The organism is Psychrobacter glacincola, from assembly GCF_904846215.1.
Classification (GTDB): domain Bacteria; phylum Pseudomonadota; class Gammaproteobacteria; order Pseudomonadales; family Moraxellaceae; genus Psychrobacter; species Psychrobacter glacincola.
The window spans coordinates 1-115,343 of sequence record NZ_CAJGZK010000003.1; the positions used below are offsets into that span (position 1 = coordinate 1).

99 protein-coding genes, 2 tRNA genes and 1 riboswitch (1 of these 102 running past the window's edge) are annotated in these 115,343 nt (G+C 43.4%); of the genes, 38 read left to right on the top strand and 63 right to left on the bottom strand.

Annotated elements, in window-relative coordinates; translation table 11 throughout:
• A partial coding sequence (locus tag JMW90_RS02320) for a transposase (RefSeq protein WP_201561491.1) occupies positions 1–247 on the bottom strand: 247 nt, incomplete at its 3' end.
• Between the two features lie 206 nt (positions 248–453).
• Complete coding sequence (locus JMW90_RS02325; protein ID WP_201561492.1) at positions 454–2,976, bottom strand: Tex family protein; 2,523 nt, start codon at positions 2,974–2,976, stop codon at positions 454–456.
• Positions 2,977–3,334: 358 nt separating this feature from the next.
• Here JMW90_RS02325 and ompR point away from each other — a divergent pair, with 358 nt between their 5' ends.
• Positions 3,335–4,093, top strand: coding sequence for an osmolarity response regulator transcription factor OmpR (gene ompR, locus JMW90_RS02330; RefSeq protein WP_227691834.1), 759 nt, complete (start codon positions 3,335–3,337; stop codon positions 4,091–4,093).
• 108 nt (positions 4,094–4,201) lie between these two features.
• Here the strand turns inward: ompR and JMW90_RS02335 are convergent, their stop codons facing one another.
• From JMW90_RS02335 to ubiG, 5 genes are all read right to left on the bottom strand, one after another.
• A complete protein-coding gene (locus JMW90_RS02335) occupies positions 4,202–4,468 on the bottom strand; it encodes a DksA/TraR family C4-type zinc finger protein (RefSeq protein WP_201561493.1) in 267 nt (88 codons plus the stop codon).
• A 177-nt stretch (positions 4,469–4,645) separates the two neighbouring features.
• A complete protein-coding gene (locus tag JMW90_RS02340; protein ID WP_025651116.1) occupies positions 4,646–5,440 on the bottom strand; it encodes a substrate-binding domain-containing protein in 795 nt (264 codons plus the stop codon).
• A gap of 241 nt (positions 5,441–5,681) precedes the next feature.
• A complete protein-coding gene (locus JMW90_RS02345) occupies positions 5,682–6,467 on the bottom strand; it encodes a YciK family oxidoreductase (RefSeq protein ID WP_227691843.1) in 786 nt (261 codons plus the stop codon).
• 118 nt (positions 6,468–6,585) lie between these two features.
• On the bottom strand, positions 6,586–7,296 hold the full coding sequence (locus JMW90_RS02350) for an HAD family hydrolase (protein WP_201561495.1): 711 nt from the start codon (positions 7,294–7,296) through the stop codon (positions 6,586–6,588).
• 69 nt (positions 7,297–7,365) lie between these two features.
• On the bottom strand, positions 7,366–8,199 hold the full coding sequence (gene ubiG / locus JMW90_RS02355; protein ID WP_201561496.1) for a bifunctional 2-polyprenyl-6-hydroxyphenol methylase/3-demethylubiquinol 3-O-methyltransferase UbiG: 834 nt from the start codon (positions 8,197–8,199) through the stop codon (positions 7,366–7,368).
• A gap of 377 nt (positions 8,200–8,576) precedes the next feature.
• Between ubiG and JMW90_RS02360 the strand changes: the two genes are divergently transcribed.
• Entirely contained in the window at positions 8,577–9,197 is a 621-nt protein-coding gene (locus JMW90_RS02360; RefSeq protein ID WP_201561497.1) for a thiol:disulfide interchange protein DsbA/DsbL, read from the top strand.
• A gap of 147 nt (positions 9,198–9,344) precedes the next feature.
• On the opposite strand, the gene yjgA is transcribed toward JMW90_RS02360, so the two are convergent.
• From yjgA to mazG, 8 genes are all read right to left on the bottom strand, one after another.
• On the bottom strand, positions 9,345–9,857 hold the full coding sequence (yjgA, locus tag JMW90_RS02365; protein WP_201561498.1) for a ribosome biogenesis factor YjgA: 513 nt from the start codon (positions 9,855–9,857) through the stop codon (positions 9,345–9,347).
• A gap of 54 nt (positions 9,858–9,911) precedes the next feature.
• On the bottom strand, positions 9,912–10,874 hold the full coding sequence (rapZ, locus tag JMW90_RS02370; protein ID WP_201561499.1) for an RNase adapter RapZ: 963 nt from the start codon (positions 10,872–10,874) through the stop codon (positions 9,912–9,914).
• A gap of 44 nt (positions 10,875–10,918) precedes the next feature.
• Entirely contained in the window at positions 10,919–11,797 is an 879-nt protein-coding gene (panC, locus tag JMW90_RS02375) for a pantoate--beta-alanine ligase (protein WP_201561500.1), read from the bottom strand.
• Positions 11,798–11,848: 51 nt separating this feature from the next.
• The gene (panB, locus tag JMW90_RS02380) at positions 11,849–12,649 is read right to left on the bottom strand and encodes a 3-methyl-2-oxobutanoate hydroxymethyltransferase (protein WP_201561501.1); all 801 of its coding nucleotides are present in this window, start codon (positions 12,647–12,649) and stop codon (positions 11,849–11,851) included.
• A 104-nt stretch (positions 12,650–12,753) separates the two neighbouring features.
• Positions 12,754–13,284: a 2-amino-4-hydroxy-6-hydroxymethyldihydropteridine diphosphokinase gene (folK, locus tag JMW90_RS02385; protein WP_227691844.1), complete on the bottom strand. Its 531-nt coding sequence runs from the start codon at positions 13,282–13,284 to the stop codon at positions 12,754–12,756.
• Positions 13,285–13,369: 85 nt separating this feature from the next.
• Positions 13,370–15,652 (bottom strand): polynucleotide adenylyltransferase PcnB, encoded by a 2,283-nt coding sequence (pcnB, locus tag JMW90_RS02390; protein WP_201561503.1) that lies wholly within the window; start codon positions 15,650–15,652, stop codon positions 13,370–13,372.
• Between the two features lie 164 nt (positions 15,653–15,816).
• Positions 15,817–16,191: a ComEA family DNA-binding protein gene (locus JMW90_RS02395; RefSeq protein ID WP_201561504.1), complete on the bottom strand. Its 375-nt coding sequence runs from the start codon at positions 16,189–16,191 to the stop codon at positions 15,817–15,819.
• Positions 16,178–17,041, bottom strand: coding sequence for a nucleoside triphosphate pyrophosphohydrolase (gene mazG / locus JMW90_RS02400; RefSeq protein ID WP_201561505.1), 864 nt, complete (start codon positions 17,039–17,041; stop codon positions 16,178–16,180). The genes JMW90_RS02395 and mazG overlap by 14 nt, the downstream gene beginning before the upstream one ends.
• Positions 17,042–17,196: 155 nt before the next feature.
• Here mazG and JMW90_RS02405 point away from each other — a divergent pair, with 155 nt between their 5' ends.
• Positions 17,197–18,678: a phosphohexomutase domain-containing protein gene (locus JMW90_RS02405; protein ID WP_227691835.1), complete on the top strand. Its 1,482-nt coding sequence runs from the start codon at positions 17,197–17,199 to the stop codon at positions 18,676–18,678.
• Between the two features lie 271 nt (positions 18,679–18,949).
• Here the strand turns inward: JMW90_RS02405 and JMW90_RS02410 are convergent, their stop codons facing one another.
• The 13 genes from JMW90_RS02410 to sdhC form a co-directional block, all read right to left on the bottom strand.
• Positions 18,950–20,335 (bottom strand): UDP-glucose/GDP-mannose dehydrogenase family protein, encoded by a 1,386-nt coding sequence (locus JMW90_RS02410; RefSeq protein ID WP_227691836.1) that lies wholly within the window; start codon positions 20,333–20,335, stop codon positions 18,950–18,952.
• 67 nt (positions 20,336–20,402) lie between these two features.
• Positions 20,403–22,070, bottom strand: a complete 1,668-nt coding sequence (gene pgi, locus JMW90_RS02415; RefSeq protein ID WP_201561507.1) for a glucose-6-phosphate isomerase — start codon at positions 22,068–22,070, stop codon at positions 20,403–20,405.
• 3 nt (positions 22,071–22,073) lie between these two features.
• Positions 22,074–22,958 (bottom strand): UTP--glucose-1-phosphate uridylyltransferase, encoded by an 885-nt coding sequence (locus JMW90_RS02420; protein ID WP_201561508.1) that lies wholly within the window; start codon positions 22,956–22,958, stop codon positions 22,074–22,076.
• 54 nt (positions 22,959–23,012) lie between these two features.
• The gene (galE, locus tag JMW90_RS02425) at positions 23,013–24,053 is read right to left on the bottom strand and encodes a UDP-glucose 4-epimerase GalE (protein ID WP_227691837.1); all 1,041 of its coding nucleotides are present in this window, start codon (positions 24,051–24,053) and stop codon (positions 23,013–23,015) included.
• A 107-nt stretch (positions 24,054–24,160) separates the two neighbouring features.
• Positions 24,161–25,036, bottom strand: a complete 876-nt coding sequence (gene sucD / locus JMW90_RS02430; RefSeq protein WP_201561510.1) for a succinate--CoA ligase subunit alpha — start codon at positions 25,034–25,036, stop codon at positions 24,161–24,163.
• Positions 25,037–25,140: 104 nt separating this feature from the next.
• Positions 25,141–26,307: an ADP-forming succinate--CoA ligase subunit beta gene (sucC, locus tag JMW90_RS02435; protein WP_201561511.1), complete on the bottom strand. Its 1,167-nt coding sequence runs from the start codon at positions 26,305–26,307 to the stop codon at positions 25,141–25,143.
• 222 nt (positions 26,308–26,529) lie between these two features.
• Positions 26,530–27,981 carry a dihydrolipoyl dehydrogenase gene (gene lpdA, locus JMW90_RS02440; RefSeq protein ID WP_201561512.1) on the bottom strand — a complete coding sequence of 484 codons (1,452 nt, stop codon included), beginning with the start codon at positions 27,979–27,981 and terminating at the stop codon, positions 26,530–26,532.
• A gap of 282 nt (positions 27,982–28,263) precedes the next feature.
• Positions 28,264–29,505 (bottom strand): 2-oxoglutarate dehydrogenase complex dihydrolipoyllysine-residue succinyltransferase, encoded by a 1,242-nt coding sequence (odhB, locus tag JMW90_RS02445; RefSeq protein ID WP_201561513.1) that lies wholly within the window; start codon positions 29,503–29,505, stop codon positions 28,264–28,266.
• Between the two features lie 155 nt (positions 29,506–29,660).
• Positions 29,661–32,546, bottom strand: a complete 2,886-nt coding sequence (locus JMW90_RS02450) for a 2-oxoglutarate dehydrogenase E1 component (RefSeq protein WP_201561514.1) — start codon at positions 32,544–32,546, stop codon at positions 29,661–29,663.
• 949 nt (positions 32,547–33,495) lie between these two features.
• Positions 33,496–34,206, bottom strand: a complete 711-nt coding sequence (locus JMW90_RS02455) for a succinate dehydrogenase iron-sulfur subunit (protein ID WP_201561515.1) — start codon at positions 34,204–34,206, stop codon at positions 33,496–33,498.
• Positions 34,207–34,414: 208 nt separating this feature from the next.
• Complete coding sequence (gene sdhA, locus JMW90_RS02460) at positions 34,415–36,265, bottom strand: succinate dehydrogenase flavoprotein subunit (RefSeq protein WP_201561516.1); 1,851 nt, start codon at positions 36,263–36,265, stop codon at positions 34,415–34,417.
• Between the two features lie 178 nt (positions 36,266–36,443).
• Positions 36,444–36,830 carry a succinate dehydrogenase, hydrophobic membrane anchor protein gene (gene sdhD, locus JMW90_RS02465; protein WP_227691845.1) on the bottom strand — a complete coding sequence of 129 codons (387 nt, stop codon included), beginning with the start codon at positions 36,828–36,830 and terminating at the stop codon, positions 36,444–36,446.
• A 20-nt stretch (positions 36,831–36,850) separates the two neighbouring features.
• Positions 36,851–37,237 carry a succinate dehydrogenase, cytochrome b556 subunit gene (gene sdhC, locus JMW90_RS02470; protein WP_201561517.1) on the bottom strand — a complete coding sequence of 129 codons (387 nt, stop codon included), beginning with the start codon at positions 37,235–37,237 and terminating at the stop codon, positions 36,851–36,853.
• Between the two features lie 1,037 nt (positions 37,238–38,274).
• Here sdhC and gltA point away from each other — a divergent pair.
• Positions 38,275–39,555, top strand: coding sequence for a citrate synthase (gene gltA / locus JMW90_RS02475; RefSeq protein WP_201561518.1), 1,281 nt, complete (start codon positions 38,275–38,277; stop codon positions 39,553–39,555).
• 79 nt (positions 39,556–39,634) lie between these two features.
• Here the strand turns inward: gltA and JMW90_RS02480 are convergent, their stop codons facing one another.
• Together JMW90_RS02480 and JMW90_RS02485 are read right to left on the bottom strand one after the other, a co-directional pair.
• The gene (locus tag JMW90_RS02480; RefSeq protein ID WP_201561519.1) at positions 39,635–40,603 is read right to left on the bottom strand and encodes a hypothetical protein; all 969 of its coding nucleotides are present in this window, start codon (positions 40,601–40,603) and stop codon (positions 39,635–39,637) included.
• 101 nt (positions 40,604–40,704) lie between these two features.
• Positions 40,705–41,205, bottom strand: a complete 501-nt coding sequence (locus tag JMW90_RS02485) for a type IV secretion protein Rhs (RefSeq protein ID WP_201561520.1) — start codon at positions 41,203–41,205, stop codon at positions 40,705–40,707.
• 474 nt (positions 41,206–41,679) lie between these two features.
• Between JMW90_RS02485 and JMW90_RS02490 the strand changes: the two genes are divergently transcribed.
• Together JMW90_RS02490 and ribBA are read left to right on the top strand one after the other, a co-directional pair.
• Positions 41,680–42,969, top strand: a complete 1,290-nt coding sequence (locus JMW90_RS02490) for a replication-associated recombination protein A (RefSeq protein WP_201561521.1) — start codon at positions 41,680–41,682, stop codon at positions 42,967–42,969.
• Between the two features lie 448 nt (positions 42,970–43,417).
• Entirely contained in the window at positions 43,418–44,530 is a 1,113-nt protein-coding gene (ribBA, locus tag JMW90_RS02495; protein WP_201550454.1) for a bifunctional 3,4-dihydroxy-2-butanone-4-phosphate synthase/GTP cyclohydrolase II, read from the top strand.
• A 244-nt stretch (positions 44,531–44,774) separates the two neighbouring features.
• On the opposite strand, the gene JMW90_RS02500 is transcribed toward ribBA, so the two are convergent.
• From JMW90_RS02500 to JMW90_RS02525, 6 genes are all read right to left on the bottom strand, one after another.
• Complete coding sequence (locus JMW90_RS02500; protein ID WP_201561522.1) at positions 44,775–45,260, bottom strand: acyl-CoA thioesterase; 486 nt, start codon at positions 45,258–45,260, stop codon at positions 44,775–44,777.
• 195 nt (positions 45,261–45,455) lie between these two features.
• Positions 45,456–46,412 (bottom strand): hypothetical protein, encoded by a 957-nt coding sequence (locus tag JMW90_RS02505; protein ID WP_201561523.1) that lies wholly within the window; start codon positions 46,410–46,412, stop codon positions 45,456–45,458.
• Positions 46,413–46,542: 130 nt separating this feature from the next.
• Positions 46,543–47,520, bottom strand: a complete 978-nt coding sequence (locus JMW90_RS02510; protein WP_201561524.1) for a uroporphyrinogen-III synthase — start codon at positions 47,518–47,520, stop codon at positions 46,543–46,545.
• 112 nt (positions 47,521–47,632) lie between these two features.
• Positions 47,633–48,685, bottom strand: a complete 1,053-nt coding sequence (gene hemC / locus JMW90_RS02515) for a hydroxymethylbilane synthase (protein WP_201561525.1) — start codon at positions 48,683–48,685, stop codon at positions 47,633–47,635.
• A gap of 179 nt (positions 48,686–48,864) precedes the next feature.
• Complete coding sequence (locus tag JMW90_RS02520; RefSeq protein ID WP_201561526.1) at positions 48,865–49,602, bottom strand: LytR/AlgR family response regulator transcription factor; 738 nt, start codon at positions 49,600–49,602, stop codon at positions 48,865–48,867.
• Positions 49,603–49,797: 195 nt separating this feature from the next.
• The gene (locus tag JMW90_RS02525) at positions 49,798–50,949 is read right to left on the bottom strand and encodes a sensor histidine kinase (RefSeq protein WP_201561527.1); all 1,152 of its coding nucleotides are present in this window, start codon (positions 50,947–50,949) and stop codon (positions 49,798–49,800) included.
• A gap of 125 nt (positions 50,950–51,074) precedes the next feature.
• Between JMW90_RS02525 and argH the strand changes: the two genes are divergently transcribed.
• The 3 genes from argH to thiC all read left to right on the top strand — a co-directional run bounded on the left by argH (position 51,075) and on the right by thiC (position 55,398).
• Complete coding sequence (gene argH / locus JMW90_RS02530) at positions 51,075–52,448, top strand: argininosuccinate lyase (RefSeq protein ID WP_201561676.1); 1,374 nt, start codon at positions 51,075–51,077, stop codon at positions 52,446–52,448.
• Between the two features lie 145 nt (positions 52,449–52,593).
• Entirely contained in the window at positions 52,594–52,884 is a 291-nt protein-coding gene (locus JMW90_RS02535) for an oxidative damage protection protein (protein ID WP_201561528.1), read from the top strand.
• 79 nt (positions 52,885–52,963) lie between these two features.
• Positions 52,964–53,087: riboswitch (TPP riboswitch) on the top strand.
• A 238-nt stretch (positions 53,088–53,325) separates the two neighbouring features.
• The gene (gene thiC / locus JMW90_RS02540; RefSeq protein ID WP_201561529.1) at positions 53,326–55,398 is read left to right on the top strand and encodes a phosphomethylpyrimidine synthase ThiC; all 2,073 of its coding nucleotides are present in this window, start codon (positions 53,326–53,328) and stop codon (positions 55,396–55,398) included.
• A 247-nt stretch (positions 55,399–55,645) separates the two neighbouring features.
• Here the strand turns inward: thiC and JMW90_RS02545 are convergent, their stop codons facing one another.
• Positions 55,646–56,536 carry a fructose bisphosphate aldolase gene (locus JMW90_RS02545; RefSeq protein ID WP_201561530.1) on the bottom strand — a complete coding sequence of 297 codons (891 nt, stop codon included), beginning with the start codon at positions 56,534–56,536 and terminating at the stop codon, positions 55,646–55,648.
• Positions 56,537–56,771: 235 nt separating this feature from the next.
• Between JMW90_RS02545 and JMW90_RS02550 the strand changes: the two genes are divergently transcribed.
• Positions 56,772–57,524 carry an IS5 family transposase gene (locus JMW90_RS02550; protein WP_201561531.1) on the top strand — a complete coding sequence of 251 codons (753 nt, stop codon included), beginning with the start codon at positions 56,772–56,774 and terminating at the stop codon, positions 57,522–57,524.
• A 46-nt stretch (positions 57,525–57,570) separates the two neighbouring features.
• Here JMW90_RS02550 and JMW90_RS02555 read toward each other — a convergent pair whose 3' ends face one another.
• Positions 57,571–58,419, bottom strand: a complete 849-nt coding sequence (locus JMW90_RS02555) for an EamA/RhaT family transporter (RefSeq protein ID WP_201561532.1) — start codon at positions 58,417–58,419, stop codon at positions 57,571–57,573.
• A 304-nt stretch (positions 58,420–58,723) separates the two neighbouring features.
• Here JMW90_RS02555 and JMW90_RS02560 point away from each other — a divergent pair, with 304 nt between their 5' ends.
• Genes JMW90_RS02560 through JMW90_RS02570 form a run of 3 tightly spaced genes read left to right on the top strand, consistent with a single transcriptional unit; the run spans position 58,724 to position 62,229 of the window.
• On the top strand, positions 58,724–60,634 hold the full coding sequence (locus JMW90_RS02560; RefSeq protein WP_201561533.1) for an ABC transporter ATP-binding protein: 1,911 nt from the start codon (positions 58,724–58,726) through the stop codon (positions 60,632–60,634).
• Positions 60,635–60,691: 57 nt separating this feature from the next.
• A complete protein-coding gene (locus tag JMW90_RS02565) occupies positions 60,692–61,579 on the top strand; it encodes an alpha/beta fold hydrolase (RefSeq protein WP_201561534.1) in 888 nt (295 codons plus the stop codon).
• An 8-nt stretch (positions 61,580–61,587) separates the two neighbouring features.
• On the top strand, positions 61,588–62,229 hold the full coding sequence (locus JMW90_RS02570; RefSeq protein WP_201561535.1) for an alpha-ketoglutarate-dependent dioxygenase AlkB family protein: 642 nt from the start codon (positions 61,588–61,590) through the stop codon (positions 62,227–62,229).
• Between the two features lie 181 nt (positions 62,230–62,410).
• Here the strand turns inward: JMW90_RS02570 and JMW90_RS02575 are convergent, their stop codons facing one another.
• The 3 genes from JMW90_RS02575 to JMW90_RS02585 form a co-directional block, all read right to left on the bottom strand.
• On the bottom strand, positions 62,411–63,406 hold the full coding sequence (locus tag JMW90_RS02575; protein ID WP_201561536.1) for an NADP-dependent oxidoreductase: 996 nt from the start codon (positions 63,404–63,406) through the stop codon (positions 62,411–62,413).
• 54 nt (positions 63,407–63,460) lie between these two features.
• Complete coding sequence (locus JMW90_RS02580; RefSeq protein ID WP_201561537.1) at positions 63,461–64,219, bottom strand: endonuclease/exonuclease/phosphatase family protein; 759 nt, start codon at positions 64,217–64,219, stop codon at positions 63,461–63,463.
• Positions 64,220–64,569: 350 nt separating this feature from the next.
• Positions 64,570–65,682: an AOC03_06830 family ribosome hibernation factor gene (locus JMW90_RS02585; RefSeq protein ID WP_201561538.1), complete on the bottom strand. Its 1,113-nt coding sequence runs from the start codon at positions 65,680–65,682 to the stop codon at positions 64,570–64,572.
• Positions 65,683–66,191: 509 nt separating this feature from the next.
• On the opposite strand from JMW90_RS02585, the gene JMW90_RS02590 reads away from it, so the two are divergent.
• The 4 genes from JMW90_RS02590 to JMW90_RS02605 all read left to right on the top strand — a co-directional run bounded on the left by JMW90_RS02590 (position 66,192) and on the right by JMW90_RS02605 (position 70,115).
• Positions 66,192–68,441, top strand: a complete 2,250-nt coding sequence (locus JMW90_RS02590; RefSeq protein ID WP_201561539.1) for a M3 family metallopeptidase — start codon at positions 66,192–66,194, stop codon at positions 68,439–68,441.
• The gene (locus JMW90_RS02595; protein WP_201561540.1) at positions 68,442–68,699 is read left to right on the top strand and encodes a YheV family putative zinc ribbon protein; all 258 of its coding nucleotides are present in this window, start codon (positions 68,442–68,444) and stop codon (positions 68,697–68,699) included. It begins immediately after the preceding gene.
• A 277-nt stretch (positions 68,700–68,976) separates the two neighbouring features.
• The gene (locus JMW90_RS02600; RefSeq protein WP_201561541.1) at positions 68,977–69,516 is read left to right on the top strand and encodes a hypothetical protein; all 540 of its coding nucleotides are present in this window, start codon (positions 68,977–68,979) and stop codon (positions 69,514–69,516) included.
• A 26-nt stretch (positions 69,517–69,542) separates the two neighbouring features.
• A complete protein-coding gene (locus tag JMW90_RS02605; RefSeq protein ID WP_201561542.1) occupies positions 69,543–70,115 on the top strand; it encodes a hypothetical protein in 573 nt (190 codons plus the stop codon).
• Positions 70,116–70,228: 113 nt separating this feature from the next.
• Here the strand turns inward: JMW90_RS02605 and pnp are convergent, their stop codons facing one another.
• From pnp to tpiA, 14 genes are all read right to left on the bottom strand, one after another.
• The gene (gene pnp, locus JMW90_RS02610; RefSeq protein ID WP_201561543.1) at positions 70,229–72,331 is read right to left on the bottom strand and encodes a polyribonucleotide nucleotidyltransferase; all 2,103 of its coding nucleotides are present in this window, start codon (positions 72,329–72,331) and stop codon (positions 70,229–70,231) included.
• Positions 72,332–72,945: 614 nt separating this feature from the next.
• Complete coding sequence (gene rpsO, locus JMW90_RS02615) at positions 72,946–73,212, bottom strand: 30S ribosomal protein S15 (RefSeq protein ID WP_011512454.1); 267 nt, start codon at positions 73,210–73,212, stop codon at positions 72,946–72,948.
• A gap of 338 nt (positions 73,213–73,550) precedes the next feature.
• The gene (locus JMW90_RS02620) at positions 73,551–73,736 is read right to left on the bottom strand and encodes a hypothetical protein (RefSeq protein WP_201561544.1); all 186 of its coding nucleotides are present in this window, start codon (positions 73,734–73,736) and stop codon (positions 73,551–73,553) included.
• A gap of 45 nt (positions 73,737–73,781) precedes the next feature.
• Complete coding sequence (locus JMW90_RS02625) at positions 73,782–73,940, bottom strand: hypothetical protein (protein WP_201561545.1); 159 nt, start codon at positions 73,938–73,940, stop codon at positions 73,782–73,784.
• Positions 73,941–73,998: 58 nt separating this feature from the next.
• Positions 73,999–74,523: a type 1 glutamine amidotransferase domain-containing protein gene (locus JMW90_RS02630; protein ID WP_201561546.1), complete on the bottom strand. Its 525-nt coding sequence runs from the start codon at positions 74,521–74,523 to the stop codon at positions 73,999–74,001.
• A gap of 382 nt (positions 74,524–74,905) precedes the next feature.
• Positions 74,906–75,997: a tRNA pseudouridine(55) synthase TruB gene (gene truB / locus JMW90_RS02635; RefSeq protein ID WP_201561547.1), complete on the bottom strand. Its 1,092-nt coding sequence runs from the start codon at positions 75,995–75,997 to the stop codon at positions 74,906–74,908.
• Positions 75,998–76,013: 16 nt separating this feature from the next.
• The gene (locus JMW90_RS02640) at positions 76,014–76,418 is read right to left on the bottom strand and encodes a ribosome-binding factor A (RefSeq protein WP_011279383.1); all 405 of its coding nucleotides are present in this window, start codon (positions 76,416–76,418) and stop codon (positions 76,014–76,016) included.
• A gap of 213 nt (positions 76,419–76,631) precedes the next feature.
• Positions 76,632–79,358 (bottom strand): translation initiation factor IF-2, encoded by a 2,727-nt coding sequence (infB, locus tag JMW90_RS02645; RefSeq protein ID WP_201561548.1) that lies wholly within the window; start codon positions 79,356–79,358, stop codon positions 76,632–76,634.
• Between the two features lie 163 nt (positions 79,359–79,521).
• Complete coding sequence (gene nusA, locus JMW90_RS02650) at positions 79,522–81,006, bottom strand: transcription termination factor NusA (RefSeq protein WP_201561549.1); 1,485 nt, start codon at positions 81,004–81,006, stop codon at positions 79,522–79,524.
• Between the two features lie 134 nt (positions 81,007–81,140).
• Positions 81,141–81,641, bottom strand: a complete 501-nt coding sequence (rimP, locus tag JMW90_RS02655) for a ribosome maturation factor RimP (RefSeq protein ID WP_201561550.1) — start codon at positions 81,639–81,641, stop codon at positions 81,141–81,143.
• Between the two features lie 457 nt (positions 81,642–82,098).
• Positions 82,099–82,175: transfer RNA gene (locus JMW90_RS02660), tRNA-Met, on the bottom strand.
• 124 nt (positions 82,176–82,299) lie between these two features.
• Positions 82,300–82,383 (bottom strand) — tRNA-Leu (locus tag JMW90_RS02665).
• A 163-nt stretch (positions 82,384–82,546) separates the two neighbouring features.
• Entirely contained in the window at positions 82,547–82,855 is a 309-nt protein-coding gene (gene secG, locus JMW90_RS02670) for a preprotein translocase subunit SecG (protein WP_011512446.1), read from the bottom strand.
• Between the two features lie 228 nt (positions 82,856–83,083).
• On the bottom strand, positions 83,084–83,893 hold the full coding sequence (gene tpiA, locus JMW90_RS02675) for a triose-phosphate isomerase (RefSeq protein ID WP_201561551.1): 810 nt from the start codon (positions 83,891–83,893) through the stop codon (positions 83,084–83,086).
• Positions 83,894–84,291: 398 nt separating this feature from the next.
• Here tpiA and pilB point away from each other — a divergent pair, with 398 nt between their 5' ends.
• The 4 genes from pilB to coaE all read left to right on the top strand — a co-directional run bounded on the left by pilB (position 84,292) and on the right by coaE (position 89,154).
• The gene (pilB, locus tag JMW90_RS02680; protein ID WP_201561553.1) at positions 84,292–86,001 is read left to right on the top strand and encodes a type IV-A pilus assembly ATPase PilB; all 1,710 of its coding nucleotides are present in this window, start codon (positions 84,292–84,294) and stop codon (positions 85,999–86,001) included.
• A gap of 228 nt (positions 86,002–86,229) precedes the next feature.
• Positions 86,230–87,453 (top strand): type II secretion system F family protein, encoded by a 1,224-nt coding sequence (locus JMW90_RS02685; RefSeq protein ID WP_201561555.1) that lies wholly within the window; start codon positions 86,230–86,232, stop codon positions 87,451–87,453.
• A 25-nt stretch (positions 87,454–87,478) separates the two neighbouring features.
• On the top strand, positions 87,479–88,378 hold the full coding sequence (locus JMW90_RS02690; protein WP_201561557.1) for a prepilin peptidase: 900 nt from the start codon (positions 87,479–87,481) through the stop codon (positions 88,376–88,378).
• An 83-nt stretch (positions 88,379–88,461) separates the two neighbouring features.
• Positions 88,462–89,154 carry a dephospho-CoA kinase gene (gene coaE / locus JMW90_RS02695; RefSeq protein WP_201561558.1) on the top strand — a complete coding sequence of 231 codons (693 nt, stop codon included), beginning with the start codon at positions 88,462–88,464 and terminating at the stop codon, positions 89,152–89,154.
• On the opposite strand, the gene rlmB is transcribed toward coaE, so the two are convergent.
• Together rlmB and ppnP are read right to left on the bottom strand one after the other, a co-directional pair.
• A complete protein-coding gene (rlmB, locus tag JMW90_RS02700) occupies positions 89,117–89,887 on the bottom strand; it encodes a 23S rRNA (guanosine(2251)-2'-O)-methyltransferase RlmB (protein ID WP_201561559.1) in 771 nt (256 codons plus the stop codon). The genes coaE and rlmB overlap by 38 nt on opposite strands.
• Positions 89,888–90,092: 205 nt before the next feature.
• Entirely contained in the window at positions 90,093–90,428 is a 336-nt protein-coding gene (gene ppnP / locus JMW90_RS02705; RefSeq protein WP_201561560.1) for a pyrimidine/purine nucleoside phosphorylase, read from the bottom strand.
• A gap of 559 nt (positions 90,429–90,987) precedes the next feature.
• Here ppnP and recN point away from each other — a divergent pair.
• The 7 genes from recN (at position 90,988) to xerD (ending at position 97,421) form a co-directional block, all read left to right on the top strand.
• The gene (recN, locus tag JMW90_RS02710) at positions 90,988–92,667 is read left to right on the top strand and encodes a DNA repair protein RecN (protein ID WP_201561561.1); all 1,680 of its coding nucleotides are present in this window, start codon (positions 90,988–90,990) and stop codon (positions 92,665–92,667) included.
• A gap of 118 nt (positions 92,668–92,785) precedes the next feature.
• Positions 92,786–93,349 (top strand): YqgE/AlgH family protein, encoded by a 564-nt coding sequence (locus JMW90_RS02715; protein ID WP_201561562.1) that lies wholly within the window; start codon positions 92,786–92,788, stop codon positions 93,347–93,349.
• Positions 93,350–93,399: 50 nt separating this feature from the next.
• Positions 93,400–93,921: a Holliday junction resolvase RuvX gene (gene ruvX, locus JMW90_RS02720; protein ID WP_201561563.1), complete on the top strand. Its 522-nt coding sequence runs from the start codon at positions 93,400–93,402 to the stop codon at positions 93,919–93,921.
• Positions 93,922–94,142: 221 nt separating this feature from the next.
• Entirely contained in the window at positions 94,143–94,637 is a 495-nt protein-coding gene (locus JMW90_RS02725; protein WP_201561564.1) for a hypothetical protein, read from the top strand.
• 60 nt (positions 94,638–94,697) lie between these two features.
• On the top strand, positions 94,698–94,958 hold the full coding sequence (gene tusA, locus JMW90_RS02730; protein WP_020442453.1) for a sulfurtransferase TusA: 261 nt from the start codon (positions 94,698–94,700) through the stop codon (positions 94,956–94,958).
• A gap of 69 nt (positions 94,959–95,027) precedes the next feature.
• Positions 95,028–96,239 (top strand): methyltransferase, encoded by a 1,212-nt coding sequence (locus JMW90_RS02735; RefSeq protein ID WP_201561565.1) that lies wholly within the window; start codon positions 95,028–95,030, stop codon positions 96,237–96,239.
• A 243-nt stretch (positions 96,240–96,482) separates the two neighbouring features.
• Positions 96,483–97,421, top strand: a complete 939-nt coding sequence (gene xerD, locus JMW90_RS02740) for a site-specific tyrosine recombinase XerD (RefSeq protein ID WP_201561566.1) — start codon at positions 96,483–96,485, stop codon at positions 97,419–97,421.
• A 148-nt stretch (positions 97,422–97,569) separates the two neighbouring features.
• On the opposite strand, the gene JMW90_RS02745 is transcribed toward xerD, so the two are convergent.
• A complete protein-coding gene (locus tag JMW90_RS02745) occupies positions 97,570–98,013 on the bottom strand; it encodes a hypothetical protein (RefSeq protein ID WP_201561567.1) in 444 nt (147 codons plus the stop codon).
• Between the two features lie 408 nt (positions 98,014–98,421).
• Between JMW90_RS02745 and JMW90_RS02750 the strand changes: the two genes are divergently transcribed.
• Positions 98,422–99,030: a class I SAM-dependent methyltransferase gene (locus JMW90_RS02750; protein ID WP_201561568.1), complete on the top strand. Its 609-nt coding sequence runs from the start codon at positions 98,422–98,424 to the stop codon at positions 99,028–99,030.
• A gap of 94 nt (positions 99,031–99,124) precedes the next feature.
• Here the strand turns inward: JMW90_RS02750 and lptG are convergent, their stop codons facing one another.
• Complete coding sequence (lptG, locus tag JMW90_RS02755) at positions 99,125–100,333, bottom strand: LPS export ABC transporter permease LptG (protein WP_201561569.1); 1,209 nt, start codon at positions 100,331–100,333, stop codon at positions 99,125–99,127.
• Positions 100,333–101,610, bottom strand: a complete 1,278-nt coding sequence (locus tag JMW90_RS02760; protein ID WP_201561570.1) for an LPS export ABC transporter permease LptF — start codon at positions 101,608–101,610, stop codon at positions 100,333–100,335. The genes lptG and JMW90_RS02760 overlap by 1 nt, the downstream gene beginning before the upstream one ends.
• Before the next feature lie 487 nt (positions 101,611–102,097).
• On the opposite strand from JMW90_RS02760, the gene JMW90_RS02765 reads away from it, so the two are divergent.
• The 4 genes from JMW90_RS02765 (at position 102,098) to sstT (ending at position 106,519) form a co-directional block, all read left to right on the top strand.
• Positions 102,098–102,703: a cysteine hydrolase family protein gene (locus JMW90_RS02765; RefSeq protein WP_201561571.1), complete on the top strand. Its 606-nt coding sequence runs from the start codon at positions 102,098–102,100 to the stop codon at positions 102,701–102,703.
• A 252-nt stretch (positions 102,704–102,955) separates the two neighbouring features.
• Positions 102,956–104,635, top strand: coding sequence for a leucyl aminopeptidase (locus JMW90_RS02770; RefSeq protein ID WP_201561572.1), 1,680 nt, complete (start codon positions 102,956–102,958; stop codon positions 104,633–104,635).
• A gap of 36 nt (positions 104,636–104,671) precedes the next feature.
• Positions 104,672–105,127 carry a DNA polymerase III subunit chi gene (locus JMW90_RS02775; protein ID WP_201561573.1) on the top strand — a complete coding sequence of 152 codons (456 nt, stop codon included), beginning with the start codon at positions 104,672–104,674 and terminating at the stop codon, positions 105,125–105,127.
• A gap of 189 nt (positions 105,128–105,316) precedes the next feature.
• Positions 105,317–106,519 (top strand): serine/threonine transporter SstT, encoded by a 1,203-nt coding sequence (sstT, locus tag JMW90_RS02780; RefSeq protein ID WP_201561574.1) that lies wholly within the window; start codon positions 105,317–105,319, stop codon positions 106,517–106,519.
• 295 nt (positions 106,520–106,814) lie between these two features.
• Here the strand turns inward: sstT and JMW90_RS02785 are convergent, their stop codons facing one another.
• Together JMW90_RS02785 and JMW90_RS02790 are read right to left on the bottom strand one after the other, a co-directional pair.
• Entirely contained in the window at positions 106,815–107,138 is a 324-nt protein-coding gene (locus JMW90_RS02785) for a chaperone modulator CbpM (RefSeq protein WP_201561575.1), read from the bottom strand.
• A gap of 103 nt (positions 107,139–107,241) precedes the next feature.
• The gene (locus tag JMW90_RS02790) at positions 107,242–108,234 is read right to left on the bottom strand and encodes a DnaJ C-terminal domain-containing protein (protein WP_201561576.1); all 993 of its coding nucleotides are present in this window, start codon (positions 108,232–108,234) and stop codon (positions 107,242–107,244) included.
• A 543-nt stretch (positions 108,235–108,777) separates the two neighbouring features.
• Between JMW90_RS02790 and JMW90_RS02795 the strand changes: the two genes are divergently transcribed.
• Positions 108,778–109,140 carry a septal ring lytic transglycosylase RlpA family protein gene (locus tag JMW90_RS02795; protein ID WP_201561577.1) on the top strand — a complete coding sequence of 121 codons (363 nt, stop codon included), beginning with the start codon at positions 108,778–108,780 and terminating at the stop codon, positions 109,138–109,140.
• A gap of 104 nt (positions 109,141–109,244) precedes the next feature.
• Here JMW90_RS02795 and JMW90_RS02800 read toward each other — a convergent pair whose 3' ends face one another.
• Complete coding sequence (locus JMW90_RS02800) at positions 109,245–111,251, bottom strand: ATP-binding cassette domain-containing protein (RefSeq protein ID WP_201561578.1); 2,007 nt, start codon at positions 111,249–111,251, stop codon at positions 109,245–109,247.
• Between the two features lie 504 nt (positions 111,252–111,755).
• Here JMW90_RS02800 and erpA point away from each other — a divergent pair.
• The 4 genes from erpA to JMW90_RS02820 form a co-directional block, all read left to right on the top strand.
• Positions 111,756–112,136 carry an iron-sulfur cluster insertion protein ErpA gene (erpA, locus tag JMW90_RS02805; protein ID WP_020442442.1) on the top strand — a complete coding sequence of 127 codons (381 nt, stop codon included), beginning with the start codon at positions 111,756–111,758 and terminating at the stop codon, positions 112,134–112,136.
• A 408-nt stretch (positions 112,137–112,544) separates the two neighbouring features.
• On the top strand, positions 112,545–114,128 hold the full coding sequence (gene gshA, locus JMW90_RS02810; RefSeq protein ID WP_379607078.1) for a glutamate--cysteine ligase: 1,584 nt from the start codon (positions 112,545–112,547) through the stop codon (positions 114,126–114,128).
• Positions 114,129–114,182: 54 nt separating this feature from the next.
• Complete coding sequence (locus tag JMW90_RS02815) at positions 114,183–114,713, top strand: disulfide bond formation protein B (protein ID WP_201561580.1); 531 nt, start codon at positions 114,183–114,185, stop codon at positions 114,711–114,713.
• A 194-nt stretch (positions 114,714–114,907) separates the two neighbouring features.
• A protein-coding gene (locus JMW90_RS02820) for a copper resistance protein NlpE N-terminal domain-containing protein (RefSeq protein WP_201561581.1) crosses the window boundary here: on the top strand, positions 114,908–115,343 show its 5' portion. It continues 188 nt past the right edge of the window; the window shows 436 of its 624 coding nt (coding positions 1–436); its start codon is at positions 114,908–114,910; the stop codon falls past the right edge of the window.

Sequence of the window (115,343 nt, forward strand, 5' to 3'; positions counted from 1 at the left end):
AGTCCGCTGTTACTATTGACATCAGTTGCTGCCATTTACCGGTTTTACGCCAATAGCGATATTGATGGTATACGGTAGACCACTTGCCAAAGCAGGGCGGTAGGTCGCGCCATGGACAGCCAACACGTATACGGTACAACATTGCTTCGACTGTTCGTCTTAGATTGGGCTTGTTATATATGTTGATTTGTCGCAATATATCAGACAGCTTTTGCCATTGTTCATCAGTGAGCATGGTACGAGCCATAAGTGACGCCTTTTCTCTTTGTTGTGGTAAACAAGAGTGTAAGGCGTTGCTTATTTTTTTCAACTAATCCCCAATTCTATACAGCCCCTATTTTTCATTGACTATAGTTATTAAAAAATACAGTCAATCTGTATATCGTGCAAAAAAAGGCAGCCTAATGGCTGCCTTTTTTATATTTTCGAAAAAATAACCGTTTCTAAAAACAGTTACTTCTTAGCTTTAGTCACACCTGCTTCTTGCAATAGCGCGCCAAAGGTACCCATTTTGCTAGGAGCTTCTGCTTGCTCTGCGCGTGGCGCCTTGCTGCGACTGTCGCTGTTATCACTGCTATTAGGCTGACGCTTAGGCTTAGATGGACGCTTATCGCCAGCTGGTCTATTGCTGCGTGGACGACTGGTCTTATCATGATTACTAGTCACATTCGCCGGCGCAGGTTTCGCTGCTGGACGTGCTGACTTTTCGGCTTCAGGTTTCATACTAAAACCAATACGCCCACGTTTTTCGTCAATAGAGATGATACGGACTGAGACGATGTCGCCGGGCTTAACACGGTTCATCGGGTCTGCGACAAAGTCATTGGCCATTTGCGAGATATGAACCAGACCATCTTGATGAACGCCAACATCGATGAAACAACCAAAGGCGGTCACGTTGGTGACGACCCCTTCTAATATCATGCCTTCACTTAGATCTTTAATGCTGTTCACATCATCACGGAAGTTAGCTGTCTTAAACTCAGGACGCGGGTCACGAGCGGGCTTGGCAAGCTCATCTAAAATCGCTTTTACGCTGACATTTTCGTCATTAGCAGCTAGCGCCGTGGTATCAATGCTATTTAATACACCATCGTTACCGATAACTTCTGGCAAGGCTTTACCTGTTTGGGCAAGCAAGCTATCAACCAGCGCATAGCTTTCTGGATGTACACCGGTCGCATCAAGTGGATTACTGCCGTCATGTATACGTAAGAAACCGGCGGCTTGCTCAAAGGTCTTTGCACCTAAGCGAGGGACATTTTTCAATGACTCGCGACTATCAAAAGCCCCATGTTCTTTACGATAGGTGACGATTTGCTGAGCGACATTTTTATTCAAGCCAGCAATGTGCGCCAAGATAGCGGGGCTTGCCGTATTTACATCAACACCAACAGCGTTCACGCTGTCTTGCGTGACTTTACCTAGGCTGTCTGCCAACTGGGTTTGATTGACATCATGCTGATATTGACCAACACCAATGGCTTTTGGATCAACTTTAACCAGCTCTGACAATGGATCTTGCAAACGACGCGCGATAGATACTGCCCCGCGTACAGAGACATCTAAATTGCCAAGCTCATCAGTGGCAAGCTCACTGGCCGAATAGACTGACGCACCAGATTCATTCACGATGACGGCTTTGGCTGTTAATGCTTCATTTGCAGCTAAAATCTCTTTAATCATCGCGTCTGTTTCACGGCTCGCTGTACCATTACCGATAGCGACCAAATCGACGTGATAAGTGCTTAAAAGCTCATCGATAACCGTTTTTGCTTCTTGCATTTTATTGTCAGGGGCAAAAGGATAGACCGTGGCGATAACAGGCTTGTCTTCGCCATCTAACATCACATGACCTTGGGCATCAATAATCGCCATTTTTACGCCGTGACGGATACCAGGATCAACACCTAAAATGACTTTGCGACCAGCAGGCGCTGACATCAATAAGTGCTGCAAGTTATTAGCAAACACATCGATCGCAGCCGCTTCTGCAGTGAGACGCTTTTCAGTCAATAAACGATGCTCGATATGCGGACGCCATTTGTCTTTCCATAAGCTGCTCGCCGCTTCTACCAAAAACGCTTGACGCTCGGTTGGCGCTTTAGCATCAATCTCAAAATGCTTAGTAATTCTTTCAATAAAGGGCGTATCTTCGCCTTCAATTTTTAGACCCAAGACGTTTTCTTGACGACCACGTAGCATCGCTAATAAGCGATGATTCGGCAAGCGCGCAAGGCTTTCGCTATGCTCAAAGTAATCTTTGAACTTTTCACCGACTTCACGCTTTTCTTCACTGGCAACGCTCGATACGATGCTAGCTGTTTTGGCAAAACTACTACGTAAATGGTCTAACAAATCTAATGCTTGCGTCCACTCATCTACGATAATGGCTTGTACGCCAGCCAATTGCTTCTCGATATCGCTAAAATCAACCTCTATCTCATTACCACTATCATCAGTAATACTGGAGATCGCTTGATAATCAGCTAGCGCTTCGGTTGGGGTGACTTCTTGCATCAACACAGCTTGGGCGGCCGTATCAAGGCCTGCTGCGCGAGCTTTGGCTGCTAGTGAACGCCGACGTGGACGATAAGGTAAATAGATGTCTTCAAGCTCAAGCTTGGACGTCGCATTATCGATGCGCGTCTGTAACTCGTCCGTTAAATTGCCTTGTGTACTTAGCAACTCAGTGATTTTGAGACGACGTGTCGCCATATCACGTTCATAATTGAGCGACTTCTCTAAAGCACGCAATTGGGCATCGTCGAGATTCTGGGTCTTCTCTTTACGATAACGCGCAATAAATGGCACGGTCGCACCTTCATCATAAAGTTTGACAAATGCGTTAACTTGAGCCGTCTTAATGCCAAGCGCGCGAGCCAATTTGTCGTGAATATTCGCGTGTGTGGTTGCATCCAAGACCTGTGCATTTGTTGAGGCTTGCGATGACGTTAAGCTATCAGTGCTACTCATATACGTATCAATCGTTGAGAAATGTAGATTGGCATTATAGCAAAAGCTGCATGAATAAAAATCCTTTTTATCTTTTCGTTAATTTTTGTCTATTTTATCTGCAAAATCCTTCGCTTTATCCTATCTAAAAATCTCGTTAAACAAACGCATACAGCATTACTGTCTATGAGAGATGCAATTGGGTGTGCAATCTTATACACTAAAGTATCCGTAGGGCTTTAGTCCCTAAATACTACGTTATGAGATACCCATTTGTTTGATTAATATTGCAAAGATTTGGCTTCATACCCTAGCCACACCAGTTTTAAATAAAGACCTCTCTGTTTAACAATAATAATGCTTATAAAAGGACCCTAAAATGACAGACAATACTAGCCCCGATACCATGACACAACGTATTTTGGTTGTCGATGATGATGCTCGGCTGCGTTCGTTGTTGCAACGCTTCCTAGAAGATGATGGTTTTGTGGTTCGTACTGCTCATGATGGCAGTCAAATGGACAAGCTGATGCAGCGTGAGCTGTTTTCACTCATCGTGCTAGATTTGATGTTACCAGGGGAGGATGGCATCAGTATTTGTAAACGTCTGCGCGAAGATAATAGTGACATCCCAATTATTATGCTGACGGCTAAAGGAGGTGATGCAGACCGTATCGCTGGACTTGAAGCAGGCGCTGATGATTATTTGCCCAAGCCTTTTAATCCAAAGGAGCTTTTAGCTCGTATCAAAGCAGTATTAAGACGTCAAAATCGCGAGCTACCGGGTGCCCCAAGCCATCAGCTCGAAGTCGTCGAATTTGGTCCTTGGATGCTTGATTTATCCACTCGCACGCTCAAGCGCGATGGCAATGTAGTCACGTTGACGACAGGAGAGTTTTCGGTATTGAAAGCGTTGGTTCAGCATCCTCGCGAGCCACTTACTCGTGATAAATTGATGAATCTAGCGCGTGGTCGCGAATGGGGAGCGATGGAGCGTTCTATCGACGTCCAAGTATCGCGGCTACGTCGGTTGATTGAAGACAATCCTTCACAAGCGCGTTATATTCAAACGGTATGGGGTGTGGGCTACGTCTTCGTTCCTGATGAAGCCGAAGTCGAAGCGTTAAAAAGTGAATAGCACTTGATACTATTCAATGCTATAAAAAAACCCTGCCATTATGTGCAGGGTTTTTTATTTGCCTTATGCCTACTTTTATGAGTAATTCGCTATATTTAAGGTCTGAAATCAACGTAATTGGCTGTCTTTGCTGCCTCGCCGATTAAACAGTTCAGTCGCTCTCGCCTCTTGTTCAAGCTCTGTAGCACAGCCAACGCAATGCTGTACTCCAGGAACAGCGACTCGTCTTGCTTCTGCAATGGGCTTGCCACACTCATCACAAAATTCGGCACTTTTGCCTGTCGGTAACGCACGCCGCGCTCGTTCCAACGCATCATTGACGGTTGCATCCATTTGCTCATGTTCAGCGCCATCTCTTGACCATCCACCTGCCATAATCTTATCCTATTTATTTTTTAATGATCATTGCTTTATAGATAAATTCTTTAATAACAAATAGATGGGGTGGTTATTGCTAATTACAATATGCAAATAACAAATGTGTTTGAACGATTAGTGAGAATTATATTTAGGGTATTTACTTTTTAAGAGTGTATGCCTAAAACCTTCTACTCAGCGTTGCCACCCTTCTGTTTTCATGATTTTTTGTCCTTTTTTAGTGATTAAAAAGTTAAGAAAATCTTTTGTTTGAGGATCAGCTTTTGGTGATACAACGATGTTTAAATCACGCCAGATAGCTCGATCCTTATCTATACTAACCATGTCCATATCTTTGGAATTATTAAGCGGCCAATTCGGCCAAGTTATCCAAGCATCTGCTTTTTCATCTTTAAATGCTTTAAAACTGGCTCCAGATCCTAAAGAATACGCTACTATATTATCTCGAAAACGAGCAATATCGTTTAAGCTTCCTTTGCGTCCTGCGAGATCCTCCCAAACTCCAGTACCCGAAGTGTTATATGTTCCTTTACCTTCGGTCACAACTATTTTAATCCCCTTAGCTAATAAATCATCAAAGCTACGTATATTTTTAGGATTTCCTTTTTGTACAGCTATGATTGCTGGTCGGATATAAATGGGTTCAACTTTTTCATGATCAAAAGTTTCGTATGTCTCAAGAAATGCAGTCATTGATTGCTCAGAAGTTCCCCACAGAGCATCGGCATCAGCTTGAGCGTCAGCCGACCATTTGTCTTCAGGTCCTGCTATTAATTCTACCTTGGTACCACCTTGCTTTTCCCAGACATCTGCCACTTTTCTTAAAGCGGTATGTGGGCCACCTGCTCCATACAGCTTTATGACACCATCCTGAGGATTGTGCTCGATGGAAGGATCAAAAAGCGTGGTTTGCGCAAAAGCTGAAGTACAACTTAGCAGCACACATGCAGCAGCAATGGACTTATTCATAAGTATTATCCTAAGTAAAAATCATTGGTAGTTTTGACAAAAAACAGAGTCGTATTTACTATAAAACAGATATCTTGCTGTTGGTATATATTTTTGTAGCTTCTATTAGCACATCAAGCAACTAAAGAAAATTTATACCAGTTTCGCATCCTAGTACGACGCATCTATTTCATTTAGTATCAACTATAGCTACCCAAATTACTTTTACGCTTTGTATTCATGCAAGTTTAAGTAACACCTCTTAATCTTTTGGCTGTAGCTCAACCACTTGCCCGCGTACACCAATACTTTCGTTACTCATCAAGCAGACGTAGGCTGACATGATGTCTTCCGGCGTTTTTAAACTCATGGGATTTTCTCCTGGATAAGCATGAGCACGCATATTGGTACGTGTGCCACCAGGATTAATGCAATTGAAGCGTAAACGGGTGGTATTTTGCGTTTCTTGAGTAAAGATATCACTCATGCCTTCTACCGCTTGTTTTGATAAGGCGTAAGCCCCCCAAAAGGCGCGAGGATGAGTCCCTACACTACTAGAAGTAAATACGATAGAACCCTGATTGGCATCTTTGAGTAAAGGCAACAGCGCTTGGGTCAACATAAACGTTGCGGTAAAGTTCACTTTCATCACTTGAGCAAAAATATCAATATCGTACATCTCAAGTGGGGTCAATGACCCTAACATGCCTGCATTATGCAAAATACCATCGAGTTGACCGACCTCTTTATTAATGAGCCCTTCTAATTGCTGCATTTCAGCGTAAGAAGCTCCTTCTAAGTTCATCGGTAGCATCGCTGGTTGTCTACCGCCCATTTGCTCGATCTCATCATAGACCGACTCAAGCTTACTCGCCGTTCGTCCTAACAGGAGCACCGTAGCGCCATAACGAGCATAGGTCAATGCTGCGACACGCCCTATACCTTCTCCTGCACCGGTAACTAATATAACCTTGTCATTTAGACAGCCTGCGGTAGGCACAAAATGACGGATATCCTCATGACTTAATGCAGAGCTATGGCTCTCCATCACTGATTGCTGAGTTGATTGCTGATTTGATTGCTTATCCAAGGGCTTACTAGAGTCATTCATGAAAAGGCTCACTACTCACTAGGTAATTATTAGAGGACATCTGACCTCTCTCACGTTATAAATACTCGAACTTGCCTGACGTTAATAGCAGCTCATTTAATTGCTTTGGCGTCTCTACAATATAATTTGCCCCCCATTTCTTAAGATTCTTTTGATCTTCAGGAGGGATATAGCCATAAGCTGCCAAAATAGTTGGCATGCCAGCGGCATTACCGGCTTCGATATCACGAATATGATCCCCAACGTACAGGACACTACCTGCTGCACCGCGCGGTATGCTAAGTTTCTCTAATGCCATGTACATCGGTTCTGGGTCAGGTTTAGGACGCGAGACGTCTTCAGGACAGACTAACGCCGCACAGCGTTCCCTCAATTGCATTTTATCTAATAGCTGCTCAGCAAGGTAGCGCGGTTTATTGGTGACGATACCCCAAGGTACGTCTTTTTTTTCCAGTGTACTTAATACGTCTTCGAGAGCTTCAAAGACACAACTATCCACACAAATATCAGCTTCGTACTCATCTAAGAATTGTTGACGGAAGTCATGTAACTCTGCATCGCTGATTTCATGCTGATTATTACGTTGTAACATCAGTTTTACCATAGCCGACGCGCCAGACGATACTTGTTCTCGAATAGCCTCTTCTTCCGGTGCTTGCCAGTCGTTTTGGCGACTCATTTTGCCGATGATGCGAACGAAGTCTGCAGCAGTATCAATTAAAGTACCATCGAGATCGAACAAGACCGCTTTGACGAATTGGCTCATAGTAAATGCTCTTAACAGGGATAACGTTTATGGTGAAATAGCCTAGGATCATAAGCATCGGTCAGCTCATCACATTTTTGGCTTTTTTACCGCTAGCATATAATTGACATCAACGTTCTGTGCAAGCCAATAGCGCTTGGTCAACGGATTGTAATGTAGCCCGATGATATCCTGTCGCTCAAAGCCAACGTCGATGGTCATTTTGTCCAATTCAGCAGGGGTAATAAATTTGGCATAGTCATGAGTACCTCGATCTAACAAGCGCAAGACATATTCTGCTCCAACAATGGCAAATAGATATGATTTGGGGTTGCGATTGATAGTAGAGAGCACGCAAACACCGCCGGGTGCCAGTAGTTGGTAGCACGCTTGGACAATGGCACTTGGATCAGGGACGTGTTCCAACATCTCCATACAGGTAATTACATCGAACTGACCGGCGTGAGTCGCTGCTAGCGTCTCGATAGGAATATGCTGATAACGTAATGTCGCACTAAGATCGCTTTGTTCGGCATGAAGACTCGCGGCTTTTAAGTTTTCTGTGCCCAAATCAATACCCGTTACATCCGCACCGCGACGTGCTATTGACTCTGAAAGTATACCGCCACCGCAGCCTACGTCTAGTACTTTTTTACCGGCTAATCCCATATCCGCTGTTTTATTGAGCTCATTGCTTTGGTAACCTTGCTTGACGTTCTCTTCGATCCAATTAAGACGTAATGGATTGATTTGGTGTAAGGTTGCAAATGCGCCAGTCTGACTCCACCATTCACTCGCCAGTTTATTAAATTTTTCTACTTCGCTTGGATCGACATTGATAGCAGTATCATTGAAAGTATTATCGATGACATCGTCATTCAATTCAGTATGCAAAGGCTGCTCAGAAGATAAAGCTTGGCTCATAGTTTTTCCTTTATTGTTATAGTGTGTGACTAAAGACTTAATATTAACATGAGAGCCGCAAAGCTGTCGTAAGTACATCGTCACTGATTGTGAACTGCTCTATTGATGCTTTAAATTTTAATAAAAAATCAAATAACACGCTATAAGTAAGATACCTTAAATAATGACTGACAGCATTACAACCATTAGTTAAGAATCGGGTTCACAAATAGTCGCATTTTACGCTATTATAGTTGCTATTCTATGGTAGGTCGACTCAGTCGACCTATCGTCGTCTATTGATTTTGTCATTGCTTATTTGCTTTGGCATTTATATGGCCATTAAAGCTATGACTATCAAAGCAAACTTCTGAATATCGCTATTTCAAGGAAAAAGTATGAAACGTATCATCGCATTGACTGGTTTGGCTTGTGCTATTGGGTTTGCCAATATGGGCGCACAAGCCGCCAATTATGTCGCAGGAAAAGACTACCGCGTGCTAGACAACCCAGAAAAAATCAACGGTGATGCTATCATTGTGCGTGAATTCTTTTGGTATGGCTGCCCGTCTTGTAACGTCCTCAATCCACATATGGAAAAATGGGCAAAAACCAAAGACAAAGATGTGGCCTTCTTTAAAACCCCAGCAGCGCTAAATCCTGTGTGGGAAGCCAGCGCCCGTGGTTTTTATGCCGCGCAATTACTGGGTTTTGAAGACAAGACCCATGACGCTTTATTTGATGCCGTACACAAAAATGGTAAGCAATTGTTTGACCAGTCTTCATTAAGCAAATGGTATGCCTCAAAAGGCGTGAACGAGAAGAAATTTAATAGCCTTTATAACTCTTTTGCGGTCGGTACCAAAATCGGTCGCTCACAAGCAGGTGCTAAGCGTTATCAGTTATCAGGTGTGCCAGCTGTTGTTGTACAAGGCAAATACGTGGTAACCGGTGAAAGTGCTACCGTACCTAAAGTAGTTGACTTCCTAGTTGATAAAGTACGTGCTGAAAAGAAATAACAGTATTTTTAATCAAGCGTAACAGCGCTATGTCGTAAACTAAAAAAGCCAATCATTAACGATTGGCTTTTTTGTGTTTTAGCATTCTATCTTTTGTATTTTATAGGTAGCGGCTAAACCAAATTTGCTTCCCTATATTTCTCATCACTATTTTTTTAGATTCGTCAAAATAGCGACTTCACGTATATAACTGGCAAGGTCAGCTTTAGATTCCGCCATCAGCTCCTCATCGTTTGTATGCTTAGCATACTCAATCCAGAGCAATAGCTGATACATACTATGCTGCTCAGAGGCTTGATATTGTTTAACGAACTGCTTGAGTGTGCCTTCATCGTTAATGTTTAAGCGCTCATGCCAACTCTCAATTTTAGACACCTGCTCCTTCGGAAAATAGGCATCAAACAATGCTTTTATCAGCTCATGGCGATTTTCTTCAATCATAAGCTTGCCAACGCGCTTGGTCTGACGATTACGCGCATTGGCGCTAGTGATATCGGCAAGCGCCATCAATTCCGCCATAAAATAATCACTGGCAGGTAAGGCTTTAAGTTGTTTTTTTGATAAGTTGGCAAGCGGTATTGACAACTGTTGCAAGCGCTCATGAGCTTTTTTGAGCTCTGTGCGCGATACGCGCATATCTTCTTCTGACCAGTCAATCATAAAAGCTTTCCATTTTCAGAAAATAAATAATAAATATAAGGGTGTTTTGACTTTCTACCAGCGATGTTTTTCACGGTGTTTGCCCGTAACAATTAAGCCTTCTGGCAAGCTATCTTGCAACCTATCTTGAAGGTGTTTGGTGATAAATACCGAGCGATGCTTACCGCCCGTACAGCCAATAGCAACCGTTACCGTATGACGATTGTTATGTAAAAAATCAGGTAACCAGCGATTAAGGAACGTAGCGATATCTCCTGTCATCTCAGCGACCTCTGGATAATCCGCAAAAAACTCACCCACTTCAGCATCAAGACCAGTTGCTGCGCGCAGTGTGGGATTCCAATGCGGATTGGGTAAAATCCTGACATCAAAGACAAAGTCTGCATCGATGGGACTGCCGTATTTAAAGCCAAACGATAATAGGTTAATCACGATCTGATTGTCCACGCCAACATAATCGCGCAGACGCTCTTTGAGCTGATGGATATTCAGCATACTGGTATCTATCTTGATATCGGCATGCTTTAATATCGGCTGTAAAAGCTGGATTTCTTTTTCAATTGCTGCTGGTAGATTATACGCCGTATTTCCTACGCCTTTGGTATCTAACACCATCAACGGATGGATACGGCGGGTGGCATTAAAGCGTGCAACCAGCGTTTCGTCTTGCGCCGTCACATACATCACCGTGACAGCCGCATCGCCATAGGTCTGCTTCAAACTATCATGAATGGCGGCAAAGTTGGATAAATCTGCACGCGGCGTACGAATATCAACCCCAAGAGCAATACGCTTAATGCCACTATCACAGACCAGCTTTTGCGCCGCTTCAGGCACCAGAGACAAAGGCAAGTTATCAATAGAATAAAAACCCAAGTCTTCAAGGATATTTAATACCGAGGTTTTCCCTGAGCCTGAACGTCCTGACACCACCAATATACTCAATCTATCACCAACGGATTTGTTAGAATCTATAAGCTTTGATTGAGCATTATGAGTATCTTGATTGACTTTCATGTTCCGTCATCCTTATAAATTGCTTCCCGCAAATCACAGTGTCATCACACCGTATTAGCCGTCACCAACTGATTGTCGAGTAAGCGCGCACGCCCTAACCATGCTGCCACTAAGATAACCAAATCCTGCTGATTTTCATTGAAATTTACCGATGACCCATCTGTCTTTAAAGAATCGAGCTGAGCCGTTTTTATGTCTAGATAATCGATAACAAAACCGGCGCTGGTAATACGCTGCCGAGATGCTGCCAAAAGCACATCTAATGGCTGATGATTGCCACCAATCCGTTTGGCTAAATACTGCAATTCTTGCTGTAAGATAGGCGCTGTTTGGCGCTCAGACTCGCTTAAATACTGATTGCGTGATGACAATGCCAAGCCATCCGCCGCACGAACGATAGGCGCGCCAATAATCTCAATTGAATAGCTCAAATCACGTACCAACTGCTTGATGATAGCCAATTGCTGATAATCCTTTTGCCCAAATATAGCCACATTCGGCTGGACGATATTAAATAACTTGGAGACGACGATACCGACACCATCAAAGTGGGTAGGTCGAGTTTTGCCACATAGCTGCTCAGTAATAGCCCCAGCTCGGACAGTCGTCGGGGGTGGTAATACCGGATACATCTCGTCAATATTTGGGGCAAAAACATAATCAGCACCAACAGTAGCTAGCTTTGCCACATCTTCATCCAACGTACGTGGGTAGCTATCAAAGTCTTCACCAACGCCAAACTGAGTTGGATTGACAAAAATACTGACCACGACGATATCGGCATGTTGTTTGGCAATGTTTACCAGCTCAAGATGACCATCATGTAGATTGCCCATCGTCGGTACTAACGCAATACGTTGCGCTGCACGATAAGGCTGTATAGCAGCTCGCAACGCTGAGATATGATGATGAATCATTGGCATGATTAACGGCTCTTTTACTGATAAACATGAATACTAAAATGTTATATTTGCTTAACTAAACTGGTGCTGCTCTTTTGGGAAGCTACCTTCTTTTACTGACTGCTGATACAGGGCAAATGCGCCTTCGATACTATGCTCAGTATTGCGCTCATCAGTCAGAAAATCATGAACAAAACGTGGCGCGCGACCATGAACCATACCGAGCATATCGTGCATGACCAATACTTGACCGTCGGTATCAGCGCCTGCCCCAATGCCTATCACGGGCACAGCAACGGCTTCTGTTACGGCTTTAGCAAGCGCAGCAGGCACACATTCTAGTACCAAAAGCGCCGCACCGGCATTAACCACAGCTTTTGCGTCATCGAGTAGTTTTTGACCCGCTTCATCGCCGCGACCTTGGACTTTATAACCGCCAAAGACATTGACCGACTGCGGCGTTAATCCTAAATGCACACAGGTTGGCGTACCTGCTTGCGCCAATGTTGTGACCAAATCGCAAAGCTCACTACCGCCCTCAATCTTAATCACATGCGCGCCTGCTTGCATCAGCTTGCGGCTATTAGCAATAGCTTCCGGTAGCGTCACATAGCTCATAAAGGGTAAGTCCGCTAAAATAAGCGCCTGCTTATTACTACGGGCGACATTGGCAGTGTGGTAAGCCATATCATCGACAGTAACGGGCAAGGTTGAATCATGGCCCTGAACCACCATGCCCAAGCTATCACCGATTAAAATCGTATCAATTTGCGCTTTTTCCATCATGCGCGCAAACATGGCATCATAACAGGTTAGACACGTAAATTTGGTACCGTCTTTCTTAAACTTATTTAAAGTAGATAACGTTGTCATATCACCCTCAATGCTTTTAACTACAATGTTTTTGACTACAATGTTTTTGATTACAATGCTTTTAACTGTTCGTCAAGCATCAATAGCTTGGACGAATAGCTTGTTTATATTTGATTACAGCTTAGCTCATCATTTGATAGTAACTTTAAGCCTGTCCAATCACGACTATGTGGATAATCTGCTATTGACTTACCGGCAATGATTAGCTCTGGCGCCAACTCTTGCAATGGTATCAAAACAAAATTACGCTCATGTAAGCCGGCATGCGGTATCGTTAACTGCGGCTCGATAATCTGCTCATCGCCATACAATAATATATCCACATCAAGGCTACGCTCACCCCAATGACGAAGGCGAGCGCGTTTTGCTTGCTGCTCTAATTGTTGGCAAAAAGTGAGCAGCTCAAACGGCGTTAAGATGGTTTCAAAACTAGCAACGGCGTTCACGAAATCTGGCTGATCTTGTGGTCCCATTGGCACGGACGCATAAAATGAAGAAATACGCGCTATGCGTATTTTTTCTTCTTCTTGCAGCACCTCAAACGCATGCTGTAAATGCTCAATAGGCGCCCCAAGCTCATTTGCCAGATTGCTACCCAAGCCAACATAGCAAGTAACCCAAGGGAGCGCATTCATATCAGTACTATTGTCCGCATTATTATAAATGTCATTAAGGCTCATATTCATCGCTATCATTGGACCTTTTTAGCCATTACCCGTATTAGAGGTCATCAGTACTTGGCTGACGACGGCGACGTTTCGACGGTACAGGGCCTTTATTGGCATTCATATTACTGTTAACTGTCTTATTAGCATCTATATGTCCGGTAGCACTTTGATTGTTAGCACTTTGATTGTTAGTACTTTGACTATTAGCATCTCTTTTGGCTGTAAAAGGCTTATCGCTTGATGCCTTAACAGGTTTCGGCGCTTTAGCAATGGCGTTATCAGTAGAATTATCAACTGGCTTGGGCGATTTTTTTGCGTACTTATCAGCTGCTTTCTCACTATTATTACTGTCTATCGACACTACTTTTTTGGCACCACTAGCTTTTGCTACAGTACCAGTATTTTTAGTCTCAGTATTTTCAGCCTCAGTAGGCTGACGACGACGGCGCTTGTGCGGTATCGGCTCATTATTCATACTAACAAGTGCTGGTGACTGCGCGACGTTGCGCTCTGCATAAGCGGGGCTGCGCGCATTAGTTGAAGATGCATGAGTAGCAACTGATGCCTTTTGTGCATGCGATCTATTGCTTAAGTCATTTGTTTTATTAGCCGATTTTTCTTGCGACTGTGATTTATTGTCAGCTGTTAGCTTTTCGCCAACAGTTTCTTGCTCAAGCACTTTTTGAAGAGTCGCTTTTTCCGTCACTTTAGAGAAGGGTTTATCTGAAGCAGAAAGCTGCTTTTGAAGAGGCGGTACGACGTTGCCGTGTTCTATGACAAACAGTGGGGCAGGTTTCGGCGTGTGCTGCTGATTGTTACCATCATTACGGCTGGCCAAAGACAATTGCTGCAACTGCGCCAGCTCATTATTGTCTTGTGCCAATTGCTGTGCGCTATGATTTTTGCTTGTATGGTTAGCATGACTGGCACGGCGGCGGCGTGATGGCACGTTAGACGCATCATTAACCCTTGCTGTTTTTGCATTATTCAATGACTTGTCTTGATAGTCATCATCTAACTGACTTAACTTAGCATTGTCATTCGAGTTCTGCGGCTTTTGACGATTGCGTCCACGACCACGCTGCCCTTGTTTATAAGCACCGCGGCGGATATTTTCATCAAAGTCATCAATCGCTTGATTCTGCTGCTGCTCAGACAAGGTTTGGTAGGTCTGCCACCACTCGCCCATATCATTGGTCGATTCAGAAAGCGGATGCTCAGCATCGCCGCACTGCTCGCGTAATAATAAGAAATCAAAACCGGCACGAAAACGTGGATGTTCAGAGAGCTGTACAATCTGTTTGCTACGCGGCGCAGCTAATTTGGGCTGCAATATCCAGATATCACGGATAAACTGTTCCGCAAATTTTGGAATGGCAGTCTTAATACGTTGACGATCAATGACTTTGCCCGCTGCATGCATTTGCGCATCTGCAAAAGGCATATTGCGCTTTTTGGCTTTTTCTAATTGATGTAGGTAATTTTCCCACAGTAAAGCCGCGTAAAAGAATGCTGGATTGATACTTTTGCCAGCACCAATACGCTTGTCGGTATTAATAGCCACTTGCTTGACAAGCGCGCTCGGCTCAGAGGGCGGATAAATAATTAAATTATCAATCGCCCCTGACTTGAACAATAACGGCAATAATGGTACTAAATAACCACCAGTAAACATCTTTTGCGTTTCATCATAAAGACGATGCGGAGAGATTTGCTCAAGTAGCGACCAGTTGCCATCATGGAATTGCTTGGCTAATTCGCTATCAAACTCAAAACCCAATTTTGCTTTGAAACGCAAGGCACGCAGCAATCTGACCGGATCTTCTTCGATACGAGTCGGTGCATTGCCTAACAGGCGAATAATTTTATTATCAATATCTTCAAGCGCACCGCAAAAATCATGAACCACGCCTTTGAGCGGTTGATAATAAAGGGCATTGATAGAAAAGTCACGACGGGCAAAGTCTTGTTGGATATCGCCCCAAACATTGTCGCGCAAAATCATACCGTCTTGATTGGTATTGGAATCATTGGTAGGTGGACCACGAAAGGTCGCCACTTCGATAAGCTCACGCCCAGAGTACACATGCGCCAACTGAAAACGGCGACCGATAATACGGCAGCGCTTACCAAAGACGTCTTTAATTTCATGAGGCTTGGCATCAGTGACCGCATCAAAATCTTTTGGACGCAGGCCTAGCAAGGTATCACGCACGCCACCACCGACGATATAGGCGTCAAACCCAGCTCGGGTTAGGGTAGCGATGACTTCGGTAATGGAATTGGGTAATTCAGATTTATTCAGTTCTAACTGCTTGGCGGCACGCTCGGCCATGCATCTACTCCTTGCCTTCATTCTTAACCACCCTGACGAACACAGCGTCAATCAGGCGGATGTAGATGCTAGTTTAACAAATTTTGGCCATGGTGGGTGTATTTAGACATTTACTTACATGCTAATTTGTCAATATTGGGGTTAATTAAAGCAAAATACAGGGATTAATCTTGCACGGTTAAACGTCGACGATTTTTCTCAACCGTTTTTGCGCCAATTCCCTTTACCTTGGTTAATTCATCAACCGTTCTAAAACTGCCAAACATCTCACGATATAAAATAATGGCTTGCGCTTTGCTGCTGCCAATTCCATGCAGCAATGTCAGTTCACTCTCTGTCGCTCGATTGATGTTAATAATTGACTGCGTGCGTGCTTGGGTCTGCGCTGTCTCTTGCGTTAATAAATAGTTATAAGCACTTTGGGCATTGTCAAAACACGGCACAGCATACGCTGTATTAATGGCGATATTAAGTGATAAAGCTAGGCAACTAACGCCTATTAGTAACCTCCTAATCAACTGTTTATTAGGCACGTTCATGTTGTTTTGCCGCTTCCCATAACGCATCCATCTCATTAATATCACTGTCTTCTAAACGCTTACCAGCAGCGGATAGTTGTTCTTCAATATAGCCAAAACGCGATTTAAACTTATGCACACAAGTCAAAGTTGCTGTTTCCGCATCGAGGTTTAGTTTACGTGCCACATTCACCAGCGCGAACATACAATCACCAAGCTCTTTTTCAATATCAGCAATATTGGCTTTTCTCTCCTCTGGCGACTTATCTGTCAGCTCATCTTTTAGCTCGGCAATTTCCTCATCGAGTTTATCAAAGGCACCGCTGACACCTTCCCCATCAAAACCCAGTTTTGATGCCTGCTTTTGTACCTCTTGCGCCTGCATAAGGGCACTGCCTGCTTTGGTTTTATCTAGACGACGCTGTGGTTTGCCCCGTGCTGCGCGGGCTTGCTGTTCTTCCACTTTAATTTCATCCCAGCGTGCTTTTACTGCTGCCTCATCTGTCAGTGTTTCCGCTTCGAACACATGCGGATGGCGGCGAATGAGCTTTTCTTGCAAAGTAGCAATCACATCACTGATATCGAAGCGCCCTTGCTCAGCATACAGCTGACAATGGAATACCACTTGCAACAACACATCGCCAAGCTCGCCTTTGATATCCTCGTCATCATCGCTTTGTACCGCCTCGCCTAGCTCGTAAGCCTCTTCAATCGCGTAAGGAATAAGACTGTGATTGCTTTGTTTTTTATCCCATGGACAATCGCTACGCAGCCGCGCCATCAACGCCAATAAATCGTTCAACTTACCGCTGGCAGCAGGCTTTCCTTGCACAGGCGTAGGTGCAGAGATTTGCTTTTCTATAATGCTCATAAGGGATGCTCGTATATTTTAATTTGCTAGGCAACAGAATAAAGCGACATTCATAGCAATTGAGCAGTTAGTGTATCATTGATGCGCAATTGACTTATAATCGTGTTACTACTGAATCATCTTCTCATTGCTCACGCGCAAGGAACCTTATTATTATGTCCAATTCTGCGACTATTGGCTATCATCCAGCCACTGAATTTACTCCTATTATTATCAATTCATTTAAAGCGTACGATATCCGCGGTGAGCTTGGGGTCAATCTAGACGAAGATATTGTCTATCGTATCGGACGTGCCTTTGCACAGATTTTATTTCAGCGTTATCACGCAGCTGATGCCAAAGCTGAACTAGAAAACTTAAAGCCAGCTGTCGTTATCGGCAGTGATATCCGCCACTCAAGTGAGCAATTAAAACAAGCAGCTATTAGAGGCATGCTGGACGCGGGTGTTGATGTCATTGATTTAGGGATGACGGGGACGGAAGAGGTATATTTTGCTACCAGTCATTATCAGGCGCTGGGCGGTATTGAAGTCACTGCCAGTCACAATCCTATCAATTATAATGGCTTAAAACTGGTAAAAGAGCATTCAAAACCAATAAGCGCTGATGATGGTTTAGCAGAGATTCAAGCATTGGCAGAATCAGGGCAATTCATCACTGACAGTACGTTAGGCAACCTACAATTACTGACGGACAAAAGCGCCTATATCAATCATGTCATGACTTTCGTCGATATTGATAAATTAAAGCCATTAAAGCTGGTCATCAATTCAGGTAATGGCAGCGCAGGACCGGTGGTCGATTTATTGATTGATAAGCTCTTGCAAGCTGGCGCGCCCATTGAGGTGATTAAATTGCATCACACCCCTGATGGCAGCTTTCCAAACGGCATTCCCAATCCTATGATCGAAGCCAATAGAGTCGCCACTCAGCAAGCCGTATTAGAGGGTAAAGCCAACCTTGGTATTGCTTTTGATGGTGATTTCGATCGCTGCTTTTTATTCGATGAACAGGGTAACTTTATTGATGGTAGTTACATCGTCGGTATGCTCGCACAAGCCTTTTTAAATAAATATCCAAGCGAGTCTATTGTCTATGACCCGCGGGTGATATACAACACCGAAGCGGTGATAGCTGAGCATAACGGCAAAGCGGTCATCAGTAAATCTGGACACTCATTTATCAAGCAAGTCATGCGCGATTCTGGCGCTGTGTACGGCGGCGAGATGTCTGCCCATCACTATTTTCGTGATTTTTTCTACTGTGATAGCGGCATGATTCCGTGGCTCTTAACCATTGAATTATTATCCGTCACGGGTAAGACGCTGTCCGAACTGGTTAGTGGTTATATTAAAGCCTATCCAAGCTCAGGTGAGCTGAATTTTCATCTAACCACCCATGATGCATCAACGATTATTAGCGCCATTGAAGAGAAATTTAGTGTTCAAAATCCCATCAATTCTACCCTTGATGGATTAAGTCTCAACTTTGGTGAGTGGCGCTTTAACTTACGTGCCTCAAATACAGAACCATTGATTCGATTAAATATTGAAAGCCGTGGTGATGCAGAATTATTAACAACCAAAACGCAAGATATTCAGCAATGGCTGGCTACTCAAGGAGCCATTCCTGCTTAAGGTTTTATTCTCGCTAAAAAACCACGGATTCTTTTATAAAAAGCACCGCTTAATATAGATATTAAACGGTGCTTTTTATGGTTTCAATGTAGTTTTTTTAGCTAGATATAGTCAGAGAAAAGTAATATCGATACATCAAGTACTGCTGATATTAATTTTTCTTGCTTGCTGTGCCTATGCAGACAGAGGCTACAAAAAATTTATAACAGCAGCACTATAGCGTTTTGAGATATTTTAACTATAGCATGATTTTTATAGTTGATAGCGCCTATCATTTAGCGCGGCCCATACCTATATATTCACCAACTAAGCTATCAATTTGCACACTTGTTAATACATTTTGTGCATCAAACACAGGTATTGCTTGTTGATTTAATAATGTTACATCCAGTCGATCTTCTGGTGACCAACTGACAATAAAGACCGCTTGCGCTTTATCCAACTGCTGATAAGGATTGTCTATCAATTCCAGTAAAGGCTGTTGTCCGTAAAGTGCCGCAAGCTCAGTCTGTGCTTTATCACTATAGACCAAGGTGCGAATATTATAAGACCACAGTAACGCTAGTAGTGGATGAATGGCTGAACCTGCTGTCCGCCCTGAACCTGCTTTATAACTACCACCCCAAATCATGACGGTTTTATTATCAATAAAACCATCGAAATATTGCCAAAATTTGCGGAATATCAACTCTTTTTGATCTTCATTAATATGGATGACCGACTGTAATAACGGCATGGCCAAGCTTTGCTCATTGCTTGATTGCTGCAACGTTAGCAATTCAGCGGGCAAGGTGTTACCACCAAAGCCCCAACCTGCTTGTAAGTAGCTATTGCCCACGCGCTCATCAAGCCCCATAATATGACTGACCTGCTGAATATCGACCTGTTGACTGTCCGCCAAACGTGACATCTCATTCATAAAGCTGACTCGCGTTGCGAGCATCGCCATGATGCTACTACGGGCAAACTCTATGGTCGCAATATCAGCATAATAAGTAGCACGTGCATGCTGCATTAATGGCTGTAGCATATCCAAATGATGGCGGCTATTGGGCGTTTTTTCACCGAGTAACCACAATGACGGATTTAACATCGAACTATAAGCGTCGCCATCTTTTAAGAAAACAAATGGCAGATAATAGACCCAAGCGCGCTTTAGGCGCTGAGACAATGCAGCTATAGTGCCAAGCTGCTTAATACCACTCATGATAAGCGGTTGCGCCTGCTGATGACTATGGTTAAAAGCGCTAAGCCAATCATCTTCTATCCATACAGAATCGATACTGCCTAAAAATACCCAATATAGTGCCACTGTTTTTGGCTTATTAACTTCTTGGCACTCTCTGATAATGTGGCTATCATTATGGCTTGCTCCTTCATAACACTGGATGAGCTCATCAGCGGTATTCGGCAGCGCATAACTAACAATGTCTTGCTGCTGCGTATACATCTGCCATAACGCTTGTAAGTGATGCTCAAAGCCATATTGCTGTAGCTGCTGCGCCAATAACTCCTGATCTGCATATAAATGGACACGTTGACCAAGACTTGCCAGCACCACAGCACTGGTCAGCGCCTCGATACTATGACCGATAAGCACGCAGACAGCAGATTTTCTTGCCACACGGCTAAGCAAATTTGGTTCAGATTGGGGCATATTTTTATCCATAGCATCAGCGCTCATGAGTGTACCTTTAATAATAACTGACTTAGTAGCAGTACCATCAAGACAGCTGTTTAATGTGTTTTAATAGCTGATTGGTTGAGGTATCAAATTGCGCGCCACCTTCTTGCTGCATCGCAGCATGGACCGACTCTGCCATCTGCTTACCCATCTCAACCCCCCATTGGTCAAATGGATTGATATCCCAGATACTGGCCATGACATAAACTTTATGCTCATAGAGCGCAATCAGCGCGCCTAAACTATGCGGGGTAAGCTCATTGATAAGTAAGGTAGTAGAAGGCTGGTTACCTCGGTAGTATTTATATTTATCAGCATCACAAGCCACTTGGCCGTCCGTTTCAGCGATAGCCGCATTACCAAAAGCAAGCACACGGCTTTGCGCCAAACAGTTGGCTAAAGACAGCTCATGCTGCTGTTGTAGTGGCGTATTTTTTGCCTCATCACTATATCGGCGTACACAAGCGATAAAATCACAAGAGACTTGCTGTGTCCCTTGATGGAGCAGCTGATAAAAGGCATGTTGGGCATTGGAACCAATCTCACCCCAAAGAATTGGACAAGTATCATAATCGATACATTCGCCATGTTGGGTCACCGATTTACCATTACTTTCCATCTCAAGCTGGGTCAAATAACTGGGCAAATAACTTAAGCGCCCATCATAAGGCAATACCGTATGGGCGTTCACTTGTAAAAAGGTGCTATTCCAAACTGCAAGTAAGCCTAATAATACCGGTATGTTTTCTGAAAAATCCGCCTGCGCAAAATGCTCATCCATACTGTGCGCGCCTGCCAACAGCTCCTTAAACCCAGACATACCGATACGAATAGCAATAGCAAGACCAATCGCTGACCACAAAGAAAAGCGACCGCCAACCCACTCCCAAAGCTGTAGCTGATGCTCAGGATGAATACCCCAAGCACTCATCTTTTTGCTATTGGCGGAGATACCAATAAAGTGGCGACGTAACACACTGTCCTCAGTACCCGCGCGACGTTTTGCGGTGGCAAGTAACCATGATAATGCTGTTTTGGCATTGGATAAGGTATCAATGGTACCAAAGGATTTAGATGAGATAATAAATAGAGTGGTTTCAGGATTTAGATGTTTTAGCAAATTATCTAGCTGCGTGCCATCCATATTGGAGACGAAGTGCACCTCAACACAAGTATCTGCCCACTCATCAAGGGCAGTGGTTGCCATCAGCGGACCTAAATCAGAGCCCCCTACACCAATATTGACCACATCAGTAATTGCCTTGCCCGAGAACCCTCGCCAAGTCCCACTACGTACACGCTCAGATAAACGTTCAACTTGCCTCAAGCTTTGATGGACATCAGCAACCACATCTTGATTATCAAGTTGCAAGCTTGCGGTGGCAGGCAATCGTAGTGCGGTATGCAAAGCGGCACGTTCTTCACTGGTATTCACCATTGCCCCTTGTAGTAAGGATTGAATACGAGCAGACAACTCACAACTGTTTGCCAAACTTAATAAATTTTCTAATACAGTATCATCTAGACATTGCTTGCTGTAGTCCATATACAGTGCCCCACATTGGGCGCTAAAACGTTGGGTGCGTGTATCATCCTGTGCAAACAAAGCAGCCAATGACCACGGCGAATCAGCGCAGATTTGTAGCTGCTGCCAATATTTAGAATGACGGGCACTGCTATAGACTTCATGGTCTTTTGTATGGTTCATTAACTACTCTTCATCGGCTAATTGCTGCTGAGCGAAATAAATGAAAGCCTGCAGATAAGAGCGCATATCGCCAGCATCATAGCTATCACCACGCATGGTGGTGACATTGACGCCATATTCACTGATAAGTGCGTCAATAGCATCTGTTAGCTGAATCTCTCCGCCAACTGAAGCTTTGGTATTAGCCAGATAATCAAAAATATGATGACTAAAGACATAACGACCAACCACAGCGAGTCTTGATGGCGCATCAGAGAGATTTGGCTTTTCTATAAAACCTGCCACTTTAAAGCTGATATTGGCATCTACTTCGTCATCAATATTACTTGCATCACTAAACGCTTCATTCAATTGGGCGATACCATATTTATGCACATCCTCATCTGCAACTTTATCGACCAATATTTGCGAATGATTGCCTTCAGAAAAAGCATTAATCATAAAGGCTAAATTATCAGCAGACATATCTCCATTAAAAGGATCAAGTACCACATCTGGTAAGAGCACTGCAAAATCATGATCACCAATAATCGGGCGTGCGGCAAGCACCGCATGACCTAAGCCCAATGGCTTACCCTGACGTATCATCGATATGGTTACGTCATCCGGTAGCCAATTTAAGCTATCTGCCAGCTCGTCTTTGCCTTTATCACGTAATTGATTATCTAGCTCAGCATTGATATCAAAGTAGTTCTCGATCGCGCTCTTTTGTGCATGACCAACCAAGACGATATGCTTGATACCAGCAGCAATAGCTTCTTCAACCACATAATGAATAGCAGGACGATTACCAAGCGGCAATAGCTCTTTGGGTACTGCCTTAGACAATGGCAACATACGAGTACCAAAGCCTGCGACAGGAATAACAGCGTGAGTGATTTTATTCATAATTTTTAAACTTTATTAAAAAAAGCGTGAGATAAAAGATATGTTTTATGTAACCTAAGCTAGGTTATAACCATTTGGATTCATGCTTTGCCAACGCCAACTATCTTGACACATATCAGTAATAGACAAGCTTGCTTGCCATCCTAACAACTCCTTTGCTTTATCAGCACTGGCATAGCAACTGGCAATATCGCCCGCTCGGCGTGCGGCAAATTGAAAAGGAATATCCTGACCTGATACAGCAGAAAATGCTCTGAGTAACTCCAATACCGAAGTGCCTTTTCCTGTTCCTAAATTGATAGGCAAAAACCCAACAGCTGGTGTTTGGCTTTCTAAATAATTCAGCGCAGCAACATGTCCTGCTGCAAGGTCAGTGACATGGATAAAGTCGCGTACACCCGTACCATCGACGGTAGGATAGTCATTGCCAAAAATACTTAATTGATCAAGCTTACCGACGGCAACTTGTGAGATATAAGGCATCAAGTTATTAGGAATATCATTGGGGTCTTCCCCAATCTGACCGGATGGATGCGCACCGACTGGATTAAAGTATCTAAGGGTAATCAGGTTCCAGTGATTATCAGATACTGCAAGGTCTTCTAGGATGTGTTCAACCGTGAGCTTACTTTGCCCATAAGGGTTGGTACAGGAGCGTTGAGAGTCTTCATTAATTGGCAGAATTTCAGGATCACCATAGACCGTAGCCGATGAAGAGAAAACAAAGTTTTTAACCTCATATTCAGCCATGATTTTAAGTAAGGTAATCGTACCACTCACATTATTATCATAATACATCAACGGCTCAGTCACAGACTCGCCAACTGCTTTTAAGCCAGCAAAATGAATCACGCCAAAAAATGGCTGCGCGGCAAATACTTGCCTGAGTGAATCAGCATCACGAATGTCACCTTCAATAAATTCGATTGGCTTACCGATCAAACTAGAGACACGGTTAATAGCTTCCTGACTACTATTAGATAAATTATCATAGATAACAACCTCGTAGCCTGCTTCATGCAGTGCAATACAAGTATGTGAACCGATATATCCTGCGCCGCCAGTGACTAATATTTTATTTTTATTATTTTCCATATTGATATCCAAAGCAATTTTTAAACAAAAAAAGACACCCCATTGTAGGGGTGCCTTCATTATTTTTCAACGTCATTTGAGTATTAGTAGTCAGTTAGCTGCTAATACTACCAGCCCGTTACTTCTTTTAGCTTCTCACCCAATTTTGATGGGTCACGCGTATAAGCAATACCTGCCGCTTCGAACGCTTTAAATTTATCTTCAGCAGTACCTTGACCGCCAGAGATGATGGCGCCAGCATGACCCATACGCTTACCTTCAGGAGCAGTAACACCAGCGATATAACCAATAACTGGCTTGGTCACATGGTCTTTGATATAAGCGGCCGCTTCTTCTTCAGCAGTACCACCAATCTCACCGATTAGGATGATTGCTTCAGTTTGTGGATCTTCTTGGAACAGTTTTAATGCATCAATCTGGTTCATACCAGGGATTGGATCACCACCGATACCGATACAGGTTGATTGACCAAAACCAAGCTTAGTGGTTTGAGCAACCGCTTCATAGGTCAACGTACCAGAGCGTGAGATGATGCCCACTTTACCTGGCAGATGAATATGACCTGGCATAATGCCGATTTTGCACTGACCTGGAGTAATAACGCCTGGGCAGTTAGGACCAATGAGACGTACATCGCCCGCTTCTTCAAGATAGCGCTTGGCTTTTAGCATATCAAGCGTTGGTACGCCCTCAGTGATAACTACAATCAGCTTCACGCCAGCGTCAATCGCTTCGATGATAGAATCTAGTACAAAAGGCGCTGGTACATAGATAACAGAAGCGTCAGCTTGAGTCGCTGCCATTGCTTCGTTCATGGTGTTGAATACTGGCAGACCTAGGTGCGTTTGACCTCCTTTACCTGGCGTTACGCCGCCAACAACTTTAGTACCATATTCGATGGCTTGTTCTGAGTGGAACGTACCATTTTTACCGGTAAAACCTTGCACCAATACTTTGGTGTCTTTATCAATTAATACACTCATTATCTTATCCTTGTATGCGGTTGTCTGGTAGGCGCTTGCCTATCTTGCCACGTTAAATATTAACAGCAGCAAGATGACAGTAAACGCCTTATACTCTTGAGCAATTAAGCTTTAACAGCGTCAACAATTTTTTGAGCGGCGTCTGATAAACCTTGCGCTGAAATCAATTTCAGACCAGATTCTTCTAGGATTTTCGCACCTAGCTCAGCATTGTTACCTTCTAAACGGACAACAACCGGTACTTTGACGTCAACTTCTTTGATAGCAGCGATGATAGCTTCTGCAATCATGTCACAACGTACGATACCACCGAAGATGTTGATCAAAACACCTTCAACGCTGCTGTCTTCAAGGATAATCTTGAATGCTTCAACAACGCGATCTTTAGTTGCACCGCCGCCCACGTCCAAGAAGTTAGCAGGTTTGCCGCCGTACAATTTGATGATATCCATCGTTGCCATTGCAAGACCGGCACCGTTTACCATACAACCGATATTGCCTTCTAGGGCAACATAGTTTAGATCAAATTCAGCTGCTTTAAGCTCACGCTCATTTTCTTGTGATTTGTCTTGTAGCGCAGCAATTTTAGGCAGACGATACAAAGCGTTTGAGTCGATACCAATTTTGCCATCAACACAAACGATTTCGCCATTTTCGCGAACCGCTAATGGGTTGATCTCAAGTAAATCAATGTCGTTCTCAACGAATGCTTGATAAGCACCAGTCATCAATTTAACGAATTGATTGATTTGCTTGCCTTCAAGACCCAATTTAAACGCCACTTCACGCGCTTGGAATGGCAATAAACCAACCAATGGATCGATATTTACTTTAAAGATTTTTTCAGGAGTCTCTTCTGCCACTTTTTCAATCTCAACACCGCCTTCAGTTGATGCCATAAACGTCACGCGACGTGAAGAGCGATCAACAACAGCGCCAAGATATAGCTCAGTTTGTACTGGGTACATATCTTCTGCAACCAAAACGAAGTTTACTGGCTGACCAGCTGCATCCGTTTGATACGTTACCAGATTCGTACCGATAAGCTCATCAGTCACTTGCTTCGCTTCTTCGCGAGTCTTAACCAGTTTCACGCCGCCCGCTTTACCGCGACCACCCGCATGAACCTGCGCTTTAATGACTGCGATATCAGTTGGGGTTTTATCAAAAGCGGCTGCCGCTTCGTCGCCACTATAGGCAATGATGCCTTCTTGAATGGGCAAGCCATAGCTTTTCAATAGCTCTTTTGCTTGATACTCATGTAAATTCATTGATTGAATCCTTTATTATTACCATTAATAAAAAATGAAAACCCATACACTGTAGAATGCTCTACTGTATTTGAGACCAACGCCACATTTGAAATAGTCATTCAAAATAGCTATTCAAACAGTGCGATGGTCATGTCATCATCTAATAACCATTTAACACACTTAAAATATCTTAAGACACTTTCAAAGTATCTTTATACAAAATATTTTAAGCGCTTCAAATTATTTACGTTTTTTACGCTGAATCGCGTGAATGGCACGGCCATCTGCTGACAATGCTGCTTCATGTACCGCTTCAGAGATTGTTGGATGCGCAAACGTCATCAACTGCAAATCTTCGATGCTAGAGACAAACTCCATCGCAATCATACCTTGATGGATAATATCGCCTGCACCCGCAGAAATCGCATGCATACCTAACAAGCGGTCTGTTTTGGCATCCGCAACGACTTTGATAGAGCCTTGTGCTTCACTTTGGGCAAGAGCACGACCGTTAGCCGCTAGGTTGAATGAACCTGTTTTAACTTCGTAACCGGCAGCTTCTGCTTCTTGCTCAGTCAATCCAACCCATGCGATTTCTGGATGGGTATAGATGACGTTGATGATAGTGTCGTAATTCACTTGGGCTTTTTCGCCATGAATACGCTCAACCGCCATCATGCCCTCTTCCATGGCTTTATGCGCAAGCATAGGGCCACGGACCAAGTCGCCGATAGCATAAACGCCATCAAGATTGGTTTTGCACTGATCGTTAACATCAATCAAACCACGTTCGGTCAATTGAATACCACTGTCTTCGCCAAGTAATTTTTCAGAATAAGCGCGGCGACCGACACAAACGATCAGCTTATCAAAACTCTCTTCGCTAGACTCACCTTTGGTTTCACTGGTGACGATGACTTGATCGCCTTTCACTTCAGCATTAGTCACTTTGGTATCAACACGGATATCAAGACCTTGCTTTTTCAGCATTTTGCCGGCTTCTTTGGCGATGTCTTTGTCAGCTGCTGCTAAGAAACTTGGAAGCGCTTCATAAACCACAACCTCGCTACCCAAACGACGCCATACTGAACCAAGCTCAAGACCGATAACACCCGCACCGATTACGCCTAAACGTTTAGGTACAGAAGTGAAGTCAAGCGCGCCAGTAGAATCAACAATGCGATCGCCGTCAGTTTTGGCAACTGGAATATCAATCGGCACTGAACCAGCTGCAAGAATGACATTTTTAGCAGTGATAGTCGTTTCTGCTTCATCAGCAAGCGCGGTAAATTTAACTTGTTTATCGCCACCTTTACCATCTTCTAATGTGCCCCAGCCTTGTAGCCAGTCAACCCCATTACCTTTTAATAACGCAGCAACGCCGCCAGTCAACTGCTTAACGATGCCTTCTTTACGGGCAATCATTTGCTCGATATCGATAGCAACATCACCAGTAGTAATACCATGCTCATTAAGGTCGTGCTTAGTCGCTTCATAGCGATGTGAGCTATCAAGCAATGCTTTTGATGGGATACAACCGACGTTTAAGCAAGTACCGCCAAGCGCAGGCTCACCTTTATAAACGCGTTTTTCGATACAAGCGACGCTCATACCCAGCTGTCCTGCACGGATTGCTGCTTCATAACCACCAGGTCCGCCGCCGATGACGACTAAATCATAACTGTCTTTCATAATACGTTCCTATTTTAATTTTAGTTTAATCTTAGTTTAATGTTAGGTATCATATAAACCAATTTTATCTCGTTAGTAAACCATCGACCTATCTATTCGATAACCAATACGATACCTAAATGCTAGATAATAGATGCGTTTAAAAAGACGATAAAGATGGCTGCTGAGTATTCTTAGCTCATTGCTCATAAGATAGAACTGAAAAAGCTAAAAGGCATTAAAAGATAATCTATATAAAGCTAAAAAGCTTGTATCAGTCATTACTGATACAAGCCTAAAAACTTAAAGATCTAAAAGTAGCATAGTAGGGTCTTCAACCAATTCTTTTAGTGTTACTAAGAATTTTACCGCTTCTTTACCATCAATCATACGATGGTCATAAGACAGTGCAAGATACATCATTGGCAAGATTTTAACTTCGCCATTAACTGCCATAGGACGATCATTGATGGCATGCATACCCAAGATAGCAGTTTGTGGCGGGTTCAAGATAGGTGTTGACATCAGTGAACCAAATACACCACCGTTTGAGATGGTGAATGTACCGCCAACCATGTCTTCTAGACCAAGTTTGCCTTCTTGTGCTTTACCACCAAACTCACGAATCTTGGCTTCAACATCTGCCATGCTCATGCGATCAGTATCACGCAATACTGGTACGACTAGACCACGATTAGAAGAGACGGCAACGCCGATGTCATAGTAACCATGATAAACGATATCATCACCATCTAATGAGGCGTTCACAGCTGGGTAGCGTTTTAGTGCTTCAGTCGCCGCTTTTACGAATAACGACATAAAGCCTAAACGCACACCATGGCGTTTTTCAAACTGATCCTTATACTTGGTACGCATGTCCATCAACGGTTTCATGTTGACTTCGTTAAACGTCGTTAGCATTGCTGTTTCTTGAGAAGCGGCTAGCAAACGATTCGCAATTGTCTTACGTAGACGTGTCATTGGTACACGTTTTTCAGTACGCTCGCCAACTGCTTCAGCAACAGGACGACCACTATCAGAAGTGATTGAGCTGTCCGCTTTTAAGGTTGGGTTTGACATATCAGTTTTAGTCACACGACCGCCGCGACCACTGCCTTCAACGTTTTTAGGATCTACGCCAGACTCTTTAGCCGCTTTACGGACTGCAGGGCTTTGATCTTTATGATCAGATTCGTCTGCTTTGTCAGTGCCTTGTACTGGCTCGCCGCCATCTGTTGCTTGTTTAGGTTGTACTGGCGCAGCTGGTTGATCTGGATCAACGGCAGGAGCAGCTTCAGCACTGGCGCTAGCACCGGCTTCAAATTCGGCAATCAGCTCATCAGACAATACAGTATCGTCTACTTGCTTAACGATTCGGGTTACAACGCCATTGTCAGGCGCAACCACTTCCAATACAACCTTATCAGTTTCGATTTCAGCTAATAAGTCATCACGGTTTACTTGCTGACCTTCAGTGACGTGCCATTCAACGATTGTACCATCGGCAACCGATTCTGGAAAAACGGGGGCTTTAATTTCAGCCATCGATATACTCCTTAGATTTGGATATTACTATTTATAATTAAGTCGTGATAGGCAGTCAGTACCATTTAAAACGTGATATTTAAATTGTCTTACTGGGTACTGACTGTCATCGCCTGATTCATTGATTACATACAATCTATTATTTAAATAAGCTATTAAATAGACAGCTCATCTACACTGATACCAAGACCACCAGCGATTAAATCTTGTTGTTGCTTAACGTGTAATTTTGCTGAGCCTGTCGCAGGCGCTGCACTGGCAGGACGTGCAACTGGCTCCATCACTTTTGCTCTGGTTGGATGCGGTACAACAATGCGGAACATATGCGGCGCTAAGTAATACCAAGCCCCTTGGTTCAGCGGCTCCTCTTGCGTCCAAACGATTTCTTTTAAGTTGCTATATTTTTCAATTTCAGCAATTAAGCGTTTTTCTGGTAAAGGATAGAGCTGCTCGATACGAACGATTGCGACATGGTCTAGACCCAATGCACGGCGCTGCTCAAGCAAGTCATAATAAACTTTACCGCCACATAGCACCATACGAGTCACGTTGTCCGGATTTTGCTGATCCATCTCTGGCAATACCGTTTCAAACTTACCATTTGCCAACTCTTCTAATTGAGAAGTTGCAAGCTTATGACGTAGCAAGCTCTTTGGCGACATGACGATTAACGGTTTACGAATTGGGCGAACCGCTTGACGACGTAGCGCATGATAAATCTGCGCAGGGGTCGTTGGGGTGATGACTTGCATGTTGTCTTCAGCACATAACTGCAAGAAACGCTCAAGACGGGCTGATGAATGCTCAGGACCTTGACCTTCAAAGCCATGCGGCAATAGCATGGTCAAGCCGCAAACGCGCTGCCATTTGGTCTCGCCACTGGCGATAAACTGGTCGATAACGACTTGAGCGCCGTTAACAAAATCACCGAACTGCGCTTCCCAAACGACCAATGCATTTGGTACTGTGGTCGCATAACCATATTCAAAAGCTAGTACCGCTTCTTCTGATAGCAATGAGTTATAAGTGGCAAAGCGTGCTTGATCTTCACTCAGGTGAGCAAGTGGCACATACATGCTGCCATCTTCAATATTGTATAGCTCACTATGACGATGTGAGAACGTACCGCGCCCTACATCTTCACCAGTAATACGTACCAGCACTTTATCATTATCGACCAGTGATGCGTATGCCAATGTCTCAGCTGCACCCCAGTTCAAAGGCTCTTCGCCAGTTTGCATCGCTAAGCGCTGCTCAACCACTTTTTGTACTTGGCGCTGTAGCTTGTAACCTTCAGGCATTTGAGCCATACGGCGACCATAACCTTTCAACACTTCGATATCGACACTGGTATCCCAATCGTCAACCAAATCGTGTCCCAAATAAGGTTTCCAATCAACAAATAGCTGCTCGTTAGGCTCGTTTACTAATGAGTTAGCAACATATTCACCGCGGTCTAATGATTCGCGATACTCATCTTCTAAACGCGTTTCATCTTCTTTACTCAGCAAACCTTCTTCGATTAACTGTTGCGCGTAAATAGTACGAGTCGTTGGTAGCTTTTTGATCACAGCATACATGAGTGGCTGAGTCGCTGAAGGCTCATCCGCCTCATTATGACCGTTACGGCGATAGCAGAAGAGATCTATAATAATGTCTTTGTCAAACTCATGACGATAATCTAACGCCAATTGCGCGGCAAATACCACAGACTCAGGATCATCACCGTTGACATGTAAAATTGGCGCATGAACCATTTTTGCCACATCGGTACAGTATTCAGTTGAGCGTGCATCTTCTTGACGGCTGGTGGTAAAACCAACTTGGTTATTAATCACAATATGGATGGTGCCGCCCGTCGTATACGCACGGGTTTGTGACATCTGAAATGTCTCTTGCACCACGCCTTGACCAGCAAACGCCGCATCACCATGAATGACGATTGGCAACACTGAATTGCCTATCTTATTCTCATGAAGTGGCTGATTATTACGACGTACTTGACGCGCACGTACTGAGCCTTGCAATACCGGAGCAACGATTTCAAGATGTGACGGGTTAAATGCCAACGCTAAATGCGCCTCGCCACCTGGCGTCATCACATTCGATGAAAAACCATTATGATATTTCACATCACCTGAGCCTTTTTCTGGCTGCACTTTACCATCGAACTCATCAAACAAATCGGCAGGGTTTTTGCCCAAGATATTAACCAATAAGTTTAAACGGCCACGATGCGCCATACCAATGACCATCTCTTTGGTGCCATAACCGCCAGCACGTTGGATGATTTCATTGATCGCTGGAATAAAGCTCTCGCCACCTTCCAGACCAAAACGCTTCACACCCGTATATTTACGAGCAAGATATTTCTCTAAGCCCTCTGCTGCCGTCAAACGCTCAAGGATAGACAAGCGTTTTTCTGTATCAAAAGAGATATGACCCAGATTGGTTTCTAGATATTTTTCCATCCAGCGCTTTTCTGTGCTGGTGGTCACGTGCATATATTCTGTGCCGATATAACGGCAATAGACGCGCTCCATGATTTCAATGATTTCACGTAACGGTGCTTCATTTTTACCGATATTTAGATCATTAGTAGGAAATACCGTATCTAGATCCGCGTCAGAAAGATTGTGATAGGCAAGGGTTAAATCCTCTACTTCCGCACGTGGGTGTAGACTTAATGGATCTAACTGCGCTCGGCGATGACCGCGACGACGGTAAGCTGAGATGAGCTGCTGTACGCCCATTTGCTTATTGTCGCCAACATTGTTGCTATGACTAGTAGTCGCGCTACTGGTGTCGGTGCTGACCTTATTAGCCGTCTGATTACGCGCTAATAATAAAAACTGGTCTTTAATGGCATTGTGTGGCGCATCATTTGGCGATTTGTATTGTTCAAAATACGTTTGCCAATCGCTACCAACACTATTAGGGTCTTCTAGGTATTGCTCGTAGAGGATATCAATATAATTGGCATTATCAGCGGCCAATTCTGTGTGATCTACGCTCGCTGCTTCTTTAGTTATACTATTCATAATAATCGTCTATTTGATAGATAAATGAATGGAATCGTGCTTATTATTGTGAAATCTGTTGGATATAGGCGGCTCGGCTATTGAATAAATAGCTTTTTAACAATCAACAATCGACATAGAACACCATTCAAATTATTTGTGAACGTTCAGTTTTCTTATGTCGCTCGTCGCAAAACATTAATTTATATATAATGCTATCAGTTATAACTAAATCGTTATTTATAGCATTTTTTTCAAATTTTTTTTGTTCAGCTGGCTTATTTACAAGCCATTTCTGCTGGATAACTGGGCTATTGTAGCTCTACAATGGCTATTTGACAAATTATGCACTGCCGTATAGCGTAACATGCCTACCTTTACAGCCATAGTTTGTTTGTTCAATACTAAGTATTTACACAATGAATATCTATGATCGCTTTAAGCCATTCATAGGTAATTGACTTTGCGCATATTCATATCTCACTGCTATACGTCAATTTTAACCTCAGTATTATATACCTTCTATCATCGTCATTCACCCCTATAATCTTGTAATAACCAAGCATTTTTTATGCTTAGTCATTACTATTTATAATTATATAGGCAGATGGACGAGATAACAGGTTATCTTACCTATAAGCAACGCATTGTTAATATCGCCTTACTTGCGATAATTATTATGATATAAATTCAAATATTGGTCTTAAATGACTTAACAAGCATGGTTACTATAGTCAGTGAAAAGTAATTCGACACATTATGTACTGCTGGTATCAATTTTTCTTGCTTGCTGTGCCCATGCAGACAGAGGCTGCAAAAAATCTGTACCAACAGTGCCGTAGCGTTTTTAGAGTATTTTGACTATATACGCTATTGTTTTGCTTATTTTAATGAACAAAAAACACCACCTTATCTTAGGTGGTGTTTTTTTATAGCACTATTATAAAGCTAATTGATGCTAAAAGGTATATTAACCTGCTTGATCAAGCAACAAATTACGCAGATGACCAATGGCTTTGGTTGGATTCAAACCTTTTGGACATACGGATACGCAGTTCATGATACCGCGGCAACGGAATAAGCTGAATGGATCGTCTAAACGAGCCAGACGCGCACGCGTGTCCGTATCGCGACTGTCTGAGACAAAACGATTGGCATTCAATAGCGCCGCTGGGCCTAAGAACTTATCAGGGTTCCACCAAAATGATGGGCAGCTGGTCGAACAGCAAGCACATAAAATACACTCATACAGACCGTTGAGCTTGTCGCGCTGCTCAGGTGACTGCAAGCGCTCTGTTGCTGGCGCTGGCTGCTCATTGATCAAGAATGGATGTACTTTTTCGTACTGCTCATAGAATTGGTTCATATCGACAACCAAATCACGAACCACAGGCAAGCCTGGTAACGGACGAACGGTTACTTTTTCTGGCAAAGTGTTCATGTTGATCAAACATGCTAGACCATTTTTACCATTAATATTCATACCGTCAGAGCCACAGATGCCTTCACGGCACGAGCGACGGAAGGTGAGGGTTTCATCTTCCTTTTTTAGACGTAATAACACGTCAAGCAACATACGATCTGAGTCTAATAACTCAACCGTATAGGTTTGCATTCGCGGCGCTGCGTCCAGATCAGGATCGTAGCGATAGATTTCGATGGTGCGAGTACCTCGGCTCATAATGCTAAACTCCACACGTCGGTGATGGCGGGCATACAAAGATTGCAACATGTCGCGCTGACTATTAACCGGTACTGACAAGTAGCATCAAATACTGATTAATAGGGCGCTGGCATGAGCTTGTAGCTGGCGGTCACCTTTTTTAATAAATGAATAAAGGATAAAACGTTTACGCTGTTCGTATAAATCAGATGCAAGCCGTCTAAAATTAATAGACGCGAACCTTTGGCTCGATATAATCAACCGTCAATGGAATTTTACGAACCGGCTTATAGATAACTTTATTGCCTTCAGAATACCATAAGGTATGCTTCATCCAATCGTTATCGTTACGACCATTTGGTGCGTATTCATCATCTTCAGGACGATCATAGTCAGACACACTGTGCGCGCCGCGACTTTCATGGCGCTGGGCCGCCGATATCATCGTGGCTTTTGCCACTTCATAAAGATTTCCAACTTCGAAAGCTTCGATACGGGCCGTGTTAAAGACCTGTGATTTATCGGCCAAATGAATTTGATCGATTTTTTCGCCTAGCGCTAAGATTTTTGCAACGCCTTCGTCCATCATCGCTTGTGTACGGAATACACTGGCATGCGTTTGCATGGTTGCACGAATCTCATCTGCTACGTCTTGCGCATTGTAGCCTGACGTTGACTGTTGCAGCTTGTCTAAACGACCGACTGTATAGTCAAGGACGCGAGGATCAAGTGGTTTATAGTTATGATCCGCATGATGGAATTCATCAACGATGTGCTTGCCTGCAGCGCGACCAAATACCAAAAGGTCAAGCAATGAGTTGGTACCTAAACGGTTGGCACCGTGAACACTGACGCACGCACATTCACCAATCGCATAAAGACCTTTAACCACGTTGCCTTTGGCATATAGACCGTCTTCATCCGTACCCGCTTCTAAATCCGGTACAATCACTTGACCATGAATCGTGGTTGGAATACCGCCCATCATGTAGTGAATGGTTGGAATAACAGGAATTGGCTCTTTTGTGATATCGACGTTGGCAAAGTTTTTACCAATCTCGAATACTGAAGGCAGACGCTTCATGATGGTTTCAACACCTAAATGCGTCATATCCATCACAATATGGTCAGCGTTTGGACCACAGCCACGACCTTCTTTAATTTCTTGGTCCATAGAACGAGAAACCAAATCACGAGGTGCTAAGTCTTTAACCGTTGGCGCGTAACGCTCCATGAAAGCTTCGCCATCTTTATTACGTAGGATTGCGCCTTCACCGCGGCAACCTTCAGTCAATAGTACGCCTGCACCATGGACGCCAGTTGGATGGAACTGCCAGAATTCCATATCTTGCAATGGAATACCAGCACGAACGGCCATGCCAATACCGTCACCAGTATTGATATAAGCATTGGTAGAAGCGGCAAAGATACGACCGGCACCACCTGTTGCTAATACCGTGATTGGCGATTGAAATACGGCAACCGTACCGGTTTCTTGTTCAATCGCGATTACGCCATTGATATTACCGGCGTCATCTTTGATCAAATCAAGTGCAATCCACTCGATAAAGAACTCAGTACCTTGCTGTAGATTTTTTTGATATAAAGTATGTAATAGCGCATGACCGGTACGGTCAGCAGCAGCACAGGCACGTTGTACGGCTTTTTCGCCATAGTTTGAGGTATGACCACCGAATGGACGTTGATAAATCGTACCGTCTTCATTACGGTCAAACGGCATGCCCATGTGCTCAAGCTCATAAACAACTTTTGGCGCTTCACGGCACATGTACTCGATGGCGTCTTGGTCACCCAACCAGTCTGACCCTTTAACGGTGTCATAAAAGTGGAAATGCCAGTTATCATTGCTCATGTTACCGAGGCTTGCACCGATACCGCCCTGAGCTGCAACCGTGTGCGAGCGGGTTGGGAATACTTTGGTTAAGACTGCAACCTTCATGCCGGCTTCAGCTAAATGCAATGATGCACGCATACCTGAGCCACCACCACCAACGATGACCGCGTCATAGTTGAGGGTTTTGATATTGCTAATAGTGTTGTCTTGTCTAGTTGCCATTACGGTTTTCCTAATGCCTGTTAATACTTGCGAAGTAAATACAAGGACTGCTTAACCAGTCATGCACTCCGAGCTGAATCATCGACTCAAAGCACGGATATGGATAATAAATTTGTACAAAACTGGGTACTTAAGCTATCTTCAACCACTTACTAAAATGTGCATATCTATCTGAGCGTTAAACAGCAACGACACCGAAGCCATTACCCCAAAAAATCATGATGCCCCAGAATAAAAATACTAAAACGGCAATAATCATTAATGTCTGTAATACCAAACGTAGACCTGCTGCGCTTGCGCCCAGTTTGCCCGTAGTAATATAGTCTGTGAATACGGTCCACATTCCCACCCAAGCGTGACCTGCAAGGGCTAGAACCGCTATCAAGCTAAATAGACGCATCGGTAAGCTGGTCATAAAGCTTGACCACTGCGTGAAGCTCACATCGCCATGGGTCAAAAAGAAGCCCAATAGCACCACACTGTAAACTGCCAATACCACAGCGCTAATACGCTGAACAATCCAATCACGTGAGCCTGATCCGGTCAAACCAGTCGCGCTTTTGATTCCTGAATTATTTTTTATCATTAGAACATCACCCATACAAATGACGCGACAATTAGAATCGCTGCAATCACGAAGCTGACCACGGTCACCATACGTGCAGATTTCAGCTCTTCGTTACTGCCATTATCAGCAAATAAATGTTTGATACCCATCACAAAATGATAAGCAATGGCGGCAACGAATATCCATGCCAAAAAGCGCACTAAAACATTGTCAAAGACGGTTTCAAAACTCTCAGGTGATGCCAAAGAATTCTGTAGTAACCATAGCATGACTGGAATAAGTAAAAATAAAATGATGCCAGAGATACGATGCAGAATTGAAGCAATCGCAATCGGTGATCGATTAACACTAATCACTTGGCTGAGGGGCAGATCAATAGGTCGGTTGCTTTTCACAGCGGGCATCCTTTTTGCGGTTATATCTGGTAGTTACTTATGATTTGGCAATCGTCTGCCAAATACACTGAGCACCACACAAGACGAATAAAGTAAGGAAGGGCTAGCTGACGTCATTTAATTTGCGCTAAATCTGAAAGCATACAAGGATTGACAGGGTCATTATGGGCATTCGACTATCGCTCAATGACCCAATACATCCTTTCAACAACAAGCTGTCTACATATTAACAGACCATAAAACGAAGCATGGGATAAATCGATTAACTATTCTATTTTTACGGGTTCCCATTAACAAAAAAAGATAACGCCATGGAGTCATCTCTATGCTATCATTTTTTGTTAAGGTAAACTTCACTGTAGGCTATTTAAAAATAGAACAGTTAACAAGAATATTCAAGCGATAAGCTTGGTCTTGGTCGCCAAAGTGGTCATTCAATCGTAACAAAGTATGAGTGGAGCAAAGCCCATTACCCACTTTGTCAAGACAAGCCATCGTTTTGCGCAAAGCTAGTGCCAGTTAAATCCCTCTAATTATAAAATGACTGAGCTCTAATTACAAATTTATCCCCTAAATAGTGGTTATTAGAGATTTATTAACAAAAAACTGGCTATTTGCAATATGAATTCATTAATATTACTCAGTCTTAGTGACCTATAAAGCCAAACGAGTGTGTCGGTTAATGATGCTCTGTCTGTTTTATAGTCAATGCCAGAAAATATCTCAGCACAGTATTTGGCTACAATCGGCTTTCTATGTCGGCGTTAATCATTATCATTACGCTATGACAAATGGGATGATTTACAGTCAAATTACCTACCAGACATATTTTGATACAAAGTTTACAGCCGATAACTACTGTTAGCGCACGTGTATTGTAGGCGTGACTGGTAAAAGTCTTTTCAAAACTTAAGTAATAACTGCTAATATAGCCTGCATATTAAATGGCTCACATTCATTTTGACCATTTGACTATCTATTATGACGCGATGGTGTGCGTCACTATTATTTTTGTTCTAACAAGTTAAAACAATGGAGATTAAATTATGGCTGATAATCAAGCCACATTGACCGTAGATGGTAAGGATTACCAACTTCCTATTACTGAAGGCACTCTAGGGCCGTCAGTTATCGAAGTTGCTGCTTTCCAAAAAGCTGGCTACTGGACTTATGATCCAGGCTTTATGGCAACAGCGCCTGTCGAATCAAAAATTACCTTCATTGATGGCGGCAAAGGCGAGCTATTGCATCGCGGCTACCCTATTGACCAGTTAGCAAACAATGCAGAATATCTAGAAGTGGCTTATGCGCTGATTCATGGTGACTTGCCTAATGCTGAGCAAAAAGCCGATTTCTATGAAAAAATCCGTCAGCATACTGGTGTTCATGACCAATTACGTAAATTCTTTGAAGGCTTCCGCCGTGACGCGCATCCAATGGCGATTATGGTTGGTGTCGTAGGTGCTTTATCAGCGTTTTATCATGAAAATCTAGATGTTAGCAACGAAGAGCATCGTGAGATTACAGCCATTCGTCTTATTGCTAAAATGCCAACGCTTGCCGCTATGAGTTATAAATACTCAAAAGGCGAACCGTTCATGTACCCACGTAATGACTTCAATTATGCTGAGAACTTCTTGTACATGATGTTTGCCACGCCTGCTGATGTGGATTATAAAACCAACGACGTCATCACTCGCGCCATGGACAAAATCTTTACTTTGCATGCTGACCATGAGCAAAACGCATCAACGTCTACCGTACGTCTGGCGGGCTCTACTGGCGCAAACCCTTACGCTTGTATCGCTGCTGGTATCGCAGCATTGTGGGGTCCATCACATGGCGGCGCCAACGAAGCGGTACTTGAGATGCTCGATGAAATCGGTTCTGTAGAAAACGTGCCTGAGTTCATGGAGAAAGTGAAGAGCCGTGAAGTGAAACTGATGGGCTTTGGTCATCGTGTTTATAAAAACTTTGACCCACGTGCACAAGTCATGAAAGAAACTTGTGACGAAGTATTAGATGCGCTTGGCATCAATGATCCTAAGCTTGAGCTTGCAATGGCGCTTGAGAAAATTGCCTTAGAAGATCCGTTCTTCGTCGAACGTAACCTGTATCCAAATGTTGATTTTTACTCTGGTATTATCTTAAAAGCCATCGGTATCCCAACGTCAATGTTTACCGTTATCTTCGCATTGGCTCGTACCTCTGGTTGGATCAGCCATTGGCTTGAGATGCACAGCGCGCCGTTCAAAATCGGTCGTCCGCGTCAGTTATATACGGGTGAAACGCATCGCGATTTTGTTAAAGTTGAAGATCGTAAATAGTTATTGAGCAATCGTAAAAATAAACAGCTATAAAAGAATCTCGCCATGTGCGAGATTTTTTATGGCCAGATTTAACCGATTACTTAAACTCTTTTAGCGTTTGCTCATATTTGGCGATTTGTTCATCATAACCTTCGATGGTTTCATTGAATTTCGCCATCAACATCTCAAATTCTTGCTGCTGTGTTTGTTTCATTTTCTGCATATCAAGTACTTGCTGGGTTTCTATCTGCTCCCAAACTTGATGCTGAATAATTAAACGTGCCAATGCAGGGCTTTTGGCGCTGACTCTGCCAGCAATTTCTGCATCTTCAAAAAGCTGTGGTACTAAGGTTGCGATATTAATCAAAGTATCCGTGTCCTGCGCATTCAGTGCCGTGGTCACCGGCTGATAAAGCGCTTCCATCGCTTGCTCATAACGCTCTATAATCTGATCTTCAGTCAATATGATAGGCTTACGTGGCTCTAAGCTGATACGCTTCAGCACGGTTAAATCACGCTTGCCGACTTCAGTATTGGTATTAATGTCATCATTTATCTCAGTAGCTGTCGCGGAGTCGCTATTTTCTATATTTTTTGTAGCTGCTGCCGGATCTTTTGCTAGTTGTGGCGTAGCGGCCGTAGCATCTTTATCACTGTTAGCCGGCTGATTATTGCCAGTTTCACCAGTATCAATAGGCTCATCGACTAGTAAAGCGTTTGTACTGTCTGCGACATCAGCAGCTTGTAGCGACTCATACTCTGCTTGCAGACGCCCCTGTAATCCTTGAAACTGGGTAACATACAAAGGTTGGAATTGCTCTATGCGTGCCGCAGCAGAATCACTTTGCGCCATAGGTTGACTGTCTTCTGCGCTCGTTTGCTCACTGGTTTGGGTCTTATCCGCTATATTGTCTTCTCTAGCTTGTTGCTGACAACCACTCAACAATAATACACCGGTCAATGCAACGGCAAGTAAAGTCTTTGAATGCTGTGGATACCCAATACTTTTATTGGCAAGGTTAGAATAAGCATCATTATCAGACTTTTCTAGAAAAAATTTAAACATCTGAATTTATTTCCTGTGTTAAAAACAAAAATATCACATAGCTATATAAAGGTTAAGATTCAGTCGCGGTATGAGAAGCTAGTCTCAAGATTATCCATCGATTAAACCACTAAGAATGGAATACAGTCTGCCAAATCCTGACAGTCTTGTCCGCGCTGACGACGGACAAAATAGTCTTGCACCATACGTGCCTGCTGCTCAATACCGTATTTGAAAAAAGGCTTACCTACTTCTAGTACATAATCATAGCGACGATCGATAAGAGCACCGCGCACCACCTTCAAGCCCTGTTGTAGCTGCCATACATGCGTCAGCTCATGTATCAGCCAGCTTTGCTTGCCAAGTGCCACTTGACTGAAATCTTCGAGCCAGTCTACTGAATGAAAATAAATATTGCCATTAGGACTCACCGCATAATGTTTGAGCACCCACCATGCTGTCTTAAGCTCAATGTCATCAAGTCTAAGACTATCACCAAACACTGAATGCGCCAGCTTTATCTCACCGGCGGTAAGCTTGCGCGCCTGCCGTTTAGTAGCATTAATATCCTTAGTAGATACCGAATGATGATCAAAAAGACGTTTAAAGATTGACTGCAACATGACTACTATCATCCTTTATCTGTGATCTATCATTTTCATAAAGTTAATTAACCCCTTAATAGGGATAATATAGGTATAAGTAAAGCGTTAAAGACATAAGCTGTACATTCAGCTGACTTTTATTAACGTGAATGTGCGTTAGCCTAACCTTTGTAATAATATTCACGACATCATTACTTATCACCTTATGTACATAGTTAATCCACTTTAAAAAGGGCACACTGCTATTGGCTATAAATTTTTTGCAGCCTCTGTCACGCCTGCGAACAGCAAGCAAGAAAAAATTATAGCCAATAGCACGTTATTACAATCGTAGCGCTTTTATTTTGAACTGACTATACCAATCGCTTAATTGCAATAAAGACAGCGTTATAAAGACAAATATAGAAAACAGCACTTTGATGTTATAGATTATGGACAAGTGTCTAATTTTACAATAAAAAGCCTTCAATAATAGAAAATATAGAGAATTTTATGCCGCCTAATTTTCATGCTGATACACCCCTCGCCCAGCGCATGCGCCCGACCACACTTGACGCTATTATTGGTCAAGCGCACTTATTAGCAGCAGGTGCGCCGTTACGGCGCTTGGTGGAACAAGGTCACCTGCCCTCTATCATTTTGCATGGGGAAGCAGGCATCGGCAAAACGACCATAGCGATGCTACTGGCCGATGCGGTTGGCAGACCTTTTCATGCCTTGTCTGCGCTAAATACTGGTGTTAAGCAATTGCGTGAGGTATTAGATAACAAAGATACGTTAAATTTTGAGTCGCCTGTGGTGTTTATTGATGAGATACATCGTTTTAATAAAGCGCAACAAGATGCCCTACTCAGTGCGGTCGAGTCTGGCGATATTACCTTGATTGGTGCGACTACCGAAAACCCTTCTTTTAGTGTCAATAATGCGCTGTTATCACGTTGCCAAGTCTATCGCTTAGAACCATTAACGCCTGAGCAAATTAGCGCGGTATTACAGCGGGCTATGTCAGAAGATAATGTGCTTAAAGAGCTGACTGTCAACTTGCAAGCGCAGCAAACTATTAGCCAATTGGCACATGGTGATGCTAGAAAGGCTCTCAATATATTAGAGCTTGCCATTCAGACGGCTGATACCAATCAATCACCGCTCATCATCGATGATGCACTGGTCGCCCGTGTCGCCCAGACCGCACTCGTACGCTATGATAAAGATGGTGAGCAGCATTATGATATGGTCTCCGCCATGATAAAGTCAGTACGCGGCTCGGACCCAGATGCAGCACTATATTGGATGGCACGGATGTTAGTAGGCGGTGAACCGGCTGATTTTATCGCGCGGCGCTTAGTGATTTTGGCCAGTGAAGATATCGGGAATGCCAACCCCAATGCCTTACTTCTCGCTGATGCCGCCCTGCGTAGTGTCCAATCCATCGGCATGCCAGAAGCACGTATTATCTTGGGGCAAGTGGTGGTATATCTGGCAACCAGCGCGAAAAGTAACAGCACCTATAACGCTATCAATGCTGCGATGAGCTTGGCAGAAAAAGACGCCTCACCTGTGCCGCTCCATTTACGTAATGGGGTGACTAAGCTAATGCGTACTCAAGGCTACGGACAAGATTATGTCTATCCGCATAACTATCCCAACCATTATTATGCGCAAAGCTACTTACCAGACAACTTAATCGATACGCGCTTTTATGAATTTGCAGACAATCAGCGTGAGCAGCACAGTAAGCAGTTTATAGATTGGCTAAAAAGCCAAGCGGCTAGTAATGAATAATCGCTCACAATACGACTGAATATGGGCGAAAATCTGTCAATCGTCGTTACCATTGATGCTATAGTCAAAATACTCTAAAAACACTACGGTACTGCTGGTACAAATTTTTTGCAGCCTCTGTCTGCATGGGCACAGCAAGCAAGAAAAATTGATACCAGCAGTACATAATGTGTCGATATTACTTTTCACTGACTATACTTGTCACGTTTTTAGGCAGACTGGTCTATATAGTTTCGAGATGAAGCAGCACAGTAGGATGAAAAACGTTAAAATGTCCTCATAATGATATATAAGCAATGATTGGCTAACGTCTACAGTCGATCAATTTAACCCAGCGCACTTTGCTTAACCGCAACAGCGCTTTGTAGCATCTGCTGCTACAATAGGCAGATAACACTTTATATCCCACATTGACACCTATCTATATAATAAAATATTGAGACATCCTATGAGTTTAAATACGATTCCTGAGATTATCGAAGACATTCGTGCAGGTAAAATGGTCATCTTGATGGATGATGAAGACCGCGAAAACGAAGGCGATATTATCATGGCAGCGACCCATGTTCGCCCTGATGATATCAACTTTATGATTACTCATGCGCGTGGCTTAGTGTGTTTGACCTTATCACAAGCACGTTGTCAGCAATTGGCGCTGCCACTCATGTCTGATCGTAATGAGGCAAAATTTAGTACCAACTTTACCGTTTCTATTGAAGCGGCTGAAGGCGTGACTACCGGCATCTCAGCCGCTGACCGCGCGCGTACCATTCAAGCAGCCGTCTCCTCTTCTGCAAAACCAGAAGATATCGTTCAGCCTGGCCATATTTTTCCAATCATGGCACAAAATGGCGGCGTCTTGCACCGCGCCGGACATACCGAAGCCGGTTGTGATTTGGCACGTCTTGCCGGACTTGAGCCAGCAGCGGTCATTGTCGAGATTATCAATGCCGATGGCACCATGGCGCGCCGTGATGACCTTGAAGTATTTGCAAAGGAACATGATTTAAAAATCGGTACGATTGCTGATTTGATTAACTACCGTATTGCCAACGAGCAGACTGTTGAAGAAATTGCATCGCACCCATTTGAAACAGAATACGGCACCTTTACCTTACATCGTTTCCGTGAGTTCGGTGCGACTGAAACCCATTTAGCGTTGGTAAAAGGCGATGTGAGCCAAGGTATTAGCACCGTTCGCGTACATGGTTTTCATCCATTACGCGATTTATTTGCTGCCAAAAACGATACTACTGGTCGTAGCGGCTGGAGCGTGCGCTCAGCATTAGAAGAGATCAATGCATCAGAGCGTGGTGTCTTGGTTTGGATTGGCAACCATGAACCGACTGACTTGGGTGATGCCTTGGATAAGGCGGCATTGAATGAATCTTTATCGACCATCACACAGCAACCGTATCGCAGCATTGGGGTTGGCGCTCAGATTTTGCGTCATTTAGGGGTGCGTGATATGCGCCTTTTGTCCTCACCGATGAAGTTTTACGCTTTGTCAGGTTTTGATTTGAACGTGGTTGATTTTGTCCATGCACCAAAGCAAGATTAATACGCTTCATTAAAAGTAAAAAATTATTGTCAATAAAAGGGCCGCATCAGCTTAGGTTGATGCGCCCCTTTTATTGTTCGTTCAAAGTTTAATCACAAAACGCCATATAGTCAAAATACTCTAAAAACGCTACGGTACTGCTGGTACAAATTTTTTGTAGCCTCTGTCTGCATGGGCACAGCAAGCAAGAAAAATTGATACCAGCAGTACATCATGTGTCGATATTACTTTTCACTGACTATACTTAGATTTGTGGGATATGACCGAACGTCGCTTCTAGTGCTAGGAGTCGTTCACGCTCTTCATCAGTCCATGGCTTTTTATCTTGACCGTTGCTATCTAAGCGCACCACCACTGCCTCAGCGGTCGCAACGATGTCAGCTTGTGCCGTACTATAATAGCTATACTCTATCACAATGCTGGTCGTGCCCAAACGCTGGCAACGCACGCCTAATAACAAGGTATCAGGATAAATCACTGGGCGTAAATACTGGCAGCTTGATTGTGCCAATACCGTGACCATATGACTATCAAACATGCCAAGCGCCTGCAAATAGCCAATACGGGCTGACTCAGCATAACGATAGTACACCACATTATTTAAGTGATTAAAGGCATCCATCTCACCCCAATGAATCGGCTGCTGATGAATAATAGGATAATGCGATAGCTCGTCCGGAAGATGATTGTCCAAATTATTAACGATAGATGTTTTATTAAAAAGTTCCATAATTGCCTGTCTCTTATCTTTATTGTTCTTTAAAACGACATAGTCAATCCCCTTTAAAAGGGGTAGATAGCTACTGGGGTCAATGATTCGCAGCCTCTGTCTGCGTAGGCACAGCAAGCAAGAAAAATTAACCCCAGTAGTGCCTTATAACATTTCTTTTATTTAGGACCGACTATAGTATAGATCAGCAAACCATTAACGTTGCGGCTTATTCAAAATCTGCGAGGTTAATAATGGCGACGTTCTTGGCGCATTGACAATCAATCGATCCAGACCTTCTATCACCTCTGTCATATTCTTAGGAGAGGATTTGGTCTGTAAGTTATTTTGGTCGGACTGTTTTTTGTTGTCGATAGAGGTCTGTGCTTCTACTTGTTTAGGCATCAGCGTTTGCAGCCGCTTACGTGCTTGATTTAAATACATGACTAACTGATCACGATCATGCATGTTGCTGGCTTGACTGGCTAGATTTAAGGTCATGATGGCTTCATGAATCGTCAGTTGCCGACGCGTTAAACGGCTATTGTCAGCAGATTGACTCAGCACTGCATTTTTCTGTGGTGTACTTTTAAGATCGCTACCATTGTTAATAACACGCTCATGGCGATATAAAAAGTCTTGAATATTTTGAATGGCAAGGTTTTGCAGCTGCCAAGAGCTTGGCTGAGCGCTTCGCGCCTGCAATCGCTCAATATCTTTGACCAAACTTTGCTTAATAAGGACTGTCAGCGCAGGCGCAATCTCGTTACTTTTTTGCGAAAGCTGCCAATGCAGGCCTTGTAATAAATCAATCGCCGCACTGCCATTACTGTCGGCCAACAATCTATCGGCGGCTTGTATCTGAATACGCAATAAATCTAGCTGATTTTGAGCTTGGCTACTGACCACTGCACTAGTTGCTGGCAGCGTTTGTTGACTCATCGCAAATAAGCGGTCGTCCATCTCATTTAAACGGCTGACAACTTGCTCATTACTTTGCAAGCGCTCATTGACGGTATGCTGAAAACGCTGCTGACTGATATATAGCCACAATAAGACGCCTATCAACAATAAAATAACCACCCATTGCAAGCGTAACAAGAACATATTTGCTTGTCGGCGCTGCTGAAGAGCAGAGGGATCTTTCGATAACGATTCAGAGTTCATTGGCATAAGGCCACACCGTTTATGATTGATAAGGTTAAGCACAGTCAGCTGAGCAAATAAAGTAAGTAAGATTTCTAGCAGGAGCACGTTACTCTAAACGACTCTCTTTTCTCTTAAACTGAATATACTTTAAATATTATAAGCCCGTTGTATTAATAGCAGTAAGAATGGTTTCTGGCGCCAGATCCTCCACGCGCCAATAACTTAACTGCTTTTCTGCGACCATATTGGCTAAGCGCTCGCCCAATACCACGTAAGCAAAGTCTGATAGTTTAAGCGGCGTATTGGCTGACATCGCTTGGTTTTCTGCTGCTAAATTTATTGTTTTGGTAGCCTGAACGATACTTTCCCAATGCTCAAATGCTGTACCACTACTCACAATGACGATAGGTTTCGCTTGCTGTGACGCGGTTATGCCAGCTGTCACATTCTGACTATTAAAACCTTGTCGCCATTGCTGATATTGCGCCATGGCATTGATAGGCATTTTGCGCTCGTACCAAGCAATACTATCGATATGGACATCGCGCGCCTGTAGCCTATCGACCAATAATCGTCGTCCACCAAGACCCCGCCACACAAGCAGCTTATCCCCGGCCTGCAGGTTGTCAATCTCAGGCATCGCTAGCATACCTTCGTTATTAGCAATAGCAGGCTGCAGCACTTGATAGCTGGCAAATGGCAACTTTGCCTCATTTAATACCGCAGCAGTCGCTTCTCCAACCGCAATCAGATGGCTTGGCGCTGCTAAAAGCCTAGAGCTACCTTCTGTACCCTTTGCTTCTTTATCAGTTGCGCTATTAGCTTGGCGCTCACGCTCAAGCAACTGCCATATAGCCAAACCTGAGGCTGCCGCTGTCGGGCTAACGATGACCAGCGCTTGATACTCGCCTGCTAGCCACTGGCGCATCAGCCGCATGTCAGTATCGCTACTCGCACGCGCTTCTAATGCTAGCATCGGTATATCTACGACTGTGAGACCTTCCGCTTGTAAATGTTGCGTCAGCGGCGCTGCTCGCTCTACTGGGCGCGTATTGATGACAGTTCTTGTCAGTGATAATGGCTTATCACTTGACTGACTAAAGTCAGTCGACTTAGATGATGACCCAGACATAAACATACCGTAAAAAAAGCAAATAGAGTTAGCACAAGCATAGAGTCATCTAAACCATGATAGCTCTATGACTGAGTTGATAATGGTGATCCAGTGTTATTCAGACTAGCTATTATTCAGGATGATATATCGCTGCTAAAATCTCACCGGCGCCAGATGCCAATAACATGTCAGCTACCTCTATCCCTAGCTGATTGGCTTGGGCTTCTTGCTCAGCTTGGCTGCCAGTTAATATCACATGCTTATCAGATTTAAGCACCTCGCTACCATCTTCTTGACCAACGCGACCACGCAGCCACAAGGTATCACCAGCATCGTTATTACCATTGTCATTATCGTTGTTATCACTGCCATTGTCGTCATTATCAGTTGCCGATGCAGATGCCTTTTGGAGTACGGCATAAGCTGCAATGGGTACTTGGCAACCGCCTTGCAGATGTCGATTTAAGGCGCGCTCAGCGATTAAGCGTATACGGGCTTTATCATCATTGAGTGGTGCCAGTAGTTTTAATACTTCAGCATCATCTGCGCGGCATTCAATCGCTAGCGCGCCTTGCCCAACCGCTGGCAGGCAAATATCGATATCCAATTCGCTACGAATGCGGTCGTCAAGCGAAATGCGCTGTAGACCACTGGTTGCCAAAATAATCGCATCATACTCGCCAGCATCTAACTTGCTTAGGCGTGTGCCAACATTGCCGCGTAGGGTTTTGATTTGCAAATCTGAACGATAAGCCTTGATTTGACATTGGCGACGCAAACTTGCGGTTCCTACGACCGCACCTTGTGGCAACTCATCAATACTATGATAAGTGTTGGAAACAAAGGCGTCGGTTGGCGAAGCACGCTTGCAATAAACACCTAATATCAACCCTTCGGGTAAATCCATCGGCACGTCTTTGAGTGAGTGCACCGCAATATCTGCCTGCCTATCATATAATGCCTGCTCAAGCTCTTTAACAAATAAACCTTTACCACCGATTTTCGCCAGTGGCGTATCCAAAATTTTGTCACCTTTAGTGACAATTTTTAGCAGATTAATTGTCATCTCAGGATACAAGGCTAGTAGCCGATCACGAATATGCTCAGCTTGCCATAATGCCAATGGGCTCTGGCGCGTAGCGATATTCAAGGTAGTCAAAGCAGGTTGCTGCATGGTGCTCATAAAGGGCCTCAATAATTTTAATACTAAACGGTCATTGCTCGTTAATAATGCGAGTTTGTCGCCCAGGATAGGACGTAAAAACAGTTTATAATAATAATGCAAAAAAATACCCCTATTTAAGCATAAATAAGGGTTTGATGATATGGCGTGGTTATTTTAGGAGACAAAGCGGGCAGTGCTTAGATGTTTTGAATCTTTTCGCGTAGTCCCGGTAAATGGCGACGGCTCACTGCCAAAGTCTCATCAATTCCTTTAAAATGCAGCTGATACTGACCAGCATCTAAAGTCTCTAAAAAATCTAAATATTTGACATTGATGATAGCGTTACGATGCACCCGAAATAGCTTGTCTTCAAACTCTTGCTCAAGCTCTTTTAAGGTGTCATCAATCAGCACGATGCCATCCTTGTGTCGTACTTTGACGTACTTTTGATCGGCCGTAAAATAGTAAATATCTTTGAGCTTTATCAATTCGACCCCGCGATGGGTACGCGCTGCAATATGTTCGCGCCCTGGACGCGACGTTGGACTTTCAAGCTTACGAATCTCATTGAGCTGTGCCGCATTGAGATTGGTGGCTTTTTTTAGGGCTTCAAGCAACTCATCTTTATTGGCAGGCTTTAGCAAATACCCAATGGCATTGGCTTTTAAAGCAGCAATGGCATATTGATCATAGGCCGTCACAAAGATGAGTGCCGGTGGGTGTTGCAGTTTAGCAAGCTCTTGAGCACACTGTACGCCATCCATCTCGGGCATATGAATATCTAGTAATATGATGTCTGGCTGCTGAGATTTTACGGCAGCAATGGCTTCGATACCCGTCTTTGCTTGAGCAACTACTTCATGACCTGTCTCTTTAACAATCCTAACCAAACGCTCACGCGCTAATGGTTCATCATCACAAACTACAATCCGCATGCAAGCTCCTTTCAAGGGCATACTTTGAACATATATTTAAAAGTATCAATAACATATTAGCATTTATAATCTATCGTTTAGTACAGGGAAGTAATGATTTTGATAATCGCTTGGCCTTAGCCAGACTTATCATCTGTCCATACTGTTGGTACGATATAAGAAATAATGCAATAAATATGCCACGGTTAAAAAGAGCTATAAACCAACGTCTTGTAGCGGATAATCAATGATGGTGATAATTTGTTTGTTTGTTACCCTACTTTGGATATCACTACTTTGTCCAAAGTACGCACGTAAACGCTCTGCTTGACTATAAAAATCCATATGCTGGCGCAAGTCGTGGTAAATCATTAAACTATTTTTAGGTAATTGCGCACTGATGGTAATCACGACACGGTCCTGCAGCCACGTGACCTTAATATCGATATAAACGGTTTCGGTACTCCTCTCAACCACATTCAGCAGCATTTTTTCAATCACACTCTGTAAACTCAAAGCGGTGATGACCATGTCATACATGACATTTTCATCAGGCAGCTGCCAACTGACCACCAGCTTGTCTGCCAATCGAATCATCTCAATAGCCAAATAATGCTCACAAAGTGCCACTTCTTCTTGAAAGCTGATCTCTCGCACGCCATTAAAGCTGGCTCGAAATAATGCTGAAACATGTTGTAATAAATCGGCGGCACGTGATGGATTGGTCTCAATCAATGACATCAAAGTATTAATGGTATTAAAGAAAAAATGCGGTGCCAGACGAGCTTTTAATACATCGTTTTGTGCGGCGAGCTTTTTCTCAAACGATTGCTTCAGCGCCGTCATCTCACGATAACGACGTAAAAAGATAAGCAATCCTGCAATGGTAAACCCTGCAATAATCAAAGTATTAAAGACGATCGTTGAGGTAAAGGCATAAAGAGTAAAGGTAAAGGCGCCTGTATTCATCATCAGCAACAGCACAAGTGTCAACGTGACGACTGCGTTTATGGTGATAATAAGCAGAATATATAGGCTGACCCTCAACGTACGCATACGTTTAAAAACAGGACGTAGGTAGTCAATGAGATAAAAAGAGGATAGTAGTGTCAAGGTAGTTTGGATAAATCTCGCTATGATTTTTATAACAAACTGTGTCTCATTGGTCACACTATAACGATCGACAATCGCTAAAAAAAGCGACCAAAAAAATATTGACAGCAGCCACTGCCAAGGTTTCATGATTTCCATGAGCTTGGGTATAAAAAACTCTAAGCGCTCCGCTAGTAAGGCAACCTCATCATTTGCTATACTTGAGTTCTTATTCTCTTGACTTGTCTTAGACCGATATGAACGCCAATTCTTCAAACCTTAGTAATCCTGATTCAAATAAAAATTCATCTGCCACTGATTCTAGCACAGATGCTTCTATAACGAACGCCGCGGCACAAAACAGCCCTGCAAGCAGTCCTTCAAACAGCCAAGGTCAGCAGATGTGGGGCGGGCGCTTTAGTGAAGCGACCGACAGTTTCGTCGCTGCCTTTACTGCATCCGTGGGCTTTGACCAACGTTTTGCCCGCCACGATATTCAAGGCTCGATTGCGCACGCGACCATGCTCAAAGAGTGCGATATATTAAGCGCTGAAGACGTTGCGACCATCATTGATGGCTTGTATCAAGTGCTACGCGAAATCGAAGCCGGTGAGTTTAACTGGTCGATTGGGTTAGAGGACGTGCATATGAACGTCGAATCGCGCCTGACAGATATTGTCGGCGCGGTCGGCAAAAAACTGCACACGGGTCGTAGCCGTAATGATCAGGTCGCCACCGATATTCGTCTTTGGTTACGCGAAGAGACCGATAATATCATTGCCCTATTGGTCCGCTTACAAAGTGGCTTATTAGATTTGGCTGAGCAGCATACTGATACCATTATGCCAGGCTTCACCCATCTGCAAACCGCGCAGCCTGTGAGCTTTGGTCATCATGTGATGGCTTGGTTTGAGATGTTATACCGTGATACTGAGCGTCTAGTCGATGCCCGTCGCCGTATCAATCAGATGCCACTTGGTAGCGCTGCCCTTGCGGGAACTACCTTCCCAATCGATCGCACCATTACTGCTGAACTGCTAGGTTTCGAAGGTATTTGCCAAAACTCACTGGATGCGGTATCAGATCGTGATTTTGCCATTGAGTTTACCTCGGCTGCATCCATTTTGATGATGCATATGTCACGCATGAGCGAAGAGATTATTCTTTGGATGTCCGCGCAATTTAACTTTGTGCAGATACCAGATCGCTTTTGTACTGGTTCCTCTATCATGCCGCAAAAGAAAAACCCGGATGTACCAGAATTGGTACGTGGTAAAGCAGCACGTGTCTTTGGTCAATTGATGACGTTATTGAGCCTGATGAAAAGCCAGCCGCTTGCTTATAACAAAGACAACCAAGAAGACAAAGAACCGCTGTTTGATTGCGTCGATACTTTGACCGGTTCACTATTGGCATTTGCTGATATGCTGCCTAATATCACGCCGAATAAAGAAAATATGCGCGCCGCTACCATGAAAGGTTATGCGACGGCAACTGATTTGGCCGATTATCTCGTGCGAAACGGTGTAGCGTTCCGTGATGCCCATGAAGTGGTCGGTAATGCGGTTGCTTTAGGCATTGCTGAGGGTGTTGATTTGAGCGATTTATCATTGGCGCAACTGCAGCAGTTTAGTGATGCTATTGGCGATGACGTGTTTGAGTATTTAACTCTGGAAGGTTCACTTGCCGCTCGTGATCATTTGGGCGGTACTGCACCGAATCAGGTTAAACAAGCGGTGGCGCGTGGTCGTACTCGATTGGAATTATTTGCTTAATATCTGTTTAATAGTATTAGCGCTTTATTATTAAAAATACCCGCCTTCGTTGCGGGTGTTTTTTTGAGCATAATCAGGTACAGTATTAGGTAATATCACTTGTTATTCACCTCATTAAAAAAGCCATTATAAACAGGAGTTATTCATGACCGAAACCTTTAACCCACAAGCCAATACCGTATTTTGCCGCAAATATCAGCAAGAATTGCCAAAAATGCCGCATCCGCCTTTTCCTAATAAAAAAGGTCAAGAGCTACAAGAAACCGTGTCTGAAAAGGCTTGGAAAGAATGGCTTGAGCAGCAAACGATGCTAATCAACGAAAACCATCTCAGTATGCTAGATCCGAAAGCGAAGCAGTTTTTAACCGAGCAGCGAGATAAGTTTTTGGACAATGAAGATTATGAGCGCGTTCAGGGCTGGACACCAGAAAGCTAATATTAAAACGCTACTAACAAACAGGTAAATGACTATGACTTGTCGTCGAAGTTTGCTAGTATAAGATTGATTCACAACACTGACAGACTCGGGGTGCGACATATATTGACTGCTTAAGGTGCAGTTAACGTATGGTCGCTGAGAAACCACCCGCCGAACCTGATGCGGTTAGTACCGACGCAGGGAAGTCTTAAGCCTATGTTGTATCGTACAAAGGGCGCGCGGAAATGCCTTTTTATTATTATCTGTATCTAGCAATGCTTTAAATGTTACATACGGATGAGTAAAAATGACGCCCACCAATCCTTTATAATTGACTTATCAATATTTTTTTTGATAGCCACGTTATATTGTGATGAAATTTGTCGGTATAAGATAGCCTTGCCCCGCAGCTCTTGGCGGTGTTGATTTTATTCAAAAACCAACACGCTAGGACAGCATATGACTATTTCAGATATTGGCTCGCAAGCGACCACGCCTACCCCTGTAAAAGCAAGCAAAGCAGACGCACTAAAAACTCCCGCCCATCGCAGCGAAAAAGATGCCCGTTTTGAAGAAGACGCGCGCGATTTGCATCGCATCCTGCCCGCCTCTCGCAAAGTGTATATCGAAGGCTCACGCCCTGATATCCAAGTACCGATGCGCGAGATTACCCTCGACCCTACTCCCATTCAAGGCGTGTCCGAGTCCGAGTGGGAACAAAACCCACCGTTTTATGTCTATGACACCTCAGGCGTTTATACTGACCCCAATGTCACCATTGATTTAACCAAAGGTCTACCCAAACTGCGTGAAGAATGGATTAAAGAGCGCGGTGATACGGAACAATTAAGTGGCTTATCCAGCGATTATGGACAGGCACGCGCTCGTGATATCAGCACTGCAAACCTACGCTTTACGCATATTGATAAGCCGCGCCGTGCTAAAGCTGTTGATGGGAAAGTAGGTAATGTCACGCAAATGCATTATGCGCGCCGCGGTATTATTACCCCTGAGATGGAATACATTGCCATCCGCGAAACCCAAAAACAGCACGAACTGACCGACATGCGCCAACACGAGGGCGAGACTTTTGGCGCGCACACGCCCGCTATTATTACCCCTGAATTTGTACGCAGTGAAGTTGCCGCGGGTCGTGCCATTATCCCTAACAACATCAACCATCCTGAATCTGAACCGATGATTATCGGGCGCAACTTTTTGGTAAAAATTAACGCCAATATCGGTAACTCTGCACTGGGTTCTTCTATTGATGAAGAAGTGTCCAAAATGACGTGGGCGACACGTTGGGGTGCGGATAACATCATGGATTTATCCACCGGTAACCACATTCATGAAACCCGCGAATGGCTGATTCGTAACTCGCCCGTTCCAATTGGTACGGTACCGATTTATCAAGCGCTCGAAAAAGTCGATGGCGTCGCAGAAGATTTAACGTGGGAGATATTCCGCGATACGTTGATTGAGCAGGCTGAACAAGGCGTTGATTACTTTACGATTCATGCCGGTGTGCTGCTTCGCTATGTACCTTTGACCGCCAATCGCTTGACCGGTATCGTCTCGCGCGGCGGTTCTATCATGGCACAGTGGTGCCTCGCCCATCATAAAGAAAGCTTTTTATATACGCATTTTGAAGATATTTGCGAGATTATGAAGCAGTATGACGTGGCATTTAGCTTAGGTGATGGTCTGCGTCCGGGCTGCTTGCAAGATGCCAATGACGAAGCGCAGTTTGGTGAGCTGCGTACCCTTGGCGAGTTGACCCAAGTGGCATGGAAGCATGACGTGCAGGTTATGATTGAAGGACCGGGGCACGTAGCCATGAACCGTATTAAAGAAAATATGGACTTGCAGCTTGAGCTGTGTGCCGATGCGCCTTTTTATACGCTAGGACCTTTAACCACCGATATCGCACCCGGTTACGATCATATCACCAGTGCCATTGGCGCGGCGATGATTGGCTGGTTTGGCACCGCGATGCTGTGTTATGTGACGCCAAAAGAGCATTTGGGTTTGCCTAATAAAAAGGATGTCAAAGACGGCATTATCACTTATAAAATTGCTGCCCACGCAGCTGACCTTGCCAAAGGACATCCCGGTGCGCAGTCACGTGATAATGCGTTGTCTAAAGCACGTTTTGAATTCCGCTGGGATGATCAGTTTAATCTGGCGCTCGACCCCGATACCGCGCGCGAGTTCCATGATGAAACCTTGCCCAAAGACGCGCACAAATCCGCGCACTTTTGCTCCATGTGTGGTCCTAAATTTTGCTCCATGAAAATCACCCAAAACGTACGTGATTATGCCGCCGGACTTAAAACACTTGCAGACTCGAAAAGCACAGTCACGCCGCAATCAGGTGACTTAGCGACTGCCGAACATTTGATCAAAAAGGTAGATACTCAGTTGGTCGAGCAAGTCGGCTCTGCAACGGCTGAAGAGATCAATCAAGGCATGGCAGAGATGACCGAAAAGTATCATAAAGAAGGTCGCCAGCTATATAAAGAGGTATAGCTTATTAGGCTAATAACTGTATTTTACCCATAAAAAAGCCCCTGTGATTATCGCAGGGGCTTTTTTATATGGGCAGATGACCGCTCTAAATTTCAATCTTGCTATAGTCGATCCACTATTAAATAAATACAGTGCTACTGGGATAAATTTTGCTCAGCCTCTGTCTGCGCAGGCACAGCAAGCAAGTAAAATTTATCCCAGTAGCGCCTGATAATAGTTGTGCTTTTTTTATTTAGGACTGACTATATTAAACTTTTGACGCCTGATAAATCTCATCAATCGAAGTATTAATAGTATCAGCAAACTCTTGATCGCTTTGCTGTTTGCTTAAGCCTTCGGTAAAGGCACGTGAGAAGCTGGCAATCATACCCGGATTTTGCTTCAATTTTGCACAGGCATCCGTGCGGCTATAACCACCCGATAATGCGACCACTTTCAATACTTTTGGATGGTCAATCAACTCTTGATAAAATCCGGCTTCTTCAGGTAAAGTCAGCTTAAGCATCACTTGCTGCTCATCATTTAAGCGCTCAAGATTACGCAAAATACTGGTTTTAAGAATCAGCTCACACTCATGCTTTTGCGCGCTATTGATATCTACTTCTGGCTCAACGATCGGCATTAGACCTTTTGATAGGATTTGCTTTGCCACATCAAACTGCTGCTGGACGACCAACTCAATGCCATCAACGCTTGGCTCATAAACCACAGAGCGCATTTTAGTGCCAAATACGGGATAGTTTTTTGCCTTGTCCAATAATAGATCCAGATTTGGCATCGGGCGCATGACTTGCACGCCATTCATACGTTCTGCTAAGCCTTTATCGACTTTTAAAAACGGGACAATTTGCTTGTCTTCCCACAAATAGTTGGCCGTTGGCTTGCCATTGACAGCGCGCTCCATGGTATCTTCAAACAAAATCGCCCCAAGCACACGCTCATTATCAAAGCAGTCACAGGTCATGATACGCGCACGCATCTCATGCACTTGGTCAAACATGGCTTCGTCATTGCCATAGGCATCGCCCATAACCCCGTAATTCTCTAATGCTTTTGGCGTGCTACCACCACTTTGGTCGAGGGCCGCGATAAATCCTGAACCATTTTTGATACGTTGTAATTGCTTTTGGTATTCCATGGAATGAGCATCCTATTTTATTTATTAAGGTCAAGTGTCACAAATGAGATTTTTAGCTGATATCAGTCTAACTGTTCGTAGACAACCTTACCATAGGATGCTATATGTGCCTATATCTGAACAGCAAAAACGTTTATAAAATTAGGGCGTGTTGAACATTGGCGACAAATTTATGGCAAAAAAAATAGCGAACGGTTAATCTTTAAGTTCTCACACAAAAAAGATATCGTTCGCTATGCCTCGCACCATGCTCAAAGATGAACACTGGACAAGACTGAAACCTATCTTACTAGAACTTAATATCTATGACAAAGGAAATCTTAGACAAACGGTTGAAGGCGTGCTTTATCGTATGCGCGTTGGCTGTCCTTGGCGGGATCTGCCAGCTTACTTTGGCAAGCCTAATACCGTCTACAAAGCTTACCAGCGCTGGTTTAAGAGTAATAAGCTGATTGCACTGTTCGCTTTATTAATCAAAGACTCAGATCTTGAATGGGTCTTTATTGATGGTACTCATATCAAAGCGCATCAGTACAGTAGTGGTGGTAACGAGAGCATCCAAGCCATTAGCAAAAGTGTGGCAGGACGCGCGACCAAGATTCACTTAGCAGTTGATGCGCATGGCAATCCCATCACCTTTGTCTTGTCAGATGGTACGACCCACGATGTTAAAGTCGCACCTGATTTAATAGACAAGGTTGATTTGAGCGAGACAGAGGTGTTATGTGCCGATAAAGGCTATGATTCTGATGCACTACGCGCGCATATTGAACAAGCAGGGACGCGTGATAACATCCCTCGGAGGCGAAACACGAAGTCCTCTAACGATCATATGGACTGGGACTTGTATAAAGTACGCCACTTAGTGGAAAATGCCTTTGCTAAGCTAAAACAGTATAGGGCGATTGCAACCAGATTTGATAAGCTCAAGCAGAGTTATGAGAATACGGTAGCGCTCGCTTGCGCTTATATCTGGCTGAAGTTATGAATGTTCAACACGCCCTATTATCATGCGGATGTTGAGCCAAAAATAGTTAAGCCAAAAACAAGACTGCCACACAGCAAATCGCCAATAATAAACCCAATATATTGATACGGTTGAGTGATTCTTTAAACAATCCAACGCCGATAAGAGTAGCAACAGCAATCACACCAACGTTCATACCCGTAAAGACGATACTTGGTGACTCGGACAATACTTGATGGGCGCGAATATAAGCATAAATATTGCCCATATTTAGCACACCGAGTAATATCCCTGCTGCCAGTGCATTGCCTTGCCAGCGCACACGAGTGATCAACAGATAAATAAGCAGCAACAAACCCGCTAAGCCAAAACTGACAAATAACGTCAGCGGAAATGCCGCGCCTTGTTTGGCGACTTGCTTAAACAAGATATCGATAGTGCCATAACCTGCCCAGACGCCAAATAACCATAATGGGGTCAGTTTTGCCTGTTTATTGATAGCCCTATGCTGTGGATGATAAATCAATGCCCCGAGTGCCAAAAATCCAAGTAATAAGCCAAAAATGCGTATGCCTGTTAATACTTCGCCAAATAAGAGAAATGCCGCAACAATAGGAATGATTAACGATAATCGCTGCGCGGCATCGGTGGCTACCATACCGACCGCTTCAATCGCGCGCCCGAGTATAATAAATACCGCAGGCAACAGTACGCCTAGAGCGATGATAATAGCCCATGCTCCGCCAAGTGAAGTCATGCCACTGATATCTGGCTTGAGTAAAAACCAAGTCAATAAAAAGGCGACCGGATAACCGGCAACGATGGTTTGACGGATATCAATATCACGCTGGCGCAATATTTTTAATAATACTGAAACGGCGACACTACACAGTACCGCTATCGTTAAATACATCATAATGCTTTGCCTTATTCTTGCTTTAGCCATCCATCATGCTGAGGATGTTTATCAGTATTAACTTCAAAAGGAGAAAAAACCATAGAATGTAACAATATGTTTCTTATGCAGCAAGCTATTTATCGTCATGATTCATAAGATGCGCTTATGAGTGTCTGCTGCGTTCAAATTACAATTAGCATGCAGGTGCGATTGCGAAGTTTTGCTAAAATAGAACGCTATTTTATTAACATCAGTAACCACTCAGGATAACGTTTGTTAGCGTTCATCTTGACGTATTGCTATTGACGTATTACTACTGCCTATGAACGCTCTATTTCGCTTTTTTGAATCCCGCCTATCCGCTTTCCCTGATACACCCATGCCGCTGCCCCGTGATGGACTGATTAAGTTCTTGTGGGCGTGTACCGAAGGCTTACGCGGCTGGCTACTGCTATTTATGATTTTGTCCGCCGGTATCGGTATCTATGAAGCGATGCTGTTTGCTTGGATTGGCAATATCGTTGACTGGCTGGGGATTTATACCCCGCAGACGTTATGGACTGAAAAAGGCGACATCCTACTGCTGATGTTGGCAGTATTGATTGTTAGCCCCTTTTGGATTGCCTTATCGTCTTTGATTCGTTTTCAGTCCATTCAGGGCGTATTTCCAATGCAGATGCGCTGGCGTTTTCATCAGCGTATGCTGGGTCAATCGATGCAGTTTTATCAGGACGAGTTTTCTGGTCGCGTCTCTGCCAAGGTAATGCAAACGGCGCTAGCAGTACGAGATACAGTGATGACGGTCACTGATATGCTGCTCTATGTGCTCGTCTACTTTATCACCACCGGGGTTATTTTATTTAACTTAGACGTCTTATTATTAATCCCGTTTGTGATTTGGTTTGTCCTGTTTGGTTTGAGCATGTGGTTTTTTATTCCTAAGCTCAAACATACCGCCATTGTACAGGCTGATGCACGTGCATTAATGGTTGGTCGTATCACCGATGCCTATGCCAATATTATGACAGTGAAGCTATTTAGTCATTCACGTCGTGAGCTGAGCTATGCTAAAGATGCGATGGGGCAATTTTTAAGCACGGTACACTCGCAAATGCGCTGGGTCTCACAACTCGAAATCGTGAATCATACTATCAGTGTTATTTTGCTTGGTACGACCGCTGGCATTGGCTTGTATCTCTGGCAACAGGGCTCGCTTGGCGTTGGGGCGATTGCCGCAGCAACTGCCATGGCACTGCGTTTAAACGGTCTGACGAAAATGATTATGTGGCAAACGGCAAGTCTATTTGAAAGTATCGGTACCGTACAAGATGGCATGCGTACTTTATCTGCGCCGCAAACCATCGTTGATAAACCAAATGCGCCAGCGTTAAAAGTTACCGAAGGTCGTATCGTCTTTGATCATGTAGACTTTAGTTATGAGAGTGATGAGGTTGTTGATGATATCGAAGGCGAGGATATTGATGAGGTCAATCCTATGGCTGCTATGGCTGCCGCGCGGGTGAAGTTATTGGATGATTTCTATTTAGATATCAAACCAGGTGAGAAAATTGGCCTGGTTGGGCGCTCAGGTGCCGGCAAATCAACCTTGGTCAATCTACTCTTGCGCTTCTTTGACGTCGATAGCGGTAAAATCCTGATTGACGGACAAGCGATTGATGAGGCTACCCAAGAATCCTTACGTCAACAAATCGGTATGGTCACACAAGATACCTCACTGCTGCATCGTACCGTGCGTGAAAACATCGCTTATGGTCGTCCCGATGCCACCGATGAAGAGATTGTCATCGCAGCAAAACAAGCCCAAGCGTGGGACTTTATCAAAGACTTATATGATGATAAAGGCAACACAGGACTTGATACCCAAGTTGGTGAACGCGGGGTCAAACTTTCTGGTGGGCAACGTCAACGTATTGCCATCTCTCGTGTTATGCTAAAAAACGCGCCGATTTTATTATTGGATGAAGCGACCAGTGCTCTTGATTCTGAGATTGAGTTTGCGATTACCGAAAGCTTGAACGATATCATGACTGGCAAGACGGTGATTGCCATCGCCCATCGCCTCTCAACCATCGCCGCGCTTGATAGACTGGTCGTGATGGATAAAGGTCAAATTATCGAGCAAGGTAGCCATGATGAGCTATTGAACTTACATGGCGTCTATGCGCGCTTGTGGCATCGTCAAAGCGGTGGCTTCTTAGGTGAAGACAGCTAATTACAGTGCGTTATTAGCAATACTAACAACAACTTCTCACAGGGACGTGTTTATTTTATGGAAGCCTACACAAATCGCATCACCCTTGCTGGCAAGCAAGCCCGCTATTATGACTTACAGCAACTCAGCTCAGCCGCTCAAACCGATGATAAACGCGCGCCTGCCCACTTTTATGGCGGTAATAGCTTTACTGTCGGTACTTATGCGCCCTTATTAAATAAGTTAGCAACCAGCTTTGAGCTGAGTTCCTTAGCATTACGTGGCTATTGGTACGATAAACCGCAGAGTCAGCGCCTCACTCGTGAGCAAGACGCTCATATGCTGATTGAGTTTTTAGAAAAAACGCAAGATAAACCCGTTGTCGGCATCGGGCATTCGCAGGGCGCAACTTCTACCGCAATGGCAGCAGCGAAGCGTCCCGACCTATTCTCAGAACTTTATCTTATCGAGCCTGTCACCTTTACTAAGAAGCAAGCAACCCTTTACAACTTGCTGCCACGTCAATTTTTAATGAGCCGACAGCCGTTCAAAAGTACGCTAACCAAGCAATCGACTTGGACAAGCATCGATGATTACTACGAGAGTTTACGCACGCAACCTGCTTATAAACGTATTAGCGATGAGCACTTAAAAGTGTTTGCCGAGCAAAGCTTGACCATCAATAATAACGGGAGCTACAGCTTGGTGTTTGCACCGGAGCAAGAGCTTGCTAATTATTTTGGCGCGCCTCATATTGATGCCGCGCTCAAAAAACTGAGCTGTCCTTATACTTTGATTACTGGTAAACCGACCTTATTTATCAACTCAAAAGTACGTAAGCAATGGCAGAAATTTGTCCCTGATGAAAGCATCATATCTTTGCCAGATTATGGACACCTATTACCAATGGAAGCACCAGAAATATGCGCCAAAATTATTAATGAGCATTATCAGAGCAATAAATAAGCTGACCTATGACTGACCTTTTTGCGCCCAAGCCGACTGACAATCTACTGCCTTATGACGGTCAGGTAAACGACTTAGGGATTGTGATTGATTATCCCAGCCCCTTATTTTATAACCTAGTGACTGAGCTACCTTGGCAAGCAGATGTCGTTACCTTATTTGGCAAGACACACGTCACCACGCGTCAAATCGTTTGGATGGGTGACAGCGATATCGACTATCAATACTCAGGTCACATCCGTCAAACCATACCTTGGACAGACACTGTGTTTCATGTGAAACATCATGTTGAGCAGAAATTATTAGCACTTGGCATTGATGTTAATTTCAATTCATGTTTGCTCAATTACTATCCTTCTGGCGATGACGGCATGGGTTATCATGCCGATGATGAACGAGAGCTTGGCGCGCAGCCGATTATCGCTTCCTTATCCCTTGGCGCTACACGGAAATTTATCTTTAAACATAAAACTATTAGACAAAAGAATAAGCCCGTCAAAGTCGAGCTTTATCTTGAGTCGGGTCAATTAATTGTCATGCATGGTGATACCCAACGTTTTTGGAAGCACAGCATCACCAAAAATAAAACGGCAGCGACAGGACGTATTAGTTTAACCTTTCGGAAAATATATCCAAATAATCGAAGCTAGCTATCAGCTAAATTTAGTATAGTCAGTTCAAAATAAAAGCGCTACGATTGTAATAACGTGCTATTGGCTATAATTTTTCCTTGCTTGCTGTTCGCAGGCGTGACAGAGGCTGCAAAAAATTTATAGCCAACAGCACGGTATCGTATTTAAAATGAATCGACTATAGTAAATTAAATTTGGCTTAGCTGACTTTTAATACCAATTTGCCAAAGGCATCGCCTTTTTGCAGCTCATGGTGTGCTGCAATAACCTCTGATAATGGATAGGTTTGTTGCAATCGTAAAGTTAGCTGCCCATCTGCCACCAGTTGTAGGACTCGTGCCATATCTTCACCATTACGCCGCGCAGCATAACCTTCAACGCTTAGATTTTTTTGACTGCCTGCTTCTTTTAGCTTATCTACCCAAATCGTTGGCAGAACATATACCCGTCCAGACTCTTTGACAACGTCTAGCGCCCGTACCCCCGCTTCATCACCGACCAAATCCAATAAGATGTCGGCTTGCAGCTCAGGGAACGGATCATTTTTGGTATAATCAATCCAACCTGCAAGCTGACTGGTATCTATCAAACCATCCAATTTTTCATACTTTTCTGCTGAACAAATCAGCGTGACTTTGATATGGTTTTTAACAACTTTTTCCATCAATAGCTGTATCAATAAATGCCCAACACCGCCTGCTGGGGCATTCATGACCACATGCTCGCCCTCTTTGATATCAGTGAACTCAACAAACTGTAGCGCCGTTTGTCCGATACAAGGTAGTGCGCCTGCCTGCTCTAAGATGACAGCTTCAGGTACAGCTGCCAGTATTTTAGCATCGACGGCGACATATTCAGCATAGCATCCACCATTAAAAGTTAATGCTGCGACTTTATCACCAACGGCAAATTTCGTACCTTTACTGTCAACCACTGTGCCTGACATATCAAAACCCAAAATCGCTGACTGATTATGATCAAACTTGTCTTTTTGGATATTGGCAGCGCCCCAACCTTTACCTTGACGGGTTTTATAATCGACTGGATTAATACCCGCATACGCAATTTTCACCAGTACTTGATCATCTGTCAACTCAGGTATGGCAACATCATCTTGGTACATCATGACTTCAGGTTCACCGAACTCACGTATAAGCACCGCATGCTGGGTCGTTGGTATTTGTTTATTAGACATCAGTTATTATCCTTTTTATTTCTTGAATCCATCATTGATTTTTATTTTTTTATTTTAAGGCAGAGCCAATTCTGCACTTAAAGGAAGGTGGTCAGACAGAGTCGACCATGGTTTACCCGTATGTACCCAGGCATCCTTTATTCTGAGGTTACGGACATAGATACGATCTAAGCTTAGTACGGGCAACTTCGCTGGAAAAGTCGGCAGCAGCTTGCCATGACAATGTTTAAAGGCTTCAGTCATGCCCAAATTCGACGCCAACTTATCACAAGACATTTTTTTCCAATCATTAAAGTCCCCTGCCAAAATCAGTGGTTGGTCAGGTGCAATTTCATCTCGGACATAGTTAGAAATCGCTTCATATTGCTTGATACGATCGCGCTCAAATAGGTTTAAGTGGGCGCATAAAACCACCACTGGCACCTCCCAACCTACCGGTTGCACTTCACAGTGTAAGACCCCGCGCTGCTCAAGCTTATTGACCGTAATATTGACATTATGCTTGGGATCAAGTGGAAATCGGCTCAATACGGCATTGCCATGATGACCATTTTCGTACTCTGAATTTTTGCCATAGCTGTTTTCCAGTTGCAAATATTCGCCAAACCATTCGTGCTGTGATTGGTCAGGGTATTCGTTATATTGAATATTGCGCTTGAGGTTTTGCCCCTGTACTTCTTGTAGGCAGAGTATGTCGGAGCCAATAATATCAAGCGCTTGGGCAATACCCTGAACTTTGACTTGGCGATTCATCGGCGACATGCCTTTATGAATATTGTAGCTTGTGAGTACAAAAGAGGTGGTAGTAGTCATAATGGTATTAGTCATAAACTCAGTATTTATAGAGTAAGTATTGGGTGTCAAATATGGTCGGCTTAAAATAAAAAAATCGTTTAAAATATAATCGAGGCACTATAGTCAGGGAAAAGTAATATCGATACATCAAGTACTGCTGATATTCATTTTTCTTGCTTGCTGTGCCTACGCAGACAGAGGCTGCAAAAAATTTATACCAGCAGCACTGTAGCGTTTTTGAGATATTTTAACTATATAAAACCATACATATAAAAAAGCATTGGCTCATATTGAACCAATGCTCTCATACTATACCTATGTGCTATCAATGACCAATGGCTAATTCGTTACTGAACCTAAGTCATCGATTAATAGCGGGTGACAAGAGCAATCGGTTGGTCTGCGCTCATAATATCTTGTGGCATAAACACCGCTTTACCGCCATTATGAATGACATGCTCAATGATTTCGCCAATAGCATCATCAGTGATACCTTCTGCGCTCGAATCATCGGCAAGATTTAGCGTTTGCGCTTTTTCATCAATTTTAGCCGGTTGAATATAACCACGGCGAACATACAAGGTATCGCCTACGCCCTGAAAAGCACTGCGATAGACTTCTTGTAAGTCAGTTTGTAGTCTATTTGCTCCGCGCGCTTTATCGATCTCGCCTAGTGCCGCTTGATGTAGCGAGGTACGATAACCTTCTACTGCTTCTTGTACACTGTTGATAATATGCTGCGCACTACCCTCATCTAGATTGGTGGCATTTGATACCGTAGCGATGATATTATCCGGACGGTCACAAACATCTTTATAGTAGCCAATATTTTTGCTATCACCGACCACGACCAGCGGCATTTTATGCTCGCCCCACAGCTCTTGAACACTCTTATCTACTTGATTAAAGAACTCTTTTAAGGCGCTGCTGTCATTATTGGCTGAGCGGTCTGATCCGCCATCACTTGTCGTGTGAAGTCCATTATTGTCGATAGGGAATGGAATATTTTCCATATTGTTTTGGGCAGTATCGTCTAGATCGAACTCTCGTATCACGCGATCATTAGAGGCTTCAATTAAACGCGCCTTATCACGAGTCAATACCAACGTATAATAATGCACGGCGCTCGCCATATCACGCACCAAATCACGGGTGGCAAAGCGATGCGAGATGACCACACGCTCAGTGGTATCAATAGGCATACGAATCACTTGCACATCATCAGTACTGGCAAAAATAGCCAACGTATCTAGATTAAGATTATGATTGAGCTCTTTGGTCTTAGCATGGATATTGTCTAAGATAGTGGTCGCTGTACGCTTGTCATACTCATTGGTTAGACGTTCTTCGACGACTTTTAGTTGGTTTTTTAGGGCAATAGGGTCTTTGTCGTTGGCAGGGTGTTCGCGGTGCGTTTTGACAAAGATACTGACTGCTGGATTCGCCTTTGTCTCGCGTAAGCTTTTAAGAGTTGCTTTCATAAATACTGCTCCTTGTTTTATGACCATGAATTTCCAATACTACTTTTGGTATGCTTTGCCTGTCGCTGCTTTTTAAATTTTTATATAAGATGGCAACATGCTTTTAATAACCATACTCTTAATAACATAGCATGCTTAACACACTATTCATACTATAACAATTAAGTCATATAACCCTAACAACTTGACCTCATAAGCTATAGGGTTAATTTGCAAGCAAATGATAATGCTTTGTAAATAGTAGCAACACGCGCAATGGCAATCTTAATAAACAAAGCATGATAGTCAGCATTATTAACTTGGTCATGCTAAAGCACTTGGCTTGTATTTCTCACTATGAATACCCATCTTTTAGATAGCGCACTATTAATCATTAATAATGATTGTCGGATACACCAAAACGATTAGCCTCAAATTGAGGTGTTTAATTTTGAAAAATTTTGATATCAATCCATCTTATTTAAAACTCTATCTTATTTATCATATTCATTATTATAACGGAACCTTTTATGACTTCTATATCTCCAGAGTTACACCTTGTTGATTTTGCCAATACTGCACCAAATACTTTACAACAGCAGGTCATTAGCGCTATTGACGCTGCCAACGCATTTCTTGATGAATTGGCAATAACGGTAGATAACAAGGAATCAGCGAACGCTCTAGATACTAAGCAAGCGCTGACCGATATAAAGAATTTTGACCATATCAATCTGGCACTAGATCGCAGTTGGGGCATTTTGTCGCATCTGAATAGTGTGATGAGCAATGATGAGATTCGTCAGGTCCATCATGAGCTGCTACCCAAGCTGTCTGCCTATGGCACGTGGGTTGGACAGCATCAGCCGCTATTTAGCCGTTATCAAGCGATTGTCAATGACAAAGCATTCTTTGCAGCGCTTGAGCCAGCACGAGCACGTGCTATTGAGCTTGCGCTACGCAGCTTTGAGCTATCAGGAGTGGCATTACCTAAAGCTGAGCAAGATAAATTTGCCGCGATTCAAAGCAAGCTATCTACCTTGTCAGCAACTTTTTCCGACCATGTATTAGATGCAACGCAAGCATATGCTTTACCGCTTAAAGCCGAGCAGTTAGCAGGTCTAACCGAAAGTGGTTTGGCACTAGTAGCCGATGCAGGTGAACAATTCAAAGCCCGAGAAATTGCCAGCGGTGCGCTTACGCAAGCAGAGATTGATGCCTTGCCGACGCCTTATTATGTCGCAAGCTTAAATATTCCTGTGTATCTTGCTATCATGACTCATGCTGATGATCGCAACCTACGTGAGACGCTGTATCGTGCTTATGTTACCCGCGCCTCTGAGTTTGATGAGCATGCCAATGCCAAAGGCGAATCGCTCAATAACGCCGATATCATGCGTCAGATTTTGCAGTTACGTGAGCAAAAAGCGAAATTGCTAGGGTTTGATAACTATGCAGAAGTATCGCTATCGACCAAAATGGCAGATAACGTAGCAGAAGTAGAAAACTTTTTACGTGATTTAGCGGCGCAAGCAACGCCCACTGCTGAGCAAGATTTGGCACAATTACAAAAATATGCGCAGGATTATGGTATTAAAGATTTGCAGCCGTGGGACAGTGCTTATATTGCCGAAAAGGTAAAACAAAGCGAGTTCAGCTTATCACAAGAAGAGATTCGCCCCTATTTCCCTTTAGCAAAAGTCGTTAGTGGGTTGTTCGCCATCGTTGAGCGCCTATACGGCATTAAAGTGAAAGAGCAAAGCAATGACAGCGCCAATAAGAGTGTCAATGACAATACCGACGAAGTATTAGCATCACGTTGGCACGATGATGTGCGTTTTTATCAATTATTCGATGCTGATGATCATTTAATTGGCGGCTTTTACTTTGACTTATTTGCCCGTAGTGGTAAACGTGGCGGGGCTTGGATGAGTGGCTTTCAGTCACGTTATACCTATGCTGAGCAAGACCATCAGCAGCTACCTGTTTGCTTTATGGTCGGTAACTTCACCCCTGCTCTTGATGGTAAACCAAGCTTATTGACCCATGATGAAGTCGTCACCTTATTCCACGAATTCGGTCACGGTTTACATCATCTATTGACTCAAGTAACAGTGGGTGATGTCGCTGGCGTCAATGGCGTAGAATGGGATGCTGTCGAGCTGCCAAGTCAGTTTATGGAAAACTGGGCGTGGGATGCAGAAGGTATTGCTCTTATTAGCAGTCATGTCAAAACCGGCGCGCCACTACCAAAAGAGAAACTTGATGCGCTACTGGCGGTCAAACACTTCCAAAGTGGCATGCAAATGCTACGTCAAATCGAATTTGCATTGTTTGATTTATTGATTCATGCACAGACACCAGCGCTTGATTATGATGGTATTTTGACTACCCTTAACAGCGTACGTCAAGATATTGCCATTGTGCAGACGCCTGATTACAACCGCTTTGCCAATGGCTTTAGTCATATCTTTGCTGGTGGTTATGCCGCCGGTTATTATTCTTATAAATGGGCAGAGCTATTGTCCGCGGATGCCTTTAGTAAATTTGAAGAAGACGGTATTTTTAATCCTATGACTGGTAAAGCCTTTCGTGAGACCATCTTATCCGTTGGCGGTAGTTTCCCAGCTAAAGTGAACTTTGAAAACTTCCGTGGTCGCAGCGCCAATATCGATGCTTTGCTACGGCATAGCGGCTTTGCTGATGCTAAAAATCACACTAAAAATCAGACTAAAAACAGTGCTGCTGCCAATGCCTCAACAACAAGTAAGGTCATTTAAATGCGCTATCAATCAGCACGCCCAAAGCGGCAATTTTTATCGGGTGTTCGCTGCCCGAAATGTCAGGCGATGGATGCGGTAGTTCAAGTAAACGTCGTCACTCCAGAACCTGATGAGTATATTGAATGCACATTGTGCGGACATACAGAGCACCGTCCTGATCCTGATGCTATCAGTGCAAAAAACCACGCTGAAGATCAACTTATCCGTGATGCAATGCATACCGGAACCAGTGGTACAGTGAAGTTTAAGTTATAAGTATTTAAGAGCATAATGTTTGTGCCACTCTTTAATAGTATCTTCAGCCTATCTAACGAATTCTATATCTATAGTTAAAATATCTCAAAAACACTACAGTGCTGCTGGTATAATTTTTCTGCAGCCTCTGTCTGCGTAGGCATAGCAAGCAAGAAAAATTAATATCAGCAGTACTTGATGTATCGATATTACTTTTCCCTGACTATAGTTAGATAGGCTTTTTATTTTGAGTTTGCTATAGTATGGTAGGATACCTATAACCTAAATTGACCGTAGTATGAAAAGCAAAAAAATGCGTCCTTTATCTAATAAAGTCTCGAAAAAGTCGACTATATCACGTCAAAAATGGTGGTTTGGTATTCTATTGATTGTGCTATTCATCGGTTATTTGGTTTGGAAAAACTCTCTACCTGAAGATAACACGACCGCTGTAGAAAGCTTACCAGCAACTACCGAACAACCTGATGCAGTACCATCTACATCTACTGCTACGTCATTAGATAATGTGGTAAATGATGATGTCTTAGATGATAGCCAAGCCATTGCTGCTGTTACAGATACTGAGGCACCTGATCCAGAGGGTATCTTAAAAGCACCATTGCCAAAAACGAACAGCTTAGCTAAAGAAGAAATTGATCGTTTAGAGGACGAACGTCAGCGTTTGGCTGCACAAGAAAAGCTAGCTGCTGAACAGATTGCCATGACCAAACAGTTGACTGAACTTAAGGCTCAAGAAATCGCACTGCTTGAGCAACAAATTGCCCAGTTAGAGGCTGATACTGAGGCTGATACTGAGGCTACAACCAACACTAACTAGCGTATGCTTTTATAAAGGGGTTGATGATGGCAACGTTGCAACTCACTCATGCCCCTATTCTAAATAGCAGCGCCCAGCTTCTCATACTACCCGTTAATAGCGCAGGTATGCTTTTAGATCCTATTTTGACTCGCGCAAAAACCCTATATCCTGATAATTACCAACGTTACTACCGCGCCTGCCGTGATGGTAGCTTAGCGGTAGGTAGTTGTTCACTGCACAAACGCTCGCGTGAGCAAGCGGGGCTTAATGTCAGTAGTAACGGTAACCAGCCTGTTTATATTGCCAACCTTGTCATCTCAGACCACCCTTATCATCCAGTGAGAGTACGCTGGCTAACGGCAGCTTTGGTTGATTTACAGCAGCAGCTAATACCTTTGATACGCTATCAAGGCATACGTCACATTGCCCTGCTTGCCCGTCCACTTATTTATAACCAGTCACGAAATGAAGCCAATCATTTGACCAATGAATCTCATATAGCACATATTCTGCCATTAGATTGGTACAGAGATATCTTGCCTTTACTGATGCAATATCTACAAGATTTACCTAACATTCGCATCGATATTCATCTGCCAAAAGACATTACCCTATAGCAGCTTATTTTGATATCCGTAATTATTTACGGCCATAAAAAAACCGCTTTGAGCACTCATAGCAAGTGACTCAAAGCGGTTTTTTAAATATTAACGCTATCAAATATCAAGCATTAGCTCTGCTCAATACCTTTCATAGTCAACTTAATGCGACCACGGTTATCAACATCTTGTACCAATACTTTAACGATTTGACCCTCAGTCAGATAGTCAGAAACGTTCTCTACGCGCTCATCAGCGATTTGCGAGATATGCACGAGACCATCGGTATTTGGCAATACGTTAACAAATGCACCGAAGTCAACGATACGGGCAACCGTACCTTCGTAAGTTTTACCTACTTCGACTTCTGCTGTGATTGCTTCGATTTTAGCAATTGCCGCTTTGGTTGCCGCTTTGTTTTCACCAAAGATACGGATGGTACCAGCATCATCAATATCGATAACCGCACCCGTTTCTTCAGTTAGCTGGCGAATCGTTGCGCCGCCTTTACCGATCACATCACGGATTTTGTCAGGATTGATCTCAATTACCGCATAGTTCGGTGCATGAGCATTGATTTCAGTACGGCTCTCAGGCAATACTTTGTTCATCGCGTCTAAGATATGGATACGACCAGCATGGGCTTGTTTTAACGCTTGCTCCATGATATCTGGGGTAATACCTTCGATTTTAATGTCCATTTGCAGAGCAGTAATACCGTCTTTAGAACCAGCAACTTTAAAGTCCATATCACCAAGATGATCTTCATCACCTAGGATGTCAGACAATACAGCAAAGCGCTCGCCTTCTTTGACCAGACCCATGGCGATACCAGCAACCGGCGCTTTAATTGGTACACCAGCGTCCATCAATGCTAAGCTTGCGCCGCAAACAGAAGCCATTGATGACGAACCGTTTGATTCAGTGATCTCAGATACCACACGGATAACATATGGGAAGCGATCGCTATCAGGCAGCATCGCTTGTACACCGCGGCGTGCTAGGCGACCATGACCGATTTCACGACGTTTAGGAATGCCTTCACGACCCGTTTCGCCTACTGAGAAATGCGGGAAGTTATAATGCAACATGAAATGGTCACGAATCGTACCAGCTAGTGAGTCAATCATATTGACGTCACGAGTATTACCAAGCGTGGTCGTTACCAATGCTTGCGTCTCACCACGAGTAAATAGTGCTGAACCATGAGTAAAGGGTAGTACGCCTACTTGTACATCAAGCGCACGAACCGTCTCTAAATCACGACCGTCAATACGTGGCTTACCTGACAAGATATTGTCACGAACCGTACGATATTTTAGATCGTTATAGATTTCTTTTAGCTCAGATACGGTATCAGCATAGCTCTCTGACTCAGCATTGCCAGCTAGAGCTGCAATAGCGGCGTCTTTAATTTCGTCAAGCTTACTGTAGCGAGCTTGCTTATCAGTAATGGTATAAGCGTCAGATACTTGCATACCAAACTGCTCTTTCATACCAGTCTCTAACGCTTGATTGCGTACAGGAGCGGTATATTGCTGCTTAACAGTACCAATTTCTGCTGCCATTGAAGCAATATTATCGATAACAATTTGCTGCTGTTGATGACCGTATAAAACTGCACCTAGCATTTGATCTTCTGACAGCTCTGCCGCTTCAGATTCAACCATCAATACGGCAGACTTTGTGCCAGCGACTACCAAGTCAAGATCACTTTCTTTAAGCTCTTCAAGCGTTGGGTTCAGTACATATTCACCGTTAATAAAACCAACACGGGCGGCGGCAACAGGACCATTAAATGGGGCATCAGAGATAGCTAATGCTGCTGAAGCTCCGATTAGTGCTGCGATATCTGCTGATTGAGTTTTATCTGATGACACAACTGTGGCTGTGATTTGAATCTCGTTCACATAACCTTCAGGAAACAATGGACGAATCGGACGGTCAATCAGACGCGACGTTAAAGTTTCAGACTCGCTCGCACGACCTTCACGTTTACCGTAAGCACCTGGTATCTTACCTGCAGCGTACATTTTTTCTTGATAGTTAACGGTCAATGGAAAGAAGTTTTGACCTTCTTTAGCATCAGACTTTACAACCGCTGCTACCAATACAGTAACGCCGCCCATATGTACTAAAATAGAGTTGGCTTGACGAGCAATACGACCCGTTTCGATAACAACCTGTTGATTGCCATATTGGAATTCACGCTTAATGGTATTAAACATTGTCATATAATTTTCCTAATATTGACTGACGAAAGTAATATCAGCACAAAAAATACTGATATCTGTCATTAAAAATTCTTTGTATATAGCTTCTAATCGACCGTCTTTATGCTAATAAACATGGTCTATCGAAACTATTATTATCAAATACTTACCTTATGCAATTGGCTTATCCAGCTCGCTTAACCCTGCATATTGGTTGCTGCTAAAATTCGGTTTGCTATGAATAGCATCCAAATTTTCATAGCATCAAAACCACTCCATTTATGGAGCTTTTTAACTGCTGTACTTATATATGTTTATCTATCATAAACAATGCAAAAAAACGATTAAGGCATTATTTTACAGGGATTTATGGTCATTGACCAATCGAATGCACTACTGCCTGTTTCTTAATAATGCTTACTGATTAGTCGAATATGAGCTTATATCTATCGACTTCAGCTCACACCATACTGATAAGCATAAAAAAACGGCGTGAAACTATTCCACACCGTTTTTAGAAAAATCTATTTTATCGATATCAACAAGCAAGTTCCAAATAACTCTGCAAAAACTCTAAAGTACTGCCAATTTAGGCATCTTTTGTTTTAGCAAGCATTCGTACTACTGTCGCCAAATTAACGACGTAGACCTAACTGGCTAATAAGGGTGGTATAGCGACCAAGATCTTTACCTTTTAGGTAATCAAGCAGTTTACGACGGGTGTTAACCATACGGATAAGACCACGGCGGCTATGATGATCCGCTTTATGTGCTTTAAAATGGTTTTGTAGATCGTTAATACGAGCACTTAACAAGGCTACTTGAACCTCTGGTGAACCTGTGTCACTTTCGCCACGTTGGTACTGAGCGATGATTTGTTCGCGATCGGCATTGGTTAGCATAAATATCTCCGGCAATGCTAAGAGCGCCATGATAGTCTTAAAATTTAAGCATCAAGGAGCAATAGAATAGTCAATAAAATAGCCTGTACGTCATTCAGGACAACCCTGCATTACTAGAGTTGACCTAGTGTACGACAAGCTCAATGAGTTATAACTGTCATCTAAAACCATTCAAAATAATCTAAATCGTATTTAAATGTGACGCCAATTATAACAAAAAACTGCTGATCTAACAGCAGTTTTTTGTTATGACTTTACAAGTACCTGATTATTGAGGAGTACACGGTTATTGTCTATCAAAAAGTTGAATATTAAAAGATAGACATTAACCTTACAAACTAAAGCTTATCCTGTTTTTGGACATCATCTTCACTAGCCGTACCGCCTAGCTCATCGTCTGCTAAAGGCGCAGTCGTAGCTTCTGCTAAACTATCAGGAGAATTATCAGCACGAGGGTTAATGTCTTCTACAAGTTGATTAATCTCTTGTTCTTGCTCGTCCATATCTTTTACTGACTTGCTCATAGTAATTCCTATTTATAGTTAACTCATATATTCATAATTAAAAAGCTATTTATCTTTTTTAATTTCTAAGTTATCAGCGATACGCTCGGCAGCAGCTTCAGTGTCTTCTGTATGATTGTCTTCAGTCTGGCTTTTAAGCGCTGCTGTGGCAGAGTCAGAACGTTGTTGCTCAAATTTTGTATCGTTTGGATTAGGCTGTGTCATCGTATTATATCCTTATAGATAATGAATGAAGATTGTTCTAAATCAAAAAAATTGGAGCTTATGCTAGAGCTTTATCAATCGCTGCGACGAAATTATTAATATCATCTGGGTTGCGTGAAGTAATCAAATTACCATCTATCTGCACGCTTTCGTCTACGAATTTTGCCCCAGCATTTTCTAAATCAAGTTGTAAAGTATGATAAGCGGTTAACGTTTTACCCTTAGCTATACCAGAATTAATTAATATCCAAGGTGCATGGCATATAACAGCAAGCGGTTTACCAGCCTCATTTATAGTAGTAATAATACTATGTGCATCTTCATTACCACGTATGGTATCAGCATTAACCGTACCACCCGGTAAAACCAAAGCATCATACTCAGCAGGTTTTGCGTCTTTTGCAAAAATATCAGCGGTGAAAGTATCGCCTTTGTTGACGTCTTGCCGCATACCTTGAACTTCTTTTTCATTATTGGTCGTTATTAGAAGTGTGCTGTAACCTTTAGCTTTTAGTTGGCTGTTAACCTCTTCGTATTCTGCTTGTTCAAAGTTGCTATGAAGTAAAAAAGCAATCGTTTTCATAATACTTCCTATTATTTGTAAATTACATTTATGACTGAATAATTTTCTTATAATTGTAAAAATTGATTTATATGAATTAATGTCTTGTTATTTTTATTGAGTTTTTCTGCCCAAATTTATCGTTATTATTATTTTATTCAACGAAATTTATAGTAAATCCATTTTGTATTATTATCACCCTTTCATATTTTATATTGTACTTTCTTATTATTTTTTTCATCCCTGTCATGCTTTCCCTAGCTGACTTAATCAAGATACAAAAAAAGCAGGTTTCACTATAGGTGAAACCTGCAATAAAATGTGACGATATGTGATTTGTGTGAATTCTTAGTAAGTTTTACAGCTATTGAGTTATAAAAACACCTAAATTGAATTGTAAGAATTACAACTGAATCAATTTTTTAGGTTGTAATCGACCATTTAAACTCACTGCCCCTAGCCCGATAAACGCACCTTGCTCATTGATAAGACGAATATCTACCGGTATCTCATGTACCAATTGCTGCTCGTTATCATCCTTAATATCTTCGATATCTTGATGACCAGCAGCGCTTTTATTGCCAGTAGTTAAGTGCTGATCGATAGCTGCTGTGATATAACTTCGCAAATCATCAGTCAACTGATCGATAACATTCAAGCGTTGACCCAGTTGTACACGTTCGCACTGCTCTGACGATAATGTCAGCTCAGCATTAATATCAATGCAGGTATCTACTGGCAATAAATGTGTCTGACGCTGTTTTAATGTTAATGCTTCTAAATCTGCAAGCGCAATTGTATCATCGATTTTAAAATCACCCACTTGTAGACGGCGCAGTGCCGTCAAATGCCCAAGTGTAGCCATAGTTTTGGCAATATCTTCTGCCAATACACGCACATAAGTACCTTTTGAACAAGTTACTGTTAACTGGATTTGCTGCTCATCGATTGCTTTTAACTCAATGGCTTTTAGGACAATATCTCTTGGCGGGCGGTCTACTTCTATACCAGCACGAGCATATTCATAGAGTTTTTTGCCATCTTTTTTTAAGGCGGAATACATTGGTGGGATTTGCTGCTGGGCACCTAAAAACTGCTGGGCGACTTTGTCTAACATCGCATCATCAAACGCTGGAATCGCTGCTTCAGCAGTGACTTGTCCGTCAGCATCACCGGTATCAGTTTGACTACCAAGTAAAATAGTCGCTTGATAAGATTTATCCGCATCAAGCTGATAGTGGCTAAATTTGGTCGCTTCACCCAAACAAATAGGCAATAATCCCGTTGCCATCGGGTCAAGTGTTCCAGTATGACCTGCTTTTTTGCTGTCATGATTAGGCGACTTGAATAAATATTTTACCTTTGAGACCACTTGCTGAGAAGTCATACCTTGAGGCTTATCGACTAAAATAACACCCGAAACTTTAATCTTACTAGGGTGATTATTAGACTTTTTATCCGCTTGCGTAGAGGCTTTTGTAGAAACAATCGACATAATGGCTTTTACCCTTCTACTCTTCGTTTTCTTGCTCGTCAGACTCGTTTTCTTCAGTCTTAATAACTGCTTTACTGATTAAATCCATCATGTAATTACCACGAGCAGTCACTTCATCATAATGAAAGCGCAAACGCGGTGTGGTGCGAGTTTTCAAGCTATGACTCAGCTCAGTACGCAAAAATCCTGCTGCTTTATTGAGCACTTTGATGCTTTCTTCATGGTTTGACATGGTCATGGCATCATTAAGTTCAGGCTCCATAATGGTCACATACACATCAGCATAGCCTAGGTCGGGGCTGACTTTAACACTAGAGATAGTGACAAAACCTGTCAGACGTGGGTCATTGACCGCATCACGGATAAGGACAGCAAGTTCACGCTGAATCTGATCAGCTAAACGTTGTAAACGTTGGTTCATGTTATTACCTTGTTTTTAATATGACTTACTTTTATTGATCAATATAATCATTTATTAATAAGTTTAACGACTAATATTTGTTAAAAAAGGCCTAGCAGGATGTACCTGTTAGGCCTAAGTACAGCTGAATACTTATAAGATAGCTAAGCCATCAGCCATGCGCAGTTAACAAAGCGGATTGCATGATTAGCTACCTTAATTCGAGCAGTGACTTTAGATAGTACGTGCGAACTCTTGAATCTCAAAGACTTCGATTTTATCACCAGCTTCCACATCGTAACCGCGGACGGCTAAACCACATTCCATACCGGTACGTACTTCATTAACGTCTTCTTTGTAGCGACGTAATGACTGTAATTGACCCGTAAAGATAACTTGGTCATTACGTAATACGCGGATAGGTTTGTTGCGATAAATTGTACCTTCAACCACCATACAACCGGCAGCTGCACCAAATTTACTAGAACGGAATACTTCACGAACGTCGGCAACACCTAAGATTTTCTCACGATGTTCTGGCGCAAGCATACCGCTCATGGCTGCTTTCACATCGTCAATCAAGCCATAAATAACACTGTAATAGCGAATATCCATGTTTGCTGTGTCCGCTTTACGGCGTGCGGTGGCATCTGCACGAACGTTAAAGCCTAACAATACTGCTTCACTAGATTCTGCTAGCGTCACATCTGACTCAGAGATAGGACCAACGCCTGAGCTGATCACACGGACTTTAACTTCGTCCGTTGATAACTCGTTCAGTGCTGACAGTAATGCTTCAAGCGAGCCGCGAACATCGGTTTTTAGAACAATATTTAAGTATGAAACATTGCCTTGTTCCATCTGATCAAACATACTCTCTAAACGCATCGCATTTTGACGCTCAAGCTGACGCTCGCGCTCACGATTGGTTCTAAAGTCTGCAACTTCACGGGCTTTTTTCTCATCTGTTAAGACTAAGAATTCACTACCAGCTGCTGGCGTTTCAGGTAAGCCTAATATCTCTACAGGAATAGATGGTCCAGCAGATTGGATACGCTTGCCATGTTCATCAGTCATCGCACGGACTTTACCGTAATGTTCACCGGCTAAAACCAAATCGCCTTGTTTCAATGTACCTTTTTTGACAAGCACACTAACGACAGGACCACGACCTTTTTCAAGTCTTGACTCAATAACCACACCTTGAGCAGGACCATCCAATGGTGCTTCTAATTCCATTAACTCAGCTTGCAAGCTAATAAGCTCTAGCAGCTCATCAATACCATCACCTGTTTTTGCTGAGATACGAGCCATCGGCGTATCGCCACCCCAATCTTCCGATACCACTTCTTTTGCAGTCAACTCGTTAAGAACACGATCAGGATCAGCACTTGGCTTATCCATTTTGTTGATAGCAACAATCAGTGGTGTACCAGCAGCTCGGGCATGATCAATCGCTTCTTCAGTTTGCGGCATCATGCCGTCATCTGCAGCGACGACCAGTACGACTATATCCGTCGCTTGAGCACCACGTGAACGCATGGCACTAAAGGCGGCGTGACCTGGAGTATCAAGGAAAGTAATAACACCGCGATCCGTTTGCACATGGTAAGCACCAATATGCTGGGTAATACCACCCGCTTCACCAGTCGCGACTTTCGTTGCGCGGATTTTATCCAATAGTGATGTTTTACCATGGTCAACGTGACCCATGATAGTGACAACCGGTGGACGCGTTTGGACGTTACTGCTGCGCTCATCAACGGCATCTTTTAAATCGTCTTCAACTTTAGTATCGCTAACCGGTACTGGATTGTGACCCATCTCTTCTACGATTAAGCTAGCAGTCGCTTGATCAATCGTATCTGATTCACGAGCAATTTCGCCCATTTTCATCAGTAACTTAGTCACTTCACGAGCTTTCACTGCCATCCGCTGAGCAAGATCAGAAACCGTGATTTGCTCACTGATTTCTACATCATAAACGATTTTTTCGACAGGCTTTTCAAACTTATGCTGTGACGACTGGCTTGAACGTAAACCGTTTTTGCGGTTTTTAATTTCACGCTCGTCTTGATTCTTACGACGACCACGACCGCGGGCACTAGTGGTACTGGTGCCACGCTTGATTTCACGACGTTCTTTCTCAAACGATTCTTCTAATGCGTCACCGACCAAACCTTCTGCCAATGGCTCATCTTTACGAACTTCAGTCGCTGGCTGATCAGTATATTGACCGGCCATTTTACGCATTTGCTCAAGCGTACGCTTTTGCGCTTCTTCAGCTTGAGTACGACGTGTTTCTGTTTCAATCTCGCGTAAACGAGCTTGTTCTTTATCACGCACTTCGCGAGCTTTACGCTCAGCTGCCGTCTCAACTTTTGGTTTTGTCGCCGCAACTTTCTTTTTAGGTTGTTCTTTTGGCTTGACCTCAATAGTAGTCTTACCGCCTTTTTTCACAACCACTGACGTTGAGATATCGTCGTTCTTATCGTCTGACTTTTTACTAGAGCCGAGGCTTGCACGCATCGCAGCTAAGGTAGCTGCTTGACGATCTTCAGATTTTTTCTTAGTAGCGGCACGGTCTTCGGCATCTTTAGCAGCACGCGCTTGCGACTCAATCATCGCCTGCTCACGTGCAGCCAATTCTTCAGCCATCTTTTCTGGATCAGGCTTCTCAAACACTTTCTTTTTACGCACTTCAACATTGACGCTCTTAGATTTGCCCGAAGAGCCAGTCACACGCGCAGTACTAGTCGTTTTAGATTTCAGACTAATACGACGCTTTTCTTCCTGACCATGACTTTGCTTTAAATACGTCACCAACTTTTCCTGCTCAAGCTCCGTGACTAGGTCACCCTCTGCGCGCGCAGGCAGTCCAGCGTCTACCAGTTGCTGTTGTACAGCACTTGCGGTTTTGCTTACCATATCTGCCAGTTCTTTGACGGTCTTATCTGCCATTTATTATCACCTACTGTCTATTATTTGCTATATGTTCAATTCAGTTGTTGGCTACAAATGATTGGGGTAAGGCTGGCTTGTGTTGAACTTGACGATGTTACGTCATACCAGCACTTCATTATCGATAGCATATCACCAAAAGACAGCGATATGCAGTTACCGCTTATTCATTGAACCAAGATTCCCGAGCTTTCATGATGAGTTTTCCTGCGGTTTCGGTATCTAAGTCTTCGATATCTTCTAAATCAAAGACGGCTTGTTCTGCCAAGTCATCAACGGTAATGATGTCTTTTTGAGCCATTTTATAAGCCCAACTGACTGTCATTCCTTCAAGATCTTGTAGTTCTTGACTTGGCTCTTTCATGTTCTGTTGTTTGACCAATTCGTCTGCGATGACGACTTCTTTCGCACGCTCTTGGATCATATCAATTGCTTCATCATCCAATCCTTCGATATCATAGAAGGTTTCGACGGGTACATAAGCCACTTCTTCAATACTGGTAAAACCAATATCGACAAGTGCTTGTGCTAGGTCTTTATCCACTTCTAGACGTTCATAGAACAGTTCAATAAAGGCTTTAGATTCGTTTGCTTGACGCTGCTGATACTCTTCTTCTAGCATCATATTTAGCTTATATCCGGTCAGCTCAGAGGCTAAACGAACATTTTGACCTTGTGAGCCAATCGCGCGCGCCAACTGATCATTGGTGCTAAAGATAATATCAGCCGTCTGTGTATCTTCATCTAAGATAATACTGCTTACGTCTGCAGGCTCCAAGGAGCTGATGATAAATTGGGCAGGATCATCTGACCAAACCACCACATCAATACGCTCGCCATCAAGCTCTTGCTGTACCGCTTGGATACGTGTACCACGCATACCGATACAAGCACCAACCGGATCAATACGATGATCGTTGGTCTTAACCGCTATTTTAGCACGAGTACCCGGCAAGCGAGCGACATTACGAATTTCGATAATTTGTTCTGCAATCTCAGGCACTTCTTTTTGCATCAATGCCGAGAGCATTTCAGGATGGGTACGTGATAGAAGCAACTGTGCGCCGCGATTTTCACGGTTTACATGATATAAGATGGCATTGATACGCGACTTTGCACGCAATTGCTCACGTGGCAACATCTGATCACGCGACAAATAACCTTCAGCGTTATCCCCTAAATCGATGATGAAACCATCACGAGTCTGTTTTTTGACTTCGCCATACATCATCTCACCAACACGTGGCTCAAAAGCATCGGCTACTAAATTACGCTCAGCTTCACGAATCTTTTGAATGATAACTTGTTTGGCTTGGGTGGCAGCAATACGGCCGAATTCAATCGACTCGATTTGCTCTTCTTTGATATCACCGATTGACCATTCATCTTGGTCAAGGTCAGTAATCGCAAGCTGACAAGCAGGCATTTCATGGTCTTCATCTGCAACCACTGTCCAATAACGATAAGTATCATAATCGCCCGTTGCACGGTCGATTGAGACCCGCACTTCTACTTCCGGCTGATCGGTATATACCTTTTTCTTAGTCGAGACGACCAAAGCATCTTCGATTGCTTCAAAGATATCTTCAGGATTTAAGCCCTTCTCGTTACTGACAGTTTCTACTACCGTTAAGATTTCACGACTCATGCTATACCTGTCCTATCATTTTTTAATTGACTTAAATTTTATAATTTTTGACTTACTCTATATTTTCACCATCAGCCATCTAAGCTAGATAGCTAACTGCCTTTATACATAAAACTATCTATATAACAAATAGATTAAGCATCTTCATAAATTAAATGGGCTTTATCAATATTACTCAATGCAATCTCGAACTGCTCGCCATCAGTGGCAGTCAGCTTCAACGAAGTGGCATCGATACTATCTAAAGTGCCGGTTGCTTTACGACGTTTTTTATCACCTTCACCAATTGCTTGTATCAAACGCAAGCTCACTGTCTGACCGACATAAGCATGCATCTGCTCATCTGAAAAGAACGCACGATCAAAACCAGGTGAAGATACTTCTAGAATAAACTCACCAGCAATCGGGTCATGAACCTCAAGAATACCACTCACTTGGTGGTTCACTGCTGCACAGTTTTCGATCGTTACTTGCTTATTTTGGGCTTGCTCTTCTGGCAATGCCTCAATATAAATGCGTAATAAAGAACGATTGCCTTGAGGTGCAAACTCTATACCCCATAGTGCGACATCACAAGCCGCGACAGCAGGGGCAATGATATTGGTCAATTCTGTAACTTTGGTCGAAAGCTTCATAAGCTATTTATATATTCCTATTCACTGATCTATCTTACTTAATAAATCCTGCTGAAGTTTTTCTTCATCATTATTTAATAAGAACCTATCGTTATTGACACCACAGTGATTGTCTTATGCTTAAAGTATAAACACAAATGATATCTACTGGGCATTTATATCAGGGTAAGCCTGACAAATATCAAGCTCAGCAGAACCATGCTTTTATTACTCATAAAGCAGTACTATCGATAAAAGAGTGAGGAATAAAAGATAGTATACTTAAGTATCATCGCACCATGAATGGCGACTGATGACAAGCTTATATAAATGGTATCGCACTCTTAGATATAGAGCTTAGCATAAGTAGGATAGATATCGCGATGACACAGACCGCCAGATACAAAAAAACCCACAAGCATAATGGTGGGCTGATTGTTACTGACAAATTTAGTGTGCAAAACATCAGTATAAAAAGTGGTAGCGGGGGCTGGATTTGAACCAACGACCTTCGGGTTATGAGCCCGACGAGCTACCAGACTGCTCCACCCCGCATCAATCTAGAACGCGTATTATAGGGAGGTTTTATAGTAGTGTCAATCTTTATTTAAAAAAAATTTAAATTAAAAATCTTAGCTATTTATGAACGACTCACTTAATACAATACAACTTAAAAACTTGGTGCGATTGGGGGGACTTGAACCCCCACAGCTTGCGCCACCACCCCCTCAAGATGGCGTGTCTACCATTCCACCACAATCGCATTTTTCACTGCTCTACTTTTGCTATATATTCTATCGTAATAGATGCTTAAGGTAGGCATCGATAGAATCATACTGGTAAAAACAGAAAAGCATTGTAAATCTAACATCTTAAAATAGCAAGGGTTGCCTACTTAAAAACATGAAGTAACAGCGTAACAGCAGCTACTGAGGATTTTGTGTTAAAGGACGCGGCGTTTGTGGTGCTGAAACCGGTGCATCTAAACGAAACTGATCTTCTGCTTGCTTACGAGCATGAACCGCAAGAGTCATACTGGTGATAAAAAAGATGGCGGTCAATACGGCGGTTGCGCGTGTTAAGAAGTTGGCAGTGCCCGCGGCACCAAATACTGTACCTGAGGAGCCGGCACCAAAAGAAGCCCCTGCGTCTGCCCCTTTACCATGCTGTATCAAAATCAAGCCAATCATGGCAATCGCCACAATAATATGCAGGGCTAATATAAACGTAAACATGGTGGCCTCTTTTGCCGTGTAATGACGACTGATAACGAAAAATAAATCGTATGGTTTAATAGTGATAAAGAGTGGCGGTAAATGACGCCACATCGATGATATAAATAGGGCGTATTGTACACGATTGCAAGGGCACTGTTAAACCCACTTTTGCCAACTGGTAAAGACATTTTGTGAATAAGGAAAAAGACAAATACCGATAATTTTATTTTCTTCAGCAATGACCTATTAAATACTGCCTTTGCTAAAAGCGGTGGCAATCGCCAAAAAACTGCCAGCTTTCAATGAAGCACCGCCAACCAAAGCACCATCAATCATAGGATCAGCGGCAAAGCTATCTGCGTTATCAGCATTGACACTACCGCCATATAAGACCGTCATGGTAGATAACGAGTCGGCAAAACCTGCCAGCGTCTGCTTGATATGTTGGTGAGTGGCGCTGACTTCTGTCACCGTCGGAACTTTGCCAGTCCCAATTGCCCATACCGGCTCGTAAGCAATAATGAGACGAGTCGGTAATGAATCAATAAGTTCTGGCTGCTCAGCGATGAACGCTTTCACAACCGCTAGCTGGTTATCGATGACGGTCAGCGTTTGATTGCCATCATATTGTTCTTGGGTTTCACCAATACAAAACACCACGCCCAATCCTTGGCTCAACGCATGCGTCATTTTTTGCAATAAAGTGTCGTTGGATTCTTGATGATACTGACGGCGTTCAGAGTGACCAAGAATAGTCCAAGTTGCGCCAGCGTCGACTATCTGCTGCGCTGAACACTCCCCTGTATAGGCACCAGTACTTGCGCTATGGGCACTGACGTCTTGACCGGCACATAGTACTGAGGTGGCTTTAAGGCGACTACTCACTGCTGCTAAATGTATCAAGCTTGGTGCTACCATTATTTGACAACGCGCTGAGTTATCGTGGCTCATTCGCTTGGTTGTACTAATAGCAGCGCATAAGTCATTCAGTAGTACGTCAACATCATCGCTCGTTGCTGGATTCTGCTTCCAATTTCCAATTACCCAAGCTTGCATTCTTCTCTACCTTGTCTTATGTATGGCTGCCAATGTGGCTAATATGCGCGCAAGTATAACAAATATTTCACAAGTGCTATAGTATAGTGCGCCCCAAATCAGAACTGACTCTTTAACCGTTGTTTTAGTAACTATCGCTAAATGATTATTTTTGATTGGCCAATCGCGCGCTATGCTCTATAAAACCTTTGCGCTCACCTAAATCCCTATATGATTTTCTCAATATAGGATAAAGTGCAGACAATCGATTTTTCTATATTTCAAACCCGTATTTAAAGTAACTATTTCAACAATTGCTTAACTATCAACGATAAAATAGCGATAAGTAAAACATGGTGAATGGCCTGCGATTTAGGTAAATATATCGCCTAACAGATATCGAGCAAGGAGAAGTCTTAATGTCTATCACAACCAGTAAATATGGCGGCTTAGCACAGCAGCTGATTAGCGAAGGGGTCGTAAGCGAAGCGCATATGAAAGCGGCGCAAACTGATTCGCAGCAGCAGCAAATAGGACTGGTCTCTTATCTGGTTGAGCATAAACTTGCCAATGCCTATCAATTGGCACAAATGCTATCACAAGCATTTGGTGATCCTTTATTCGATCTCGATATGCTCAGCTCAGATGTCATCCCAAAAGACTTGGTCGATGAAAAAATCGTCCGTAAGTTTAATGCCTTACCAATGTTTAAGCGCGGGCAGCGCTTGTTTGTGGCACTAAGTGATCCGACCCGTATCGATGCCATTGATGCCATTGCCTTTAACTCGCGCCTCTCGATTGAAACAGTTGTGGTGGAAGAAGACAAGCTCAAGAGGCGTATCGAAAGCTTTTATGCAGATACCATGCAAAGTTTTGATAGCTTCTCTAATAGTGATTTAAATATTGGCTTTGATGAGAGTGAAGAAGAGGACGGCGAAACCAAACTCTCTGATAGTGTCGAGGAAGCACCTGTCGTCAAGTTTGTTAATAAAATGCTAGTAGATGCGATTCGTATGGGTGCATCCGACTTACATTTTGAGCCTTATGAAAAAAGCTATCGAGTGCGCTTTCGAGTTGACGGTGTGATGCAAAAGATGGCCAATCCGCCCGTACAACTTGCAGGTAAAATCGCAGCGCGTCTAAAGGTCATGTCACAAATGGACATCTCAGAGCGCCGTGTACCACAAGATGGACGTATTAAACTTAAAATATCTAAAAATAAGGCCATCGACTTTCGGGTAAGCTGTCTGCCAACCTTGTTTGGCGAAAAGCTTGTTTTACGTATTTTGGACGCTTCATCAGCCATGCTCGGTATCGAAGCGTTGGGTTATGAGCCTGACCAACAAGAGATGTTTTTGGAAGCGTTACATAAACCGCAAGGGATGCTTCTTATCACAGGTCCCACTGGCTCTGGTAAAACCGTCTCACTGTATACTGGTATCAATATCCTAAATACTGGTTCGACCAATATTTCGACCGCTGAAGATCCTGTCGAAATAAACCTTGAAGGCATTAATCAGGTCAACGTCAACCCAAAAGTAGGATTGACTTTTTCCACTGCCCTGAAGTCCTTTTTACGGCAAGATCCTGATATTGTGATGGTCGGTGAGATTCGTGACCTTGAAACTGCCGAAATTGCGATCAAAGCGGCACAAACAGGGCATATGGTACTTTCAACCCTACATACCAACTCAGCGCCTGAAACATTGACGCGGTTACGCAATATGGGTGTGGCCTCTTTTAATATTGCCACTTCCGTCAACTTGGTCATTGCCCAACGGTTAGCACGGCGTTTATGTAAAAACTGTAAAAAGCCCATTAACATTCCACGTCAAAGTCTGCTTGAGCTTGGTTTTACCGATGCTGACCTGGACAATCCAGACAATATCATTTATGAGCCGGTCGGCTGTAATGAATGCCGTGAAGGCTATAAAGGGCGTGTCGGTATTTATGAAGTCATGAAAGTTACTCCCGATATTTCACGTATTATCATGGAAGACGGTAACGCGATAGACATCAAAGATGCGGCGCTCAAAAACGGTTTTAGAGACCTACGCCGCTCTGGTGTTTTAAAGGTTTTACAAGGCGTAACCAGTATTCAAGAAATGATGCGCGTGACGTCTGAATAGCATAGTTGCTTGAAAAATTTGGTACAGGTATTGCGTCGAATAAAGTTCATCGCGTCCGTAAAGCTTGTTATGTGATTGCTGCTGAACAATAATCATGAGTAGGGAAAATAAAACAGATATACACTGGTTATTTGCGCTAAAATAAAGTATGTCCGACTAGAAGTATGATTTTTTTAGCATGGCATTATTTGTATTGACGGTATCAGACCATTTTTTAAGGAAAGGGACATGGCAAAAGCTAAGACCGATATGCTGTTAGACTTTATCTATGATGGGGTAAACCGGCGCGGGCAAAAGGTCAAAGGTGAGACGACCAGTCGTAGCTTAGAGCTTGCCAAAGCCACCTTGCGTAAACAAGGTATCACGGTTAAAGGGATCAAGAAAAAACCGAAACCCTTATATACCTTTAAAAAATCCATTAAGCCTATCGATATTGCTATTTTTGCGCGTCAATTGGCGACCATGATGAAAGCTGGTGTGCCATTGACCCAATCCTTTGAAATTGTTGCTGACTCTCTCGATAACCCAAGTATGAAAGATCTGGTGTTACAAATCAAAGCCGATATCGAAGCCGGTGGTACCTTTGCTTCAGCATTACGCAGGCATCCACGCTATTTTGATGACCTTTTTTGCTCGCTTGTCGATTCGGGCGAACAGTCAGGTGCGTTAGAAACCATGCTGGAGCGGGTTGCCACTTATAAAGAAAAAAGCGAGCTGCTCAAAGCTAAAATTAAAAAAGCCATGAAGTATCCTATCGCGGTCGTTGTAGTTGCTATTATTGTGACTATGATTCTGCTGATAAAAGTAGTTCCTGTATTTTCAGATTTATTTGAATCCTTTGGTGCGGAGTTGCCAGCTTTCACCCAAATGGTAGTAGGTATGTCTGAATGGATGCAAGCCTGGTGGTTCATCTTAATTGTGTTTATCGGTGGCGCTATCATTGGGTTTTCAGAAGCCAAAAAACGCTCAAAGAAATTTCGTGATTTCTTAGACCGTGCGGTATTAAAAGCCCCCATATTTGGCAATATCGCTTATCAAGCGGTTATTGCGCGTTTTGCGCGCACGCTGTCTACCACTTTTGCAGCTGGTGTACCATTACTTGATGCGCTAGATTCTACAGCGGGCGCCGCAAATAATGTGGTTTTCTATAATGCTATCCAACAAGTAAAAAATGACGTGTCTACAGGTCAACAACTGCAGTTTTCAATGCGCTCAACCAACGTATTTCCTAGTATGGCCATTCAAATGGTTGGTATCGGTGAAGAGTCTGGTAGTTTAGAAGAGATGCTAGATAAAGTGGCAGTCTATTATGAGAATGAAGTTGATAACGCCGTTGATGGTTTGACCAGCTTGATGGAGCCTATGATTATGGCGGTACTTGGCGTATTAGTCGGTGGCTTGGTCATTGCCATGTACTTGCCAATCTTCCAGATGGGCTCAGTAGTAGGCTAAAAGCTAATTAAAGGACAGCTACTTCATGCAATTTATACAGCTATTACAAGAAAATATGACGGTGGCTTTAGTCGTTTTTGCACTACTAGGTCTTTGTATCGGCAGTTTTTTAAACGTGGTGATTCACCGTATACCACTGATGATGGTATCGGCTTGGCGACAAGAATGTAGCCAATTTATGTATGAGCAAGCAGACATGCCGCGCGAACATACGACGCCACTGGTCAATATTATTGCTACGGATACGCCTATTACTTTAAGCCGACCTGCTTCACGCTGCCCGCACTGTGCTCATAAAATCAAATGGTATGAAAACATTCCTTTAATCAGCTGGCTAGTACTACGCGGTCGTTGCTCAAATTGCAAAGCTGCTATCGGACGGCGCTATCCTGTCGTGGAGCTGGTCACTGCGCTGCTATCTGCACTAGTCATTTATCAGTTCGGCGTCAGCATGACTGGACTATCAGCATTGGTTTTGGTCTGGACACTCATCGCCTTAACTGGTATCGATTTTGATACGCAGCTATTACCTGACCGCTTAACTTTTCCATTAGCAGGGCTGGGACTGGCGGTAAACTCACAAGGCTGGTTTGTCTCTCCTACTCAGTCGATATGGGGCTTGTTATTGGGGTTTTTATCCTTATGGATAGTGGTCAAGATATTTTATCTGATCACCAAAAAACACGGTATGGGACAAGGTGACTTTAAATTATTGGCAGTATTAGGCGCTTGGCTTGGTCCTATGATGCTGCCATTGATTATTCTATTGTCATCTTTGCTTGGCTCCATCGTTGGGCTTATCCTCATGAAAAAACAAGGTGAGAGCAAGCCTTTTGCCTTTGGTCCTTATATTGCCATTGCTGGTATTGTGGCATTGTTATACGGCTCAGATATCGTCAATTGGTATTTAGGCATGTATACTTAAGCAGTAGCCACTTCCCGATAGTTATTTTTAATCTTTCCTTGATTACCGTCATTATTCTTCTATCAGTCAGATAAGTCATTATTATGTCAAAATACGCAGCAGCATCTTCACCTTATTCGTATCAGCCACAAATACCTGAACATAAAAGCAAAACGTTGGTAGTGGGTTTAACGGGTGGCATCGGCAGTGGCAAATCGGCCGCCAGCGACTGGTTCGCGCAGCAAGGAATCGATATTATTGATGCAGATGTTATTGCGCATGAGGTGGTTGTCAAAGGCAGCTCAACGTTGCGCAAAATCCAACGAAAATTCGGTGATTGGGTACTAAACGCCGATGGTGATATGGACCGCGCCGCTGTACGAACCCATGTATTTACTTATCCCGACGCTCTAATTGAACTTGAAGCGATTACCCATCCCGCGATACGTGAAGCCGCAAAACTGCAATTGGCAGAGAGTACCTCACCTTATGTAGTGTTGTCGGCGCCGCTATTGATTGAAGCGGCAGAAGCGGGGCTTGCCAATTTATGCCAACGTATTTTGGTGATGGATGCTACAGAAAATACCCAGCTTGTGCGCGCCAGTCAACGTGATGCGCTAAGTGTGCAAAAAATTAAGGCTATTATGGTCAATCAATTAAGCCGCGAAGAGCGCAATCGTCATGCCGATGATGTGGTATTAAACGAGAGTGATCTTGCGGCACTATATTTGCAATTAGAGCCGCTCCATCAAGACTACCTTAAGCTTGCCCAGCAGCTAAAGTTCGCTGCCGATTGATCTCATACAAAGCCATACCAGTCGCCACACTGACATTTAAACTTTGCAAATTGCCATGCTCGTTGCCTGACATCGGAATATAAACCAGCTCATCGCAGCTCTCTGTTGTCAGGCGGCGCATCCCCTCGCCCTCTGAACCCATAATAATGGCCGTTTTGCCAGTCAGGTCTGCGGTATGGATTGGCTTGGCATCAGCATTTAGAGCAGTACCAAACACAAAAACGCCGGCATTTTTAATCTTTGTCAGCGTGCGTGCCAAATTGGTCACGCTAACAATAGGCATCATCTCAGCTGCGCCGACTGACACTTTGGCGACCGTTGGGGTCAAGCTTGCTGCATGGTGCTTTGGACAAATAACGGCATCTACGCCCATGGCAACTGCTGTACGTAAGCAAGCACCAAAGTTATGGGCATCGGTAATTTGGTCTAGTACCAGTAGCAAACAATCATCACGCCCTGCAAGCGTATCGATTAAACCTTCATCAGCGAAGCCTAATGGACGGGCATTCAATACCACACCTTGATGTTGCGGGCTACCACACAGCTGAGTAAGTTTGTCTTTTTGCGTTGGTTGAACACTGATACCATTATCACGTGCTTGCGCCATAATAGATTGTACATGACTGTCAGTCTCGCGCCCTTGCTGCACAAACAAACTGAGTCCATCAAGAGGACGGTATTCAAGCAAGGCATCAATGGCGTGAATGCCATAAAAATAGGTAGGTTTTGCCATAATAGGCCTATTGATTATAAAGTGGGTATCGCACGGTACGATAAAAAATATGCGATAAAAAGAGAAGTGGCTAATTGTAGCAACTAATGACCAGCTTCATCTAAATAATGTCGCCAAAAAAAAGAAATAAACCTCATAAGATTTATCTCTTTTGCATCATTGGCTTTTTGGCGTCATCAATCATCTAAAAACGCATTGAGGCGTATTAGCCTTCTAAGTGGCAGATGTACTGGACGATCTCTTCTGTACGTAGATTGAAACCGCTGTTACCTTCAACCACGAATGACTGTCCTGCACGGTAATAGCTGAATTCTTCTTCACCGTTTATTTTGACTTCGCACTCACCGCTGGTGAGTTCAATACGTTCAGAGGTATTGGTACTAAAGTGATAATGCTCGACCAAATTGTCACAAGGCAAGATAACACCCAATGTTTTATGACGACCGTCTTCGAACATAATGGTATGGCTTGAGCAACGACCATCGTAGGATATCGTAGCTTGAGCATTGACTGTTACATTAGTAAATTGCGCCGCTGTCATAGTGGCTTCCTTGTCAAATAATTATTGCCAACTAAAAAACCAAATTGAATTTGTAGATAATCAACTGCCTAGATAACTGTTGTTATATCTATCTTTTACTATCAACGCCATATCGTTTTTACTTTGCTGTGAGCGGATTATAGTGTTGATTTGTTTTATAGGTTCAAAAATAACCATTTATTACTGATACTTAATGACATACAGATTTATATCATATTCTATAAGCTCACGGCTCTGTAGTAGAATGGATAAAAATATGGTGATAAGAGTTTATCATTATGTGAGATTATGCTACCACATTATATCTATAAAATTTGTTACAGCGGCACGAAAGTTCAGCTTATTATGACAGCTTGGCTTGATGTTATTGATTACCTTTAATATTTGTATTTAAGGTTATTTACCACCATACTATTTACCACCATACTATTTGCCAATTGCATTTATCTATGTAGCAGTCTGAACTGATTCATTCCTTTATTTAACCTATTGTAAAGATGACCTCCTCGTATGATATTACATCGTATTTGAGGGTTGTTGTCTGTCATGAGAGGCGTTGATGCTAGTATCATTAACTTTACATCAGTTTGCGTTGATCGCTCAGCATGAGCTGAGTGTGGCTGAAGGCTTCAATGTCATTACCGGTGAGACAGGGGCTGGCAAATCACTATTGCTTGACGCGCTGTCTTTATGTGTCGGCGAGCGCGCAGACAGTGCGATGGTCCGGCATGGCGCCGCCCATGCCGATATCTACGCGCAATTTGATGTAGAAAATAATCCTGTCATTGCCCAATGGTTTGCCAAAAATGAGCGAGGCTTAGAAGAGCCAGAAGTATTGATTCGCCGCCAGCTTAGCAATACAGGACGCTCAAAAGCGTGGTTGAATGGCGCGCCCGTTAGTTTGGCTGAGCTGAAAAGTTTGGGTGCATTACTGGTTAATATTCATAGCCAGCATGCCCAGCAAGCACTGTTAAAACCTCAGTTTGTGGTGCAATGGCTAGATGAAATGGCGCAGATAACCTCTCTTGCTACGCAAACCGCAAGTAGCTATCAAGCTTATCAGCAACTTAAACGCCGCGCTGACGATCTCGCTAGTCGTGAAGCGCAGCGCCAAGATCGTATTCAACTGTTGCAAAGCCAGCTAGCAGATATCGCACCATTATTAGTCGTTGATTATGCAGAAGTAGAAGCGGAACATGAAGAGCTGTCTAATCTTGAAGCACTCATGATCGAGGCCAGTCATGGCTTGCATCTGCTCGATAATGATACCGATGAGCCCGATGTAATGACCTTGCTCGGGCAAGCGATTAAGCTGTGCGATAATCAAATGAGCGTGAGCCAAACCTTTGAGCAAGCTTCAGAACAGCTGCATTTGGCGCAGCAGCACATCACTGAAGTGACTGGCTTATTGTCAGATTATGCTGAGCAGCAATTGCCTGATCCTGAGCGTTTGCAGTCATTAGACAGTTTAATCAGCTTAGGTCATCGCCTATCACGTAAGCATAACTTGCCAGCTAGCGACTTGATTCATGAAGCAAAAGGCTGGGAAGCGCAATTAGAACAATTAGAAAACGAGCCAAGCAGCGATGCAATGGCAGCGCAAATCGAGCAAGCATGGCAAGAGTATATAGCACTAGCAACTGAGCTAAATAAAAAACGCGCAAAAGCTGCACCGATTGTCAGTAAACAGCTGATTAAGCAACTACAGCCACTTGCCCTACCTAATGCACGCTGCGAATTTGTTTTTACCAAGAAAATAGAACCTAGTCAATATAATGGGCAAGGCTGCTATGATATCGACTTATTATTCAGTGCTAACGTTGGTATGCCGATGCAGCCGCTACACAAAATCGCTTCAGGCGGTGAGTTGTCACGTATGGCGCTGGTGATGCAGGTCTTGCAAGCGACCAATGCCGATAATAATGCGGCAAAACCGATGCTCGTCTTTGACGAAGTTGATGTCGGTATCAGTGGCGGTACGGCACAAGTGGTCGGTGAGCTGTTGCGCGCCCTTGGGCAAACGCAGCAATTGCTTGCCATTACCCACCAAGCCCAAGTCGCCGCGCAAGCGCATCAGCATATCTTGGTACAAAAGCACCATGACCAGCAAACTGAAAGTGAGCTTGTCATCTTAACCGAGAGCGCGCAAGTCGATGAGCTGGCACGTATGTCTGGCGGTGTTATTATCACCGACGTCACTCGTGACCATGCACGCAGTTTATTGAGTGATGTTAAATGACCATCAATTGACCATCATAATTATCTTCTGATTGCTAAATGCTTGCTTTAGTTGATTTTTTATTCATTATCGCCATATAGTGGTTTCTTACCTTTATTAGTAGGTTGCGTTTGTCTCTATGTCCAAAGCCAATTTGACCCATCATTTTTTAATCGCGGCGCCTGAGCTGTCAGACCCACGGTTTGAGCAGGCGCTGATTTATATCTGTCGTCATGATAAACACGGCGCCCTCGGTCTGATGGTCAATCGTCCCTTAGAGCAATCCCGCGTGGGTAAGTTGCTAGAAGACTTGGATATTGAAGTGACCGATGCGCAGGTGATGGAAGATCTGGCATTAGAAGGTGGTCCTATGTATCCTGAGGTGGGCTTTGTGCTGCATACAGGTCAGCCAGAATGGGCATCCTCTTTTGCCATCTCAGAAAATGTCTGCATCACTACCAGCCAAGATATCCTCAAACGTATTGCAGCCGGTCAAGGCGTTGGTCATTATCAGCTCTGCTTAGGTCATGCCAGTTGGGGTAAAAAACAGCTTGATCGTGAGCTTGCTAACGGCGACTGGCTGGTATGCCCTGCTGATTTAAACTTATTGTTTGATACGCCTTTTGAAGAACGCTGGCAAATAGCCGCTGATAAGATTGGGGTCAATTTTGATTATTTGAGCAGCGACATCGGTCATGCTTAATCTCATATGCTAAACGAATACAGAAATAAAAATAGGAAACACCCCTTACTATGGTAGATAGCACTTTTGTAACAGATAGCACTGATATCAGCATTGCGGAACCTGCAATTAAGCCGCACCTTATCTTAGCCTTAGATTATGGGGTTAAAAAAATGGGCATGGCACTCGGTAATAGCCTGACAGAAACGGCGCGTGCCTTTGATATTTTAGCGATGAATAATGGTCAACCTGATTGGGATAATCTGCTTGGTATTATCAAGGTTTGGGGCGTGGCAAAGGTGGTAGTCGGACTGCCGTTAAATATGGATGGTAGCAGCTCTATGCTATCAAAACGCGCGCATAAATTTGCCCGTCGTCTGGCACATAGAATCATGGAGCAGCATTTACCTGTGATCGTATCTCTATGCGATGAGCGCCTCACATCTGTCGCCGCGCGCGAGATAGCATGGGAAAACGGCTGGATCCAAAATGAGCGCGAGCCGATTGATGATATCTCTGCCTGTATTCTAATGTCGACCTACTTTGCTGATCCTCATAGCAGTATCGCCATCGACGCCATCAAAGCAGATTAATTGAGCATTAGCTTTCTTGTTAATATCCCATCAATACCTGATATAGTCGGTTCTACATAAAAGAAATACAAATGTTATCAATCACGACTGGGGTTAATTTTCCTTGCTTGCTGTGCCTACGCAGACAGAGGCTGCGAATCATTAACCTCAGTAGTTCTGTACCCTTTTGAAAGTGAATTAACTGTACCTCCTCAATCCAAACGAATAAATGACTGATTACTATGACCACTGTCTCAGACCACTCTTTGCACAATAGCTCGCGACATGGTTTTGCACCGCTTGCTATTGCGCGCATCAAAGGCGCCCAACGTGTCAACCAAATAGCTATTTATCTCATTTATGCCGCTATTATCGCTTTTATGGTTTTTGGCACCATCGCTAGTATCAAAGCCTTTCATGACAATCAGCTCCTGTATCAACTATTCTATAACTTGCCTTATGCTTTGGTGGCGCTGACCATTCCACTGACGCTATATAATGCCTTTATTATCTATCGCTATCGTCTCAATCAAACCTCGATGGTTATCATGACCATTGGTGTCTCAAGTATTATTCTGATCGGCGGGCTATTATTTGCCGATACGGCTTGGTTAGGATTGGCATCGTGGCTCGGGGTGGCTTTTTTATTCAAAGTAAGTTTTAAACGCTTCTTTAGTTTCTTAGCCCTAGCCGATTTACCTGAGAATAATAACAGCACTGAAAATACTCCTTTATAAAATCAGTAACAAACAAGTATCCAGCTACCAAACTTATCTATTAGGTTTATAAAATAAAATATGACGACTTCAATATTAGACACGACTATTCACCATCATCTAGATACCCAAGGGCTGATTTGTCCTGAGCCGGTCATGATGCTGCATAAGACAATTCGTAAAGCGGATGGCGGCGATGTGATTGAGATATTGGCCACTGATCCTGCCACTACGCGTGATATTCCTAATTTCTGTCGGCATCTGGGACATACCCTTGTCCATCAAGAAACGCTAAACGATGCGCCCACTTATCGTTATTTAGTTAAGAAAAAGAGCGCTTAGCGCAATACATCATGCAAAGATTTCTTTGCTTTCTAGAAAAAAATCATTCACATCTGAAAGGTAGGTCGCGTGTTAACAACAGAAATACAGTACGTGCAGTGGTTTGAGAACGAAACCTTACGTCAAGCTCGCTGGTTGTCTCAAAGCAATCATGTGCCGCCTGCACGTATTGTTGTGGTCGACGACAAAACAACAGCCGATGAGGCCTATCGTTTGGCTTGTGCTGGTACGTCAATGCTGTGGCGCGGTGATTTTAATAATGCAAGGCAACTACTGCAAGCCATTACTCGACGTATTGACCGTGCGAATGAGCGTTCTGAGCAGCGCAAAATCAACAAAGCGACTAATAAATCTGCTAAGTTTGCTAAACCTACAGATGAGGCTTTGGTACCCTCTAAAGTAATCCCTAATTTGTTTCATCAGCAACGCCAAGTCCAATCTCAGCGTTCACGCTTATTAAGTCGTTTATTATTAGAGCTTGATGTCGGTTACATCAGCCAGTTACGCCGCGCCCCTGATGTCAGTGCCGCTTGTACCGCTGCTTTTGGTGAGTTGAATGAGTCATGCTTACTCTCATTTCGTGACCTGCAAGGTGCGTTAGGTGCGGCGGGGTGGCGCGTAAAAGGCGTGGCAATTGAAAATTTGAGTCTATCAATTTTCCCGCATTATGGCGTTTTTGCACCAACCCGTCATGAATATGTGCAGCTGTTACTCGATGCCCCGTTGCCAGCTGTTTATGATGTCGCCTTTGATATTGGCACCGGAACCGGTTTGCTTGCAATTATTCTGGCGCAGCGCGGTGTGAAACAAGTGATTGCGACGGATTTAAATCCGCGTGCATTAGCCTGTGCCAGTGAAAACCTTGCGCGTTTAGAGTCAGCTGTGCAATTGCAGCAAGCGGACTTGTATCCAACTGATGCGCCATTGGCCAATCTGTTGGTCTGCAATCCACCTTGGTTGCCCGCCAAGCCAACCTCGCCATTAGAGTTCGCCGTCTATGATGCCAATAGCACGATGTTGCGCGGGTTTTTGCAGGGTGCAAAGCAGCATTTAGCTGAACAGGGCGAAGTCTGGTTGATTCTGTCAGATTTGGCAGAACATTTGCAGTTGCGCAGCCGTGATGAATTATTGGGCTGGTTTGCGGATGCTGGTTTAGAAGTAAAATACCGTCTCGATACCCAACCTAAACACGGTCGCAGCCAAGACGATACGGATCCACTATTTGCAGCGCGCAATGCGGAAATCACCTCGCTATGGTGTTTAGTGCCTTTTAATACTTAAAGCGTAAAAATGACGATGCAAAATACTATTAATTGATAGTCAGCTTAATATAAAAAATATCGTCTATATCAACTTGGATTTTCTTATATAGTCAGAAAAAAGTAATATCGATACATCAAGTACTGCTGATATTAATTTTTCTTGCTTGCTGTGCCTATGCAGACAGATGCTGCAAAAAATTTATACCAGCAGCACTGTAGCGTTTTTGAGATATTTTAACTATACCACTACTGAGTATGTCTTATGAGCCGCGACCGTGCCGTACAGCAGCGTCAACCAAAAGCGCTGGCCGTAGATGATGAACCGGCTTATATCACCGAATTTCGTCAAGCGATGCTGGCTCGTGGTTTGGCCACGCGTACCCGTAATGCGTATGTGCGTGATTTGCGCTCCTGTGAGTTAACCAATCATACGCCATTAACGCGTTGGCAGCCTGAAGACGTGCTGCACTGCCTGTCTATTCTTACTCAAGACGGCAAAACGCCGCGTACCCAAGCGCGCATGCTTTCAAGTTTGCGTCAGTTTTATCTGTGGATGATTGCCAGCAACCTACGTGAAGACAATCCTTGCGAGCGTATCAAAAGCCCAAAGATTGGCCGTCCACTGCCAAAAGATTTGGCAGAAGCTGACGTCGATAATCTCCTTGCCGCGCCCGATAGCAGCACTGCGCTAGGGCTACGTGATAAAGCCATGTTAGAGGTACTCTATGCTTGCGGTTTGCGCGTCAGTGAATTGGTCAATTTATCACTAGAGCAAGTGAATCTCAATGCTGGTTGGCTACAAATCACCGGAAAAGGCAATAAAACCCGCTTAGTGCCATTGGGTGAATATGCATCAGATGCCTTAGACGATTATCTAACGCATGGACGTGGGGATTTGATAGCCCATTTAAAAGCAGGAAATTGCCAAGCGGTATTTTTGACCGCGCAAGGCGGCTATATGACGCGGCAAAACTTTTGGTATCTGCTAAAAAAATACGCCAAAGTTGCCAGTATTGATAAAGACTTATCACCGCATACCTTACGCCATGCTTTTGCTACCCATCTACTCAATCACGGCGCTGATTTACGGAGCGTGCAGCTATTATTAGGACATAGTGATTTATCAACGACGCAGATATATACCCATGTGGCGACGGCTAGATTGCAAAAACTTCATGCGCAGCATCATCCACGGGGCTGATATACAAGACTCCATTACTAATATAAAATCTCATAAATTAAAGCAAAAAAAACGGCAGTATTATGACAATACTGTCGTTTTTTTATATCTATTAGAAACGTACGCTTGCTTATATTTAAGGCAATTTTCCGAGTTTCTGACTCATATCTTATATCGATAATGAGGATAAGCCTGCATATTCTGTACCTTTTGACAGCACATAACGCTTACTGGTTTCACCATCCGTTAAGAAGCCACCAAACGTCTGCGATACAGCGCTAAACAGAATAATGCTGACGGCAGTTAACGCTTCTTCAGCTAGCTCTGTCGTATTCAATAGCTCTTTAGCTTTCTCTACACTAATAACGGCACAGCTTTCATTCTCACTAAGACGAGGCTTGGATTCTTCATTATAATTTTTATAACAAAAAGCGATAGATACATATTCATCAGACCCAGCCAGCTCAGCAAGATAAGCATTATCGATGGGTTTTACCGCTTCAATACATTTGACAGCAGGTTGCTTCTTAAGGGGCTTTAGTCGCTTACTATGTACGATATGGATAAAGACTTCTTGTGTTGGGTTTATCTTCGTTTTAATTTTAGAATTCATGTTTAAGCATCCTTTCTAGTTAAGTAAAGCCTAGTGAGTTTGAAATTAGTGAGCTGGCGCAGCTTCTAGAATGACCATAATTCTTCATATCAAGAAGACACTATAATAAATAGTTGACCAATCAGTTAGCTTTATCAGTATTTCATAGCTTCAATAAGTATGCTATAGCATTTACGATATAAATGCGTAAACAGGTTACTTATATCTGAAAAAATCTGACAGTCGCTGTTTTTAAATTATCCTCCTTTAACACCAATCACAAATACCAAGCACAACTTCTACCAATCCATAGCTGCAAACCGCTCCTTTTCTCGTTACAATACACACTATAAATCGTTCACTTATTTTGGCTTATTGATTGTCATAAATTGGACGCCTACCTTTTCATATCCATTATTCGAGAATTCCATGAGCCATAGACCACCTAGCGACCTATTAGAAAAAGCAAAACACTGGCGCGAAGACATCAATTTTCGTCAAGACGTACTGGGCAAGCCATTCGATTTTGCGACTACGTGGGGCATTTTTTCCCCGCAAAAGCTGGACGACGGCAGCTTGATGCTGCTCGATTATGTGGATTTTCAAACGGATGATGACTCAATAGATTTGGGCTGTGGCTATGGCGTACTCGGTATGGCAGCCGCGCGCGAATGTCCGAACGGTCAGCATACGTTGATTGATAAAGACTTTATGGCAGTAGAATATGCGCGCCGTAATTGCGAAAAGAACGGCTTACAGAATGTCGATGTGCATTTATCAAACGGTTTTAATCATGTCCATAAAACCAAAGACTTCAGCCTTGTGATGTCGAACCTGCCAGCCAAGGTAGGCAAAGAGCAGCATTATCTGTATTTTCTTGATGCCCATGCGCGTATGCGTAAAGGTGGACGCTTTTATGTGGTGACGATTAATGGCTTACGTCAATTTATGAAGCGCTCATTTACCGAAGTCTTTGGTAATAGCGAAAAAGTAAAACAGGGCAAGACTTATACCATTACCATGGCAACCAAAGATTAAACGCTAGAATCAGACAAATAAAAAGCACGCTAAATCCTTATAATCTAGCGTGCTTTTTTATGGCTAAACTTTTAAAACGACATCATTTTGAGAGTTACATCTGCCGTTTTAGTAAATACCCACCCAATAGCGCACTGGCAATAATGGGTAATAGCACCATCAGTAACGGCGAAAAACCAGTCGCAAGCGAGACAAAACCAACCAAATCCTGCACGTAGCTAAACAGTAAGCCAAATAATAACGCCACAACAATTCGCAAGCCGAGACTATGAGTTCGCAGCGAGCCAAAAACGAATGAGCAGGCGACAATCACCAGCGATAAGATAGATAAGGGTGATAATAGTTTCTGCCAAAACGCCAACTCGTGACTTAAAGAGCGAGTGCCTTGCTGACGCATAAACTGACGATGCTCATATAGCTGAGTCAACGACAAATCCTCAGCTTGACGGGTGAGCAAATACACAGACTCAGGGGCAAATGGTAAACTCAATGTGTCTGTGGGCGATATGGCTTGGCTACTCTCAAAGCCTTGATTAATGGTCAGCTTGGTCATATTGTTCAGCTGCCACTCATAACGATATTGCTCGCTCGGCTTGCTACTGACAGTATCAAGTGGTTCGCGCCCAACATATTGTCCGCCTTCCGCATGAATAGCCGTTTGCAAGTTGCCTTTATTATCTAAGTGCCAACGCTTTACCTGACCAATATTGCCTTTGACATCGGCATAGTCGATATACAAGATATCACTGCCATCCGGCTTGGTGCTGCCACTTTTTGTATTCTCAAAACGCGGCTGCACTGTCCAGTAACCGCGTACGGAAGTCACCAGCGAGCTGTTATCCTCGCTATTGATCTCATTTGCCAATTGATTAGAATATGGCAATACGAACTGGTTAATGAATAATGCTAATACCACAAAAATCATAGCAGGTTGTAATACCCAACCAACGATGCGATAGAGACTAATCCCAGCAGCGCGCATGACGACAAGCTCGCTGTTATTGGCCAGCAACCCCAAACCAACGACCGCACCCAATAAGGCACCAGTTGGAATAAATTGCTCTAAAAAATAAGGCGAGCGATAAAAAATATATTTGATTGCCTCACCTATCGTATAACCATCATCTAGCGAATCAAGCTCGGACAAATAAGAGAATACCAGCTGTAATGCCCACAATCCTATGATCGCTGCAATAATCGCTAGCAAGGCATTGAGTTTTACGTAGCGACTCAGCACTTTTAGAGTGGTCGGTTTTGCAGCCAAATGATTGGTCGCTGGAGATTTTGCAAATAAGGAGCGCATCAAGACTGCCCTCCTTGCGAGCCACTGTTTTGATTATCAGTAGCGGATAAAAGCTCATTTTCTGGTTTGCGAAAGCGCAATCGATGCTGCACGCGGCTGCCCCAATTCATATACAGTGCCAATGCCATAAATCCTAAGATGAGCCATGCATAAGCCCAAACGCTTACGCTGCCTTTACCGACTGCGTTTTTGAGTGAAATAATACCGAGCGCGCAGCTGACAAACAGTAAAATAGAAGGGAACAAACGCAACCAGCGACCTTGGCGCGGACGGACTTGCGCCAGTGGTACTGCCAGCATCGGCGCGATAATCATCAGCCAAGGTAGTGACAAACGATAACCTAGCTCGCCTTGCGCCGCACGCATGGCATTATTGCTACCCACTTGCGCATTGCCCGTTGCCGCTTGCCATAACGGTCCAATCGCTTGCGTCTCGATATTGTCTTCAGTGATGACTTCTTTGGAGGACTCCGTCAAGGTAATACGATAACGATCAAAGCCTACTTGATTATACTTCAAGCTACCCGCGCCGACTTCATAACGGCGACCTTGGAATAAATCCAGTTGCGTCACGCCACTATTACCCATGTCTACTTGTTCAGCACGTTTGGCAAGCGTAATCGTGTCTTTACTAATATCGGTATTGTTTATAAGCGCATTTGGCAGCTCTGGGATATTGAGTTGCTCGGCAGTTTCTGGGTCGATAGTATTTTCAACGTCGATAGCAGTATCGTTTTTAGCAGAACTGCCCTTTTTTTCAGGCTCAGACTGAATCAATATCACATCTTGCAATTGTTTTTTATCATCACTCAAACTGCCTACATACAAATGATAATTGCCACTACTGATGAATTGATTGGGGCGAATCAAATCAAAGGCACTGGTCAAGGCTTGCTGCTGCCAAACATTCTCAGATGAACGTACACCCCATGGTTTTCCGACGATGGACAAAGCCGCTTCACCAACAAATAACGCCAATATTAATGGCGTCATCAAGCGCCCAAGCCGACCGCGCGACACGCCACTGGCATTAATCACCGCCATTTCTTGATCAACGTAAAGCCGACCGAACACCAACATCAAGGCAATAAAAAATGCCAATGGTAGGATAAGCTCTAAAAAATACGGCAAATTATAACCAATGATGGTAAATAATAAACCGATGTCTAAATTGCCTTCGGCTGCAATACCGAAATATCGGATCAAGCGACCACCAAGCATCATCACCACCAAAAATCCCAAGACCAATGCGGTCGTTGAGGCAACTTGTTGGGTCATATAGCGGCGTAATATCACAATAGGTACTCTTAGCGGTTGTAGCGGTTGACGTTCGTGCGGTTCATCGCGTCTGTATGAATAAGGGCAGTTAAGCTTGAATAGAGACAATAGACGTAACCGCTAATGCTAGCATATTTCTATAAAAAATAACGTGGAAATGTGTTTGAAAACATTACCCAGCCCTTACTGATAACACATTTATTACTCGCTCATCAACAGGGTTAAATGGGGATGTAACAGTGCTATTTAAAACACAAGCGCACTATTTATTAAAACACAATCGCACTATTTAAAACGTAAGAGCAGTAATTAGGACATCACGATTAAGCCTCTCATGCATTTTTTTATCATTGAATTTGTGTGCTGTACGTATCAGGTACTGAATACTATCAGCGTTAGTTGTTAGTATTTATCGTCAGTTAGCATTCAGAATTATTGAAGATCTAGCATCTACACTCATATCGCTTACTAATGAACGGAGCATAAAATGTCTATTCCCTCTACCTTACTTGGATTAGCTGGTGGTCAATTTAATGAAATTGATTGGTCAAACTGCGCTATCGTCATGATTGATTTTCAGAATGAATATGTGGACGGCGCGATGCCGTTGGGTGATGCCGGTATTAAAGCCACAGCGAACGCGCGCCTACTGCTCGATAAAGCTAGAAAAGAAGCTATTCCGATATTTCATATTGTTCATCATGGTCAGGATAATGACAAAATTTTTGATCCGTTATCATCGAAGGTAGAGATTGTCGATAGCCTGCAGCCCCTTGATGATGAAAAGACCATTGTCAAAATGCATCCTAATGCCTTTTATGATACCGAGCTTCAAGCGCTTATAACGTCGGCTGGCAAGCAACAGATTATTTTTGCAGGCTTTATGAGCCATATGTGCGTCAGCTCAAGCGTTAGAGCGGCCTTTGATTTGGGTTTTGAGAGTTTTGTTTGCCACGATGCTTGTGCCACGCGTGACCTGCCTAGCGTGACAGGACAAGTCATAACGGCTAGCACTGTGCACGATAGCGCAATGGCTGCACTTCAAGATAGGTTTGCAGCTTTGGTAGCGACTGATAAGTTAATTAATGGCTAACTGCGCATTTTAAAGTCATGCAGGAAATAGCTCCAGAAACATTCCCTAACCCTAGCTAACTGCGTACTGTGCGCCGATATGCTACACTATTACGCTTGCCCGATAGGCGTGCCTACTTAAGATAAGTAGTAGCTCAAATATAATATCGATTCAAATGTGTTAGCAGTTTAAATTTGATATCTTTTTAAATTTGACACCTTACTGTATTCACGCTTTTAAAATAATGCATTCATCTAATAAGGATAAAAACATATGAATATTAAATTAACGCAAAGTTTACCAAAAACCCATACACAAAAAATTCTTAAAAAAGAAGCCAAGAGCAAAGACGCCGCCTGTCTTGTGGTCTTAATTGACGATCAAAAAAATATCTTAGCTGAGTCGGTATTAAGCGACTATCAAACCCGTATTGAGCAATTGATTGAAGTATCACACTTTAACGGTAAAGCTTGTGAAACCGTTGCTGACTATGCGCTAGCTGGTGATAAAAAAACCACCAAAGAAAATCCAGTACAACTATTATTGGTCGGTGTAGGCAATCTTGATAAATTGCATCATAGCGTCCTAGAAAAAGTTGCCAATACTATTTATAAGAGCACGCAAAAGCGCGTCGACTCTATCACTGTCGCATTAGGTGATATCTTAGAAGAAAACCAGTTTGGTCAATTTGCCCTAAGTCTACTGGCAGCAAGCTATCGTTTTGACAAGTACAAATCTGAGCAGCAAACCCCTGTTTTGACCGATATCTACTTATTGGCTGATCAATCACTGCAAGAGTCATTGGCGTTTGCTCAAGCGGTCTTTACTGGTCAAAGCTTGACCCGTGATGTTGCCAATGAGCCGGGTAATATCTGTTTCCCAGCGTATATGGCTGAGCAAGCACAAGCATTGGCAACAACCTATCCTGACCTGTTAAAGGTTACTGTATTAGGTGAAGACGAGATGTCAGCATTGGGAATGAACTGCTTTCTATCGGTCGCGCAAGGCTCGACCAAAGAGGGTAAACTTGTACTAATGGAATATCGTGGCAAGTCTAATTTTAGCGTCAATGCTGATGCCGATACTAGCAAAGCCATTACCAACAGCGCAAAAGTAGCGGGTGGTCTAAAAGCGTTAGCTGATAAGTTACCAACCAAAGCTGCTAGCAAAAAAGCCGCTAAAAACGCGAAACAAGATAGTAATGACGATGTGCAAGTTGCAAATGACGACTCGCCTATCGTCTTAGTCGGTAAAGGCGTGACCTTCGATTCAGGTGGTATCTCAATCAAGCCGGGTGCGGCGATGGATGAGATGAAATTTGATATGGGTGGCGCGGCTTCGGTACTCGGTACCCTAAAAGCATTATGTGAAGCGCGTCTACCTATCAACGTCGTCGGTGCGCTAGCTTGTGCTGAAAATATGCCATCAGGTGATGCGACGCGTCCTGGTGATATCATCATAGCAATGAACGGTAAGTCAGTTGAGATATTAAATACCGATGCTGAAGGTCGTTTGGTATTGTGCGATACCTTGTGCTACGTACAGAAGTATTATCAGCCAAAAGCCATCATCGATGTCGCAACCTTGACTGGTGCTTGTGTGGTCGCTTTAGGTCACGTCCGCTCAGCAGTCTTTAGTAATGACGAAGATGTGTTGTTTGACTTAGAAAACGCCAGTCATTTATCGGGTGATCTTATCTGGCACATGCCAATGGATGATGAGTATCAAGCGCAGATTGACTCGCCTATCGCTGATATTCAAAATATCGGTGGTAAAGGTGCTGGCGCTGTTACTGCCGCATGTTTCTTATCGCGCTTTATAGAAGAAGGCCAAGCATGGGCGCATTTAGACATCGCTGGTACAGCATGGATTTCAGGTCAAGACAAAGCTGCGACTGGTCGTCCTGTACCGTTATTTATGCAATATCTGAGAAATAGTGCAAACATGCCATAATATATTGATGGACAATCAATCAATGAAAACCAATTTATGAAAATCAGTTTTTATGTTTTAAGTGAGAATAAAGCCCAAGATTTCTTGGGCTTTATTTGTCAGCTGACCCAAACCGCGCTTAATAAAAGCAATCAGTCGTTGTTGATTCTTATCGACGATGATGAGTTGCTAGCGACGCTTGATAAGGCGCTATGGGTACAAGAGGCTACCAGCTTTATACCGCATCAACGCCTTTTGGACGCTGATACTGATATCAGTTATAAAGCGTTAGCACCCGTCTTGCTTAGTCCTTATATGCCTGCTAACTTTAAAGGTATGGTTCTTAATACCACCATACATCCAGTGAACACCTTTATTTCTGCCACTATCAATGCGCAGCCTACTCGCGTCCTTGAGCTGATAAAACCTGATGCGACTAGTGTGCAAGAAGGTCGTCATAAATACAAAAGCTATCAAAAGCTCGGCTATGAGCTGACCCACTTTAACGTTTAATTCCTAAAACCGCTTTATCTGTTACGGTAAACGCATTCTTTTTGCCACACATACCGCCTTTTCTTTAGCTCTATCAGCCCAGTCGGATGCGGGTTAAAGGTAGGCGCTTATCCTAAAAAATGCTACCATCCTCCGATTATTTTTTTTCGCTAAAATATGTTATTTATTGACAAAGTTGAGGGTGTATAGATGCGTTCATTGTTTGCGATGTACCAACGTATAGGGCTAGTACCGCTTATTGTTATCGGTTTGGTATTGGGAGTATTGATAGGTTGGTTGGCACCCGATATTGGTATTGCGCTAGGATTACTCGGTACCTTATTTGTGGGCGCACTAAAAGCCGTCGCACCGATACTGGTATTCGTTTTGGTTATGGCAGCCATTAGCCAACATCGCAGCGGCAATGAAGTCTATGTCAAACCCGTGCTTATCATGTATATGTTTGGCACTTTTTTGGCCGCACTGACAGCCGTAGGGGCAAGCTTCTTATTTCCCACACAGCTGGTCTTAGTCAATGCTGTCATTGAGCAAGTACCACCAGCAAACTTAAAAGAAGTTTTGACCAACTTGCTCATGAATCTGGTTGCTAATCCTGTCAACGCTATCGCAGAAGCCAATTATATTGGCATTTTGGCATGGGCAATTATCATTGGTTTTGCGCTACGTCAAGCCAGCGACACCGCTCGTACCGTGGTCGGTGATTTTTCCGATGCCATCTCACAAGTAGTCAAATGGGTCATTGCCCTAGCACCTTTTGGTATTTTGGGCTTGGTTGCCAATACAATCGCTGAGACAGGCTTTGCGGCTTTGGCAGGTTATGCCCGTATCTTGATGGTATTGGTCGGTTGTATGCTGTTTATCGCTTTGGTGGTCAATCCACTAATTGTCCTTGTTAAAACTGGCAAAAATCCATATCCACTGGTCTTTACTTGCCTGCGTGAGTCTGGTATTACCGCGTTTTTTACCCGGTCATCAGCGGCAAACATTCCTGTGAATATGAACCTTGCGCGCAAATTAGATCTACACGAAGACACGTATTCAGTGACCATTCCACTTGGCGCAACCATCAATATGGCGGGCGCAGCTATCACCATTAACGTCTTAACGCTTGCAGCAGCGCATACGCTTGGCATTGAGATAACGTTTGCCTCAGCGCTGCTGTTAAGTTTGGTTGCAACAATTAGTGCCTGCGGCGCATCCGGTGTTGCTGGCGGCTCATTGCTACTGATTCCACTTGCTGCCAGTTTATTCAGTATCCCAAATGACATTGCGATGCAAGTGGTCGCCATTGGTTTCATCATCGGCGTCATACAGGATTCGGCAGAAACAGCACTAAACTCATCAACAGACGTTTTATTTACCGCTGCTGCTGATCCAAAATATGCTCGTTAACTTGCTATAAAATCCTATGCTTAAATGTTAAAGAGCCCAATTGATAGTTGGGCTCTTTTTATGATCGGATTTTACTATCTATATAGTCAGTTCAAAATAAAAGCGATACGATTGTAATAACGTGTTATTGGCTATAATTTTTTCTTGCTTGCTGTGCCCATGCAGACAGAGGCTGCCAAAAATTTATAGCCAATAGCACTGTATCATTTTTTAAAATGAATCGACTATAGTCACAATACCCCAAAATGCTACGGTACTGCTGGTATCGATATTACTTCTCACTGACTACATTGAACTATTTTAAATGCTCAATAGTGACTTCAATAACGGGTGCTTGCATATCCAATTGGCGTTTTAATTGGCGCAGTTGTTCGATTTCATCCAACAGCTCAAGTATCAGACCGATCGCTGGCACGCTGGCTTCAAAGTCGCGACTTAGGCGGGAAGCACGGCGCACAGTCGTCAGCTGATAGCCAGTAAACTGCTCGCGCTCTGGTACATCATATTCGATGATATTCTCTTCAATCAGTTCGACCACCCACTGGCGCTCTTGACCACAGGCAGATATTAGCTCATCTAAGCTCATGATAATGTCATTAAATTCAGGCGAGTGTTTCATAGCGATTATCCTCGTTTTTCTTTATTTTATCGTTATCGTCTACATCTCTATTAGGGTATTAAACAGATTTTATGACGCTATTTGTTTATCGTTTAACAGTTGTTTATCGCTCAATAGTTGTGTCAGAAAAAGCTTGTTTTAGTGCTTCATAAGCGCTGGTTGCTGCTTCACTATTGCTGTCGGGGTTGACAATATTTAGGGTTAAGTATAAATCGCCTGCTTCTTTAGCAGGAATACCTTTACCTTTTAAGCGTAAATTGCTACCTGATTTGCTGTTTTTAGGAATTGTCACACCTAATGTGCCTGCTGGCGTACTGACGTTAATTTTCTCACCCAATGCTGCCTCCCATGGGGCGATGTTTACAGTTTGGTAAATATCTGCGCCTTCGATACGGATATTTGAAGCATGACTGATTTTAACCTTTAAAAATAAATCACCATTTTTACCATTACCGCTGCCAGCCGCTCCTTGTCCAGTCAATCGAATTTGCTTGCCATCGGTGATGCCTTTAGGGATTTTGATTTTCAACGTTTTGTTATCGTAGCCCACACTGCCATTTGGCTGACGCACCGGAACATTTAACTTAATACTGTAGTCATCACCTTGATAAATAGATGCCAAATCAACGGTAATCTCAGCATGTTGATCTTGACCTTTGCTGTCTTGGTTGCCAAAGCCGCCATATTGCGACTGACCACCCGCCTGTCCATTAGCTTGTCCGCGTGCGCCGCGTCCAAATGCCGAAAAAATATCATCGAAGCGGAAACCGCCATCGCCATAAGCCTCACCTTCCCCAAACTGATCTTTGATATCTTCCCAGCGGAAGCCGCCCTGAGCTGCACCTGCTTGCCCGCCAAAACCGCCACCTTGACCAGCAAAAGGATTGCTTAGCATCGCATCATATTCAGCACGCTTGTTCTTATCTCTGATGGTTTCATAAGCGTTGTTAATCTCAGCAATCTTATTATCGGCATCTGGGGCATCGCTGACATCCGGATGATATTGACGGACGAGCTTACGATATCTTTTTTTAATATCGGCATCTGAGGCGTCTTTCTTGACCCCTAAAATGTCATAGTAGTTTTTTTCTGCCATGTTATGTTCCTCAAAATAAGACCTATTAATAATAATGAAATGCCAATTGTAACCGCTAGTAATCGAAATTAGGTTGGCGATATAACAGATTGTGACCCTAGTTTACTTACAATGATAGCGCTAAAAAAATCAAATACCGTTATAGAAATATTACCAATATATGGCATTCAACTTAAAAGCCATACCATGCGCTTGCTATAAATTATTATCGTCTCTACTAGGCAGATAGTAGTATGCAAGAAATACTCATCTCAGAAAAACGCTGTTTAAAATGAATATTTTTTATTTTGAAATGCTTCTATAACGAAAGAATCGACTCACAAACTGTTCATATTAATATAGATTTAAATATAGCAAAATAAGGATATATATCCTAACTTACTGTTAAAAAAGCGTTTTTGACCTAAGGAGTTTTTTTACAGAGCTGTAAGAATGTGAAAAGTTATTTCTTGTATGATGTTCTCTATTATTTGTACTCATAGGGAGTATGCATAATATAGGCAAGGGTATCTGTCTATTTCTTCAATAGCGAAAAGGTTTTAAATGTCTTATTTAATCAAGTCTTTAGTCATCACTTTATCAATACTATTGAGCGCCACAGCTTTTGCCGGTAATACCAGCTACTACGGTAGCAAGTTCCACGGCAAACGTACGGCAAGTGGTAGTATCTTCAATATGAACTCCCTGACAGCCGCACATAAAACGCTGCCGTTTGGTACGAAGGTGCAAGTGACCAACAAAAAGACAAAGCAGAGTGTGATTGTGAAAATCACAGATAGAGGACCTTTTATACGAGGTCGCATTCTTGATTTATCAAAAGCTGCTGCTGGTCAAATAAACTGTCAGCTTTGTACTACTACGATGGAAATCCTATCTTATGGTGATGGGCGATATCGTAGAGAGTAAGGCAATAAAGTAAAAAAAGGGAAGGCGTAAGCCTTCCCTTTTTTAATGACTGAGTTTTATCGCTTGGTTTCGATTAAAAACTAATTGATAAAAACCTCACAGTATTAGCCGATATTGGCTTCCATCTCTTCTAAAGTTGTCATTGCCAATAGTAATTTTTCTTCATGTTGACTATGTTGCTGCTGCAATGCGGTTTGCTCATTAAGTAGCTTCATTAAATCAGACTTACGGCTTTCCTCATAAAACTCAGTGTCGGCAAGCTTTGTCTCAAGGGTCGTCAGCTTCTTATCAATATCAGCCAAAGCTTTTTCTGTATTTTCAATATCACGGCGAATAGGCGCGGTTAATTTGCGTTGTTCAGCCGCCAGCTTACGCTGCGCATCTTTACTAAGTACAGGTTGAGACTCGTTATTGCTCACTTGCTTATTGACCTGACTATCGGTCGTTTCACGTGAAACAAACTTCTTACTCTCTTTTTTGCTCTTTTTCTTACTGGTATTTTTGTCTGTCGAATTTTCTTGTTTGCGCTTTTCGGCAAGCCATTTACCATAGTCGCTAATGTCACCATCGAACTCTTCAATTATACCATCATGTACCAAAAACAACTCATCGCAGACGTTGGCAATCAGCTCGCGGTCATGCGAGACCAGTACCACTGCCCCTTCAAAGCCTTGCAAGGCAATGGTCAACGCTTGACGCATTTGTAGGTCTAAATGGTTGGTTGGCTCATCGAGTACCAGCACGTTCGGACGTTGCCAGACAATCAAAGCTAACGTTAAGCGCGCACGCTCACCACCAGAGAATAGCTCACTGATGGTATCGATACGGTCACCACGGAAATCAAAGCTACCCAAAAACGAGCGTAGCATGGCATCAGAAGTATTGCCTGCTAAGCGGCGTAACATCTCTATTGGCGTTGCCTTCGGATCAAGGATATCCATTTGATGCTGATTAAAGTAGCCAAGCTTTAGCGTATCAGAGACATTATAGCTGCCCTTTAATACGCCAAGCTCACCGACCAAGGCTTTAATCAAGGTCGATTTACCCGCGCCATTCATTCCAAGTAGTCCGATACGAGTATCAGGAGTGACTTGCACATTGGCATTATAAAGCAGCGGCGTGTCGCTATAACCAATATCTGCATCGGTCAGCTCAATCAATGGCGAGCTCATATTAGCTGGCTCATAAAAGCGGAACGAGAACGGGTTGTCTGCCATCATTGGTGACAGCTCTGCCATGCGCTCAAGCTGCTTGATACGGCTCTGCGCTTGCTTTGCCTTACTGGCTTTAGCACGAAAACGACGAATAAAGTCATCCAAATGTGCTTTGGTCGCTTCTTGCTTCTCAAACGCTTGCTGCTGCTGCGCCATACGCTCGTGACGGGTGCGAATAAATTGCTGATAGTTACCGGTATAAAGGGTGATTTTTTGCTGCTCAACGTGCAAGATATGACCAACAGTATTATCTAAGAACGTTTGATCATGTGAGATGACGATGACCAAACCAGTAAAGGCATTAATCCACGTCTCAAGCCACAAAATCGCATCCAAATCCAAATGGTTGGTTGGCTCATCGAGTAGCATCAAGTCAGCGCGGCTCATCAAGGTCTTAGCAAGATTTAAACGCATACGCCAACCACCCGAAAACCCTTCTACCGGTAGCTCATGCTGGTTGGTATTAAAACCAAGTCCTGCCATGATTTGCGCGGCTTTGGTTGGTGTACGATAGCCATCAATCTCATCAAACTGCTGATGCAGTACGCCAATCTGCTCATCACTGACGCTGCTTAAGTCATTTAACGTAGCATTAATCTCGTACCACTGCTCATCACCGCTCAGCACATAATCAATCGCCGTCTGTGTGGTCGCGCCAACTTCCTGCGCCATGTGCGCTACATGCCAGCTATCGGGAATACTCACTTCACCCCTATCAAGCGTCACTTCGGTGTCACCGGTACCCATTCGTGTCAATAACAAGGCAAATAAGGTCGATTTTCCGGTCCCGTTATTGCCCGTTAAGCCAACTTTGTGGCCCGGATGTAGCTGGAAGCTTGCCCCTGCAAACAACTCACGACCATCACGGCGAACACCAACGTCTTTAAATTCGATCATATAATTTCTTCATCTCAGCGGTAATATAAAACATAAGGCAATAGGAAAAACACTTCTCTGGCGTGTTTACTGGCGGCTATTATTTCAAACGCCTAACCGATAGGCAAACAATTAAATAAGTATTTTAAATTCAAACCTTTATACTGCTACTAATTCCCTTGTATTAACAAACAACAAGGGGCATATATAAGTAGGTTATAATAGCAAATGCTACTGTTACCCTTGACAAATCAATCATTAGCCCAACTATGTTATACTAGCAAAACACTATTGACATCAGGCAGTTAAGTACTGATATTCTCAATTAAAGCTTAGTTACTATGCTGTCTATATCGCAGTGGTGGTCCAACAATAGCGATACCTTGCATAAAAAATAGTGCAGTTGCCTGTAGGTCATGAATAGCCGCTATGAAAAGCTACTGGCAAGTCATCTTAGCCTGTATCAATAGACGACCTCGCATAGGGTAAAAATAATAACATCTGATTTTAGCAATTGAGGTAGATATGAACCAACCAGCCAACCAATTTAATCCAAGCTCAAGCCAACCTGTCGATCCAACGGTTTTGAATCTGACTGACAGTGCAGCGCAAAAAGTACGTCGCCTGCGTGAAGAAGAAGGCGATAACAATTTGATGCTACGCGTCTATGTCACTGGCGGCGGCTGCTCAGGCTTTTCTTATGGCTTTAACTTTGCCAATGAGCTCAATGAAGATGATGCCAACTTCGATAATAACGATGTGACCTTGGTCGTTGACTCATTAAGCTATCAATATCTGCAAGGCTCTACTGTTGATTATACCGAAGGCTTGGAAGGCGCACGATTTATCGTAACCAACCCTAATGCCACGACCACTTGTGGCTGCGGCTCGTCATTCTCGATCTAAATACTCGCTTTGGTATACCTCAATATCCAATGATTATATAAAGAATTGTTTTGCTATGGCACTTACCCGATTGGTAGGTGCTTTTTATTTCAGATATTTTTCCTATAAAAATTTGGGTGCATTGGCTATTGATAAAAATAGAGTTGCCCTCCATAAAAGCTTTCAAGAAAATAAGCACAAACGATCAATTAAAGTGACTTCTGAAAGTCACTTCTGTATTAAGATTTTACTGCTATTTTATGGCTAGATTTCTTGCCAGACAGAGTAAAGTTTACCTTAATAAAAACGGACCGTATTTGTAATCGTGCGTGGTTTTTAGCCTATCTTTGGGCTAAACTGAAGTCACTATTCTCTATTTTTCGATTAGCCATTGATGGTTTTTTAATCAATAATAACCAATAACAACAGATGATCCTTATGAGTAATTTTGCGAGTAGCTTTGTCGATTTTGATATTCCAAACTGGTTTGCCAGCGAGCATTTAGCAGGCATGTTACGTGGTATCGAAAAAGAAGGATTGCGCGTTACGCCTGATGGTTACTTAGCACAAACGCCACATCCTGCCAAACTGGGCTCCAAGCTGACTCATCCTTTTATTACGACGGATTATTCTGAGAGTTTACTTGAGCTGATTACCGACCCCAAGTCCTCGCCAAAAGAGACGCTTAACATGCTGCGCCAATTGCATCTATTGGTATATCAAGGCATGCCTGAAAATGAGCTGATGTGGCCGCTGTCTATGCCTTGCATGCTGTCATCAAATGATGAAGATATTCCACTCGCAGATTATGGCAGCTCTAATACCGGTAGACTGAAGACTTTATACCGTAGTGGGCTTGGTATTCGTTATGGTCGCCGCATGCAGACCATTGCAGGTTTACATTACAATTTATCGTTTGGTGACGATTTATTCACTGCGTGGCAAGCACATACCCCTGCCGCACAAGCGTTGACATTAACAGAATTTAAAAATGATAAATATCTTGGCTTGATTCGCAATTTCAAGCGCCTGACCAGTTTGGTATTATATCTATTGGGCGCAAGTCCTAGTGTTTGCCCGTGCTTTGTTTCAGGGATTGAGCATGACCTTGAGCTATTCAATGATTCAACCTATTACAAACCGACTGCCACTAGTTTGCGTATGGGCAAACTTGGTTATACCAATAGTGTTCAAGAGCACCTTGATATCCGCTATAACAATTTGCCCGAATATATTGAAGGGCTGCGCCGTGCGATTCAAACCCCGCATGAAAGCTTTGAGAAATTGGGCTTAGATGATGAGAACGGCAATCCTATTCAAATCAACAATCATATTTTGCAAATAGAAAACGAGTACTACAGCCCTATTCGCCCTAAACAAATAGCGATGAGTGGTGAGAGCCCAACTGAAGCGCTTGAGCGTCGCGGTATTGCTTATGTTGAATTTCGGGCAATCGATTTAGACCCTTATAGTGATATCGGTATCCGCTTATCTAGCGCCTGCTTTTTAGAAGTGATGGCGCTCTATTGCCTACTTAGTGACTCCCCTGAATTGATGCCTGAAGAAGAGGAAGCGCTTGCTATCAATCTTGAGCGCGTCGTCAATGAAGGTCGCCGTAAACACCTACAAATTCTTAATAATGGTGCTGAGCAATCCTTAGAGAGCTGGATGCTGATGCATCTGAACCGTATGCAGCCACTAGCTGCACTATTAGATGCTCATTATGGCGGCAATGATTATCGTGCGGCAGTTGCCTTGATGCAAGGTAAGGCTGGTCACTCTGAATCAACCATTTCAGCGCAAGTGAACTCTGATAGTAAGCGCTTGGGTAGTTTATGGCAGTTGGGCTTTACCTTAGCGCAGCAGCACCGCGACTCGTTACTGCAGCAGACCCTCAGTCCAAATACGCAAGCCAAATATGAGGTGCTCGCCGAAAAATCCATCTTACAACAAGCAGAGACGGAAGAAGCGGAAACAGAATATTTTATGGACTTCTTACAGCAATATCGCTAATCTTTCATACCTTTCTGTTATTTATTAACAAGCACTTTATAAGAGTATCTACCCATGCTACAGCTGACCACTTACCGCAATCTGCAAGTGTTTTTAGTCATAATGACCGCGATAGGCATGAGTTTTGCACTATTTTTCTTACAGCGTTATATGGGGTTCTCACCTTGCCCGCTATGTATTTTTCAGCGGATTGGACTGATGATTATGGGCGGTTTTGCTTTAATCGCCGCTTTGTTTCATCCAAAATCGATGGTTATCAGACTGCTACTTTGGCTTGGTAGCTTAGCAGGTATCGGCTGGGCGACAATAGTCGCAGGGCGACATGTTTGGCTACAGCATTTACCAGCCGATCAAGTGCCGTCATGTGGTCCGGGTTTGGATTATTGGCTTGATACTTTGCCTATGCAGCAGGTATTAAAAGAAGTATTTGCGGGCTCTGGTGAATGCGCCTCCATTGACTGGACATTTTTGGGCTTAAGTATCCCTGAGCAAGCCTTGATTTTATTTAGTATTCTTATACTGACCCATTTGCTTATCTTGTGGCGTATCGTACGTCCTGCTACGCCTACTCCTCTCGCTCGATAAATACCGCACGGCGCGCTATCCACAGTTTTCTCCATTTTTATCACATAATTTAACGAAATCAAGCTCGCAACGCGGGCTTGATTTCGTTACTCTAGTCGTTTTCGTTCTATGTGATTTTCACGCTGATTTTAGAGTCAAAATAACATCAGTTGTGATTAGCAATATCATTTAAAAATCTGCTCTGTGGTAATACTATGATAAATTTTTCGCCTGTATTTTCTGCCGCCTCGCTTAACAACCGCTGTCTACGTCTATTATTAGCCGTGCCGGTCTGTATCGCCTTGGTGAGCTGTGACAGTGCCTCTTCTTCTACAAATAAAAATACCCAAGGTGCGCCGATTAACAGCGACCAAAGTAAAGTCTTGAATAATGATGAGCCTGCCTTAGAAGACAATAGTGCCAAAGCATCAGCTAATGAAGACAGTCATCAAGAAGGACAGGCACTCATTGCAGCAGCGAACTCAAATAATAGCTCAGCACGTTCACCGATGATCTCAGCAGCAAATAACGATAGTATGTTGCAAGCGACCTTGATGGGCGATTATGGCGGTGTTGTCCCCTGCCCATCTTGTGGCAGTATTGATATCACTCTAAACTTATTCGCCGATGGTTCCGTATTAAAAACCAGTG

Bases quoted from the DNA above. Each gene is read 5' to 3' on its own strand.
- JMW90_RS02480 (WP_201561519.1), bottom strand. From the start codon at position 40,603: ATGTTTAAATTTTTTCTAGAAAAGTCTGATAATGATGCTTATTCTAAC.
- erpA (WP_020442442.1), top strand. From the start codon at position 111,756: ATGAACCAACCAGCCAACCAATTTAATCCAAGCTCAAGCCAACCTGTC.
- panB (WP_201561501.1), bottom strand. From the start codon at position 12,649: ATGACAACGTTATCTACTTTAAATAAGTTTAAGAAAGACGGTACCAAA.
- JMW90_RS02590 (WP_201561539.1), top strand. From the start codon at position 66,192: ATGACTTCTATATCTCCAGAGTTACACCTTGTTGATTTTGCCAATACT.
- lpdA (WP_201561512.1), bottom strand. From the start codon at position 27,981: ATGAAAGACAGTTATGATTTAGTCGTCATCGGCGGCGGACCTGGTGGT.
- sdhC (WP_201561517.1), bottom strand. From the start codon at position 37,237: ATGCCCGCTGTGAAAAGCAACCGACCTATTGATCTGCCCCTCAGCCAA.
- odhB (WP_201561513.1), bottom strand. From the start codon at position 29,505: ATGGCTGAAATTAAAGCCCCCGTTTTTCCAGAATCGGTTGCCGATGGT.
- sucD (WP_201561510.1), bottom strand. From the start codon at position 25,036: ATGAGTGTATTAATTGATAAAGACACCAAAGTATTGGTGCAAGGTTTT.
- JMW90_RS02775 (WP_201561573.1), top strand. From the start codon at position 104,672: ATGAAAATCAGTTTTTATGTTTTAAGTGAGAATAAAGCCCAAGATTTC.
- folK (WP_227691844.1), bottom strand. From the start codon at position 13,284: ATGAATGCGCTCCCTTGGGTTACTTGCTATGTTGGCTTGGGTAGCAAT.
- JMW90_RS02750 (WP_201561568.1), top strand. From the start codon at position 98,422: ATGAGCCATAGACCACCTAGCGACCTATTAGAAAAAGCAAAACACTGG.
- JMW90_RS02785 (WP_201561575.1), bottom strand. From the start codon at position 107,138: ATGAAACACTCGCCTGAATTTAATGACATTATCATGAGCTTAGATGAG.
- JMW90_RS02500 (WP_201561522.1), bottom strand. From the start codon at position 45,260: ATGGAACTTTTTAATAAAACATCTATCGTTAATAATTTGGACAATCAT.
- coaE (WP_201561558.1), top strand. From the start codon at position 88,462: ATGTCAAAATACGCAGCAGCATCTTCACCTTATTCGTATCAGCCACAA.
- JMW90_RS02620 (WP_201561544.1), bottom strand. From the start codon at position 73,736: ATGAGCAAGTCAGTAAAAGATATGGACGAGCAAGAACAAGAGATTAAT.
- JMW90_RS02340 (WP_025651116.1), bottom strand. From the start codon at position 5,440: ATGAATAAGTCCATTGCTGCTGCATGTGTGCTGCTAAGTTGTACTTCA.
- JMW90_RS02350 (WP_201561495.1), bottom strand. From the start codon at position 7,296: ATGAGCCAATTCGTCAAAGCGGTCTTGTTCGATCTCGATGGTACTTTA.
- tusA (WP_020442453.1), top strand. From the start codon at position 94,698: ATGACGACTTCAATATTAGACACGACTATTCACCATCATCTAGATACC.
- pcnB (WP_201561503.1), bottom strand. From the start codon at position 15,652: ATGGCCGAGCGTGCCGCCAAGCAGTTAGAACTGAATAAATCTGAATTA.
- galE (WP_227691837.1), bottom strand. From the start codon at position 24,053: ATGGAAAATAATAAAAATAAAATATTAGTCACTGGCGGCGCAGGATAT.
- secG (WP_011512446.1), bottom strand. From the start codon at position 82,855: ATGTTTACGTTTATATTAGCCCTGCATATTATTGTGGCGATTGCCATG.
- sstT (WP_201561574.1), top strand. From the start codon at position 105,317: ATGCGTTCATTGTTTGCGATGTACCAACGTATAGGGCTAGTACCGCTT.
- rpsO (WP_011512454.1), bottom strand. From the start codon at position 73,212: ATGCTAACCAATGCCGATCGCGAACAAATCATCGCTCAGTACCAACGT.
- JMW90_RS02420 (WP_201561508.1), bottom strand. From the start codon at position 22,958: ATGAATAAAATCACTCACGCTGTTATTCCTGTCGCAGGCTTTGGTACT.
- ppnP (WP_201561560.1), bottom strand. From the start codon at position 90,428: ATGACAGCGGCGCAATTTACTAATGTAACAGTCAATGCTCAAGCTACG.
- JMW90_RS02630 (WP_201561546.1), bottom strand. From the start codon at position 74,523: ATGAAAACGATTGCTTTTTTACTTCATAGCAACTTTGAACAAGCAGAA.
- JMW90_RS02575 (WP_201561536.1), bottom strand. From the start codon at position 63,406: ATGTCTAATAAACAAATACCAACGACCCAGCATGCGGTGCTTATACGT.
- gltA (WP_201561518.1), top strand. From the start codon at position 38,275: ATGGCTGATAATCAAGCCACATTGACCGTAGATGGTAAGGATTACCAA.
- JMW90_RS02405 (WP_227691835.1), top strand. From the start codon at position 17,197: ATGTCCAATTCTGCGACTATTGGCTATCATCCAGCCACTGAATTTACT.
- sucC (WP_201561511.1), bottom strand. From the start codon at position 26,307: ATGAATTTACATGAGTATCAAGCAAAAGAGCTATTGAAAAGCTATGGC.
- xerD (WP_201561566.1), top strand. From the start codon at position 96,483: ATGAGCCGCGACCGTGCCGTACAGCAGCGTCAACCAAAAGCGCTGGCC.
- JMW90_RS02490 (WP_201561521.1), top strand. From the start codon at position 41,680: ATGCCGCCTAATTTTCATGCTGATACACCCCTCGCCCAGCGCATGCGC.
- pnp (WP_201561543.1), bottom strand. From the start codon at position 72,331: ATGACAATGTTTAATACCATTAAGCGTGAATTCCAATATGGCAATCAA.
- JMW90_RS02485 (WP_201561520.1), bottom strand. From the start codon at position 41,205: ATGTTGCAGTCAATCTTTAAACGTCTTTTTGATCATCATTCGGTATCT.
- rlmB (WP_201561559.1), bottom strand. From the start codon at position 89,887: ATGGCAAAACCTACCTATTTTTATGGCATTCACGCCATTGATGCCTTG.
- JMW90_RS02815 (WP_201561580.1), top strand. From the start codon at position 114,183: ATGCTACAGCTGACCACTTACCGCAATCTGCAAGTGTTTTTAGTCATA.
- recN (WP_201561561.1), top strand. From the start codon at position 90,988: ATGCTAGTATCATTAACTTTACATCAGTTTGCGTTGATCGCTCAGCAT.
- JMW90_RS02595 (WP_201561540.1), top strand. From the start codon at position 68,442: ATGCGCTATCAATCAGCACGCCCAAAGCGGCAATTTTTATCGGGTGTT.
- JMW90_RS02600 (WP_201561541.1), top strand. From the start codon at position 68,977: ATGAAAAGCAAAAAAATGCGTCCTTTATCTAATAAAGTCTCGAAAAAG.
- rapZ (WP_201561499.1), bottom strand. From the start codon at position 10,874: ATGAAAGTCAATCAAGATACTCATAATGCTCAATCAAAGCTTATAGAT.
- ruvX (WP_201561563.1), top strand. From the start codon at position 93,400: ATGGTAGATAGCACTTTTGTAACAGATAGCACTGATATCAGCATTGCG.
- ubiG (WP_201561496.1), bottom strand. From the start codon at position 8,199: ATGAGCCAAGCTTTATCTTCTGAGCAGCCTTTGCATACTGAATTGAAT.
- JMW90_RS02640 (WP_011279383.1), bottom strand. From the start codon at position 76,418: ATGAACCAACGTTTACAACGTTTAGCTGATCAGATTCAGCGTGAACTT.
- JMW90_RS02520 (WP_201561526.1), bottom strand. From the start codon at position 49,602: ATGCGGATTGTAGTTTGTGATGATGAACCATTAGCGCGTGAGCGTTTG.
- JMW90_RS02795 (WP_201561577.1), top strand. From the start codon at position 108,778: ATGTCTTATTTAATCAAGTCTTTAGTCATCACTTTATCAATACTATTG.
- JMW90_RS02335 (WP_201561493.1), bottom strand. From the start codon at position 4,468: ATGGCAGGTGGATGGTCAAGAGATGGCGCTGAACATGAGCAAATGGAT.
- sdhA (WP_201561516.1), bottom strand. From the start codon at position 36,265: ATGGCAACTAGACAAGACAACACTATTAGCAATATCAAAACCCTCAAC.
- JMW90_RS02570 (WP_201561535.1), top strand. From the start codon at position 61,588: ATGACTGACCTTTTTGCGCCCAAGCCGACTGACAATCTACTGCCTTAT.
- JMW90_RS02360 (WP_201561497.1), top strand. From the start codon at position 8,577: ATGAAACGTATCATCGCATTGACTGGTTTGGCTTGTGCTATTGGGTTT.
- JMW90_RS02535 (WP_201561528.1), top strand. From the start codon at position 52,594: ATGACCGAAACCTTTAACCCACAAGCCAATACCGTATTTTGCCGCAAA.
- thiC (WP_201561529.1), top strand. From the start codon at position 53,326: ATGACTATTTCAGATATTGGCTCGCAAGCGACCACGCCTACCCCTGTA.
- JMW90_RS02560 (WP_201561533.1), top strand. From the start codon at position 58,724: ATGAACGCTCTATTTCGCTTTTTTGAATCCCGCCTATCCGCTTTCCCT.
- truB (WP_201561547.1), bottom strand. From the start codon at position 75,997: ATGTCGATTGTTTCTACAAAAGCCTCTACGCAAGCGGATAAAAAGTCT.
- JMW90_RS02450 (WP_201561514.1), bottom strand. From the start codon at position 32,546: ATGAATAGTATAACTAAAGAAGCAGCGAGCGTAGATCACACAGAATTG.
- lptG (WP_201561569.1), bottom strand. From the start codon at position 100,333: ATGCGCTCCTTATTTGCAAAATCTCCAGCGACCAATCATTTGGCTGCA.
- JMW90_RS02550 (WP_201561531.1), top strand. From the start codon at position 56,772: ATGCCTCGCACCATGCTCAAAGATGAACACTGGACAAGACTGAAACCT.
- infB (WP_201561548.1), bottom strand. From the start codon at position 79,358: ATGGCAGATAAGACCGTCAAAGAACTGGCAGATATGGTAAGCAAAACC.
- JMW90_RS02555 (WP_201561532.1), bottom strand. From the start codon at position 58,419: ATGATGTATTTAACGATAGCGGTACTGTGTAGTGTCGCCGTTTCAGTA.
- mazG (WP_201561505.1), bottom strand. From the start codon at position 17,041: ATGAGCATTATAGAAAAGCAAATCTCTGCACCTACGCCTGTGCAAGGA.
- JMW90_RS02690 (WP_201561557.1), top strand. From the start codon at position 87,479: ATGCAATTTATACAGCTATTACAAGAAAATATGACGGTGGCTTTAGTC.
- JMW90_RS02625 (WP_201561545.1), bottom strand. From the start codon at position 73,940: ATGACACAGCCTAATCCAAACGATACAAAATTTGAGCAACAACGTTCT.
- pgi (WP_201561507.1), bottom strand. From the start codon at position 22,070: ATGAACCATACAAAAGACCATGAAGTCTATAGCAGTGCCCGTCATTCT.
- JMW90_RS02505 (WP_201561523.1), bottom strand. From the start codon at position 46,412: ATGCCAATGAACTCTGAATCGTTATCGAAAGATCCCTCTGCTCTTCAG.
- tpiA (WP_201561551.1), bottom strand. From the start codon at position 83,893: ATGCAAGCTTGGGTAATTGGAAATTGGAAGCAGAATCCAGCAACGAGC.
- rimP (WP_201561550.1), bottom strand. From the start codon at position 81,641: ATGAAGCTTTCGACCAAAGTTACAGAATTGACCAATATCATTGCCCCT.
- ribBA (WP_201550454.1), top strand. From the start codon at position 43,418: ATGAGTTTAAATACGATTCCTGAGATTATCGAAGACATTCGTGCAGGT.
- pilB (WP_201561553.1), top strand. From the start codon at position 84,292: ATGTCTATCACAACCAGTAAATATGGCGGCTTAGCACAGCAGCTGATT.
- ompR (WP_227691834.1), top strand. From the start codon at position 3,335: ATGACAGACAATACTAGCCCCGATACCATGACACAACGTATTTTGGTT.
- JMW90_RS02765 (WP_201561571.1), top strand. From the start codon at position 102,098: ATGTCTATTCCCTCTACCTTACTTGGATTAGCTGGTGGTCAATTTAAT.
- argH (WP_201561676.1), top strand. From the start codon at position 51,075: ATGTGGGGCGGGCGCTTTAGTGAAGCGACCGACAGTTTCGTCGCTGCC.
- JMW90_RS02410 (WP_227691836.1), bottom strand. From the start codon at position 20,335: ATGCCCCAATCTGAACCAAATTTGCTTAGCCGTGTGGCAAGAAAATCT.
- JMW90_RS02510 (WP_201561524.1), bottom strand. From the start codon at position 47,520: ATGTCTGGGTCATCATCTAAGTCGACTGACTTTAGTCAGTCAAGTGAT.
- JMW90_RS02770 (WP_201561572.1), top strand. From the start codon at position 102,956: ATGAATATTAAATTAACGCAAAGTTTACCAAAAACCCATACACAAAAA.
- yjgA (WP_201561498.1), bottom strand. From the start codon at position 9,857: ATGATTGACTGGTCAGAAGAAGATATGCGCGTATCGCGCACAGAGCTC.
- JMW90_RS02745 (WP_201561567.1), bottom strand. From the start codon at position 98,013: ATGAATTCTAAAATTAAAACGAAGATAAACCCAACACAAGAAGTCTTT.
- JMW90_RS02580 (WP_201561537.1), bottom strand. From the start codon at position 64,219: ATGACTACTACCACCTCTTTTGTACTCACAAGCTACAATATTCATAAA.
- gshA (WP_379607078.1), top strand. From the start codon at position 112,545: ATGATCCTTATGAGTAATTTTGCGAGTAGCTTTGTCGATTTTGATATT.
- JMW90_RS02790 (WP_201561576.1), bottom strand. From the start codon at position 108,234: ATGGCAGAAAAAAACTACTATGACATTTTAGGGGTCAAGAAAGACGCC.
- JMW90_RS02725 (WP_201561564.1), top strand. From the start codon at position 94,143: ATGACCACTGTCTCAGACCACTCTTTGCACAATAGCTCGCGACATGGT.
- JMW90_RS02455 (WP_201561515.1), bottom strand. From the start codon at position 34,206: ATGAGCCGAGGTACTCGCACCATCGAAATCTATCGCTACGATCCTGAT.
- panC (WP_201561500.1), bottom strand. From the start codon at position 11,797: ATGCCAATGATTCATCATCATATCTCAGCGTTGCGAGCTGCTATACAG.
- nusA (WP_201561549.1), bottom strand. From the start codon at position 81,006: ATGAGTCGTGAAATCTTAACGGTAGTAGAAACTGTCAGTAACGAGAAG.
- hemC (WP_201561525.1), bottom strand. From the start codon at position 48,685: ATGAGCACCATGCAGCAACCTGCTTTGACTACCTTGAATATCGCTACG.
- JMW90_RS02605 (WP_201561542.1), top strand. From the start codon at position 69,543: ATGGCAACGTTGCAACTCACTCATGCCCCTATTCTAAATAGCAGCGCC.
- JMW90_RS02760 (WP_201561570.1), bottom strand. From the start codon at position 101,610: ATGACCCAACAAGTTGCCTCAACGACCGCATTGGTCTTGGGATTTTTG.
- JMW90_RS02325 (WP_201561492.1), bottom strand. From the start codon at position 2,976: ATGAGTAGCACTGATAGCTTAACGTCATCGCAAGCCTCAACAAATGCA.
- JMW90_RS02585 (WP_201561538.1), bottom strand. From the start codon at position 65,682: ATGAAAGCAACTCTTAAAAGCTTACGCGAGACAAAGGCGAATCCAGCA.
- JMW90_RS02565 (WP_201561534.1), top strand. From the start codon at position 60,692: ATGGAAGCCTACACAAATCGCATCACCCTTGCTGGCAAGCAAGCCCGC.
- JMW90_RS02545 (WP_201561530.1), bottom strand. From the start codon at position 56,536: ATGGAATACCAAAAGCAATTACAACGTATCAAAAATGGTTCAGGATTT.
- JMW90_RS02800 (WP_201561578.1), bottom strand. From the start codon at position 111,251: ATGATCGAATTTAAAGACGTTGGTGTTCGCCGTGATGGTCGTGAGTTG.
- JMW90_RS02715 (WP_201561562.1), top strand. From the start codon at position 92,786: ATGTCCAAAGCCAATTTGACCCATCATTTTTTAATCGCGGCGCCTGAG.
- JMW90_RS02395 (WP_201561504.1), bottom strand. From the start codon at position 16,191: ATGAACGTGCCTAATAAACAGTTGATTAGGAGGTTACTAATAGGCGTT.
- JMW90_RS02685 (WP_201561555.1), top strand. From the start codon at position 86,230: ATGGCAAAAGCTAAGACCGATATGCTGTTAGACTTTATCTATGATGGG.
- JMW90_RS02345 (WP_227691843.1), bottom strand. From the start codon at position 6,467: ATGGAGAGCCATAGCTCTGCATTAAGTCATGAGGATATCCGTCATTTT.